We start from the raw sequence: 113557 nt of genomic DNA on the forward strand, positions 1-113557 counted from the left end.
GCGGTTCGTCTCCTACGGTGACCGCAAGAAAGTCGCCGCCGGAATGCGATCCATTTACACCGCGCCCACGCTCGAGGCCGCCGAGATCGCACTCAAGAACTTCGACAAAGATTTCGGCACCCAATACCCCGCCGCGGTCCAAGTCTGGCAGCGCGCATGGAACGAATTCACCCCGTTCCTGGACTATCCAGTCGAGCTGCGCTGAGTTGTCTGCACGACAAACCTGATCGAGAACATCAACTTCCAGCTCCGGAAACTCACCAAGAACCGCGGTCACTTCGACAGCGACGCCGCCGCCATGAAACTCCTCTACCTCGGACTCCGGAACATCACCAGCCACCGCGGAGGATCATCAGGAACCGGAACCTGGGGATGGAAACAAGCCCTCAACACACTCGTGGTCCTCTTCCCCGGCCGCCTACCAATCCACTAAAATAACCACACAATCATCCGTGGCTTACACGAAAATCATGACAGGGCCACGGTCCGTGGCCCACCACTGCGTCCGTGATCTCACCGGATCGCAGGTAGCGCTTGCTCTGGCTATGCACCACCCAGCCAAGCCGGTGCGGGCTGACTTTTATGATTACCATGTCTGGTCCGTGCACCTCCCACCCGGACACATGCCGCTCTACGATCTCGACAGCCCATTCCTTGGACACCACGACACCAGGCTAGATCGATTCCGGACGGTGGGAAGCCGTGGTGGAAGGCAACCTCAGCGAGGCAAACTTCGGACTTGGTCGCTACCAGCGCTCTCTCGAGCACGGTGAACGTGGCCTGCGCCTGCGCCGACAGGCCCAGGACCTCAGTGGCGAAGCCGGGGCGCTAACGCTGCTCGCGCGTACCTGGCACGCGCTGCACGACACCCGCAAGGCGATCGAGTTATGCCAGCAAGCGATAGCGATTGGCCGCCGCACGCTCATTATCCGGTACGAGACCCTAGCGGAACCACTGGATGTCCTCGCGATCTGCCAGCACCACCTCGGCCATACCATCGATGCCATCAAATGCTGGCAAGAAGCCGCCACTATCTACGACGACTCAGGTCACGCACGCAAAGCCGCCGAGGTCCGACAGCGCCTGCACCAGGCTCAGGCCGCACTCTGAGCCCGACTACTTGCGACCTTGCGTTTTCGTGACACAGGAATCTTCGCAGGATGCGCCCCGACGGCAGCGCCCACGTCGGCAACCCGCTGGTTAAGAGTCGGCACCTGGGCGTGTCGGATGGTGCCGAGTAATGCCGAACAAGACCTTTTCGTCTGGTCAAGCCGCAACCGCGGTGTCGGGGTGTGTCGCCTGGTGTTGGACTGTTTCAGACCTCTCGGGCTCGTCTCGGGCTCGCAAATGCCGGGTTCTGTCGCTGGGTCCAGACGCCTTGGACGGCCGCGTTGCCGGTTGGTGTTGATGATGACGGTGGGAGACCGTCGCGATCTGGTTGTGTCGGCTGTGAGCACGATGGTGGGGATCGTGGTCGGGCTGACGTTCCTGTTCGGGTTTGGCAATGTCTTCGCGCTCGCTCTTCGGCTCGGTGTTCCTGTGTGGGTCGCGCCGTTGGTCGCGCCCGCATTGGACCTGACGGTCGTGGCGTTGCTGGTGGCGATCCGCCGTCTCTCTGCGCATGGAGCGGTCCCTGAGGTTCAGCGCTCGGCGCGGCGGCTCCTCGTTCTTGCGAGCGCGGTGACGCTGGCGTTGAACGTGGCAGAGCCCCTGATTGCTGGAGAGATCGGTAAGGCGCTGTTCGATGCGGTGGGGCCGTTGTTACTGATCGGTTGGTCCGAGGTCGGGCCGGGTTTGCTGCAGGCTCTCGCCGATCTTCGTCAGGGTGTAGAACGTCCTGTCGGTTCGACGCGGCTGACCGCGATGGTCGATCATGAGCCGGAGGAAATGTACGTGGTCGTGTCCGGCTTGGACGGCGATTTGGTTGAGCGGGCGAAGCAAATCGACGCTCGCCATCGGGACCTACACCAGCGCCCGATCTCTGCAGAGGGGCTTCGAAAGGCTTTGGGTGTTGGTGCGCAGCGATCCCGTGCCCTCACGCGTCTGGTCCGGTCGGAGTGGCGCGACCCGTTAGATCGGAGGTCGGAGTCCGCGTCATAGCCCGGCGTGGCGCTGGCATCTCGGTGAGCAGGCGGTTCAACTCAGTCAGCTTTGTCCGCGGTGAACGGTTCCCGGAGCCCTTCATCTCCACGATCGCTTCCCCGCCGGGACGATCCGGACCCTGGACTCGGAGGTCTTCGCGCCGATCGCCTTCGGGATGGACCTGGTCCATGTCCACCACGACGAAGCCCAGAACTTCTAGCGCCATCTGCACGGCCAGGGCGAGGTCATCGCCGTCGGCAGTGAGCAGGCGGGCCGCACCGTCGGCCGCGTCCGTGTCCGCCAGTTCGACGTCGCCCCGGCCCGCGATCAACCGGCGGTCGAGGTCAGACAGCAGTCGCTCGTGCTCGTTCTCCAGCTCTACGACAGCGTCGCGCTTCCTGGTCCCCATCCATCTCTCCGGAAATGTCGTAAACCTCCATCCACCGTGACCCACCCCCTTCGGTTGATAGGTGATGCAGCCTGGATCACTTATCAACCGAGGCGTGCGGGGCGCGAGGCCGTCGGCCCGCGGCCTATACGGTCTCAATCAGCGTCATCGGCGTTGACTCGTCCCGGTCGAGTTGTTGGCGCATCCGGGCGATCGCCTGGTGCTGTATGACCCGTACGGCACCAGGCGCGAGGCCCAGCGCTTCGGCGGTTTCTCTGCCCGAAAGGCCGACCATCATCCGTAAGGTGACGACTTCTTGCTGGGTCTTGGTAAGCGCCCCGAGTGAACCGGAGAGACGGCTTTGAAGGTCACGAGCGTGGTGTGAGCACACCTCGACACCGGCTGGCTCCTGCGGCCGCGCAAGTCCGGATCGGCTATCTCGTTGAGCTGCGCGACGTACGTCGGTGACCTTGTTGTTCGCGATCGAGTAGACGAAGCGCAGGAACGAGTCACCGGTGCCGTGATACCGGGGCAGGGCAGTGAGAACCGTGATGCAAACCTCCTGGGCGACGTCGTCCGCGGTCAGGGAAGAGATCGTTTGTCCGCTTAGCCGGGCGCGGCAGTACGTGACGACCGCCGGCTGAATGACTTCGAGCAGGGCGCGGACCGCGAGCGGCTGACCGTCCTTGGCGTCCATCACCAACTTGGTGAGGTCCTTGGTGGACACTCGTCGAGTCGGGGAGGTGGATGTGTCCTCCGCGCGATCGAGTGCGTCGACGGCGTTGGCGGCGCGGACGTTCCTGTTGACGGGATCCGTGCAGTAGAGCCACTTGGTGTCGATGAAGAAGATGCTCAACTCGGAGGTGAAGGTGAAGTCGAAACCACTGTCGGTTGGAGTGATCAGACGATCCCACTTGAACCGGCGGCTCAGTTCCACAGCCAGATTTGTCGTTGCGAGCGCGTGGAAGCCGAGTTGAGGTGCGGCCGTCTGCCAGCTCTTTCCTGTCCGGTGGCCCCAGATCACGATGTCCCGACTCTCGTCTGGCACCAGCGCGGCGGAAGTGGGCTCGTCGGGGCTGTTGTTCAGCTGAGCGGCGAGGACCTGGTCGAAGATCGGTGTCTCCGCCTCGGCCCGGTCTTCGGCAGGGACAGCGTCCTCCGTGAGCTGGGCGGCCAGGCTCGTCTCTTGCTCGTCGGCGTGCGCCTCGCGTCGCTGCGGGATCGGATCGGTGCTCGCGACGCAGATAGCGTGCATCGGCTCGGCGTCGTCGATGCCGTAATCGACTGCGGTGGAGAGCCACGGGATCGCGTCGGCGAATCGCTCGGTGGCCATCATCTGCATGCCGATTTCGAAGGCCTGGTAGGCGATCTCGGCGACGTGGGCCATGGTGGGCATCACGCGGCCGTGTTCGGCGATGTCGGCGTCGTTGGCCGCCTGGGCGCGGTTCATGACGTGGTCGACGTCGAATCGGAGATCGTCGGGTACAGGGGGTGGGGTCATCGCTGAACCTCCGGTGCGGGATTGCGGTAGTGCGCAAGCAGGGGGGAAGCCTTGAGTTCGGCGAGGCCACGCTGGCGGAGCGCCTTGACGCTGGGCTTGGTCGCGGCGAGAAGCGCCGCGACCTCGTCGAGGCTGTCCCCGTAGCCGTAGAGCCGGATCAGCACCTGACGCTGCCGGGCGGGCAGCGTTCGGAGCGCCTTCACGAGAAGTTCGTCGGTGAACAGCCCGTTCGCGAAGCCGGGGTCGTCCTTGACGTTCGCTGCCGTGGCCCGCAGGATCGCGGCGTCTTCGACCGCGTCCTTGGTTCTCACTGCATCGCAGTGCAGGGCCGCCGAAAGCTCCTCGTCGGTGCTCGGGATCGGACGCCGCTTCTGTTTGCGCAGCTCGTCTTTGACCCTGAGCTCAACGATCTGGATCAAGAGAACTCGGGGCTCACGCAGCGATCCCTGCTCCTGCCACCTCCGGACGAACTCGTGAAATGCGGTGGCCACGACCTCCTCGGCGGCCGCGTGGTCGCCGTGAAGGCGTTTCGTCGCGTAGGCGATCGCTCCGGGCACGCCGCCGTCGCGGACGCGAAGGACTTCGTCCCGGTCGTAACGGATCCGCGGCTGATGTCCGTACTCGCCGGGGTCCGGGTCGTGGTCGGGGCTTTCATGATCGCCGCTCGGTGTGAGTTGGGCGCCCGTCATGCGGACTCCGAGGTCACCGGTACTGCCGGGCCGAGAATAACGGCCCATTCGCCGCCGGCCGGGTCGCGGCTGATCAGGTGAGCGGCGCGTCCGGAGTCGCTGAGCACCTGCGTGGCGTCGACGAGGGCGTCATGGCGGTCCCGGGCCATGGTGCGCCTGGTGCGCAGGGTGACGACGTCCAGGATCGCCCGGATTACCGAGCGGGGGCGGGGGATCATGATGCAGTCTGCATCAGGGGAGTTGGCGGGGCCTGTGTCCATTGTTGGCCTCCCTTCCTACTCCCATACCGAACCGAACGGTGAGGAAGAACTGGTACCGGCGAAAGATCTTGAAATTTCTCCGGCCAGCTCCAGAATTCGCTCTCAGTGGGGAAGCTCTACCACTGCGCGTCGAGCACTGCCACCCCGGACCCTTTCGTCACTGTGACGAAAGGGTCCGGGGTGGATCCATTCATCGTCATCGGCGCCCTTCGGCATGGCCCGATGTTCTGATAATGCCTATTATCGAAACATCTTCGCCACGACCGGGGCGGCTCCTCCGTAAGGCTCGCGCCAGAAGTTCAGGACATGCCTACATGTCCGACACAACGCCGAAGTCGCTACCGCCGGACATACTTCACCTGCATGCAGACCTCGCGAAGGCTCGACGATCCCGCCAGGCACACGATCCAAATTTGGCGGGTCTGCCGTCCGTCGTACGGGTTCGACGTCATTTGGTTCGCCGGGCATGTCTTGAAAGCTCCGCTCGACCCGTGGGAACAGGTCGCCGTGATCCGGCTCGGCGAACTGTTGCCGGACAACGCGACGCCGCGGTTCCGGACGGTGCTCATCATCGTGGGCGGCTAGAACGGCAAGACCCACCTGCGCGTCGTGCTCATGCTGTATTGGCAGTTCTTGGAGCGGCAGAAGCTCATTCTCGGCACGAGCACGAACCTCGGGTACGCGAAGGAGAGTTGGCAAAAGGCCGTCGACCTCGCGGAAGAGACGCCGTCCCTTGCCGTCTGCATCCGCCGAACGGTCTCCGCAAGGCGGCGGGTGAAGAGTGCTTCACGACAGTGACGCTTTGCTGCTACCTGATCGACGCGTCCAACCGGTGTGGCAAGCGGTCCCTCACCGTGAACCGCCTCATCCTCGACGAGCTGCGCGAGCACGCCGATTGGTCGGCGTGGGACACGGCCACCAGCGCCATGAACGCGGTCCCGGACGTGCAAGGGGTCGCCATCACGAACAGGTGCACGTCGAGGTCATCGAAGCGTGGAGCGGCCACGGCCGCACGAAGGCGCTTCGCGAAGAGTTGCCCGCGCTGGTCCGGCAGGTGAAGCCGCGGGTGCCCGGATGGTTCCCGGCCGGGCCCGCGGCGGCCGTCGCCGCGGCGCTCCCCAAGAAGAAGGCACGGCGAGACGTGACGTGGCCTCCGCGGGGCGTCGAGCTGATGCCGTTGACGGCAGAGACCACGGCCATGTGTCTCGGTCTCGCCGAACAGGTCAAGTCCGGCGAGAACAGCCAGTCGAAACCGACCCGCGGCTCTGCGCCGCGATCGTCGATCGCTTGACGTTCGACGCGTACATCATCGAGACCTGCACCGAGTAGTTCCGGCTGCGGACCACACCAAACGCCGAACACCAGCCGCGCCAGCTGACAACGTCCGCCTGATCTTCGACGATCTTGTATGCCGGGCCCACGGCCCGGGATACAAGATCGTCGGCGACGCTCGTGTCATCGTGGTCGCTCGATATCAGGCGCGACACGGGGAGCGTGATCACGGTGCACGAGCTGTCCGAGAAGGTCCAGCGCAGGGTGAGCCACGCGGTGGGAGGCGGCGCCCGAGTGGCCACAGCCACCGGCCTGCGGCACGGAGCCAATCCGTGGTTATTGACGTTCGAACCGGGTAGCCGCGTCGACGCGGCCGTGCTGCGACTCGGGGACCCCAATGAGCCGGACCATTGCCAGCGGTTCGCCATCGAGGTCGCGGCACTACAGGTCGCCAGGGAGCACCAGCTGCCCGCGGCCCGCCTGATCGCCACCGATCTCGACGGTTCCGCAGCAGGTGCGCTGGCGGTGCTGACCACCGTCCTGCCGGGCACAGTCGCATCCCATCGGCCGCCTCCACCGAGCGACTCCAGGGCCTGGGAGCCACAGCAGCCGCACTGCAAGCAGTCCGATTGGTGCCCCAGGCTGCTCTGCCACTGCGGACCCGCTCGATCGCGGATGTCGACTTCGCCGCCCAACGCCGGAAAAGGCGCCACACCACTACTGACGGCTGCGGAATAACGCCTCGAACAGCTCCCCGCGCCCACCGGCCCGACAGTCTTCGTGCATGGCGACCTGTGGTTCGGGAACACCCTCTGGTCCGGTGACCGCTGCACATGCCTGGTCGACTGGGACTGCGCCGGCGCCGGATCGCCGGGAATCGACCTCAGCGGTGCACGCTTCGACGCGGCTCTGATGTTCGGGTTACCCGCCGCCGAACAAGTTCTGGAGGGCTGGCAGCGCGCCGCCGGCCGATGGGCAGAACAGCTCGCGTACTGGGACGTGGTCGCGGCGTTAGGCGCCCTGGCCGACATGTGCTTGGACGGGCGTCGGTGCAGGGTTGAGCGGCTGCGGTCGCGACTTGGCTCCAACGAGTTGTGAGGCACTTGGTGAGCAACTAGAAGTCAAGCGGGGTCCTCGCGATCCACTCGTTTGAGTGAGCTGTCCGACTAGTGGTAACGAAGTTTTCCACGGTTAGCCGGTTTGAATCGACCGTTCATCGCATGGTCGGGGGTGTAAGTGGACGCGTCCGCCGATGCTCCGGCACGGTCATATGCACGTGCACGACCCGGATATTGATGACAGAGGAGCAATTGGAGTGCGAAGGCCTGATCATGATCAGCAACCGGGGGCCGGGATGAGCCCTGGCGTCGGTTCGCCACTCCGCAGCTGTGTGCCCAGCCAGTTCGAGCTTCTCCGTCTTCATGGATTCGCAAACCGTTACGGTAGTTCGTCAGACTTGACTGCATATGTAGCCCGCGACTTTGACGACGAACTTCGGGCTATGGTTGTCCGGGCGGCCGATGGCTCCAGTGTAATGGTGACACTGGTCAGCGACCTTGCGGCGGGGAAGAAACGAGCGGCGTGGGAGTCACTCTGGCAGTCGAAAGGCGAGAGTGGGGAGCTGCTGCTGGGTGACTGGACGGTATGGCCGGCAGCGAGTCCAAGTAGTCCGGATGCTCTAATGGATGCGGCCAGAAGGGCTTTGCCCCGCACTGCCTTCTTCTTGCCGGGGCTGGATCGATATCTTCGCGGTTCAGATCAAGAGGTTGGGGACAGGGTTGCTCGGGTCTTACGGGAGACCCTTAGTGATCCTCGTCGTGCACCGATTTTGATTGTTGCAACGATTCGTTCAGGCCCCTTGCAAGAACTGAGACTAGTCTCCGGAAAATTTCCGCATGCCAAGCTGCTAGTTGAGGGCAGTGAGATTAGGGTTCCTGACGAATTCAGCTTAGAGGAGATGGCACGTGCGTCGTCCTCTGAAGACCCGCGCGTGGCAGAAGCCTCGGTTCGCGCTGCAAAAGATCGCTATGTCGTCCAGTACATGTTGGATGTCCACGATCTCCAAACTCGCGTCGACAAGGCCAGCATTATAGAAGGCGCCATCCTGCAATGGGCAATCAAGGCACGACGTCTCGGCAACGGATGCTGGCTGACGCGCGAATTACTGGAAAAAGGGACGAGTGCTTCTCTGCATCAGAAGGTGCAGCATATTGTAGGCGAATCTGGCTTCGATAAGGCATTCGCGGAACTGGTGAGGCGAGGCCCTGGTGGAGCGAGCGTGATGATTGAACGCGACACACTCGTGCTCAATGATAGCCGCGGCCCTAGCTATCGGCTGGACGATTACCTTGAACGTAGGTACGTGGCTGGCGCGACTGATCCGGTGACGCTAGAACCGCAACTGTTGCAGGTTCTTGTTGAGGCCGCAGACGATTCAAGTCTGGCCCCTTTGGCTGGGCAGTGTCGCAAACGTGGCCTATTGTATTGGGCCATGCGCTTTTACCTTCGTGCGGCAGAGGGAGGCGATCGGTCAGCTCGACTGAAGTTGGCGGAGATGCTCGGTCAGGCGGGCCGTGTCGACGATGCGCTAGACCAGTATCGATACCTGGCGGACGAACGTGACACTGAAGCATTAATCCTTGCGGCGGAAACACTCATTGCTGCAGGCCGGAATCAGGATGCTGTAGAGTGGTTGAAAGGCATGACGGAAAAGCGTCATGATCGAGCCACGGTTCTGACTGCGAGAGCGTTGGAACGTATGAACCGTCACAATGAAGCGCTTTGCCTATATCGCGAGCTTGCTGAACGCGGAAATGCTGCAGCTGCCGCAGTTGCGGCAGATTTGATGATCGATTCCGTCGAAGGGCTTGCGCGATCAGCAATAATCGACGAAATCGTTGAATGGCTTACGTCGCTTGCTGATCGATGTGGACCCAGTGTCGTTGAACTTGCGACGGAATTGCTGGTGGATAACCAACAGGTTGACTCTGCAATGCTTCGTCTCAAAGATTACGCAACGTCCGGCCGTACCTATGCCTGGCTCCTCGGAGCGAAGGTGCTTTTCTCGCAAGGGCGCTCTCAATTGGCGTTGGCCTGGTGTCAAGCAGCAGTTAAGCATAAAGTGGCGCATGCTGCGGCGTTCGCGGCAAAGATAAATGCGCAGCTTGGCCTCGCTGAGATAGCCGGTGAGTATGCCCTTATGGCTGCGGAGGCGGGAACCCCGGAAGCTCTTGTGGAGGTCGGAAACGTTCATGCGGAGAAGGGGCTGGCCGAATATGCTCTGCAATGCTATGGATCTGCAGTTGATCGAGGGCATATGCAGGCGCTCGCCAGAATCGCTGAGGTGTATGCGACGGAAGGAAAGAGTGACGATTCGTTCAAATTCTATCGTCAGGCGCAGCGGGCGAAATGTGCGCCTCCAGCTTCCGTGATTGCCGCTTTCTTGTGTGATGCCGGGCGGGTCAGGGAGGCGTTCGAGTGGTATTTCAAGGTGTTGTCGGACATTTCGAATCCTGACGTCATTGTTTCAATATCGGACTACCTTTTAATTCGAAAAGATGAATCAGCACTTTCCTGGGATGCTGTAAGATTTGCCCTAGTGGGCTATATGAAGGCGGCTAAAGTGGCCCGGCCGCAGGCAGTGACATGGCTGGCGGAAGGGCTTATTCGAGCAGGGGAGGAAGAGGCTCGCGCTTCGGTCAAGCAGTACGACGGAAAACTTGATGTCCCGGAAGTGCCATCGCAAAAGCTCGTCGCTGCCGCCGACTTGCTGAACGATGCGGCAATAGATGGCGACGTTTCTGCGCGAATGAAGCTTGTGAAGCTCCTTGCACGTCTTAATCGACATGTTGAAGCGTGCAGACATCTCGAAACTATCAAGAAGCAAACAACCGTCGATGTTGACGTTGACATGACAATCTCCTTGGCGGGGCAAGGGAAAGCCGATGAGGCAATGGCCAGGCTTTGGAGCCAGCTCAAGAAATCGAACACAAAAGCTGTGGCACCTGCTGCCATGTTCTTGATGCGGCATAATTGCAGCGACGCGGCAATCGAGGTACTCGAACGCGGAATCGAACTGGGTGATATTGAGTCCCATCTGCGTCTGGGTGATCTTAAGCGGTTCAAACGTCGCTACGTTGATGCGCTCGATCTCTATCTGTTTGCACTTCTGCATGGCCATCCAGATGCTGCTGCCCGGATCCGTACCTTGTTCACGTTCAACGAAGATCATCACGCTCAACGCGACCTGCGACGGTACGGAATTACGCTGGACGGCCAGATTTCGGAGCCGTGGTCGGTCGCGGCGGACCCACTCGCAAATCAGTAAGGTCAAACTGAAAACATGGAGAAGGTTACAGTCATTGATTAGGTGGACCGCGCGCCGAGCCAGTCTAGGAAGTCAGCGGCCGCGCACCCCGGCTTGCAGGGCCGCCCGCGCTCGCCGGTGAATGCGGTGCCATCCGTGGGCGCAAAAGTCACCGGGTTGGGTCTCGACGTCGACTTGTGGCCGCTAGTGGCCGACCATCACCCCGAGACCCAACGCTCCCTCGTTGCCCGCGGAGTATCCGACCCCGACGCGTGGCACCGACTCCGGCCGCTCTGCAAGACCTGCCATGACCGGCATACTGGGCTTACGAGCCCTGGCGGTTGGCAGGCGAAGTCTTAATCCTTACCCCGCTCGGTCTGTGAAAGTGCTTCGTCGTATTGCTCCATGAACTTCTGCAGCGCTGCTTCAAGGTTCTGAACCGGATCCGGTTGAGATTCTTTTATATTGTCTAATGCTTGTAGAAAGGCTACTGTGCGCGGAGCCCTGGAAGGTGGAACCGAAATATCGGGGATGACATCAGCCTTATCGGCAGGTTCGGTAAACCAGGCGCTCGCATGGCCACCAACTTCGGGTTCTTCCTGATTCGGCTCGCCTGACTTGGCGGCCCGAAGCTCGCGAATTCGCTCCAGTGCCTCAGTGAACTTTTGAGCCTTGACAAGCTCTGTCACGCTCTCGGGCTTGGGCGGTTCTATGCCAGGTATTTTATCTCCGGGGATTGATTTCGCGATCGTTCGGACGACGTCGGGGGTCGTCCTGCCTTGTTTTTGATCTAGCAGGACGCGTAGCTGGGCTGCCGTGATCTGCTCTTCAGTCAGGCGATGCGATCGAGTCATTGGCTCTGCCCCGTCTTGTCGGTCGGGTCCAGTATCTCACCGAGCACGCGCTGGTGAAACACGTCAAGCAGGTCGTACTCGTCCTGCTGCGCAAGCTCCGACCTTGCAAGTTTCATCATCAGACTCAGGCCAAGTGTCCGCTTCGCTGCCGACTCGTCCATGGTGAGCTCGGCGGCCCATGTGAACCGGCGCCACCACTCCTCGCGGCGAGCGGCCAGCTCTCGCTGCTCAGTCGCTCGATCATTCGCTCGTGCCCCCAAGCGAGCGCCGATGAACGCGCCCGACGTGGCCAACACGCCAACGACGGCCGTTACCGCGATCTGCCACCCGCTCACTCGGCGTCCCGCCAGGGCACACCAGCCGGGCGAGCGCCGCCCGAGCCCACGTAGTCGTGGACTGCTCTTCGAACTGTCGACCAGGAGATCTCCGCGTCGCTCGGCACCTCGCGCTCATGGGACTGGTAGTCGTATGCCACTGGCTCCGGCGACGTCCCACCCGACGTGCTGATGACGCTCGTCTCGTCCTTGCCTGCGAAGCCGACAAACCCGCACGTCGTGGCCGCTGCGCGCACGCCGAACTGAAGGATCGACCAGCCGTCGTTGTCCCGGTGATCGATCTGGGCGACCAAACCGACCTTGACCTCAGGCGACTCGGCCTCGGCCACCATCCGGTCCAGCAGCTCGTCCACCTCCGCCGCCGTGCTCAGCGCGAGGGGTTCCCGCTGACCTGGATCGAAACAAGCATCGAACGTCACCACTGTTTCCCTCCCCGATACACCTTCGTGAACCCGCCCGTCCCGTGGACCGTCAGCGCGCCGCCCTCCGGCAGAACCACACCCAGCAGATCGTCACAGCTCGCCTGGCCCTGGCAGGGCATGTTGTTGATGACCACCGTGGCGTCCGTGATCCCGCTGTCGCGCATCTCGGCCGCGATCTTGAGTTCTACGTCCGCGGCCGCCGTCAGCGGCACGAACGGGCACCCGGCCTCCTTCACGATCTCGTTCACGCGGTCCGTTCGGTCATCCCGCCCGCTGGTCACAGCCGCAGTGTTTCTACCAGGTGCAAACCAGCGGCCATGCGTCTTCAACCCGCGACGGCGTGTCACCGGCGGGGCAACTCCCGCCGCACCTGCTCGACCAGGTCGTCATCCTCGTCGTCCACGTCCTGATTGCTGGACGAAGTGGCTGGACCAGGAGGAGCGGACTGTTCAGAAGCTCCAGCCGAAGTGGACTCCGAAGCTGAGGAGATACCCGTCGAGCAGGTCGGACGACTCGCCTATCTGGCCGGTGACCGTCTCCGACGAGGACTTCAACTCGGCGGGCAAGCCCGGCAGCCGGTTGAAGTCAGGATCAGAGACACCGGCCGCGAGCTCCGATCACTTCACACCAGCGTCTTCAAGCCTCTGGTCAGCGAGCTTGAGAGCGGCGAGAGTTGCATTCGCCTTGACGACCGCCGTTCGCACTCCCGCGGCGATCTCCTCAACCAATCCCACGGCCCCTCCCCAGAGCGTCGTCCGACGGGGACGCTACCTCGAAGATCGGCTCGGAAGGCCAATTGCCGCAGGTCGAGCGCGTGAACGTGAGTCGGCCCGACGGGCTGTCCGCTCAACCAGTCGGGCCTTAGCCGCACCTGCCTGGCAGGGGCCAGCAACGTGCAGTCGCAGGGCGAAGTCGGTCTGCTGTGCGCCGGCATCCCGGAGGAGTACGGCGGGGGTGGCGGCGATTTCCGGCATGACGCGGTGATCGCGCTCGACCGTCAGGTTGGTGGCCTCGGCGGCGTCGTTGATCTGGTACGGCCCGCCGTCGGGTGCGCGCAGTGTCGGCATAGCAGGCCTCCTCGGTTGTGGGGCGAATGAGTGACGCGGCGCCACGGCAACCCCGACCGTGAACGCCGCGCCACGTCTGAGGGCCGGTCAGCCGCCAGCGGGCTGGGCCGCGGTGAAGCCCATATCCGCCAGCAGTACCTTCCAGCCGGGGCAGCCGAAGAAGAACCGCATGGCGGTCTTGGACGTTGCTAGGTGACTCTGTTACCGGGCAACATCGCGCCCTTCGCTTGGCCAGTTGCGGTCTCATCAGACGAGACGAGGATGACCGGCACGGGAACCCACCGCGCCCAGCCCTGCTCCGCATCGACCGGCCCTTCGACGGTCCACCCCGGCGGCCATGAGCTTTCGAAATTTGGTCGGGTGAAATCGACTCGGATGCGTGCCTCGGAAGCATTCGGCACTACGTCGAACGTAGCCTCATAGAACGAGACGTCGTCGGTGAAGGTCGCTTTGCTGAACAAGACCGGGCTGATGAAGGTCGCCTTGCCGAATCTAGCTTGGCCCGTGAAGGTGGCCTTGTCGAACCTAGCTTGGCCCGTGAAGGTCGCCTCGCCAAACGTGGCCCCACCGTAGAAGGTAGTCTCGTCGAACCAGGTATCACGGCCGAAGTTCGCCTTGCTGAACCTGGCGTCGAGCTGGAAGGTCGACTGTGCAAAAAACGAGCGGTCGTGGAAGGTCGTCTCGTTGAACCAGGTGTCGAGGTTGAAGGTCGTCTTACCGAATAGGGCGATCTTGTGGAAGGTCCCCTCGCTGAACAAGGCGCCGTTGTGGAAGGTCGTTTGGCCGAACCGGGCAGTGCCGTGGAATGTTGCCCGTTCAAACCAGGCACCGTCGTGGAAGGTTGTCTTGTCGAATAGGGCGTCGTTGTGGAAGGTCGTTTGGCCGAACCGGGCAGTGCCGTGGAACGTTGTCTCGCCGAACAAGGCCGTGTTGACCTGGCAGCCCGCTAAGTCAAAGTTGATGAGTGTGGCACCGGTGAGGTCGAGGTTGATGTCTTTCCAGAAGGTCTTTGCGGCATGTTTCGCGTCGTTTCCGGACCTCAGGTGCGTGACCAGGATGCGCTGAGCTGTGAGACGGACTTCCCGTTCTTGTCGGGCATGGTGGTCGAGCTCGGCTACTCTTGGGAGCTCGGACTCGTCACTGCTCTCGGCGCGCTGCCGAGACGCACCCCGGTTGGGGGCCAGGGGGCGGTGGATACCGGGCCGGTTACGGGGTCGGGGTCTACCGGGTAGGTGGAAGGGGGCACGTAGGTAGGCGCAGATCACGTCGACCACGACCTGACGGTGGTCGGGGTTGTCCTGGGCAACGCGTTCGAGCGCGTACAGCCCGCCGTGGCGGATCGCGGGTTTGTCGGAGCCGAGCTGCTCGACGGCCTTGACATACAGCTCAGTGAGCCGTCGTTCTGCATTGTCGTGCTCGGTGGACCACTGCCGGCGCCCGGTGAGCACCAGCGCGACCACGCCGCCGGCCCCGGCCCCGACTGTGAGACCGACCTTGATGAGTTCGATCCTGTTCTTCGCATCGCTGCCTGGATCGATGAACATCAGCAGCGTCGTCACGGCCGCGGCCGCGATCAGTGCGACCGGGACGACGATGACGACGATCGCCCACCACCACGTGCCGCCACGGTCCCGCCACCGGCGTCGCGCCCACGCTGCCTTCGACCCACTCATCCGCTTCACGCTTGGTAGTCGTACGGAGCGCCGCCGATCGCTACGTTCCCTGGGGAACGGACTGTAGAAAAGGTGGCAGGTCAACCCGTCATCAACGACGCTCTCGGGTTCGGAGGCTGCCTCCAGGTTGCGCGACTGGCGTTGGGCGTGGCGTTGGTTCAGGATTGACGGTGTGCCTACATCGATTCCAGCCCTCGTTGAGCCCGCGGTCCTGCGGTGGGCTCGGACCACAATCGGGCTGACCGAGGTGGCCGCGGCGCGCAAGATCGGCGTGCCGGACGACCGGGTCGCTCAGTGGGAGTCGGGCGAGGCGCAACCTACGATCGCGCAGCTCAAGAAGGCCGCGACGGCTTATAACCGGGCTTTGGGAGTGTTCTTTCTGGCCGATCCTCCGGCTGCGTTCGAGACGTTGCGCGACTTCCGCCGGTTGCCCGAAGCCAGCGTGGGGGAATGGTCGCCAGACCTGCATGCGGAGTACCGGCGGGCGCACCAGCAGCGGGACAACCTGCTTGAGCTGTACGAGCTTGATGACGACGATCCACCGGCTGACTGGCGCCTGAGTGCGGCAGGGTCCGACGAGCGCCTGGCTGAGCGTGCTCGCGAGACGCTCTTGGGTCTATCACCGATCGCCCTGACCACCCGGTCTACCGTGTACGACCACCTCAATGCCTGGGGCGCCGGACTCGAACGGGCCGGGGTGCTGGTGCTTGCGACGTCACGTGGCCGTGTTTCGACGACCGAAATGCGTGCCTTCTCGTTGTACTTCGACAAGCTGCCGGTGATCATGGTCAACGGTGGTGACAGTCCTCGGGGTCGCCTGTTTTCCCTCCTGCATGAGTTCGCTCACCTGGCCCTGCATACTCAAGGTCTGTGCGATGTGACCGCCGACCTGCGCGCGACGACGCCGGAGCGGCAGCTGGAGGCGCGTTGCAACGCCCTCGCCGCGGCCATGCTCATGCCGGCCACCGCGGTGCTGCGACGGCCAGAGGTTCAGGCCCGCGCCGAACAGCAGGACACCTGGACCTACGTGGCGCTGCACGATGCAGCCGCTCCCTTCGGGGTGAGCGCCGAGGCGTTCCTGCGTCGGTTGCTCACTCTTGGTCGTGTCACTCAGGCCTTCTACGAAGCGCGGCGCGCGGAGTTCGTGAAGGCTTATGAGGCGGATTCAGTCGCCCGTACGGCGGGCGGCGGGGACTGGTACCGCAACACCGTCCGTGACCTGGGGAAAGGCTACGTCCGGCAGGTGGCCGACGCACACCGTCGCCGCATGATCGACACCTATACCGCCACGACGTACCTCAACGCCAAGGCCGGTCAGATCGACAAGCTCGCCGACGCCGCGGCTGTCCGGGAGGCGAACTAGCAGGTGCCCTTGTACTCCTTCGACACCAGCGCGATCCTCAACGGGCGCCGTGATCAACTGCCGCCGTCGGTCTTCAGCACCCTGTGGCAACGAATCGAGATGCTGATCGCCGAAGGAACCATCCGCGCGGTGGAAGTGGTTCGCGACGAGCTCGGAAAGCGTGACGACGACGCCAACACCTGGGCGCGTGCGCAGGGAGACCTCTTCATACCTCTCGACCAGGACATCCAAGTCTCAACCAGGAAGATTCTCCAAGCGCATCCGAAGATGATGGGAACGGGCGGCGGTCGCAACGGCGCCGACCCGTTCGTGATCGGTCTCGCGCTCGCACGCACCGGTGTCGTCGTCACCGACGAAACCTTCAGCGGCAACCTGAACAAGCCGCGCATTCCCGACGTGTGTAAAGCGGTCAGTGTCCCGTGCATGAACCTCGTCGGGTTCGTGCAGGCGCAGGGATGGAAGTTCTAGCCGGACTGAGCGCCAACGTCGTCAAGCGGCGCATGGAACAGGCCGCGTCCGCATCCGGCGGCGAAATCGAGTTCACCTTCATGGCCGTGATCCTCGCCGGAGCTCACGCTGCGCATCGAGCTCGACTCGACGGCCGCCCGCGAGATGTAGCAGTCTTCCGCTTGCCAAACGAGGCCGCACCGGGCTACGCCTCGACGTCTCAGCCCAGCCGCGTACGGCGACTTCGAAGACGGAACCTCGTCGACGCGGGTAACTGTGGGCAGCCTGGACGCCTACGCATGTTGAGCGATGAGCAACGGGCCCGCGCGGAAGGACGCGCAATGGGCCAGCCGGAAGCCGTCTGCTACCATGGGAACCGGAGCAGGAAGTTCTCGGTGCAAGTCCGAGCACGACGAAGTCGGTGTAGCTTAACGAGCAAAGCCCCTTTTTTCCTGCTAAGAGGCCAGGCCCAGGTAGGGCCTGGCTTCTTGCTATGCCATATCAACTCCGCACGCTGCGAACGCTGTCTTCAGGTCTGCCTCTGTCACTGCGACCGCCCGGTAGTGATGGCGGACGAACCCAAGGATCACCTTGCGGCGTTTGGTGGGGTTGAGCCGTCCCGGCGTGTGCTGCAGGTGATCCTCGACGATCACCTTTGCCCACGTCGCGGGTGGGACGGCGGGGATCAACATCCAATTGGCCTCGCGGGCGAGTGCCTTCGTGGTGGCGAGGGCTTCCACAAGCTCACCAAGCATGAACGTGACGCGGTCACCGAGTCGGAGTCCGCGCGGCGACCGACCGGTGTGCTTACACCATGCGACTTCCCCCGCAGGGGTCAGTTCTCCGATCTTGTCCACGAGGGGCTGACTAACGATGCCGCTGCGGTGGATGATCGCGTTGCGCATCTCCCGGAGCACGTGGAACCGGGTCATCCGGTCAACGTCAAAAGAGCTGCCTGCCCGCGTTGCGAGCTTGTCGTGCATCTGCCAGGCCTTGGCTGATCCCGCACCGATCAGTTCGAGGCAGTCCAGAATGAAGCCTTCGTGGATGGCTAAGGCTTGGGGCACTGCCATCGCTCCCAGGTGCTCTTCGGCTCCACGCAGGATGGCCTGGGCGGCGTCAGGACGCAGGTCGAACCGCTCAACGTGCGGGATCGTCGGGAAGATCTCCGACAACTGCCTGGATGAGTCGCGGGTGAGCTCGAGGAAATTCGCCGACACCTGCGCCCCCACCAGAAGCGCCATCATGGCGTTGTTGGCGCTCTCCCTGGAAGCTTCGTGGTGCCGAAAAGCGGGGAACTGGACCAGGGCGTCGCGTGGCATCGACAGAGCGTAGCCTCCGTGCTCTGCACTGCTGGGGACGAAGTCGTGTTCGCACGGGGTTACTGGTTCGGAACTTCGGTCCAGGTCGGCATGTTGCGAAGGGTGGACGCTGCGACGAGGGCAGGGCGGGGTGTGCCGTCGAAGGGTTGGTAGTAGGTGGTGTCATCGGGTAGGACGTACCAGCGGCCGCCGCCGAGAGTGGGCTTGTCGGCGGCTTCGTACACGGTCGCGCCGGTCAGGTCGGGTTCGTCCACCGTGTCTCCCAGGTCACTCTTACGGCCTAGCGTGTTACCAAGTCGAGTCAACCATGCCAGTCGCTGCGCGTGCCTCACTGGTCGAGGTGGTGTCGAGTTCACTACCTGGTGTTATATCGACCACTCGGCTTGACGAGAGCCTGTTAGGCCTTCGGGATCGTCGACAGAGTTCGTGCGTATGTTCGAGTGTTTGTCGCTGGCTTCCCCCCCCCCACAGCAGAGCGTGTGGTGTTGTGACTGACAGCCGTTTCTGTCGTATGTCAGGCCAAGTTGTCATCTGGTCGCTCTGTTGACCATGCGCGCCTGCGACTGAGCGACCGAGTTGGCCAGTTGAGCGTGGGAGTTGGCAAGTGTGACGCTTAGCTGCCGTCGGTTCTGTCTCGCTGAGTGAACGGCCGAACGCACTCACCGCGGCATGAGCGGGAGTTCCAAGCCTGACCACAGGTGATTCACAAGGATCTAGTTGATGATCTCCTGCCCGTCCTCGTCGTCCCGCTGTTCGCCGACCTTGACGAAGCCGTGCTGCGATGCCAACCGATAAGGTTACGGAGGGGGCCATGGTCAAGGAACACCACCATGGTGAGATGCACGCCGCCACGCTCGTGCTGCTGTCTTGGAGACTGTTCTGCATCCTCTTTGTAGCAGCCGGTTCCTGGGTTGCATTCCGGGTCCGGGGTCAACGAACTGGGCCGCAGGGTGGGCTGTAGGGAAGATCGTTGCCGACGTAACGTTGCCATTCCGAGGCTGTGAGTGTGTTTTGCGTGGCCGCGCAGATTCGTTTCGCGGCATCGTCCGCGTTCAGTGTCCAGAGCCGCGCTGTCTGATCAGTGCTACCGGTGACGAGGGTGCGTCCGTCCGGGCTGAACGCCACTGCTGTGACATCGGCGTTGTGGCCAGTTAGAGGCTGCCCTAAGGGAGTGGCCAACGCCGGAATGGTGACGTTCCATAGTCGTACCGACTTGTTGGAGCTCCCGGCTGCGAGGGTGCGTCCGTCCGGGCTGAATGCCACTGAGGAGATGAAGTCGGTCGCACGACCGACCAGTGGCTGGCCCAATGGTGCAGCTTTTGCCGGATCCGCAACGTTCCACAACCGCAGTGTCTTGTCGCCGCTGCCGCTGGCGAGGGTGTGGCCGTCCGGGCTGAATGCCACCGAATTGACAAGATTGGTGTGCCCTGTCAGTGGAGATCCCAGTTTTGAGGGTCGCGCGGCGTCAGTGACGTTCCAGAGCTGTAGCGTCTTGTCGCCGCTGCCGCTGGCGAGGGTGTGGCCGTCCGGGCTGAATGCCACCGACCCGACCGCGCCGGTATGGCCGGTCAGTGGCTGGCCCACTTGCGTCGGCTGGGTCGGGTCGGAGACGTCCCACAGTCGGATTGTCTTGTCCCGGCTCCCAGTGGCCAGCAAGCGGCTGTCGGGGTTAAATGCGACTGAGAAAACAGACCCGGTGTGGTTGGCCAGGGGCTCGCCCAGTGGCGTGGGGTTTGCGGGATTTGCCATGTTCCACAGTCGCACTGTGGAATCGAGGCTGCCGGTGGCCAGCGTGCGACCATCGCGACTGAACGCCATCGATAACACCGAGTCCGTGTGTCCGGTCAGAGGTTGGCCCAGGGGCGTAGATCTGGCGGGGTTCGATACGTCCCACAATCGCACGGTGGCGTCACGGCCGCCAGTGGCCAGCGTGCGCCCGTCTGGGCTGAAGCTCGCTGAGAAGATGTCGCCCTTGTCGCCCGTCAGCGACGAGTACGAGATGTTCCACAATCTCACAGTGGTGTCGCGGCTGCCAGTGGCGAAGGTGCGACCGTCCGGGCTGAACGCCACGGAGTCGACGACGTCGGTGTGACCGGTCAATACTTGCCCCAGAGCGACGGGGAATTTGATGTCCGCGATGTTCCATAAACGGACGGTCGAGTCGGAACCGCTAGTGGCCAGGGTATTTCCGTCCGGGCTGAACTTCACGGAGGTGACCACGTTCGTGAAACCAAATGGCCGGCCCAAAAGTGTCGGCTTCGCGAGGTCGGAGACGTCCCACAACTTCACCGTAGTGTCGTGACTGCCAGTGGCCAGTGTGTGGCCGTCCCGGCTGAATGATACCGATGAGACAGCATCGGAGTGCCCTTTCAACGGTGGTCCAACGGGTACGGGTCGGGTCGGGTCGGAGATATCTATTAGCCGTACCGTGGAATCAGAATTACCCGTCGCCACCGTTTGCCCGTCCGGACTGAATGTAGCTGACATCGTGAAGGTGTCGTTGGTGCCTGACTGCAGCTTCCCCAGGGCTTTAGGGTGCGCCGCTTCGGACACATTCCACAGTCGTACAGACTGTGCGCTTCCGGCGGCAGTCAGGAAGCGTCCGTCCGGGCTGAAGGCCACGGAGGTCACGATGCCGGTGTGGTCGGTCAGCAGCTCGCCCAGTTGTGTGGGCTGCCTCGGGTCGGACACGTTCCACAGGCGTATTGTCGAATCAAGGCTGCCAGTGACCAGGATGTGACCGTTCGGGCTGAATGCCAGCGAGGTGGTCGCATCAAGAAATACCGCTAGTGGAGTCCCCACTGGGGTTACCCGAGAAGGATCGGATATGTCCCATAAGCGAACTGTCTTATCATATCCGGCGGATGCCAAAGTGCGGCCATCCTGGCTGAACGCTACAGCTAGGACGGAGGCGGAGTGGCCGGACAGTGGTGTGGAAAGTGGGGCGTTCGCTGCGGTGATCATCCGGGAATAGGTCTCGTCCCCCGGTCGCATCTTGTGGGCGACGAGCGCGAGTTGGGCCGACAAGGACACGTCGGTTGTGCGAAGCTGGTCGGCCCCGGCTAGGACCTGGTTGTAAACGGCCAGGTCGCGTTGGTGTACTGCTTCACGTTGCTGCCGGAAGGCGACGACAGCGGCCACTGAAGCGACTAGCGTGAGCACGGTGAGTACGGCAATAACTATCTTCCTTCGCTGAACCGTGCGTTGTTGCGCTCGGGTTGAGGCGTTCAAGAACGCTTGCGCCGCAGAGCTAACTTCGTTCGGCGGTGCCGTCATGGCCCACGTTCTTGCAGCCTCCAAGCGACTCCCTCGGTAAAGAAGTGCTGGGTCGCGGCCGCTCCTGGCCCAGTGTGAGGCGGCTTCCTCGAGGTCTTGCTGGGTCAGCCGGCCGACACGGTCGGTGTCGATCCAGCGGCGAAGCTCTGGCCAACTGTGGAGGAGCGCTTCGTGGGTGATTTCCAGGGTGTTCTCCTGCTGGGTGAGCAGTCGTGCCTGGGTAAACGCGTCCACGATGGCCGTGGTTCTCGAGGGGTCGGATTTGGTGTTCAGGACCTCGGCGCGGTCCACCCGCCGGCGAGTGTCCTCGGTCCCGTCTCCGATCTTGACCAACCGCAAAAACAGCAACTGCGCGAGGCGCTGTCCAGCACTGTCGAAACGGGAATATACTTCATCCGCGCTCTTGGCGATGGCGTGCTGGATTCCGCCGGTGCTCTGGTAACCGTGAACAGTGAGTGTGGAACCATGTCGTTGTCTCCAGCAGGCCCGCAAAGCATGGGCCAGCAACGGCAGTCGTCCCGCCTCGTAGGTGGTGGTCGCGATGCTGTCGGTGCCGCCCATGGCGCCCATGTCACGAAGAAGTAACTCCGTCAGCCCCGGCTCGATATCCAAGCGCGCGTTGCGGGCAGGATATATAATAACTTCGCGTAGTTCGGTCGTCGACATCGGACCGACGACCAATTGGTTATCCTGTAGCGCGTCGCGAAGCTGAGAATAATCCGCGCAGGCGGCATAGAAATCTGCTCGCATCCCTAAGATGACCAAGCCCACAGGTTCGATATCGGTTTCGCTTGCGGTTCCCGCTATCCGAACCAGTAGATCTATAAAGGCGCGCCGCTGGTGGTCATTGTCGCAGAGGGTGAATAGTTCCTCGAACTGGTCGACGACGACGACAATCCGCGCGTTGGGGCTGATGCTGTCACGATGAGCACGCAGTGCGTTGACCAGACGGGGGACGTTCTGTTGTGGGCTGACGGGCTTCATGGAAGCTTCCACGCCGTCGAGTGAGGCTATGAGCGCGGCGAAGGTTCGCATCGGATCAGCCGTGGGTGTGAGTACTAGCTTCAGCCAGCGATCTGAGCCGGGGAGGGCGGCGTGGTCGAGTCTCGGTAGTAGCCCCGCGTGTAACAGCGAGGACTTCCCTGCTCCCGAAGGTGCTACGACCATCTGTACTCCGCCAGTACGCAGGCGCCGGTCCAAGCGGGCGGTCAGCTCGGCGATTAGCTTGTCGCGCCCGAAGAACCACTGCGTCTGAGCGGGTCCGAACGCGGCCAAGCCGGGGTAGGGACATTCTCGGACGAGCGCGCCAGGATCGGTTCGCCGCTGGTCTCGCACGCCGTCGGCATAGTGGAAGTGCTGGTCACGGGCAGCTTGGTGCACGCGGGCGTCCCCAGACGCGCGGGCGTGCAGCTGAATCCCTTCGGTCGGTAGCGGATTGGTTGGGCCAGGGACTTCGCTGGAACCCATCGCTCACGCCTCCGTGATGTACTGGTCGTGACCAGACTGATACACCCTGCCGTGATCCGAAGGAGTAGCGGTCATGGTGATTGACGAGGTTGGCTGGCCGAGGTCGGGCGCCATGCTCTGAGGGGCAGCCAATGGGGTGTGGTGAGTGAGGATTTCGAAGGCGAAGGCCGCGGCGTGACGCGCGGCCAGCGGCTGCCAGTGTCGGTCGGTCAATCCGGTTTTGTCGGTCAGCAGATCTGAGATCCCGCGAATGACAAGGGCGTCGACACCAGCGTTGACGTACGCGCCGTGTAGAAAGCCGTGCCCCTCCATGTCGACGCCCACCGCGTCTCCGCAGCTCTGATCGAGTCGGCGCGCAGTGTTTGACCGGCGGTCGGCGACCACAGTGCCACCTGCGGCGAGTGGCTTGACAATGGCCTGGGGCGACTGACCGTTGTCGGGCAGGATGCGACGCTGCCACTTCCCGTGTCGGGCCACCGCTTTGGCGCGTTGCACCATGCGATGGGACGGCGCATGAGTCTTGAATCTCGGCAGGTACGCGTCGGCGGTGTCCTTTCCGGCGTCGTAGTCGTAGATCGCGTCGGCCGCAACGACGTCGCCCAGTGCGACGTCCTTGCGGCCACCGGCAACGCCGACAAACAAGACGACCTGGGGCGAGAACGCTGAGATTGCCCGCTCCAGTTCGATGCCGGCGGTGGTATTGCCGATCCCGATTTCTGCAAGCGCAACCCGCCAAATCCCAGCCCGACCTGCGAAAGTGCCAACCTCGTAGAGCGTCCCTTTGCTCTCATGCTCGACGAGCGGGTCGGCTAGATGTTCCCGGACTGCGGTGTATTCACTTCCGATCGCGGTGCAGATCACCACGGTGCCCAAGCTTGCGTCCTCGGCCATGAGTCCTCCCCGTTGCTCAAGTTAGTGGGTTCAGTGCGTCGACAGCGTCTGGTGCTCACTTTTTCTGATGGGGATCGCGTAGCAGGGCGGGATGTAGCTGAGTTGCCGGTCCTGTCCGGTAGAGGGTGGCGCGGCGGCCACGGCCGCTGGCGGCTTTGTCTCCGGTTGGGATGAGGAATCCGGTTGCCCGAGTGGCTTTTCGGTGGAAGTTCGACGGTTCCAGTTCGATGCCCCAGACGGTCTCGTAGACCTCACGCAGTTGGGTGATGGTGAACTCAGACGGGCAGAACGTCGCAGCGAGGGTGGTGTGGGACAACAGATCGCGAGCGTTTTCGACCGCGTCGGCAAGGATTCGGTGGTGATCGAACGCCAGCACAGCGGGATCGGCAAGCAGGTCGTCGGTTTTCGCCCAGTGGCTGGCGCGGGCGTCGCCGCCGGCGGTCGGGATCGGTAGATCGGGCATCAACGCGAAGTAGGCCACGGACAGGATCGGGCCCCGTGGGTCACGATCCGGGTCACCGTAGGTGCGGAACTGCTGAATGTGCAGTGCCCCCGCGTTTAGGCCGGTCTCTTCCGCGAGTTCGCGGTGTGCGGCCTGGTCGAGATTCTCGCCGTCTTCCAGGAAGCCTCCGGGCAGCGCGAGCCTGCCGAGGAAGGGTTTCTTGGCGCGCTCGACCACCAGCACATGTAGCGCTTGCTTGCGCACCGTCAGCACGATCATGTCGACCGCGACCGCGTAACGGAACCTGTCTCGCCTGCTCATGTGCCCACCATACATTCTAGTCACCTTGACTAAAAGAGGTTCAGCGCGCTACTTTCTGATGACGCACAGTACTTGTCATGGTGACCTTAATGTGGCTAGTGTCCCGGCCGGCGTCAACGCCTCCGGGTGACTCGCGAGCTATCTGCCTGGAGGGCGGCTGGATGAAGATCCTGTGCTCGATACGAACCCTCGCGTACCTCGTGCTCTGGTCCGCTGGACTCGGCTTTGTAATTGGTTTACTCCTGACCCACCTGGTTGCCTGATTGTCACAACGTCGCGAATTTGACGAGTGCGCAGAGGCCCGGGGCGAAACATCACCGTTGGTGACGCGTTCGGTTACCACTTCGCACTTTGTGGGACGAACGGGTCAGATCCAACGTCGATGGAGTGGGCCAACACGCGACTGTAGTCGAGGAGGACGGGGAGTAGATGAGTCCACCGAGCGGACGCGCGGCGGAATTTTACGAGACTGTTGACGTTGGATGCGGCGCCGGCGAGTGAGCGGGCACGCTCGTGGCGGTCCGGGGTATGAAGCAGGGGTGTTGCGCGGTGATCGCCGTGGGTGGTCTGGGTCCAGATGACGATCGACGCGACTAGGCGGCCGTGTTCTCCCAAGTTGGCGAACGTGGGTCCGTGTTCGATGTTCTCGTCGAATTGCCACGATACGAGGGTGTTCCACTCTGTTTCAGGCAGGGGCCAGTGTTGCAGGGCGGTTCTTCGACGCTGGTAGTCGATCAGGTCGCCTGTGGCGGTGAGCCGATCGGCAATCTCGAGGAGCGCATGCTGTAGTTCGATGGCTCGGTGATGGCGTTCGGCCCAGTGGCGCAGTTGGGCGGTGGCGTGGGCGCCCGCGTGAACTGGCAGGCCCAGTAGTGTGCTCGCGGCGCGGGCCGAGCAGTTCTCGGCGGCCATGACCAGCCGGGTAGCGGCGAATCGGTGCACCTGGCGCGGTGCCAGCGCGGGTCCGACCAGGCCGGCTAGTGGTGCGATCACCGTGGCGTCGAAGATCTGCGGCACGTGCCTGGCCTCGAACCCGAAGGCGGTATTGACGAACGACGTGTGCCGGAGCGGTCTGCGCGTGATGCCGGATCGTCGGGATGTCCGGGATTCCGGGCGTGGCGGTGGAAAATGCTCGCGCAGCCGCGGTTCGAGCAGAGCCTGTAGCCGCGCTGAACATGCCGGGACCGCAGACCGAAGGTAGCGGAACCATGCCGGCCGTAGTTCTGCGTGCAGAAGAAGCCCGGTGATCAGGTCGGTGTCGTCGAGAGCGATCGTGAGATGTTCGGCGTGCGCGAGCAGTCGGGCACAGATGGCAGATTGAGTGGGAAGCCCGGCGTGGACGACGGCGTCGTTCCGCCCGCCGGTGTGCTGGCGTTCCAGTTCAGTGATATGCCTTGTCAGGCTGTATTTGCCGGGCGACGTGGTGGCGTGGCTGGCCAGTGGCCAGCTGGCTCGGACGAGGGCGGTCATCACTCGCAGGTCGTAAAGGAATTCGTGCGCGGGACGGTGGTCGGAGTCGCCGTCGAGATCATCGGGACGCAGGTGCAGGCCGCTCAGGAGCCGCTGCTGTAGGGCGAGCAGATCGGGTGGGGCGGCGACGCCGGGGGTGTCGGTCAGCATTGCCGCGCAGGGAGCCGTTGTTCGGCGGGCGTGAGCCCGGCAGCGGGCGGGGTGTTGGCGGCGGTCGGCGCTCGGGATCGCGCTGAGCGATCTGTTGGCCCGGTCGTGCAGCGCGGTGCCGCATCCGGGGCAGGCGTGAGCGAGCATGATCTTGTGGTCGGTACAGGCGAAGACTGGCGGTAGTCGCCAGAGCTTGCGCCACCGTCCGATCACTGGCGTGCCGGTGTCTGGTGTGTCGTCGGCGAGGCAGAGCGGGCAGTAACGGGTGGAGCGCGAGAACAGCCAGCCCGCCAGCCCAGGCGGCAGGCTCGGATTCGCGCGGTAGCGGTGGCCGATTGCGGGGTCGGTGTGGCGGTAGTCGAGGTCCAGCGGTGGATACCGGTCCTGCCAGCCGGACAGGCATAGCTGCCGGACTTCGGTGGCGGTTAGGCGTGCGGCGTGCGCGAACGTGGCCGCGATGTCGTCGGGCAGGTGCAGTTCGTGGATGGCGGGGAACCGTCCAAGGCCCGTGAGTTCGATGAGGCGGGCGGGCGTGAGGTCGAGACGGTACGCCAGGCGCAGCAGGAATCCGGTGAGGGGCTCGTCAGGCAGCGGATCGAGGCTGCGCGGCAGCGGGCGCACGACCGGTGGCCTTACGCGCCGGGCGAGGCGGCCTGCCCGAGAGGGACGCCGCGGTCGTCGAACACCGTGTTCCGTCGCCGGCGCCGCGGCGTGTGTGCCGGTGACGGCGGGATCTCCCCGGCGGCGGCGTCTCGGGTCGGGTCGTTGCCGAGCTCGACCAGGACCTCGTCGAGCAGGTCTTCGGTGAGGGTTTCGGTGCCGGTGGCGATCGCCTCGGCGCAGCCTTCCTCGATCAGCCGCTCCAGCAGGCCGACCACGCCTCCGGTGCGGCGGAACAGATATTCGGGCAGGGTGCCGCCGGTGAGCATCCCGGCGGATGCGGCGAACAAGCGCAGATGGTGCACGAGGTCGAAGCGACGTTCGGTCTGGGTCGCCGGATCCTCCCCGGCGGTGGGGTGGTGAGGGGGCGGGAAGGCCCAGTGGCCGGTGCGTGGGTCATGGCGGCCTTCGCGCAGCAGTCCGGATCCGGGGATGTTGACACCAATGAGCACGAGCAGTGGCTCAAGCGTGGGAGTGGGAGCGGATCGGGCCGGTACATCCGGTGATCGGCCCGGTCGACGTCTGGGTCGAGCCCGATGCGGAAGACGAACTCGCGGAACTGACCCGGCAGGCGCTGGCGCAGCCCAGCTTTTACGAGCTACGGCGCGACCGGATCGCCGGAGGCTTCCGCGACCTGATGCTCACAATCGCCTCGCTGCCCTACGAGTGCTATGGCTTCTCCGTCGATCGCAAGGGGCGGGATCGGTCGATGCCGGCCGTGCCGACCGGGAAACACGGAGTCCTCATCACCGTGCAGGACGATCGCCTGACCCTGGAACAGACCCGAGGCGCCAAGGTCATCCGGTCGGTCGTCGAGGCGCTCCCGAGTCATCCAGCAGCCGCGGTCGCCGAGCGCGCGGTGCCGCGCACGGAGTACCTGACACGTATGAACGACGACTCGTACACCCTGGACACGGAGAACGACTACACCGCTGCCGATCCGGCTGACGAGCTTCGGACCCTCATGGCTGAGAAGCGGCTCGCCAGCCACCAGCTCTACGTCGCGGCCCGCTCGAACGGGATCAGACGCGCCAGCGTCCCGCTGACAGCGATCGACACCGCGAACCGTGGCAGGATCCTGACCTATCTCCGACCGGGAACCGACGACCTCGAGATCGCCTGGGGACCCGGCAGCCCGGCGTACATCACCGAAACCCTGCACAATACCCTTGACGCGTTGCGGTCCTGAGACTCGCGTAGGGGCGCCTGGAGAAACCTGTGCAGAGAACGGGTTTCTAGCCGTCCTTGTCGTCGAGGCGGTGTTCTGGCGCCGGACTCGGTGCGTTCCACGCCTCCTGCTCGGAGGCATACGTCCGGAGAAGCCCAGCCGCCGTCGTCAGGCGGTCGGCGAGGTCGCGTTGCTCCTGGACGGACAGGCGGCCGGCGAGCAGCGCGGTCACAGCCGGTGGAATGGTCGTGGCACAAGCGTTCAGCTCCCGTGCCAGTTCCGCGGTCTTACGATTCATGTTCACCTCGCAGGATCTGCGTCTCAGGCTGGAACACCTGTTGACGGGCCAGATTCGGGTATGTCACGGAGAAGAGGCGGCGTCCCCGCCTGATGTGGGCGCAACAAGCGCGAAGAACCGTGGCGAGCGGGGTTGTCGTGGCGACTGAGTCCACTGTGGATACTCGCCACGGGTGGCTTGAAATTCGATCAGGACCTCGTTGCCTCTGGTGAACAGGGCGAAGACCTGGTCGACGCCGGCCGGGTTGTTGTATCCGGCGGACCGATGCCGCGAATGGCGTTTGTGCTTCCTTCCAACGGTGTTGTCTGGCTGGTGCGAGAGCGTGTCACCGGGCGTGAGTGGTGCGTGGAGACAAGTGACATGGCAAGGGAAGCCGGAGGCTACGAGCCACGGCGCTTCAAAGTCCACGTCATTGGCGAACAGGTGGTTGGTGCTCGGGATGTTTACCCGCCGCGACGTCTGCCGAGGGTTTCACTGAAGGGCAGGACTAGTCGACTGCTGGCGGCCGGAGGTCGTCGGCCAGCGTAGTCATCCATGCGATCGATTCATCTGCGTCCAGTGCATAGTTTTTGAGCTTCTTGAACTCCTCGCTGTAGTATCTGACCTCGCTCTCGTTCTGGGAGAAGATGGTTGCGAAGGGGGTTGTGATCCTCGCTAGAGCCGGGAGTTCGGAGTCCTCAAAGAGTCCTACTGGTCCAGGCGGGGCCGGAACGGGAATATCCGCCGGTACGATCCTGATTTGACATTGCACTGTCGATGCCATGAAGGTCAGCTGTAATAGCTGGTCTCGCATCACCGAAGCTTCTTTTTGCTGATGGCGCAAACCTCGTTCATGGAGATAGAACGTCGCTGGGACGTGATTGATGATAGAGAACCGTCGCTGGCGAAGTTTTCGTGCCGCGAGCAAGGACTCATGGTTGCGAACGGGGATGTTGAGCGCCGAGAGCTCTGCTCGGACGTATGGCTCAGTCTGTAGAAGGTCTGGTACTCCGGTGGGGTCGAAGATCGTCGCCTCCGCTGCTTGCTCCTCGATCGCGAGCAGTGGGCCGACTTGATCGGGGAACCTTGCGGGATGCCCTAGTGTGCAAGTCTTTGAGGCTGCAAGCCCTGCGAGAGTCATCGCGTCGGCGAATTCCCTCGGTGTTGCTTTGATGAGCCCGAGAATAAACGCCACCTCGAAGTCGTCCAGTCTTCTGGCGCCCTTCTCGAGTCTTGAAATGCTTGGTGACCCGATGCCGGTCATGCGACTTATGTCGATCGCTTGATATTTTGCGCGCTTCCGTATGCGGCGTAGTTCGCTGCCGAGAACCCGACTAGGGAGGGATGGGTCATCTTTGCTCATGAACGTCTTTCTTTGTCCGAACGCTGATCTGCGTTTGATCCAACTTTCGCTGATCGCTGATGCTGCGCAGCGATATCCCTAGCCTGGTTATGTCTCGGTATACTAGGCTGAGCTCGACAGAGTATTTCTCGGCAATGGCTCGAACTGATCTCTGTTCTCTTTCGTATTCGGCGTGGAGTTGCTCGTCGGTGTATGGTCTGGGCTTGCGCCTTGCTCCTTTGGGGCGAGGTTCGACGCCGGACTTTTCGATTGCCCGCTGGATCCAGGAGGGTGACGTCCCATAATTCTTTGCGAGTTTCGCCGCGGTGAGGTTGTAGTCGCGCTCGTACTCGCGAGCAACACGTTTCAGTAATTGGGGCCCGTAGATGTGGTGTGCGCGTACCTCGCGAGACGGAAGGTTCACCAAGGCCCAGTCAAGGTCGAACGCTGCGTTCGCGCCGGCCGATCCACGTCCTTCTATGCCGTGACCTGGATGCGTCCTGCCCGACGCCTGATTGTCTGGTCGCTGTGCCTCGTCGCGGTGCGTCGACGAGGAGTATCCGCTGGTGAACATCGATCCTCTCGAGCGTTGCTACAGACTTCGACCTGGTGTCCAGAGGAGCCGGCCCGCGTGGGCAATGGCGAGGGAGGGGGCGCGGGAGGATTCCGGAGCCGGCAGTTCGTTCAATCGGTCCACAACGTCCGCGAGGCCGCCGTCCTGCTGCCACACGATCTCGTCGTCAGGGTTCACCCGAAGCGCGGCGGCATCGTTGCTGTGGCGAACCAGTAGCGCGTCGGCCCATCCGTACACCCAGGCGCGTACTCCGCGGATCTCGGTGACTTCGCTCGCCGTGACGACAGGGAAGAATGACCACTGGGCGGTACTTCGGAGATCGATCAGCTTGCGCAGTACCGGGAACTCCTCAATCGCTCGGCGCTCCGCTTCGGACGCGTTCATGTGCCCGCTCCCTGCTCGAAGGTGGGCGGCAGCAGAATGCGGGTCGGCCGCACGCCCGTCGCTCTCGTCCTCGGAGTGGTCATATGTCCACCCTGGATTCGCGCCGTCACCTGGCGGAATGCCGGATCTCTGGGATGTCAAGGGGAGGATTGAGGGAGGTTTACAGGGAGAGTTCGGAGGAGTAATGGGCCCGTTACTATGCGATTATCGCGAGTGAAGAGCAGTGCGGGGAGGCGGTTGTGTCAGGACCGAATGATCAACTTCGGCAACTTCGAACGCGGACCGAATCGGCACACGTGCCAGGCGAAGCCCTGACCCGGGCCGAGCTTGCCGAGCAGGTCAACGCCTGGGTTCACGACCATCTGAACCGGACGATCGAGCTCGACGGCAACTACATCGGAAAGCTGGAACGCGGGGCGATCAGGTGGCCGCAGGCGGACTACCGAGCGGGGCTCCGCGCCGTGCTCGGCGTCGCAACGGACGCCGAACTGGGCCTTCGTCGGTCGCGGTCGAGGGTGGCTAGCCTGGACACCGTGAAGCGCTCCGACTTCTTGCGTGCCGCTCTGGGGGTCACGGCCGGAGCCGTGGTGGCCCCGCTGGGCGAGGCGCTGCTGACGCGCCAGCCGACACCGGTTCCGTCGGTCGTCGGTCAATGGGAGATCGAGCAGGTCCGGACAGCCGCGCAACTCTTCGGCACTTGGGACCATACGTACGGTGGTGGCCTGGTCCGTGAAGCCGTCGCGGCTCAGCTGCGGTACTCCGCCGGACTTCTGAACGCGCGATGCAGCGATCGGCTCCACGCCGACCTGCACTCGGCCGTCGGATTCCTGGGACACGCCGCGGCCTTCATGGCGTTCGATGCCTACGCCCACGACGATGCGCGCCGGATGTTCGAGTTCGCTCTGGGCTGTGCCGAGGAGGCCAACGACTGGCACCTTCGCGCGAAGGTGTTGTCCAGTATGGCCAGGCAGGAGATTTGGTGTGGGAACCCCGACGCCGGGTTGACGCTGGTCGAGCTGGCGATGGTCCGCGCCGACAGACTCACTGCGTCCGAACGGGCCATGCTGCTGACCGCACGCGCCCGAGCGCTCGCCAAGCTCCACCGGGTCTCCGACGCGGTGACGACAGTGGGCCTCGCGGATGAGCAGTTTGCGAAGGCCTCGCCTGACAACGACCCTGTCTGGATGCGGTACTACGACGAAGCGCAGCATGCCGGCGACACCGGGCACGCGCTGTTCGATCTCGCCGTCGACGGGCGCTTCGTCGGCGAAGCACGCGATCGCCTCGCCCTAGCTGTCGCTGGCCATTCTCAGCCGTACGCGCGGTCACGCACCATCTCCGGGATCAAGCTGGCCTCGCTGACAATGCGCGCGGGTGACCCCGTCGAAGCGGCCCAGATCGGAGCGCGGGCCTTGAAGGAGGCGGGCACGATCACTTCGAGACGAGCTGCCGACGATCTGCGGGAACTGCGCACCTTCGCGAACGATCACCGCCGAGTATCCGAAGTGGCTGAGCTTCAAAATGGAATCGGTGATCGGCTCGGGGTCGCGTGACCGAGCTGACTGACGAACAGGACGTCCTGAACATCCTGGGGCGCGTCTGTGCGGCCGCAGGGCTCGATTCGTCGAACGCCTCGGTCATCCGTCTTGGCGAGAACGCGATCATCAGCGTCGCGCAGGGCCTGATCGCCCGAATCGCCCGTACCGGCCAGGTCGCCTCAGCTCGTAAGGAGGTCGAGGTCGCTCGATGGCTGAGGGAGGCGCAGATCCCCGCTGTCGAGCTTGCCGGCCCGGTAGACCAGCCCGTTGTCGTGGATGGCCACGCGGTGACGTTCTGGCGAGAACTGCCGCCGCACAAGCACGGGACACCCGTAGAAGTCGCCAAGGCGCTCCGGCGGCTCCATGATGCCGACCCGCCCCGAACCTTCGAGCTCTCAGAGATTCAGCCCTTCGTGAGGCTCGCCGAGCGAATCGACCGGGCAACGACGCTCACCTCGTCGGACCAGGACTGGATGCGGGACTTGCTCGGAGAGCTGAAGGACCGCTGGGACCGGCGTCCAGACGGCTTGCCATGGTGTGTCGTTCACGGTGACGCCTGGGTGGGCAACGTCGTGTCGACCGCTGATGATCGCGTCGTCTTCCTCGACCTCGAGCGGGCCGCGATCGGTCCGCCTGAATGGGACCTCGTGCACACGGCGATTAAGTATCGTTCCTTCGCTTGGATAAGCCGGGAAGAGTACGACGATTTCTGTACCACCTATGGACATGATGTGAGTCAGTGGGGCGGCTTCGAGCTCTTCAGAGACATCCGCGAGTTCCGGATGACGTGTATGGCAGTGCAAGTCGCAGCGCAGGATCGCGCGGCACAGGAGCAGGCGGTATGGCGTCTCGAGTGTCTGCAGGGCAAGCACGGAGAGCGCCCCTGGTCCGGCTGGCGTGCTCTGCCGTAAGTCTCCGAACCGAGTGCTGATTTCGCTTCAACTGCGCAGTGTTCACAGGTGGTGATCGCCTCACTACCTTCGATGGGGCCGAGTATTTCCCGAGCCCATTGGAGGTCCTGCTGTGTCCGTACCCCTTGTTACCCAGCCGGAGAAGGTCGCCGCGTCGGACGAGCGGCTCGAGGTCGCCGAGTTGGCGGCCCTGGTTGCCGAGACGGTTCCCGTCCGGAACGGCCTGGATCGGATGACGCCGTCGCGCCTCGAGGAGTTCTTGACGCCGGTCGCGCTGACCGCGCACCTGTAAGGCGATGGGACCGCGAGCTGGAAGGACGTTCTTCTGATGACCAGTGATCAGCAACGTGTCAGCTTGGAGTTCACGGCCGGCCCGCGGTCCCTCAAGCCACCTGAGGCCTGGTCGCTGGCGGACATGCTGTTGGCGAACCAGTTGCCGCCGTCGTTGTTTCAAGCCTATGTCGTCGACGATCAAGAGGGATTGCGGCCGACGCCGATGACGACGGTGCTGAACGAGGTGCCGGCGGCTCACCGGGTAGTTCTGCGGTGCATCCGGAACACCGACATCACCACGCTTCGAGCTCCTCAGGTCGAACTCGTAGCCCGCGACGAGAGTCCGGTTGTGGCACTGCCTGATCTCGACGTGGGCAGCCACGAGCCGATGGCGCGGGCGCATCTTGTCGACGAAACCACGTTGCGGGAGATGGTGGCGAGCAGGATCGGGCACTTCCTTGCCCAGTACGAAGTCACCGGACCGATCCTGGCCGGGATCTCCGGCGGCGGGGACAGCAATACCTTGGTCAACGGACTCAAGCAGTTCGTTTCCGCGACCGGGCAGCCAGCCGGGAACGTCGTCTGCTTCACGCTGGCGATGGAGCCTTTGTGGCCGGAGTCCGCGGTCGATCGTGCTCGAGAGCTGTGCGAGGGCGCGGGGTTCGAGCACGTGGTCCTGTACGCCCAGGACATGGCGGATCTCCTCGGCATGACGAAGTCCCCGGCCGAGTTGTGGGAGTCGTTCAGGAGGGATTTCGGCCCGGACACCGTGCACTTCTTCGGGACGTTCTTCGTGAACCTGGTCGGACGGCGCCTGTGCACGGATAGAGGAGCCCGCTCTCTGGCGGTCGGCTACAACCGGGAGGACCTGACGGCCGAGCTCCTGTTCTGTCTGTTCAACGGCCGTAAGCCTCTCCCTTATCCGGTCCGGCGGATGGGCGCGGTGGACTGCTTGTTCCCGCTGTGGGAGATCCCGAAGTACCTGCTGGACGCCTGCTATCCGCGCTACAGCGCGAGCAACTACCGAGAGCGGGTGGACTCCACGACGCCGCAGCGGTCGGCGATTTACGTCCTGGCGCACGCGCTGGACGCGCTCAACCCGCAACTATCGTTGTCCCTGCTCAAGGGAGTCTCGAAGCTCATGAACGACGTCGGGGGCTGGGAACCGCTGAACCCGATCGAGGGCACGCCGCTGATGCGGACCGGTCTCAGCGACGAGGACGGCGAGCGGCAGGTGCTCGGTCTGCTGCAGGAGTTCTTCGGGGACTGGCACGAAGCATCCTGACTGGGGCCGGTCCCGTCACCAGGTCGGGTGTTCGGCCAGAATGACCATTCAACCCACTACGTGTGAAGGGCTGGTTCATGGCGAAGGTCGAGCCACCATCAGGTACCCGCGACTTCGTGGGCGACGAGGTTCGTCGCCGGAAGCTCGCGTTCGACCGGGTGAGCACGATCTTCGAGCATCATGGTTTCCAGCCCTTGACCACACCTGTGTTCGAGCGGCTCGAGGTCTTCGCCGGGAAACTCGGGGAGGAGGCGAGCAGCCTCATCTTCAAGATCCTCAAGCGCGGTGTCCACGAGGCCACCGGAGAAGCCGACCTGGCCTTGCGCTATGACCACACCGTCCCGGCCGTCCGCGCGGTGGTCACTCATGGGAGCCGATTGTCGTTGCCGTTCAAGCGGTACGTCATCGACAATGTGTGGAGGGCGGATCGCGCCGCCCGCGGGCGCTTCCGCGAGTTCGTCCAATGCGACATCGACATCTTCGGTTCGGCGTCTCCGTTGGCAGACGCCGAGATCGTGTGGGCGATCAACAGCGGACTCGAGGCGCTCGGCGTCAAGCAGTTCGTTTTCCAGCTCAACTCCCGGCTGGCCCTGGCCGGCCTGCTGGAGGCCTACGGCATCCCGGACGAGCTGGGCACGCGCGTGCTCGGCTCACTGGACAAGCTGGACAAGGCCGCTCCGGAGGTTGTGGTCGCCGAGTTGGCCGAGCGCGGTCTGACCACGACCATCGCTGAAAGTTTGGTCGCTGACGTGATCGCCCCGGACAGCGAGCGGGTGCGCGAGCAGCTTGGCACCACCGAGCGCGGTCGCGCCGGTCTGGCCGAGGTCGACCGCTTGCTCGCCTTGACCGAGGAGCTCCCGGCTGGCCGTGTCCGGTTCACCCCGCGCATGGTGCGTGGCTTGGACTACTACACCGGTCCCATCTGGGAAGTCTCCGCAGCGGGGTACCCTGGTTCGATCGCGTCAGGGGGCCGCTACGACGAGCTGGTCGCCAAACTCGGCGGGCCGGACATGCCGGCCTGCGGCGGTTCGATCGGCCTGGAACGCATCCTCGCGATCCAGGAGGCCGAAGCGCCGACGGAACAGGGCCTCGACGTCGCCCTGACCGTCCTCGGCGCGGAACGCGAGATCGTGAGCTTGGCCGGCCAGCTCCGCGCCCGCGGCCTGCGTACGGCCGTCTACCTCGGCTCCTCCGGCAAGCTGGCGAAGCAGATGAAGTGGGCCAACGAGCAGCGTGCCCGCTGGGTCCTGCTCTACGGCCCGGACGAGCAGGAACGGGGGACGGTGACCGTGCGGGACATGGAGTCCGGCGAGCAGAGCCAGGTCACGTTCGCCGACGTCGCCGCGAACCTCGCGGAAGGGATGGCGTCGAAGCCGTAGGTCGTCGGAGAACGGGCCGTACGAGGCCCGTTCTCCGCGGATCTGCGGTCGGCTGTCAGCTTGGCCTCGGCAGGCGGAAGCTTCCGTTGGCCACGCCCCCGACGAACGCCTCCCACTCTCCGTGATCGAAGACCAGCACGAAGCCGTCCGGGTTCCGACTGTCCCTGAGGCCCACGGCGTCCTTGGTGATCGAGATCTCGACGCACTGGTTGTCCGGCGGATTGCTCAGGGGGGACTTGTGCCACTCCTTGAAATCGGTATCGAGGTGGTCTTTGTGAGCGTCCTGGATGTTCATCTACCTGCTCGTGCCCTTCTGTTCTCGACGAGGCCGCAACCGGCTACAACGACGAGGCGATGTCGAGCAAGGTGCGGCGCGTCTGCTCTGGCCCACTGGCAGCTGCCTTCTGGTGATCCCAGAGCGTCAAGTACCGCGCCGTCCGTTTGCTGTTGTCGACGTACTCGCCGCCGTCGTGTTGCTCGAGATAGATGATGTCAACCGCGGGGTTCGTGTCGTAACCGAAGATGGTGTAGTCGTGCCCTTGGCCCATGTAGTAGCCGGCGGCGAACGGCACGATCTGCAGTTCGATGTTCGGGCGATCGATGGTCTCGATGAGCTTCGTGATCTGCGCCTTCATGACCGGACCGCCTTCGGTCCGATGGAGCGCGGCCTCGTCGAGGATGAACCAGAACTGCTGGTCGGTGTTGTCCAGCACTCGTTGCCGCGCCAGCCGATCGGTGGCGTACTTGTCGATCTCCTCGGGAGTCAGCGAAGGCCGCCAGGCACGCGCGTTCGTGCGCATGTAGTCCTCCGTCTGCAGGAGACCTGGGACGACGAGTGCTTGTTATGAGGAGTACCTGGTGCAACTCGGTTCCATGTCGACCAGCAGTCGCAGGTACTGGCGGAACCTGGTGCTGAAGGCGCCGCGCTTCGTTCGGCGGTTGCTCTCGGCTTGAAGGTCCCGCGCGTAGGCCCGGTCCGACTCGTTCGCGTCATAGCGGTCGAGCAGCGCGTTGAGCTCGATCAGCTTGATCCCGCTGCCACTCTCGATATGAGCGATCTTCTGCTGGGTGCACCCCAGGACCGTCGCCGCATCGTCTTGCGTCGCATCAGCGGCTTCCCGCAGCCTGGCCAGCTGGTTGCCGAGAACGACCTTCATGACGGCCGGCGGCAACTGCAGGTGTTGCGTCACGGAGTCCTTCACCTCCACAGGGTGTCCTGTCGCGGAGCGTATCCGCAATTCACTCATTCGGTGGCCTAGTTAATTTGAGTACACAAGTTACAGTCGAGACGTCAGCAGGTAACACCAGGTCTCGAAGGAGCGCGACGCGATGTGTACACAAGTTAGCATCGCCGCTGCGAAGGCCACGGTCGTCCCCAGTGCTCTGGAAACCCCCGTTGAAATGTCCAGGGGGTCTGGGGCGGCGATCGCAGTGGCGCTCCTTCTTCTAGTGGGCTGCGTGGTCGGAGTCGGTGTCGGCTGGTGGTACGTGGCTGAGCAGCGCCGGATTCAGCGCTGTCGTCATTTGCCATCGCGCCCAGCCCCCGAGGCGCCGCTGACGACGTCGGACTCGACCCTCGCCTCCCGGGGTTTCGAGCACCTCGTCGCCCGGCCGCGCAGCCCACGGCAATCCGTCAGCAGCGAGCGATTCACGACTCACGGATTCCAACCCGTAGCGCGACCCGCGCTCCCTGATCGCCCCTGCGCAGAAGGAGGTGGTTCGCGGTGACAACGTCGACCACTGGAGACCCAGCGACACGTTCGGACTCAACTCCGGAAGAGCGGTGCGCCTTCTGCCGCAACGAGTATTGCCTGCCTGCTGCCGTTGATCCCGTCGCACGGCGGATCGTCCTTCCGATGGGAGGGTTGGTCGGCGCGGTCAGCATGCCCCACGACCTTGGTCGCCGAGTGCTCGCAGGCCTGCGCGTTCGCATGCTCGCAGGACCTGTGATCGAGCGGCCCCATACCGGGCGGTGGACGTTCATCACCGGGCCCGGCCATAAGCCGAATGAGGCTGTCTTCGCCGATTTGCTCCGGTTCGGTGCCTCCGTCGCTCCCTTGGGGGACCACATCTTCCTGCCGTCTCCGGATGACGAACGGCTCGGTCTCTGGCGCTGGGAACGCAAGCCGATGGCGCGAGGCGACTTCCCGCCACAGTCCGCGGTAATCGCCACCACAAGAGCGATGGCGACGTCCGCCGCTCGGTGACGGACCTGCTCCCGCGGCACACGCGGGCGCCTGACAACTCCGGTGGCCCGATGTGGCCCCGACCCGGATCGGGCCACCGGTTCCACTTATGCCGCTCTCCCGCTCACGAAAAGCGGCGTCATGGAAGGAAAGATCAACGGTGATGCCTTCGCTGATTTCGTGGGCTCAGGCAGCTGGGCGTCACCACCATGTCCGTCGAACCGCGTGGGTTTGGTGAACCATGCAGCAGACGCAGGCGCAGCCATTGCTTTTTTGGGGCACCAACCAACAAGGCGGGACCGCGGACCGTTATGCCGGTCGCGTCCACGTCGTCTGGCCGAGCGACGAGTGCTTCGGTCTATGCGGACTTCCGATCGAAGAGATCTGGGAACAGCGACCACCGGTCCCGGACACCTTGTGCCCGCTGTGCTGCGTGCGCGCTATGGCCGCTCTCTTCCCGGCCTTCGCTGTTTCCTTAATGGGCTCATCTGGGCCACGGCGGCACGAGCTCGCTGAACCTGGCGATTCGCCTCCCTGGTAGCAGACAGGCAGGAACGCGGTTTTGTTGACGTAGAACGGAATTGGAGTACGCAGGCAGTGATTCAACTTATTGATTGTTACGGAGAGAAGGGCGGCTGGCGTAGGCGTGTTCGCTGTACGCGCCGGAGCAGCTTGGGAGATCGAGTATCGATCGGCGAAGTTTCGGAGGGAATCGACTCTCGGCTGATCGTCGCGGTCCAGAATGGAGACATTATGGCGTATGGCGAACTCTTCGAGCGGCATGTCACGTCGGCTCGGAAGCTGGCCCGACAGCTTGCCCGTTCGAGCGTCGAGGCTGACGATTTGGTGGCCGAGGCGTTCAGTAAGGTGCTCGAGATAATCCGTTCTGGCCGGGGCCCGAGCTCCGCTTTTCGTACGTACTTGCTCACCGCACTGCGTAACACCGCCTATACGAAGACGCGTAGAGATCGGAAAGTCGCGCTGTCGGAGGACATCACGGCGACAGTCGATCCTGTGCTGGTTAGCGTGCCCTTCAACGACACGGCGATGGCCAGACTGGAGCGAGGCTTTGCGGCCAGGGCGTTCGCGCGGTTGCCTGAGCGGTGGCAGGACGTACTTTGGCGCACCGAAATCGAAGGTAGGACGCCTGCGGATATCGCGCCCGAACTGGGGCTTACAGCCAACGGTGTGTCGGCTTTGGCTTGCCGAGCACGAGAAGGACTTCGTCAACGTTATCTTCAGGCGCATTTGACTGTCGACAACGCGAAACGATGCGCTCCCACGGTTAAACGCCTTGGGGCATGGACCCGGGACGGCTTGCTGAAGCGCGAGGCCAGCCAGGTTGAGGAACATCTCAGATCTTGCGAATCATGCCGTTCGCTATCGGTGGAACTGGCCGAAATCAATCGTGCCTTCCGCGTCGGCAGACGAGCTGGCGCCGGTTCTTTTGTAGCCGATCAACCCCGTTCACGATGAGTGACAGGATGCCTGCGATCGGGTGAAAGTTCGCTGATGGTATCCAGATGGCGACTCTCCGGGCATACCGTGGCTGGTCCAGACGTGTGACGCCGTTAAGGCGACTGGATAGGCACAACCGCGCGGTGGGGAGGGACCAAGTGCGGCGTGTGGGAGGGGCGGGCCTTGTCGACTCGTTGCGAGTCGGCGAGTTTCGTGCGCTGTGGTCGGCCGAAGGTGTTTCGATCCTCGGTGATCAACTCGCGAGGGTGGCTCTGGCGGTTCTGGTCTTCGATCGGACATCGTCGGCTGTACTCACAGCGCTGACTTATGCGCTGACCTTCGTTCCTGCTGTTCTCGGCGGGTTTCTGCTGTCTGGGCTAGCCGACAGGTTTCCACGTAAGCGTGTCCTCGTTTTGACCGATCTCGTGCGGGCGGGGTTGGCTGCGGCAATGGCCGTTCCCGGTATGCCGCTCTGGCTGCTTTGGGCGTTGGTCGGTCTACTGACCATGGCCTCGGCGCCATTCAAAGCAGCCCAGCTGGCGCTCTTACCGGACGTGCTGGGCGATGACCGCTATCAAGCTGGTCTAGCGCTTCGTCAGATGACGGTCCAGATCGCCCAAGTGGCCGGCTTCGGGCTCGGCGGCATTCTTGTCGGCGTGCTCAGCCCGTCAGGTGCGCTGGTTGTCGATGCCGTCACTTTCGGGCTGAGCGCGCTGATCATCGCGGCGGGTGTTCGGCCAAACAGGGCGGGGAAGGAGGGTGCGGCCGAAGAGGTCGACCCAGCCGCGCAGCGGCGCGGCATCGATTTCAGGTTGGCAGTGCCCTTCATCTTGGGGGCGTTGATCGGGCTCTTCGTGGTGCCTGAGGGCCTCGCCGCCCCCTATGCGGGAGCTCTCGGAGCGGGCACGGTCGCGATCGGTCTGCTGATGGCAGCCGATCCCGTCGGCAGCGTGATCGGAGCGTGGTGGGCGGCGAAGACCAGCTCGCCGGCGACGCCGACTCAGCGAGCTGTCGTCGTACCTGCGGCACTGGCGGGTATACCGCTTGTCGCCTGTGCATTCTTGCCGGGAATCGGCTGGTCAATCACGTTGTGGGCGCTCTCCGGCGTCTTCTCGACGATCTACCTGATCCGTTTGCAGCCCATGATCGTCGCGGTCGTCCCGGATTCCCGGCGCGGCGCTGTCATGGGCAGATTCAGCACCACCGTCTACGCCGGTCAAGGCGTTGCGATCCTGGGCGGCGGAGCCGTCGCTGAACTGATCGGGCCGAAATACACTGTGGCGGTCGCAGGTGTGTTGGCCACGGTCCTGGTCGTCGCCGTCGGCGCAGCCTGGAAGATGGCTCGTCCCCGACGCGTCAGGATCACCGAGGACGAGCCTGCACAAGCTGATCAGGCGACACGAAGACCATCAGACTTCCTTGTTACGCATCGTGGCCTCCTCCCGGGACGTCCGGCTGAAGGAGGAGGTCCCGCCGGCCAGGAAGCGGCGACTTCGGAGACCGGCCCCTCCTCCGAAGGGAACGGAAGTGCGGTCAGTATGCAGGGGAAGTCACAGAGCGCGCATGACGGTAGCCCGATCGGACGCGTAGGCTGGTCCGTTTGGTCTCACTCTCTGTATGCGCGCGCGTTCATCGTGTTCATCGAAATGGCCGCAATCGCGGCCGTCGGCGTCAGCGCGGCTCTTGATCCGCCCTCGTGGGCAGACGTCCGCGTCTGTCTGTTCGTCATGGCCTTCGGGGTGATCGCGGCCGAGCTGGCGCGCAGCGTCGAACGGCGTCGCCGGCGCTTCGCGGACACACCGCACGTCAATTTCTCGTCGGTATGGACACTCGCTGGTGCTCTTATCCTCTCCCCGTCTCTCGCCGCCGTCCTCGCCGTCGTTCTCTATGTCCACCTCTGGCTCCGTTGTTCGCGCGGCGTGGCCGGGACCTTCGTCTCGAGGTTCGCCTTCAACGCGGCCAACGTGATCCTGTCCTGCCAGGTGGCTGGATGGCTCGCCAAGCAGATGCACTTGGCGCCCATGACGCACGAGTTCGACGGCTCGGACGCGCTGGCGTGCGCCGCGGTCGTCATCGTGTACTTCACCGTCAACTCGCTGATCGCCGCGATCACCATCGCGATCGTGCGTCTCGACAGGACGGCTACGAGGCTCCTCGGACCGTTTAGCGAGAACGCGCTTGAACTCGCGACGCTGTGCATGGGCGTCGTGACCGCTCTCTTGCTCAGCATGCACCCCACGCTCGTGGTGCTGATCTTCGTGCCGCTGTACGCGCTGCACAGGTCGGTCCTGATCCGGCAGTTCGAGCACGCGGCCACCATCGACTCGAAGACCGGCCTGTTGAACTCGACCGCATGGCATGCCCTCGCTGAAGCTGAGTTCGCGCGAGCTGAACGCAACGGCACGAGGGTCGGTGTCCTGATGATCGACCTTGATCACTTCCGTCGGATCAACAACGCCTTCGGTCATCAAGCCGGAGATCGAGCACTTCGCGCCGTTGGCCAGGTTCTCCAGAGTATCGGCGGGGAAGATTGCAGCGGTCGGTTCGGTGGCGAAGAGTTTGTCGTAATTCTTCCCGACGTAACTCAGGACGAGCTCAGAGCCGTTGCCGACCGGACGTGCGAGGCGATCTTCGGTCTGCGCGTCGACGGGATCCACGATCACGCCGCGGGCGATCAGCACCCGCTCAGTGCGTCGATCGGAGCCGCCCTATACCCGGATACCGGGAAGAGTCTCGAGGATGTGCTCCTGGCTGCCGATCTGGCCTTGTTCGCCGCGAAGGACGGTGGGCGAAACCAGGTTCGCATGATGACGTCGACTGCTTGATCAAGTCTTGTCAGTGCTGGGGGAGGCGTCTTTCGCCAGGCTGTTGCGATTCTGCTGTGCCCATGTCGCCAACGGCCGCAGGGCACGCAGAAGCTCCTTGCCGCTGGGAGTGAGCCGATACCAGACGCTGCCCCCGATCTGGCTTCCCTCAGCACGGCGAACGACAAGCCCGTTGTCCCGAGCCCGTTGAAGAGTGTCGGTCAGAACCTTGTCCGTGACCGGCTTCGGATGCGACACCCATCCGACGCGCTCCTCGACGCCGTTCACGTCCGCCATCAGATCCTTGTAGCGCCTCTCGCCCAGCGCGAGCGTGGCTAATACCGCCACCGTCCATTGACCGGAGAGCACGGCCAGTGCCTCGTGCAGGCTTTGGCGGTACGGGACGTCCCAGTCATTGGTCACGGCCCCTACCTACCACGAGAGAACTTGCGCCGGTGCAAATAAGCGGTCCGATGTCCACTGTTCGAGTGAAGATCAACGTACTGAGCCAAGGCTCAGTACGTACTTACCTTGCAGATAGTCGGGGCTGACCAGCTAGAACGGACTGGCCCGGACGTTTTAGCTCCGGGGACGGAAGTAGGTGACCGGCTCGGTTCGGAGCCGGCGATTGCTCCGGACCAGGCCGGTCACCATCACCGACAAGGAGGGCGAGGCCATGACGATTCGCTCGTGCTTGCGCACCTCGCCGGGGAGTGCCAACAGTGCCGATCGTGGAGTACGTAATCGGAGTCGGGAGCTTCGCAGCAGGGCCGGCGTTGCTTGCCGCTGCGGAGCGCTCGACGAACACGGTTCTGGTGACCAGGCCCCGTACACGGTTCGCGGTCGCGGCCACGATGTCGGCGGCAACGGTGGCGGCGAGCTGGATCGCCTGGCTTCGGCTGGGCGCGACGCCGAGCTGGCTGGTGTGGTGTTGGGCCTATGCGCTGGGAGTTGGTCTCGCGCTCACGGATCTCCGATGCCGACGACTTCCGTTTCCGATGGTGACGGCGCTGGCAGGCGGTTGTGCCGTGGTTTTCTTCGGCATCGCGGTCATGGACGGAGCTTGGTCGAGATTCGGTTTCGCCTGCGCGTCCGCCGTGGTCGCGTTCGGTCTCGCGTCTCTGGTTCAAGTCTTCGCGCCCGACCACACCGGAGGAGGCGATACGGCGCTGTACGGCGCCCTCGCGTTGTTCCTCGGGTGGTTCGGATGGGATGGCTTACTGCGGGGCCTGCTGATCGCCAGCGGACTGACCGCAGCGGTCGCCCTCGTGGTCGCGGTGTCGTCCAAGAGCGTGAATTCCACGTTCGCCGCGGGGCCGTCGCTGCTCGGCGGAGCGTTGGTGAGCGTCCTCGTGGCATAGACAAGTCGGTGACCGTGTCCGGACGACCTGTTCGTGTATCGGTAGTGGTCAGCAATGGGGAGGAAATCGTGAACAAAGTCGGCACTCGGCGGGTGGCCCTGCCACTCGCCCTGGTCGGATCGGCAGTGGTTCTGCTGGTTGGCTGTAGCGGCGGCACTGGACAGGTAACGCCCTCGTCGCCGAATCTGTCCGCTCCGCCTCAAGCGGCGACTTCTTCGGGTCAGGACGAGCGGGCAGCGGTCGAGACGGCTTACTCCGCGTTCTGGTCCCGGACTCTTCAGACCGATGACGAGCCGGAAGAAACGTGGCGGGCCGCGATGGCAACGGTGGCGGTGGATCCCCAGCTCACCACGACGCTGAACGCGATGCGCACGCAGAAGCAAGCGGGGATCAAGGTCTACGGCGATGTCACAGCACGGATTCAATCAGTCCAGATCGATGGCGCCTCCGCCAAGTTGACTGATTGCCAGGACGCTTCGCGTACAGGCCAAGCGGATGCCACGACCGGCGACCCGAAAACTGTCGGGGTGCCGAGGAATCCAGTGGCCGCCGACCTCAAGCGGGACAGCACGGACGGCCGGTGGCGAGTCGCCCAGGTCGCGTTCCCCGGCGGGACATGTTGATGACCCGGCCACGCAGCACGCGGGCGACCTCATTGGGGCTCGCCTGCCTGATTGGAGGAGCGGTTGTCGCCTTGCCGCCCCGGGCGAACGCCGCGGTGCCACCGACCGTCGATGACGGTCAGGTCATCGTGGTGCCGGGCGACTCGTCGGGACTTGTCGCTCCGCCGCAGGTCGACATGGAGGCGCTGCGGCAGCGAGGGCAGGCGCCCGTCCGACCAGGTGGCCCGGGAAGGAAGCCGGTCGGTCAAGACCGGCGGGCGGGCGGTGCGATCAAAGCACCGGAATCGCCGGACGGGCTTCCTGCGGGCTGTTCGCTCGGTGGTTTCGGGGTGGGTGGTTCACCTGGCGTTGGTCGGCCGGGTGGCAGTGCGTTCGGCATCCGCTGCGTCCCCTCGCTGCCGGTCGACGAACTCGCGGCTTCAGGTGGACCGGCGGCTCCGCCCTTGCCGACTCCGGCGGAGCTTGCCGCGCGCGCATTCGAGCAGCTGCAGTTACCGTTGCCCGTTCCTCGGCATTCGCCGGATGTGCGGTTGCCCGATGGCAGGACCGCCACGATCGTGGGGGAGAACACCTGGATCTGGACCGATCGCGGCGTGTGGAAACCGGCGGTCGAGCGGGTACAGGCCGGTCCGGTGTGGGCCGAGGTGACCGCGACGCCAACGGGGATGACCTTCAACTCGGGGTACGGCGGGTCGATGTCCTGCTCGGGGTCGGGAACACCGTATGACCGGTCCCTCGGGCTGCACGCCGCCAGCCCTGATTGCGGTTTCGTGTACACCCGCAGCTCGGTCGGGCAGCCGAATGATCAGACCACCGCGGAGTGGGCGATCCAGTGGTCGGTGAGCTGGATCGGCTCGGATGGTTCCGGTTCGGTGGGCGGTGACTTCCCGCTGATGCAGTCCCGGGCGAGGGCGACGTTCGCTGTCGCCGAGGTTCAGGCCTTGCGCGCGAATTAGAACTGCACTTCTCGAAACCGTATTCAAGACGTTCTGAGCACGTCGAACGCAATTCTTGGGTTGTGAAGGAATACTGCTATGGGTACCGCTTTGTCTTTTTCGCGCCCGCCGGAATCGCGCGGCAGTGGCTCGGCGTTCGTCGGCCAGCCCGAGGACGACGAGCCGCCGCGGGTGCCACGGCGACGGCGCTGGTGGCTGTTGGGGGTCGCGGTGGTGCTGGCCGCGGTCGTCGCGTTCGGCAACTACGCCTTGATCGCGGGGCAGGACGACCGGGTCGATGTCCTCGTGCTCACCCGTGAGGTGGGTTGGGGGCAGACGATCGTAGAGGGCGATGTCGGTGTGGCCAAGGCCGTCCCGGACCAGCCGCTGGCGTTCATCCCAGTCGGTGACAAAGCCAGGGTCGTCGGGCAGGTCGCGCGGTCGATTCTGCCTGCCGGGACGGTGCTGGCACCGGGGCAGCTGTCCGGGCAGCCGATTCCGGGGCCGGGCGAGCGGCTGGTGGGGCTTCCCGTGCGGCCGGGTCACCTGCCCGCCCGTGGCTTATCGGCTGGGGATCTGGTGCAGGTCACCCCGATCGCGGCCAGTAGCGGGCCGGACGTTGGGCAGGCTCCGGCGAACACGTCCGGTCCGTTTCGTGCGCGGGTGCTCGGCGTCGGCCCGCCGGATTCCGCCGGAGCGGTCACGGTCGATGTCGTCGTCGGTACTGATGCCGCGCATGCCGCGACCAGCGCCTCCGCTGGGCAGGTCGTCGTGGTCCAGCTCGGGCCGGGCGAGTGAAAAAGATCGGCTTCCGAAGGAGTGGTGAGTGAGATGGCGATGATCACGATCGTGTCGGGCAAGGGGGCGCCGGGCGGGACGACGACGCTGGCCGCGTTGGCTGCGGCCTGGCCCGTGCCGGTGCTGTTGGCCGACTGCGACCCGGCGGGGGGTGACCTGGCGCCGGGCTGGCTGGGGCATTGGGTGGTGAACGGGTTTCTCCGTACTGACGTCGGTGTGTTGTCGCATTTCATCGCGACCCGGCACGCGACCGCCGGGGACCCGGCGTCGCTGATCGAGCACGTCCAGGAGGTTCCTCCGGCGCGGCATGTCGGCCTGCTGGCCGGGCTGAGTACACCGGGCCAGCACACCGCGGTCGGCGCGGCCGGATGGACCCGCCTGACCGTCGGTCTGGCCGCGTTCAGGACCGCGGCCGGGCATCCGGCCGACGCGCTGGTCGACCTCGGCCGCTACAGCTCGGCGACGCCGTGGCCGGTGCTGCTCGCGGCGGATCTCGTGCTGGTGGCGGTGCGCCCAACGCAGCGGCACGTGCTGGCCGCGCGCCCCGTCCTGGCCGAGCTCGCCGAGCGGATTCTGCCGCAACGGCTGGGGCTGGCCGTCTGCGCGACAACGCCCGCAGGCACCCGCGAAGTCCGCGTGGCGCTGGGACGGGAAGCCGCGGTGGAAATTCCGATGGCCGCGCGAACGGCGGCGGTGTTCTCCGACGGCATCGACGGAGGAACGTCTCCGCACCGGTCGCCGTTGCTGCGCGCCGCGCGTCGCGTCGCGCGCCGTCTCCACGGCACTTACCACAGCTACGCGCCGAGCGAGCCGCGCATTCCGGCCGCGGCCGCACCGTCCCGCCTACTTTCCGGAGGTACACGATGACGTTGCCGCGCAACGGGTTCCGCTTGCCACATGATCCGGCAGTGTCGCCGTATCCAGTGACGTTGCCGCCACCGCGCAGTAACTCGGCGGGATCCGCAACAGCGATACCGCGTACACCGCGGCGGGAGAGTGTGCAGACAGGGCGGCTCGACCCCGAGGCTGTCAGGGAGATCCGGGAAGCGGTCGCTGCCCGGCTGGAACGCATCGCCGCGGGCGAGTCCCATGTGGACACACCGCTGACGAACGAGGAGCAGCAGGCGCGGATGCGCGCCTACGTGGCCGACGAGGTCTCCGGCTGGGTGCAACGCCGCGCGACCGCCGGACACGCGCCGCTGCCGGTGGCCGAGGAACGCCGATTGAACCGAGCGGTCGTGGCGGCGCTATCCGGGCTCGGCGCGCTGGAGGAACTGTTGGAGCGCAACGACGTGGAGAACATTCACGTGCACGGCTGTGACCGGGTCCTGCTGGAGCTGGCGGACGGCACGGTCGAGCAGTGGCCGCACCCGGTTGCCGACACCGACGCCGATCTCGTGGAGATGCTCGCGGCGATGTTTGCCCGCCAAGGCCAGACATCCCGTGAGTTCAACGCCGGCCGCCCGCTGGGAAACCTTCGGATCGGCGCCGGTGGCCCGCTGGGGGCTCGGTTGGCCGCCGTGATGGAGGTTTCCGACCGGCCGCGAGTGGCGATACGCCGCCACCGCCTGGTCGACGTCGGCCTGGAAGATCTCGTGGCCAACGGCACGCTCGATCCGCTGCTCGCGGCCTTCCTGCGCTCGGCCGTTCGGGCGGGCTGCAACGTGATCGTGTCCGGCGGCCCAGCCGCGGGCAAGACGACCCTGCTGCGCGCGCTGTGCACGGAAATCCCGGACTACGAGCACGTCGTCACGGTCGAAGAGGAGTACGAACTCGGGCTGCACATCGGTGCCCGGCCCTTGGTAACCCCCTTGGAAGCCCGTCCCGCGAACTCGGAGGGCATCGGGGAGATCTCCTTGGACGACCTGCTGAAGCAGACGCTGCGGCACTCGCCGAGCCGGGTGATCGTCGGGGAAGTCCGGGCAGGGGAAGTCACCGCGATGCTGCGCGCTCTCGGGAACGGCGCCACGGGCGGTATGTGCACTCTGCACGCCACGAGCGCCTCCGCGGTGTTCGACCGGATCGGCGCGCTCGGACAGCTCGCTCATCCGCCGCTGGCGATCGAGTCGGCCCACCAGTGGACCGCCTCGGCGATCGACCTCGTCGTGCACGTCACCCGCGCCGACCACGACACACCCAGCGGGCAGCGCAGGCAGAGATTCGTCACCGAGATCATCGAGGTCGGCCCGGTCGGAGACTCCGGCCGCCCGGACACCACCAGAATCTTCGCCCCACGCCCGGAAGACGGCCGCGCCGTCCCGGCCTACCCGCCGACCTCTGACCTGCTGGAGCGCCTGGCCAGGCACGGGTTCGACCGCCACTTGTTCGACACCGCCGGTGCCGGCACCTGGCAGACCACCGAGCTGCCGGGCGGAGGCAGGCGATGACGGGCGTCTGGGCCGGCGTGCTCGGCGTCGCCGCGGTAGCGGCGATCGCCTGCGCCGTCGTCGCCTTCCTTCCACCCGCCGCGCGGTCGACGACAACGGCCACGGGACTCAGCGCGGGCTGGAAGACGTTCGCGGCACGGGTACCGAGGCGGCGGCTCGTGGTCGCGGTCGCCGCGGGCGGGGTCGTGTGGTGGGGCACCGGCTGGCCGGTCGCCATCATTCTGACCGTCGCCGCGGCGCTGACGGTGCCGATTCTCGCCCGCGGACACGACGCCCGCCGCGTGATCGCGAGGTTGGACGCCCTCGCCAGCTGGGTTCGGCGTCTCGCCGATGTCCTGGCCTCCGGCGCCGGCGGACTGGAGCAAGCGATCACCACCTCCGCCCGCACCGCCCCCGAAGCACTGGCCAGCGAGATCGAAACCCTCGCGGTGCGTCTGCGGACGCGTGGCCTGGAGGCCGCGCTCCGCGCCTTCGCCGAGGACGTGGGCGACGAAGCCGCCGACGAAGTCGTGCTCGCGCTGATTCTGCGAGCCCGCGCGGGCGGACGCGGACTGGTCGACATTCTCGACAGCAAGGCCACCGCCCTGGAACGCGAGGTCGTCGCCCGCCGCGATATCGAAGCCGACCGCGCGAAACCCCGTACCGATGTCCGCGCCATCCTCGGCATCACCGCGCTCCTGCTCACCGGCCTGGTGGTCTTCGCGCACGAGTTCCTCACCCCGTTCAACGACCTGCTCGGCCAGCTCGTGATGGCCGGGATCGGCGGTCTGCTGGGCGCGGCGGGGTGGTGGATGCACTTGCTGACCCGGACCCGCCGCCCCGCTCGCCTGCTCGGCGCCGCCTCGAGGATCCCGCCCGGGACACCGAAACCGAGGCGCACCGCGGCGGAGGTGCCGCGATGAACCCCGGGATCACCGCTGCGCTGCTGGGCGCACTGGGCGGGTTGGCGCTGGTCTGCGTGCTCCTGGCGCTGCTGCGCCCGGCACCGGTCAACGTGGCAGCCGCGGTCGCCGAACTGGACGACCGTGCCGCCCGCCGTGCTGACGGAGCGCCGCCACGCAGCCGCTGGTCGACCCGGATCGAACGTCTGGCCGGAGTCTCCGGACGATCGTCGAACCGCTGGTGGGGCATCCCTGCCACCGACCTCGACGTCCTCGATCAGACCGCAGACCGCTACCTTGCCCGCCGCCTGACCTGGGCTGCTGCCGCTGCCGGAACTGTGTTCGTGATGGCCGGGCTTAGCTGGTTCGGTGGCATCGACCTTTCTGCCCCGCTGGTGGTGCTGGTCGTGATCGCCGGCGCGGCGGCCGGATCGGTGGTGCCGGTGCTGGCCGTGCAGGAGGACGCCGCTCGGGCGCGGGAGGAATTCCGCCGCGCCATCGCCGCCTATCTCGACCTCGTCGCGCAGGAACGTGCCACCGGCCGAGCCCCCAGTCAGGCACTGGGGGAGGCAGCCGCCGTCGGGGACTCGTGGGTGTTCGCCCGGATCAGCCGCACCCTCGGCCGCGCGACACAGGCTGGCCATACTCCGTGGGAAGCCCTGTCCCGCCTCGGAAAACGTATGGGAGTCGTAGAACTAGCCGACCTGGCCGACATCCTCGCCACCGCAGCCGACGGCGCCGCCATCTACACCACCCTGATCGCCAAATCGAGCTCCCTGCGCGCCGCCGCGCTGGCCACCGACAAAGCCGACGCCAACGCCCGCTCCCAACGCCTCGCGCTCCCCGTCGCACTGCTGCTGGTCGCGTTCCTGCTCCTGGTCATGTACCCCGCCATGATCCGGTTGGCTGCAGGTGGGGGCTAGCCAAAACGGGCGACGACCTCCGTCGCCACCTCCGCTTTCCTTTCCAGAGAAAGAAATCGGCCCCGGTTGAAGGAGAAGTCTGATGCACAACCATGAATCGCCTGCAACGGTGCCGCCAGTGCTCGACTGCGTGCTCCCCGACGGCTACGCCACAGTGCTGCTCAATCCTGCGATGACCCCGCGGCAGTTGCGGCGCAGGCAAGCACTCAGTCTCGTTCGCCCCACGACCATCCTTAAAGGACTTTTCGCCGTGGGGCTGGCCATTCAGATGTCCTGCGGTGGTCACGGATTCGGTGAGAAGTTCGGCATCGGCCTTGTGACCTTGATCGTGGTGCTGGGTGTCTTTCGCCTCTTTGGCCGCTCAGTCAGAGAGACCTCCTTCGAGTACGAAGGCGTACCGCGGCTTCGGCTTCGGTGGGGCGAGTTCTACCGGCGTCGCGATTTCGATGACCTGGGTGCAGATTCCCGTGAACTGGTAGCCGAGTTGCTGACGGGGGTGCAGGTGCTGCACCGGAGTTCGGCGCTCGACTGGCTCGATCCCGCATTGCCGGGTGAGATCCACACAGTGGTGTGGCGGGCTTTGTGCTGCCTCGACCGCAGCCGTGAGGTCCGCGCTGTTGCTGATGAAGTCGCTGCCGAGCTCGACACGGCCGATGACCTGGTCGTCGCGACGCGGCGAGCGGTCGACGACGTCGATTCGAGCCTGCGGGAGGTAACGCGGCATGTGCGGGGGTGTGTCGTGCTCTGTCGTGCGTGGGAACAGAAACTCCGGCGACACGATCTCGCTGCCCGCGTCAGTCTCACCCTGGCCGCCATTCCGGGGCAGGAACACCTCGCCAGGTTGTCGCAGGACTCGGACGCGTTGCCGCGAAACGTGTTCGCTCACGTCACCGCGGCACGGGATATCACGCATTCGGGGGCATTCCCGTGGGAGCAACCTCCGTCCGAGTGGCCCGGAGCAGGTCACCTCCCGGCCGGGCGAACCATCAACACGCCTAACCATGAAGAGGCAGTCATGAACGCAAAGTCAACCAGCAAGCCTTATAGACCAACGACTTCATCGTGAACGGAGAACGAGACTCATGCTTAACCATCTCAAGCGCTGTGCGGCCACAGTCCGGCGACGCGGCGCCCGGCTCGGGCTGGTCCTCACCGCGTGGGTGCTCAGCTTCGCGGTCACTGCAGAAGACCACTGGTCGCGGGCCCGTGCATCGGGAGACCGCGGATCCGAGTCCGTGGAAAAGGCGGTCCTCGTCGCGATCGGCCTCGCCGTGGCGATCGGGCTTGGCTTCGCCATCCGTGCCGCTGTCCAGACCTACCAAGGTCAGATCAAGTGAACCTGTACGTACCTGGAAGCCCTTAACCGCAGAGGAGACCACACGATGCCGACCGCTGAGGAGATCGAACGACGTGTCGCAGTAGCAGACGCTGCTCGGAGTGAGAGGAGGTCCGCCGCGGCGCGGCGCGTCGGTGACTTGGCAGATCGCCACGCCGAGCTGGCCGAGCAACTCGGCGGCATCGAACGCGAACTGGGTGAGGTGCTGGCCGAGTCCGGCGACGTGATCGAGATCGACGAGCTCGCCGGCTTCACCGACGTCCCCGCAACCGAGCTCGCCCGCTGGCTCAACAATGCCAAACCCGGACGCGCCAAGCGGAAGAAGCCTGCCGGAACGAATCCTGCGAAGTCCACCCAGGCCCGGAAACCGGCCTCTTCACACCAGTCAGCGCACACCAACGTCGCCGCGCAGGACATTCCACCCGCGCGCGGCGGTACCGTTCCTCTCCCGGCGGTAGCGTCGTGAAGACATCAACTTTCTCGCTCCGCCAGGCCGACCGGCCACTATGGACACGGTGCCGAGTACTCGTCCGGGCGCGGCTTCACGACGACGGGGGAGCGGAGTCCGTCGGCTTGGCCGTGCTGTTTCCGTTGGTGTTGCTGCTGATTCTCGCTGTGGTGCAAGGCGGCCTGTGGTGGCACGCGCATTCCGTGGCCGCTCAGGCGGCGCAGGCCGGTGTGGACGCCGGACGTCCTGTCGGCGCCACGCAACCCGTCGCGGCCGCCGCCGCACGGTCGTTCGCCGACCGCGCAGGCCGCGGTGTCCTGACCTCACCCGAGGTTCGTGCCACCATGACCGCTGACACTGTCCAGGTCGCGGTGTCCGGCACGACGGTCCGGCTGCTGCCGATCCCGGGACTTGATATCGGGGTCGAAGTGACCGCGCGAGCGGTCAAGGAGCGCTTCACGGCGTCGTTGACCGGGGGCGGCTCGTGACTCGCCACGCACGTATCGGTCGGTTGTGGACAGATACGGGTTCCGTCAGCGTCGATGCCGCGGTGCTCGTGCCCGCCGTGATCCTCGTGGGGCTGCTGATCATCGCGGGTGCCCGTGTCAGTTCCGCGGAGCAAGCCGTCGACAACGCCGCCACCGCGGCTGCACGGGCCGCGTCGATCGCCCGCAGCCCTCACGCGGCGCAGCAGGCCGGAGCGGCTGTGGCTCGTGATCGTCTCGGGCGTGAGGGCATCACTTGCCAGGAAGCCAGTGTGTCGGTCGACGCCAGCCAGATCGCCGTCGGTCGCGCCGGCTTGGTGAGGGCCAGCGTGACGTGCCGTGTCGCGCTCAGCGACCTCGCCCTCCCCGTTCCCGGCGGTACTCGCCTGATCACCAGTTCGTTCACCAGCCCCACCGATCCGTACCGGGGGCGTCCATGATTACCGTGGCACGGCCACGGGATGCCGGGTCGCTCAGCGTGATGATCGCGGTCCTGGTGCCCGCGTTGCTGTTCGTGCTGGCTTTGGTCGTCGACGGCTCCGTCCGGCTGCGGACCATCGCCCGCGCCGACGCCCTGGCCGCCGAAGCCGCCCGCGCCGCGAACACGGCCGTGGACACCCGCAGCGCGCAGGTCGGCATCGACACCGCCACGGCCGCCCGGGCCGCGGGCGACTACCTCGCCCGGGCCGGGCACCCCGGCCAGGTCAGCATTACCGGTACCCGCACAGTCCTGGTGACGGTCACGGTCATCGAGCCCGCGCCCATCGGACTGCTCGGCCGTAGTGTCCAGGCCACCAGTACCGCGGTGGCCGAACTCGGCGTCGGGACCCGCGACGGCGGACTCCCATGACGTCCCCGGCGGCACAGCGCGCCCGCGGCACGCTCGCCGCGCTGGCTCTGCTCGCGTTCGTCGCCGGCATCCCCAGCGGGCTCCTGGCCCTTGGCGCCGATCCCGCCCGCCTGATTCCCGAGCGCTGGCCAGACCCGATACGCATCACTCAGTGGCCCGAGCAGATCTGGGCCATGCTGCGCTGGGCGTGGATCACCGGCGACCTGGTGGTCTGGCTGATCGTCGCCGTGGCATGGACGGGCTGGCTGGCCCTCACCGTGTCCGTGATCGTCGAAGTGATCCGCCAGACAGGCCGTGCCGCCCGCGGCCCGCTGCGGCGGATCCCGACCGGCCGGTGGATCGCCGGGCTCGTCGCCGCCGTCCTGATCGCCACATCCACAGGCACTGCGGCAGCGTCCGGACTCCCCGCCACACCGACTGCGGCCACCGCGCCACCACGGCCTCATCCGAACCCGGTCAGCGCGCCCCGCGATTCCGCCGCGGCCACGGCGACGACAACCGCGCACGGCGCGATCCCGTACACGGTTGTGCACGGCGACACCCTGTGGGACCTCGCCGAACGCCATCTCGGCGACGGCAGGCGCTTCCACGAGATCGTGCGGCTCAACCCCCGCCTGCTTGCCGGCAACCCGGACGACCTGAAACCCGCGTGGACCCTGCTGCTCCCGCTAGACGCCGCCGGTCTTCCCCAGCGCCAGGCCACCACCTCGGAGACCGGTCGGACCGTCACCGTGCAGCCCGCGGACACCCTCATCGGTATTGCCGAGCGCCACCTCGGCGACCCGGACGCCTGGCGGGCGCTCTTCGGCCTCAACGCCGGGCGGCCCCAGCCCGATGGCCGTGCCCTGCGCCACCCCGACCAGCTCCTACCCGGCTGGACGCTTGCGCTGCCCGCCACCGCGCCAACCGCACCACCGGCAGAACCCCAGGAACCACCGCGGAGCGTGTCCGCACCGGAACTCCCGGACGCTCCACCCCCAACCGACCAAACACCGCCGTCCACACCCGGGGACGAACTGCAGAAGCCCGCGGCGTCCGGAGACGGCGGTGTGTCGCTGCCGGGCGGGGCGTTCGTCGGGCTCGGGCTGGCCGCTCTGATCACCTTGGCGACGGTCACGGTCCGAATGCGACGTCGCCGCTGGTACCGGCCTGGTGTCCGAACCGACGGCGATCCCACGGGATTGCCGGTCGTGCGCGCGCTGCGCATCGCTCACGACGTCGCCACGCAACCTCCGGCCGACCAGGAGACTCCGGCGACCGAACCGGCGAACTCCCGGCGCACCCGGCAGGTCGAGCTGGACACCCGCGACCGAGCTCAGGCCGTCGTCCGCGCCGTACACCCGACGACACCCGGAACCGCGGTCGGTATCCGGGACGGACAGACCATCGCGCTCGACCTCGCTCGGACACAAGGCCTCGGGCTCGTCGGGCCCGGCGCCTGCTCTGCCGCGCGGGCCCTGATCGTCACCCTGCTCGCGCAAGCCGTCAGCGACGACCTCGACGCCACGATCGTCATCCCGCACCGTGTCGTCCGCTCGCTGCTCGGGGACGCCCTCCTGGACCGCGTACCGCGACGGCTGAGAATCGTCGACGCCCTGCCCGCAGCTCTTGATGTGCTGGAAGCCGAACTGCTCGCCCGCACGCACGGCCAGAGCCTCGCCGGGAATGATCCGGATACCCAGACACTTCGCCCGTCGAACGGCCCCGGACCCTATCTCATTGTGGCCGCGCCCAGCGCGGACGCCGACCGGCGCCTGCACACCATCCTCGAGACCGGAGCCCACCTCGGCCTCACCGGGTTGCTCCTTGGCCCATGGCGTCCCGGCGGTACCGTGCGCGTGACTGGTGACGGCATCGTCGACACGGCTTCCCCGGCACTCACCGGCAACCTCGCCGGCGCGCGGCTCTTCACGCTCCCAGACGCCGACGCCCTCGACCTACTCACGCTGCTCCACGCCGCCGAGCCCGACCGCACCGAACCGTTCCTGCGCGACACCTGCGTCGATAGCGTGGCCACGACCACATCCGACTACGAATTCAGTAAAGCCGGTCCCGAACACGGCCCTGAAGCGCCTCAGGCGACTACGCAACGGGACGTCGGGACGGCAGAGACCAGCACCGCGGACCGGTCCCCGGATCGGCCGCTGCGGCTGCAGGTAGTCGGCCGTCTTCGCCTGAATCGCACCGGCCCAGAACCGTATGACCTCGTTGCAGCGCTCGCGCCGCGACAACGGGAGATCCTCGTCTTCCTGGCATTGCACCGCGAAGGCGGCCGCCGCGAAACCCTCAGCGCCGCGCTCTGGCCCGATGCACCGGCCGATCGCCCCTACAACACCTTCCACGCAACCCTGTCCCAGCTCCGCCGAAGCCTCCGCCGCGCCACCGAGAACGACGCCCTCGACATCATCACAACCCAGGACGGCCACTACGCCCTCAACGAACAGCTCGTAGCCGTCGATCTTTGGCAGCTGCACGACGCGCTCACCGCCAGCCGAACCAGCGCACCGGCCGACGCCGCCGAGGCACTGAACTCCGCTATCGCGCTCTACCGCGGAGACCTCGCCGAAGGCATCACCGCCGACTGGATCGATGGCCCCCGCGAAGCGCTCCGCCGCGACGTCCTCGATGCGTTCAGCACCCTGATCCGCGCAACCCGTCGCGACGCACCAGAACAATCACTCGCCCTATTGGAACAAGCCCGACGGCTCGACCCCTACAACGAAGCGATCTACCGCGACCTCATGCGCACCCAAGCCCGCCTCGGCCAGTACGACAGCATCCCGCGCACCCTGAGGCTCCTCACCACGGTGCTGTCCGAACTCGGAGAGCACCCTGCTCGCGACACTGTCACCCTCGCCGCCGCACTTCAACAACCGAGGAACGACATCCCGGACAGGCGAGCTAGCTGACACGACTGAGCGAACTATCGCCGTCCCGCGCGCGCCCAACTTCGCAACTCAGGCTGCAACTGTTGAACTGTCCTCAACGAGCACAGGGACAACAAGTTGGAAGACGGCGATGGCGATACGGATTTCTCTAGGTCCCTACGAGACTCGGCAGAACGACCCCTTGGGGCGTTCCCACGTCGGCTACTTCCCCCGGATGTCCGAAGCCGAAGCATGGGAAGCCGGACGGGGCCTGTGGAAGATAAACCGCGACCGTCTCACCCGGCAGCAGTTCGTGCTGATCACGGGAGAGGGCATAGTTCGTGCGATCGCCGAGATCACCCGTACGACCATGATTGCCGGGCGCACTGCGCTCGAAGGGCAACTAGTCGCCGCCGGGCACCCCATGTGGGACGCCTACTTCGACAAGCCAGACCCCATAGTTACCGAGTCGCAGAATCCCGTCGCATACGGAGAACTACCGGAAGAACTTGAACTGCTGGCCCGGCCGTGCGGGTGCGGCTGCGGTGCTATCGGCCGTCGAGATTTTCTTCCCGGCCACGACGTCCGTGCCATCCAGGCGCGCGTTCGCGCCAATTTCCACTCGCCCCTTGAGTTCATCCGCTGGGTCGACGCACATGTGGGATCCACCTCCAGCATGCCGTCCGAGGAGATCTCGGAGCCGGCGATCGACAACCCGTCCGACGTAGTGCACGGGAGCAGCCGGGCGTCGTCCAACGACTCCGATACCACTGAACGCGCGATCGTTGAGGCCGTGCAGGAGATCGTTGCCCAGTGCTGGCTCGTGTTCGACTCCGTGGGATGGGCCCGTCTCGCCGAGGCCGCCGAAAGGCGCGGGCAGCCAATGACTTCTCGCGCAAAGCTCGCGCACGCTCTCGCCGGAGTCTTCGGCGAGAACGCCCCGAATCTCGTCCGAGACCGCCGAGGTGCCTGGGTGTACACGGTCACCGACCTCTGGGCCGCGGTGAATACCTGGCGCGCATCGCGAGGGCTGAACGACCCCTTGGAGTACTGTTACAACAGGCAGGAAACGAAGGCATTCATCGCCCTGCTGCATCAAGCCCTGAACGTTCGCCACGGACTCGACACGAGCAGCAAGGGTCGCCTTCTTGTTTCGCTCCGCGAAAGTGGCGTCACCGTCCCCACTGCACTACGTTCGAGCTTCGTGGACGTTGTGCGGCGCTACCAGGACGACGCGCTCACGTGGCTTCGCCTGGGGCCTGGGGCGATGCCGGACGACGCTCCGGGGGAGCGGACTGCTGTGTCACTAGGGAGTAGCGCTCCCTAGTGAGAAGTCGACGCTTCATCGAGGTGGCAGGAGCTTGTCTGCCTACTTCTCCAGCTTCCTTTCCGCCTTCCTCTCCGGGGGCCGGCTAGAGCGGAAGGGGTAGGGAAAGTGCTTGTCGCAGCACAGGTACGTCGGCGCCCCTTCCTCTGTTTCCCCCAACTTCGGTGACAGCAGGCATCTGAACAGTCTGTTGGGTGGGCGGTCGGCTTCCGTCTGTTTGGATTCGGTGGTCACCTTTGGGCGTGATGGTCGACTTCTCGTGGTCGAGACCTACGGCTGTCGACGGTCGTGCACGCAGCTCGCAACAAGACGCGGTGCTGACGGCCGTCACTCTCTTGCTATGAGCATCAGGCTCCACTATGGACAGTGGCGGAGATGAATGTCCGTAGTGGATGGCGTGGGGTCACTAAGCGGTCTCCTTGTGTGGCCAGGACTGCCGGCGTCGACGCGTTTGGTTGGCCGCGCTTCCCGATCGTGGAGGTGTTTGCCGCCGCGCGCCGGCTGTCGGCCAACTCGGGGCGGCTGGCTCACACCTTCCCGTGTCACAGTCCCGCCTGGTACAAGAATGCGCGCTTCGATCGACGATCTGCTTGTGCCAGCTGATGAAGTCGTCCATGCAGATGTAACAGGGAGATAACGAGCGGCCGTCAGTGCTTGAAAGTGTCTAGGTAAGGTGTCACCCTAGACATGCAGTCAAGACGACCCGGGTTGAGCGGGAAGGCTGCGAGGTGCGGCATCTTGTGAGTGGCCTGCTTCGTTTCTCTTCTTGAAGGCTGGGCGTCTCAAAGGGCAATGACCGTCTGGCGAATGGACTGTGCGGACGACGCGCGGTCAAAGTGCATTAAATGTGCAATAGCTGCGCTTGTGGCCCCGTCGTGGCTGCTATTCGAAAAGTTCGAGTGCTTCGATGTGAACTCCTGAAAGGAAAGTGTCATGTCGTACAAAGGTGAACACGTGTACTCGCCGGAACAATACGCCAAAACGGTCGAACTTTGGCAAGAATTGTTGGAATGTCACCGGGTGAGCCTCTCCGAGGAGCGGACGGGATACGCCTACCCGGTTCAGGCGGGAGACCTGACTGTCGACGTGATCCACGCGTTGGTGCTGTCGGACGGGGTTGAAACGGATGACGACTACGCAATCACGGTGACTCTGGTTGACTACTCGGACTATGGCGGTACCGAACGTGACGTGGCAAACGTCCGCTATCTGACGGACGCCCCTGGTGTTCAGACGTCCACAAACGGTCGGCACGGCTACGGCTCCGCGTGGGTGCAACTCGGGGAACTCCCCACGAACGGAGACGACGTCGACACGGGTATCGAGTGGTTGGCCAGCCTGGTGCAAAGTGTCCAAGCAATCGACGACGGTGAAGTCGACGAAAGCACGTTGGAAGAATATGAACGAGAGTTGCAAGAGGCGGCATGGGCCGCGTGGCTGGAGGCGGACACTCGATCTGAGCTGGCCGACTGGCTCGGCTGCGATGATCTTGACGACTTCGATTACACCCACGACGAGATTCGAAACCTCTACTACTCGTTCGAGGGAAACGAATGGACATGTGATTCGGCAACGTCCGCGACGAACCTTCAGCACGAGAACGCCATAGAACACGTAGCCGAAACGATCCTCAAGGCCTGGCGCAAGCCGTACGTAGACCCAGCTCAAGCCGAGCTTTCCATCATCGTCTGACGATCGTTCAGTCGAATTTCTCCCTTTCGTGGAATGCCAAGTAGCTACCTGATAGCTGCCGTGGCAAGCGGCAAATAGCCCTTGTGCCCTTTCGGTGCCGCGCGTGATGACGCGCGGTCGCCGTGACCGCACAACGGTCTCCCATAGTAACTCCGAGTACGAAGGCGGGTTCCGTCATGTCCAAAGAAACCAGCGAATGGCTCAACAACAACGTGCTGATCGGCTTCACCAGCAAGCGCGGACACGCCTGGCACTACCGGGCCTCGGCACAGGGACACGAGCCGAACCATTACCCCGACGTCATCCCGGTAGCCGACGTTCAGCGCCGCCTGTTCCACTGGACCGCCGAACCGGAACCCGTGCTCGTCGCCGGCAAGTTCGGCCTTCGTCGCGTGCCCAACAAGCAGGCCATTACCGCATCGGACACCGGCGACGTCCTCGGAATCTTCGCCGACGGCTACACGGTGCATCAGTACCAGGAATGGTTGTTGGACAAGGTCGGAACGCTCCTTGACGACGGTCTGTCGATCGGCTCCGCCGGCCTGCTGCGTGACCGTCGACAGGCCTGGGTGAGTGTGGAAGTCCCCGAGAACATCACCACCCCGGAGGGTGTGGAGTTCCGGCCGAACCTGGTCGCGTGCACGAGCCACGACGGCAGCCTGGCCACCACCTACAAGCGGACCGTGACGAACGTGGTGTGCGACAACACCATGGCGGCCGGTCTCCGCGAATACGGCCAGCAGTTCAAGGTCAAGCATTCCAAGAACGGCAAGTTCCGCATCGTGGAGGCCCGTGACGCGCTCGCGATGGTCCACACCGTGGCCGAGGAATTCGCCGCAGAGGTCAAAGCCTTGTGCGAAACGACTGTGACCGACCAGGCATGGCGCGCGTTCCTGGACGCACATGCCCCACTGCCCGACGACAAGGGCCGCGCCCGCACCACTGCGACAAACGAGCGGGCCGCGCTGAACCGCTTGTGGAACAGCGACAACCGGGTCAGCCCGTGGCGCGGGACCGCGTGGGGAGTGGTGCAGGCGATCAACACCTACACCCATCACGAAGCGATCGTGCGCAACGCTTCCCGCGCCGAACGGAACATGTCCCGCGCCGTGGACGGGAAAGCCGACGCACTCGACCAGGACACCGTCTCGACACTCGCCAGGGTGCTGGCCTCGGTCTGACAGGACCGCCGCCGCTTCGGTGCCCGCGCGGCAGTTGTCGCGCGGGTGCCGTGGCCGCGGGACGGGCCTTGTTTCGCGCTTGAACCGACCACGGGCGCGACCAACCCGACGTAGGAAGAAAGAAGGACGGTTATGGACATGCAGGCATTCGCGGCAGAGATGGCGGACTCGCTCGACGGGCGGTGGACGGTCGAGTCGGGCTACCACGGTCAGCGAGACCGCTACCTCATCGGCCCAGACGGCGAACAGGTACATCTGTGCTACTCCGATTCGGAGAAGACGCCACGGATAAGACTGTCGGCCGATCTTCCGGCGGCCCTGGCCGCTGTTCGGCATCTGCACGGGAACCCGGTGCCATCACACGACATCACGGTCTCACCGACCAAGACACCGGAGACCGTCGCTGCGGAGGCCGCTCGGCGGCTGCTTCCCGCCTACCGGATCACGCTCGCGGAATCCCGGGAGCTGAAACAGCGGCTCGAGGACCAAGCAGCCGCGCGGGACCGGCTCGCGCGCGCCATCGCCGACTCGCTCGGCGCGACCGTCCAGCATCCCCGGCCCGCCGTGACCGGCTGTGACCCACAGGACGCGATCGTGCGCTATGCGGGGCCGCTGGCCGGCACCGCGACGGTGCCGCGCCACGGCGGACGCGTCGCGTTCGCCTTCTCCGTCGCCCCGGACCGCGCCGCCCAAGTCGCTGCGTACCTGGCCGCCTTCCCGGAAGCGGACCGGCCGTAGCGCAAAGCCATAAGCAGAGGCACCGTCACTGAAGGAGGCAGTTCGCCATGTCCCTGGGAACCCTGACGATCCATCACGACTACGAGTCCGGCACCACCGTCGAGGGCACCACCCGAAACAGCCCCGCGCACCTGGCGCTCAAGGCCCACCCGTCGTGGACCTGGTCCCGCCACGCCACGGGCTGGCTCCTGCGGTCCTCCCGCCACCGCCCGCTCAAGCCCTACGCCCTCGACGAGATCACACGAGTTCTCACCGAATCGGGCTACACCGTTGAACGCGACATCGACGAGACCATGCCCAGCGTCGAGCAGCAGGAAACGGACCGCGAGGACCGGATGAACGACCGCGTCCACCGACTCATAGAACGTGCCGGACGGCAGAAGACCAAGGCCGACGCCACACGCGCCAAAGCCGACGCCGTGTTCGACAGCATCCCCATGGGCCAGCCCATGCTGGTCGATCACCACAGCTACAAGGCCGACCGCAACCGGCGCGAACGGGCCTGGAACAACCTCGGCAAGTCCATTGAACAAGGCGCTCACGCGGTCGAACTGGCGCGCCGAGCCGAGACCGCATCGCACCACATGGGCGCCCGGAACAACCCGGTCACCGTCGGGAACCGGATCGAGGAGCTGGAGGCCGGCCGTCGGCGGCGTCAACGCGAGGTCGACGGCGAGCCGGGATGGCTCACCGAAACCGACGAACACGGCCAGCCGCACCACGATGGGGCATCCGTCATCCCGCCGAAGAACGCGCGGACCACCTACGGCGCGAGATTGCCACCCTCACCGAGCAGATCGATTACTGGAAGAACGTCTACAACCAGCTCCAGGCCGAAGGCAAGGCCCCGCGCTGGCCCGGACGTCGTAGCCAAAGGCGACTGGGTGCTTTCCAGCGGCATGTGGATGCGGGTACGGCGTGTCAACAAGAAGTCGGTGACCGTGCCGAACCCCGTCTTCCCGCCGCCGCGTTCCGGAGAGAAGGAGAACACCTGGACCATCGCCTGGCACAAGCTCCGCGGCCACCGCACCACCGAGCAGATGCCGCCGAAGTTCGTCGAAGCGTATGAGGCACCGGGTACCGACCGGATCAGCCGTACTCCACGCGCCGATGACGCGCGGTGAAGGCCTACGGATAACAGACAGGCTCGTTCGGTTTGGAGCATTGTCAGCACGTGTGGGCGCGCTCGCGCCCCGCGGATGGGCTGTCTCGCTAAGGTGTCTAGGGCGACACGGTTGGATGCAGGAGTTCGACCGGCCCGACCATGTGAGAGAGGCCGCAGATGGACCAAGAGGAGCACATCGCGCAACTGCGCGCCCGACGGCATCGGGTGGAACTGATCGAGACTGCCTTGGAGAGCATCCGAGACGTCGAAAGCTCGCTGCAGGAGATGAAAGAGTTTTTGTCCAAGCAGCTGAAAGCCGAACGGTCTGAACGGCTCTCCGACATCCTGGAAGCGGACAAGGCCGGTGTGCCGAAGACCAGGATTTCCCGCGAGGTCGGCCTCAGCCGCGCGAACCTCTACAACCACCTCAAAGGTGCTTCGCCTGACGCCTAGGCAGCACTGACCCGGCCGAGGAACGGCGGTGCTCCGACGACCAGGGCCTGGACCTCGCGAACCGATTGCGCGTGAGCGCGCGGCCTTGCTGGTCAAGGCTTGCATGTACTCGTTGCGAAGCTCGTCGACGCCCTTGAACGTGCGCTGGGCAAGATCGCGGCCGTACGGGGATTGATTGCCGGCAACCTGGTGACGAGGGTGTTGGCGATGTTCGGCCATCTGAAGTACTTCTTACACAGACAGTAACAGACGGCGTACTGCGCTCGATCCCCCAGGTAGGGCGTGGCCGATGTCTCGTCAAGTGAGGTGCATGTGTCGAATTCATCACCGCAGGCAACGGTGATACTTGCCCGTCATTTTGAAGTGCAGAAGAACAGCCTCAACATTCACGGAACTACGACCATGCAAGATCTGACAGATCGAGGTCTGTTGCAAGTTGAGGCGCTAGCGCGGAGTATCGAGGATTCCGGATACCGCCCTGTCAGCGTACGGCCGGCGCCGGTAGCGTACTGCGCCAAGTCTGCTGCGCTGCTTGCCGACCGACTCGGCATTCCAATCGGTCGCCCGCTGGGACTTCAGCCGTACAGTATGGGTATTCTCGATGGACTGAGTGCGGATCAAGTCGAGGATCGCTTTCCTGGCATTGCGAGCAGAATCGAGCAGTTCCGTTTGCGGATTACGGACGCGACCCGGCTTCAAATTCCAGAAGCCGAATCAATGCAAAGTCTCGAATCTAGAATACGCAAATGGTGGGCAGTCGAGGGAAGTGCTCTGTCGGGAGCAGTCTTAATGTTAACTCGATCCACTCTGCTGATGGTGCATGCGGCGCTGCACCGTACGTACCCGTCAACTGGTCGTTATCTTGATTTAGCCTTGCCAAACGGTGGTGGACGTATTGTTAAACTCGAAAAGTCGTCCAATGGCACCGCATCGGCGATCAGGACTTGGCCAGCAAATGTCACCAAGCTAGCAGATTACGGCCAGGGGCATATTGCCTATACGACATGGGAAGCAGCGTACTTTCGGCGTACGGCAGACGTGATCATTGTTCCGGGACTCTTCGGCAATAACCGAACGGGTCCTTACAACCTATACTCAACTATTGCTGCACAACTCTCGGCTGCAGGGTATCGCTCAACTGTATACGACCCTGTTGGTTCCGGGGAGTCCGTACCCTTGCCGAGAAGCTATGAAGGCGATGTCGAGTCACTCGTTAGCGTCGCGCGTGCACTTAAGGTTAGACGCGCGATACTGATCGGCCACAGTGTGGGTGCGACTGTTGCGGCAGCTGTTGGAGATCGCATAGGCGTTCCATGTCACACAATCGCCTTGGCGCCGATAACAACGGCTGCCGAGGTGCTTCGAAGGATAAATGCCGACGACCGCAGGTGCCTCGAGCGCTCCATAGCGATCCGGAATGGTGTCCGGTTTAAGTCGGATTATGCAAGCCTATTGCAGAAAGCCAGCCGAGACGCAAGATTCGATGCGGTGGTGGTGGGAGATTCAGACACTTACCTCGACCCAAGTGCGCCTGTCCTGTGGAGTCACAAGTCAAAGACAATGACGGTCAAAGGTGACCACAACTTTACGGCTACGATTGACAAAGTCTCTTTGTTTGCCTCCCTGCTTGATCTCGCTGCTAAATGTCATCCTGGCTGGCACTTGGAGGTTTAGTGGAAGACTGGATCGTCGGTGCATACAGATACGTTAAGCGAAACTGGAATGTGATAGTCGCGAGTATATCTCTGACGTGCATGGCCGTATTCTGGATAATTATTCCTCTTAGGGAGTATGTGCCACTATTTGCATTCGCTGTCGCGAACGCGGTTGTATGGACCGTCATAGAACTTAAAGTGAACCTCGCGCCAGCGGTAGGTCGCGAGTTGGTTCATCCAAATATGCGCTCCGCGCGAGGAACTATTATCCGAGACATAGAGGACGGCCTTCGTGGAACCACGGCGAGCCGGCCGCTTCAGTTGACGATGGTTGGAGGACGACTTAGGTCTATGTCGGACATAGTCCGAGAGCTCATGGATGACCTTCGGCAGGGGCGAGTCGAGGGGCATGTAAGGGTGGCTATACAGTGCCTAGATCCAGAGTTCGTGGCGTCACGAATTCTTCCCGGCCAGCTGTCGGTACAAGATCAGAAGCGCAGGAACCAGTCATACGCTAGCCTTGTGAGGAGCCTTGCAGTCGAACTTGAAGGTCTGGCATTATCAAAAGATTCTAGGTCGACCCTCCGTGTCGCCACAGAGTACTATGCGACTGATCCGCAGTACTATGCATACATGATAGGTGATTCAGTCCTCCACTGGGGGCCGTACACTTGGTCGGAGGAGAAGGCTGACTTCATAGGCCCGGAGAACTTCTGTGTAAGGTTAAATCCTGAATCGCCCAACTTTCAAGGCGTTCGCGAATGGCTGTTGAACCGCTCCCAGTTGACCGCTGCAGAGCATCGGGTGCAGTACGCAAAGGGGGTCGGCAAAACATGAATCTCAATTCAGCGCGCCGGAGCGAACTGGCTTCACAGTTTGCGGTGAGGGCGTCAGCCTATGTCAATTACACCACGTGGGCTCACGACGAACGGTTGTTGACAGAAGTCTTTCGGGTTCTCCCACAGCTTCGAGAAGGGCCGCTTTGTCTGGATCTTGGTGGTGGCACAGGGATGGTCGCCAAGTACGGCGCGGATAGGTATCCGAGTGAGTGGGTGGTTGCAGATCTTTCGCGAGACATGCTTAGTCTGAACACGATTGGTCAAAGTGTTGTGGCCGACTCGGGCGCTCTGCCTTTTAAAGACGCTTCATTTGACTATGTGGCTGCGCGTTCAATTATGGGATATGTGGATTTTGATTTGACCCTGGCTGAGATGGGTCGCGTGATGCGCCCAGACGGATTCTCGGTCGTCGCGGAAAAGGTTCTCGGAGACTACGAAGGTGCTGCTGCAAGTTGGTACGAACGGGTTCAGCGTGTCAGGAACCCGCTAAAAATGAGGGTCGAGACGACCGCTGGACTGCAGGGTCAAATGCGTGCTCTGGGTTTCGACGTACTTTCCTGCATAGAGCTTCGTCGAACCTATCATCAGCCAGTAAAAGAGTGGCTGTCCCGCTCTGGTTCTATTCCGCCGGAAGCGCAGCAGAAGCTTGCGGATCTGATAGCTGATCCGCCTGAGGCGGCGCAGGCGGTAGGCTTCGACGTCCAGTCTGGACAGTTGGCGATGCCCATTTCTTGGGCTGTAATTTCGATGCGTCCATCCGGCTTTCGCCCGCAGCCGTCCTTGGTTGTCTCGGTGGTTCCCGTGAAATGGACTGTGGACGGCCTGTGTGTTTATGTTCAGGAGCGGCGTGCGTCTGGTGTAAAGGAGCCGGAGTTTTTTGGATCGGTTGAATTTCCTCAAGGTCATGTGGAAGGTGTCGAGTCGATAGAAGCGGCTGCTTCGCGAGAAGTTGCCGAGGAAGCCGGACTTCAAGTGCGCAGGTTCATCTATCCTTCAGAGCGTGTGCGTGATGCTATTAGGGAAGAGCGCGGAATAACAACAGAGAGCTTGTATCCATGGCAGGTCGTGATAACCCGAGGTCGTTTGCGATTCTTGTCGATTGTTGTTGTAGCGGAAGTTGATGAGCTGCCCAAGAGTGAAGGTTCGATCGACAACCGTGGCAGGTGGTACAGTACTGAGGAGTACGCGGAGGTTGCGAAGGCGACGTTCGTGTATCCGCTGAATCGCCCCATGTTGTCCCATGTTTCAAATATTTTGCATATTCTGGAGGCGCGCAAATCCTCTTGAGGCGAGGTTTGTTGTTGGACGCATTCCCGTCTTTGTGTAACCAGGCCGTAGGCGGCGGCTGGTGATCCATGATGCTGCCATGATCTTGACCGGGTTCGTCCGAGCCATCGCATTCGGCAGTGTCGAGCTCGCGGAATCCATGGGTAGCGTCTCGTCTGACCTTGGCCCGTTTGTGCGAGGAAGCTTTGCCGTAGTTTTGACGGTCGTCCGGTCGTCCGGTCGTCCGCCCGGGCCCGGCATTGCGGCGCGCGCCCGATGTCTTCTGGTGTCGCCGCCGACCGGCTAATGCATGAGAGAGGAATTACGTAATCGGCGTTCCCATCCTTCGTTTATCGGGAGGTGACGCGGCGGTCGGAAGCGGGTGTCGTGGTGGCAGCGTAGCAGTCCCAATCGCTGCCATCGAGCCGCGCATGTCACGAATGAATCCGGTCGACGACGCTGGTGGCGACTAGTACAGAATCAGCCATATTGATAGCGTATCTCACTGCGGTGCAGATCTCGCGTCCTTCTAATACATCGAGACGTGAATATGGTCGTAGTGGCAGCCTGTGAGGTTGTTGGGATCGGGACAGCCGTACGCGTTGGATCGGTAGGCGCCCCAAGCTGGGTTGTCCGCTGACCAGTACTTGCCCTGCCAGATGAGGTAGTGGATGCCCAGGTCCGTCTGGTGGGCGATGAGCCAGTTCGCGATTTGCGATCCTTCGGCTACTGATGACTGGCTCCGGGGGTTGAACATGATGTCGCAAGCGCGGCCTTGTGGATGGTCGGAGTTCGGGTTGGCTGGTCGGTGTGCGAAGCAGCCGAGCCCGTTTCCGGTCATGCCGTTGGTGCGCAGTGTTTGCACGAGTTGCAGGGTGCGTGGAGTGATGCGTCCGCCGCTGGTGGGATCGGGAATGGTGGCTTGCTCGGGCGGCCACTCGGTGCGTAGCCGGCCCGGCGTGCCGGTTGTGCATGTGGCGCCGTGAACGGCGGCTACGATATGCCGGGCTGTCTCTTCGAAGTGGGCGTATCGGTCCGGGAATCCTGAGCGCTGTACTAGCTGAGCGGCTTCGGCGACAGGAATGCTTTGCCAGTTCGGTATTGCCAGGAGATGGCGGTAGAACTGTTCGCTGCTGTAGCTGGGGTCCATGACCCGATCCGGGGTTCCCCAGCCCATGGACGGGCGTTGTTGGAACAGACCGAGACTGTCGCGGTCGCCGTAGTCGAGGTTCCTCAGCCGTGACTCGGTGAGCGCGGTCGTGATGGCGACGACCCAGCCGTGTTCGGGGACGTGCATACGGCCTCCGACGGCGACGATCGTTGCTGCATGGGTCATTTCCTGAGGTCCGTATCCCGCCGTCGCGAGAGTGGTGCCTGTCGGAGCGCAGTTCAAGTCACTGCCTGTGGAGCCGAACACGGTCTGCACGACGGCGATCGCGCCGCCGCCGATGAGGAGAATGAGCACCAGGACCAACGTCACGCTCGTGCCGACGATCTTGCCCATGCCCGCTCACCTTCGCCGACCGCTGCTGTCGGGTGGCGGTATGGGGGACGGGGGCGCGAGTTCCGACCGCGGAATCGCGGACGTTTGGCTCGCCTGGAGCGGGGCCGTCGGCGCCGGTGTGCGGAGACTGGGCCAGAGCGTTGGCAGGTCGGCAAGGGCTACCCGGCTGGTGGCGCCGAGCTCGTCGACACGTCGCCAGCGGGGCGCGGCCATGTCGAGTGGATTGGCGTTGGCTTCGCCGTTTGTCGTCGCCACCAGCACACGCGCGGCCTGGTGAAGCCCTCTGAGCGCCTCGGCCAGAGCCTTGCGCGCATTGGACTCGCGCGCGGCACTGGGCATCCACACCAGCACCGGAGTGGTGATCCCCGTGGCGTCGGCCAGGCGTTCATAGCGAGCCAGCTTGGCCGCCAGTCGGGAGAGTTGCTCGGTGCCGAAGTCGAACTCGACGAACCATTCGACCTCTCGGTTGCCCTCGCGCCAGCGGCCGTAGCCGTCCGGGGTGACGATGTCGCCCCAGTGCCGGCCGCAGCGGGCAGCGGACCACCACGTGGTGAGCATGCCGGTGGCCCCAGGCTCACGTCCTCGGCGGATCAGGGCGGTGAAAAGGCCGTTGCAGCCCACCGTGTGGGCCAACTGCAAGGAGAAGGCGCGCCCGATTTCGCGCTCACGGCTGTAGCCCAGTTCCTTCGGGTCGATGCCGGCTTCGCGGGCGAGGGCGACTGCCCCGGCAGTGTCGAGGACGTAGTACATCGGGTGCGAGCCGCGGTCGCGGTGTGGCTGGAACCGGTGCACCACACCCCATTGGTAGAGGTTGCGCAGACGCAGGTTCGCGGCACGCCGGCCGGTGAAGGCGATGTCGATGATCTGAGTGCTAGTGAGAACGTGGTGTTCGAACAGCATCCGACACAGCCACCGATCGCGGTCGGTGAGATGCCGGGCCAGCCAGGCGTGGTGCTCGACGGAGTTGAGCACGCGCGCCACGGGACGTTCTGGCCGTTGCGAGCGCAGCTGTCGCTGAGAAGTGGGATTGCTGACCATCGTGACGGGCACCTCCAAATACACAGCGCGCCGGAAACGCCCTGCGGCAAAAGGAAAAGCGAGCGGCGTGTCAGGCCGCGCGTCGGGGATCGAGCGCCGCGGGCCGGACGATTTCGACGGTTGACGGCATCCGGGGCTCGGTATTCACCCGTGCGAGCCTGCGGATCTCCTTGGAACGCCCCGGAATCGCGGGTGGAAGCTTCTCGGTGACCGCGGTGAACGGGGGTACTTCCTCGCTGTCGAGCACCAGCCGCGCGGCGATGTGGAATCGGCCGAGGTTGGCGAGGTCGTGTTCGGAGAGCCGGGGAGCGGTGTGCCGGGCCAGGTGGCGCGCGTCTTCGGGCGACGCTGAGAAAATGATCTTCGACCGGGCGTTGGTGCTGACTCCTTCTTCCAGCTCGGGTGGGAGCTGGCGCAGATATTGGTGCGCGAGCGTCATCGACATCCGATAGCCGCGTGCTTCGGCGAGCATGTCCTCCATCGGATAGGCCAAGTTCAAGAAGTTGTGGCATTCGTCGATGTAGAGCGAGGCATCGCGGCGGTCGCGTTGCGGAATCCGGGCACGCCGGGTCGCGGCCTGCCACGTCCGGGCCACGATGATCGACCCGATCAGCCGTGCGGTGTCCATCCCGAGCGCGTCCTTGCTCAGGCGTACCAGGCAGATGCCGCCGTCGAGCACTTCGTCCATATCCACGGTGGACCCGCCGCCGGCGAGAGAAGCGCGTACGAACGGGCGCAGCAACAGGCCGCGGAGCTTGTTCATCAAGGGCGCGACGACTTGCGCGCGGCTGGCGTCGGAGAGGTCGTCGTACCAGGTCCAGAACCCGGTCAGGACGTCGTCGGAGATCTGTTCGAGCGCACGATGCCGGAAGGCGGGCACGGTGAGCAGCTTCGGCAGGTCGGTCAGGGTGGGCGTGCCTGGCAGTTCGCGGAGGGTGAGCAGGCCCGAGCGAAGGATGTCCTCGGTGCGTGGACCCCAGCTGGAGGCGTACACGCGGGAGAAAATCGAGACCAGGTTGTCCACGGTGCGAGCGGTATCGTCCCCCTCGAGAGGGTTGAGCACCGGTGGGCGGGAGCGGCTGTCGGCATCGAAGAGCACGACCTTCGTCCCAAGCCGGGAAGGCAACCTCATCAGCGTGTCGGCTACCAGGTCGCCCTTGGGGTCGATGACGACCAGTCCTCGGCCGGCGTCGGCGTCGGCGAGGATCATCCGCGCCATCAGCTCACTTTTGCCCGAACCGGTGGCGCCCAGGATGTGTACATGGTGGCGGGCGTCGGCAACGCGCAGGCCCACCCGTCGGGAGTGGCTGGAGTCGGTGATCCCGATCGGCTTGACCCCGGGGCCTTCGGTGGCGATCCCTGGTGGTGGCGGGACCGCTTTCGCTCCGGCGCGCTGCAGACCGGGCACGGCCTCGTCCGTGGGGACGTGTGCCAGCGCGGTCAGCTCAGCGATCGAGAGTAGGTCGCCTGATGTCAAACGCCGTTCGGCCAGCGCCTGGATCGGGTGCGGGAGCCGGCCCCGGCGGTAATAGTTGTGCTCGCTGTAGGCCGCGAACGCCGAGGCGATCGCATGTCCGCGCCCGCGTAAGTGTTCCCGCACCGGAGCCCGCTCCGTGCGGGGCGTGTGCTCGTCGACCAATGTGGCCACGGCGTACCGGACCCGCGTTTCATACTGCGAACCGCGCTGCTTGGACACGATGACACGGTCTTGAGCGGAGTTCTCCAGGACTGTCTGGCGATCGGTTACCGGCTTCGTCGCGCTAGTGCGGGGTTTACTTCCCCCTGCATGCGGGGTGATCAGGTCCAGAAGACGCCCGGCCAGCTTCGTGGAGCTTCCGGTGCGGACGTGGCGGGCGGCTCGGCGGGCCTTGCGGACACGGGAGCCGGTGACCGGGCGTGCGAGGATCTGCACGACGGCACGTTCATGGGCAGCCAGCCCTACCGGCGCGCCGAGCAGTGCACGGACCGGGTCGGCGGGGAATTCGGAGCGGATCGGCAGCGCCTCGCTGCGAGCCAGGTGCATTTCCCCGCCGATGACCTCGACGGCTTTTCCCGCGGGCGTGGATTCCGGGATCGGTGGTCTGGCCGGGGTGGTCCGGGTGTGGGCGCCGGGCCAGGCCGCCTCGATCGCGCGTTCGGCCATGCCGGGCGGGACGATCCCCGGCAGCCACACGCGCACGGCGACACCGGCCTGGGAGAACACGTACTCCCACACGAGGTGCGGCTGGCCGTGGATCCGGCGTTTCCAGCCCGGCCGCAAGAGCCCGACCAGGTTGGAGAAGAGCGCCTCGGCCCCGCCCGGGTCCACGGTGGGCGGGGCGAGCACCGTGACCAGCCGGGCCCCGGCGGCCATCCGGTCATGGCGTCGTCGCATCCACCACCGGCGGCCGAGGACGGCGCCGGTCCAGGCCAGCGCGAGCGCGGGACCGGCGATCGGTCCCCACGACACGGCGGCGTCTCGCACCGCGGCGAGCACGGCGTGCATCGCACCTCCGGGATCGCGGAGATAGTCCTGCAACGGAGAGCTAAACGCCTCCGCATAAGTAGTCACGGATCGGGCAGAAGACATCAGAACTCCGTCCTGCACTGGGAAAGCTCGGGTAATCTCAGGCAGCGCGACGATCGATGTCTGCTGCGCACGGACGGCTGAGCGGTGTCGTGGTGGCTGATCCTGTGCCGGGTACGAGCCGGAGGTGGCGACGTCGTTTGCGGGCACGGTCGGCGTCGATTTCGGCCTGCCATTCCGACAGTCGCCGCCCGTCCATCCGTTTGAGGAAATGCGGGATGTTGTTCGCGGGTACCCCGACTAGCCGCGGGCCGAGTACGGCCAGCAGGTCGGACGCTTCTTGCGAGGACCATCCGGCTGCGGTGATGGCATCGGTGTCGGGGAAGACGTCGGCGACCCGGTCGCGGCTGGGGTCGATGTGGGCGTCTTCCTTGCCGCCGTAGCTGTAGACCCACAGGAAGTTGTTGGGCGGGTCCGGCTCGATCAACCGCTTGAATCGAAGGACTTCCTTGGTATAGGCATAGAAAGTCACGTCCGGGCAGGCGAGCATGACACGGCACCATGCGAGCGTGTAGGGGTCGTCGAAGAAATCTCCGGCGTCGTGGACGCGGATGAACTTCCCGGTGAACCGCGGCGCTGAGAGTTCACGGATCATGGCCGTTTCCCAGCCGGGCAGGTCGTCGAGGACGAAGGCGAGATTGGCTTGGTGGCGGGCTTTCACGGCAGGGAAGCGGTAGGTTCCGTTGCGGGCGTAGCAGATCTGCGCGCAGGCTGAGGCCGCGGGGCAGGTCACCTGTGTTCGTCCGTCCGGTAGCCGGGCCGCGAGCGCGGGCAGTGTCCAGTTCCAGACGCCGATGGCGCGCATCGCCCGGTTCTGCGTCAGCAGCCGTGCGGGCCGGCCGGCCTTAGCTAATTTCTTGCCAGGTAAAGACATTTAGCACCTCACACAAGGCAAGCAGGAGCAAGGAAAAGGAGCGGCTAAGCGCGCTTAGCGTCAGGCGGCGGGGCCGAGGTCGATGTGACGGTCGGTGTCGTCGTCGAACGTCGCCGCGGTATCGATGCCGTCAAGGTCGACGAAGGCGCTGTCGCCGGGGTCGGCGTACGCGGCGAGCTCGGCCGGGTCGGTGGTGATGAGGGCGTTTTCTTGGGGCGAGGCCAGGGCTTGGAAGGCGACTCGTTGTGTCCCGGTGCTGAGCAGGCCTTGTCCTTTGTCCGCGGAGACGAGGAACTGTTTTTCCCCGTCGGACAGGTTGAACGTCGTCACGATGTCGTCGATCGCTTGGGTGGCTTGGCGGAGCAGAATCTGTGTGGCGGCGTTGGCGATGATCGCCTTGCCCAGCTCGGTGCCGAGGACGTCGCCGACATCCTGTGTCGCGATGGTCAGGCCTGCCCAGTGTTTCCGGGCGGCTTTGGCCATGCGGTGCAGGAACCGCGCCCCGGCAGGGTCCTGCATGAGCAGCCACGCCTCCTCGACTGTGATCAGCCGCGGCCGCCGGATAGCGGGGCTGGAGACCCGCCGCCAGATCGTGTCCAAGGTGAGCAGGGTCCCGATCGCGCGCAGCTCGTCCGGCAGGTCGCGGAGGCTGAACACGGTCAGGTGGCCCTCGGGCCTGGTAGTGGTGGGCCCGGAAAACATCGCCGCGGATGCGCCGTCGACGAACGGATGCAGCCGAGACGCGAGGTCGGCCGCGACCGGATCACCGGAGCCGGTCAGGGTCGCGGACAGGTCGGCCAGCAGCGGGGCTTGACGGCTCCAGGTCCGGGGATCGCTGGTGATCCCGGCATTCTTGTAGGTGGTGAGGAGCGCGCGGTCGAGCACGGCCCGCTGGTGTGCGGACAGTTCCATGCCGAGCAGGACGCCGATCACGGTGTGCAGGAACAGAACGCGTCGGGTCAGCGCGTCCTTCGGCGCGGTGCGGCGCCCGTCCGGGCGCGTCGCGATCGGCAGGTCGAAGGGGTTGATGCGGACCGCGGGATCGCCGAGGTGGATGTAGGTGCCGCCGATCGCCTCGCACAGCCGGCGGTACTCGTCTTCCGGGTCGATGATCGCGACTTCGACACCCCGGTAGAGCGAGCGGAGTGCTTCGAGTTTGACCAGGTAGCTTTTCCCGGCGCCGGATCGGCCGAGGACGACGCTGTTGTAGTTGTCCGCGGCGAACCTGTTCCAGTGCACCAGGCCCTGGCTGCCGATGTTGAACCCATACAGCACCCCGTCCGGTGCGGCGACGCTGGTCGGGTCGGCGGGCGGAAGATCGGGCGAGGTGAACGGGAACGCGGCGGCCAGCGCGCTGGTGTCGAAGGTGCGGCGCATGCCGATGAGGTCCAGTGCGAGCGGCAGGGTCGAGACCCAGCCTTGGAGCGACCGGTAGGTGGTGGGCTGAGCGTTCATCAGCAGCGACGCCGCGAGCGACCGGACGGCGGCGACGTGCTCGGCGAGATCGGGTTCGCTGGTGGCGTGCACGGTCAGATACAGGCCGAACCGGTAGAGCTTTCCCTCGCCGCGGGCAACGCGGGCGGACAGGTCGTAGGCGTCCTCGGTGGCGGCCTCGACCATCGGGTCCAGCAGCCGCCCCTTCTCGTTGCTGTGCCGTCGTCCGGATTCCAGTTTGGACAGCTGGCGCTTGAGCCGGTTGGCGGCGGTGACCGGGTCGATCGGCTCGATGTGCAGTGAGACATCGACACGTCCGGGATAGGACAGCAGCGGTTGAAGCCATCCCGCATGCACTTCGCGCGGGTAGCCGGTGATCGCGAACGATGCGACCCATTCGCCGCCGATCTCCAGATGGCGCGGTGAGACCGAGAGCGAGTCCGGGGTGAACGCGCTCGCCCCGCCCGCCGGTGTTGCCGCGGTTCGTCGGGAGCGTCCTCGAGTGTGGCTGGTTTTCCTGCTCATAGGTCGTCGCCCTCCCAGTCGTCGAGTGCTGTCGCCTCCGGTGCCGCGCGGCGCGTGGGCTCCCCGCAGGGCCTCGGGGTTCGGAGGGGTGGTTCGTCCTCGGGTTCGGCGGCGGTGGTGATCACCTCGTCTGCGCCGGCGAGCCCGGCCGACGGCGGGATGAGGGTGTCGGGATTGCAGGCGGTGGCGAGGACGGCGGTGGCCTGCCCGGCGTCCAGCGGGGTGATCGTGATCCCGGTGGGGGAGAGCAGTTCGATGGCTTCGCCGAGGCGTCGGACGAGCCGGGTTTCCGCAGATCGCAGCGCGCTTTCGGTGACGGTGTCGTTCCGGTTGGCGTGGCGGCGTGCGCGCAGGGCAGCCAGCGGTGATGCGCCGCCGAGCCCGTCGGTCGGACCGGCCGCGCGTACCGGTTCGCGCAGGACGATCAGCACCTGGCGGCGCAGCAGATCGGTCGAGCGGCGCAGCTGGTCGAGGTAGGTCGCGTGCTCGCGGGCGGCCGTTTCGAGCATCGGATGCGGCAGGCCGGGAGCGGCCTCGCGCAAGTCGTTGATCTGGTGGCTCAGGTCGAGCCGCTCGGCGCGGACGAGGATCTGCACGGGCGCGGAGATCGAGTGCAGGTATCGGCCGAACGACGCGACCAGCGCTTCCTGTTCGCCGGGGGTGCGGAGCGCGAAGTTCACGGTGCTGGCGACCGCGACCATGGCTACGCCGTCGGGCCCGAGGTCGATGACACCGGCTTCGGTGACCCCTTCCGCGGGCAGCCGCAGCGCGGCCGGTGACACCTGCGAACCGTCCGCCGCGCCAGTGTCGTCGTTCGCCGCGACCTGACTGGTCAGCCATTCGGGCGCGGGACGGACACCTTCTGGCGCGGCTACCCGATGCCGCGGCTGCATGCGCTGCCGGATGGCCGCGAGCACGAGCCGGTCGAGGCTCATACCGTCGCGCTGCCCCAGGGCCAGCACCGCGGCCGCGACCCCGATCGGGACGGCGATGATCAGGTACACCGGCAGCGGCACCGCGCCGCGCGCCAGCGTCCATCCGCCGTAGAGGACGATCCCGGTCACCGCGAGGATCGCGAGCTGCCGCGCGGTGAGGTTGGCGAGGACGCGGTCCTCTCGATCCACATCGGACGGTATGCGCACGGGCTGTGTCATGGCTTGTTACCTCCACGGGACGAGGGCTTCGGCGCGGGTGCTGGGGGCGCCGGCGGTGGAGTTGGTGCGCGGAACGCGACCGGGGGAGCAGCTGCAGTGCGCGGTCTGGCGTCCGCGGAACGGGGCTCGGGACGCGGGGTCCGGAACACCGGCGCCGACGGAGTCGCGGTCGCGGGCGTGACTGGCCGGGACACATGGCTCGGTTCCTGTGCGGCGGGTTGGAACCGCAAGTGCGGCGGAACCGCCGCGACACTGACAGGCCGCGCGGGCGCCTGCCCGTTCCCCTGGCGGTGTGATGGATTCGCTGTCTGGAACCGCGGGTTCGTCACGTGCCGCCGACCATCTCCAGGCGGTGGGAGTGGAACGGCGGGCCGGGGCGTCGAACTGAACTTCGGCTTGGGCGGCGGACCTGACGGAGTGGGGCTGACGGCGGGGTCGTGCGTCGTGGTTTGCGGACCCGGTTGCAGGAACTTCGGTTCTTGCGAGGGGACGCGGGGGTGCTGGGCGGCGAGCAGCCGCTCGGCGTCGTATTGCTGTTGCACGCGCTTGTTCACCGCTTCCGGAGTCGGAGCCAGCCGCGGTTGCGGCGGCCAGGGCGGGTCGGCGGCACGGGCACGCCCTTCCCCGCCGCGGCCGCGGGATGTGGTGGCGATGCCGGCTGCGCGGGACGCGCCGAACCCGCCGGAGCGACCGGCGATGGCGCCGAAGGTTTTCGCGGCGATCACGGCTTTGACCAGGCCGCCGAGAAACGAGCGGCCGCCCCCGCCGAGCTTCGTGGCGGAGAGAAACCAGGACGGGATCTTGATGAGGATGTAGAGCAGTCCGAGGACGGCGAAGAGCATCATCAGACCGCCGCCGAGAGAGCTGAACAGTTTCGTGCTGCCGTTGAGGAAGGTGTTGACCGCGACGATCAGCGTGAGCGATTGGACTACCTGGATACCGAGCGTCGCTCCGGTCGCCCGCCAGCCCCAGCGGGCGATGCCGTCGGTATGGGGAAGGGCGTGGCAGGCGACCCACAGCGGGGCGGACACGGTCAGGAGCAGCGTGATGATCACCCGCACCACGTAGACCAGCAGCAGCGCGATCACCGCGATGACCAGGACGACTTGCAGCAGGATGACGAACAGCCCGCCGGAGGCCATCGCGGAGTAGGTGCCGTTGATCGACTGGGTGAGGTTGTCGCCGAGCTTGGGCGGATCCGCCCCGCCGGACAACACCGCGGTCGACAGCGCGTTCGCGAGCCGGATCGCCTTGTCGATGACGAACAGCGACAGCATCGAGGCGATGAAGGAGATGACGAGACGGGGCGCGATCTCCTTGATCGAATAGCGGCTCTGGACCGACTCGTGCGACATCACGATGATCCCGCCGATCATGATCAGACCGCTGTAGCAGGCCAGCACGATCAGCCAGGAGTTGTTCCACAGGTTCGTCACGCCGGGCAGCGAATCCAGCGTCGGCGTGCTGAACGCGGTGTCGCCCAGCAGTTTCAGCAGCGGGTCGAGCGCGGACTTAACCAGCTCGCGGAACACCGCGTTGATGGCCTTGCTGATACAGCCTTCGATGTTGGTGATCCCGCAGTCCGGATCGTCACCGTCGGCGCCCGGCCCGGTCGGCCCCGGAGGCGTGGACGGCGCGGGGGAGCTGGGTTGCGGGATGCACCCTTCACCGACGCAGGGACTGCCGGAGCTGGTGGTCGGAGCCGTGCCCGGTTCGCCGGGTGCGCAGCCGATCTGGCCGGGAAAGCAGCTCTCCGGCGGCGGCAGTTCGGTGATCGGCGGCAGCGGAGTCACAGGAACCGACGGCCGCGGCGACCCAGTCGGGAAATGACAGGTCGGGTCCGGTGAACCCGGTGCGCATGTCTCACCCGGTGCGACGGTCGGGAGAGGCAGAGGGAGCTCGGGTTGCTGTTGCGCCGCCGTGACCTGCGAAACGCCGGAGGGTGGTGAAGTCTCCGGCGCCGCCCACGCTCCGACCGCCAGAAGGCAGCCGAGCACCACGACCAGGCCGAGCGGAAGCAGGCGCAGCAGGCGACGCCGTGGGCGGCCGGTCCCGTCCGGGCTGCCTGGACTGAGCAGGATGCGTCCGCGGACCGCCACGCGCGTGTCGGCCTCGTTGCGACTGGAGGTGAGGGTGGGGCTGCGACGGGACGTGGCCATGGCCTCAGGCCCCGACAATCCCGCGCAGGATCTCCACGGCGAGAGGTGCCAGCGCCGCCAATCCGTAGCCCCACGCAGCGTTGCGGAAGGCTGACTTCGCCTTCTCCGTTTCACCCGGGTCGCCACCGGCCAGCAGGTATCGAACACCGCCGACGGTCAGGAACACCGTCGCCAGACCCGCCAAGATCCCGACCAGCCAGTTGCGGATGTTGGTGAAGACCTGATCGACGGTGGTCGCGAGCGCGACGACGTGTGTGGCCGCCTGCGCTGGATCCATGGTTGCGCCACACAGCAGGACCGCGCTCACGGTCACGAGCGCGCCGCGGATCATCGGCCGCGCCACTGGGCGCGTGCTCGGACGTGGTGTGTGGTGAAGGGGTGGCGGGGGTGTCATGCGCATCGGCGCACCTCCGAAGTCGGCTCGTGTTCGGCGGTACGCGGAGAGCCGGGTGTGGTCTCCCCGCGCCCCAAGAGGCCGGATTTCGGGTCGTTTTTCGACACCGAGCGTGAAGATTTCTTCTGGCCCGGCTGCCTGCCGTTGCGCAGACGTCCGCTCACAGCGCGTGATGACTGCGAAGGATCCTCGACCGGAACTTCACCGGCATCGCAGGCCAATGCGGTCAGCGCCGCGTCCGCGACCGGGTCCTCGGAGCAGGGGTCCGTCGCCTGATCGCGCAGCCACGAGACGAGTCGGTCTTCGGCCCGGTCGCGGGCTTTGAACGCGGTCTTGAGCGCTGTCCCGCGGCGCTGTGCCCACTCGGTCATCGAGTCTTCGCCGAGCCGCGTCGCCGAGATCAACTCCGCTTCGGCGGGGGTGAGAATCCCTTCACCGACTGCCCGCGCGAGCACCAAGTCCGGGTGCCCGTAGGGCGGCCTCGGCGCGGTGGAGCGATAACCCGAGCCAGCGGGCAGCGGAGCGTCGAGAGACTCTTCCAATGCCGCCTGCCCGGCGCGGCGGGCCGCGAAATGCAGCCGGACCGCGATGCCCGGATCGGTCAGATCCACCGTCGTAAGCGCCTGGATGAACCCGGCGAGAACTGCAGCGTGCACGTCCGCGCGATCACCGCGATACCGCGCCGCCAGCCAACGTGCGCTCGAGGCCAGTGACGGTAGTGCCATCCCGACGCACGCCACCGTCCACGCGCCGCCTCGGGCACGGGACTGCAGCACCAGATGCGCCCAGACGTCATCGCGGGTGCGGGGCGGGCACTGCTTGCTCATCACCCGGTCCCGCAACTCGTCCAACGGCACCGGCCGCCGCGGCAACCCGGCGAACTTCGAGCCGTGCAGCGCCATCGGTTCCGGCCCGGTCACCAGCCAACCGAAGGCATCGCGTGCCGTGTCCAAGGGCAACCATTCTCTTGTCATCACCTGCTCCTGTCCGGTAGCGGAATTGCCCCGTCAGGAAGCCGGAGTGGCGACAAGAAAAGAACAAGAAAAGCTATTAAAAGATCGCTGCTGAAAGGATTCAGGCCGGCGAGTGAGCGTTGGCGGAGCACTGCCTTCGCCATGCCTATGTGGCCGCCGAACTGGGGTTTTAAGTGATCCTTAGTCTGATCGTAGTCACGCTTCTGGCCAGATAAGCAAAAAACGTCTGGTCGACATATCTGAGAAACCCAGGACCTGGACTGGTCGATTGGGTCCAGCTGGAATGCCGTCGACCAGTTTTGAAGAAGTGTCGATTTCGGTGTCGAAAAACGGGCTCGAAACCCGCCTCTTGGAGTGACCTAGCAGACCACGCCACGAGGAGGGGTAACCCATGGCATCGACACCTCACGATGAGCCGAGGCGAGGTTGGCACCGACCGCCCCAACGGCGAACGCCGACACCGGTGCACGGCAGTAACCACCGGCGCAGGGTGCGCCTCCGTCCGCCCGCTGTCGGACGCGGTCGCGCGACGCGTCTGACCACTGTCTGGCCCTTCGCCGGCGCCGAGCAGTTGCCCGGAACCGCGCTGCTCGCCGGCTGGCTTGGACGCACGATCCTCACTCTCGTCAGGACCTACACCCGTCCCGGCGACCGCGTGCTCCTTCTGACCCCGCCGACCGCGATGCGCGCATCGCGGTTCGTCTCCGACCGGACCCGCGACACCACCGTCTACGCCGGACTCGACGAAGCGGTCTGGACTGTCACCCGGCTCGGTCGCGGTGTCGACACCGCGACCGCCGCGCCGGAACACGGGCACCTCGGCGATGACAATCGTCCGGCCCCGTTTGACCGAACTGAGTCCGAGTCGCGACCCGGACTCAGGCGGCCGGAGCTCGGCCCGGTCACCGAACCGGACACCGACTCGCCGCGCCTGCGCCGGCGGACCGTGCACCGACCGCGGGGTCGATTCGACCTCATCATCACCGCTGTCGATCCGCTCTCCACCGACTGGCTCGGTCACACCGATTTGGGCGTGCTCCTCGCTCCGCGAGGACTGGCCGCCGTCATCACACACAGTGAAACTCGTGGCGGGCGCCTGCTTGATCCTCAGGCGCAGATCGTGGACACGCTGGGTAAGCGCGGGTTGAGTTGTCTCGACGCTATCGCCGTGCTCACCGCACCGGTCACCCCGGAAGCCGCCAAGCCGGTCCGCGGCGTGCTGCCGTCGCACAGGGCTCACCAGGACCTCGTGCTCTTTGGACGACTGGCGGACGCGGCCGACCGGCCGGAGGTCGCGAATGTTTGACCAGCCAGGCGGCCCGGTTCTGACGTCGGTCTGGCCGACCGGGACGGCCAGTGTCGCAACCCAGTTGAACGAGGGCGGCTACCACGACGCCACCGGCACTGACTCCGCGTTGATGGCTCCGGACATTGCCCGGTACGCCATCGAAGTCTTCACCCCGCCCGGTGGGGTGGTGCTCGATCCGGACTGCGGAGCCGGGACGACCGTCGTCGAAGCATTGCGTTGCGAGCGGCATGCGATCGGGCTCACCGGACAACGTCGATGGTGGCGCCTGGCCCGCGCGAACGTGACCGCCATGAAGGCGCGCGGTGTATTCGTCGACGGGATGGTTCTCGTCCTCGACAGACGTCCCGGCACGGCTGCCGCCGCGGCAACGGCGGGACTGACTGGCCGCATCGACCTCCTGCTGACCACCCTGCGCCGTGGCCCGGCCGGCGACCTCACGGCGGCGCTTGAGCGGCTGAACACCCTGCTGACGCAGTACCGGCACCTGGTGCGCCCAGGCGGGTATGTCGTCGTCACCTGTGCACCCGAGCGGCATCCGGCCGGGCACGAACTGCTCGACGTTCCCAGCCAGATCACGGCCATCGGCGCCGCCGTCGGGCTTGCACCGGTGGCGCGCAGTGTCGCGCTGATCGCTGACGTTCGTCAGCGCCGGGTCCGCACGCACGCCACGGCTGCCGAACGCCGCGCCGTGGCTCACGCGGAACGCGCTCTCGGCCACCCCATCGCACTGCCCGCGCACCACACCGCACTCGTGTTTCGCGCCGATCCTGAAGCCGGGAGCCGAGTGACTGCGCTTCCAGTTCCGCCACTGCTCGCTCGCCGTGGGCTGGCGCGGCTGGGTGATACGGCACGTGTCCTATCGAATGCGGCGTAGGGGTGCTCCTGATGCTCGGTGACTCTTCTAAGTATCGGAGCGAGAGACCGTCCACTGGGGACACCAGCGACATGTCCAGCCGCGGTGAGGTCGGACTCGGCCCCGGCCGAGACGGCGCCTGCTCCTTCCACTGTGATCCGTCGAGTTCTGTCGGCCGGGACGGATCGGAGGTGCCGCAGTGGGTTTGAGTATCGTTCCGGTCACCTTTCGCCAGGCGTGCGATTTCATCGCTGCGCATCACCGGCATCATCGGCCGCCGCGTGGGATGAAGTTCGCCGTGGGTGTCGCTCACGAGACCGAGCTCGTCGGTGTGGCGATCGTCGGGCGCCCGGTTGCCCGTCACCTCGATGACGGGGTGAGTGTCGAGGTGACTCGCACCTGCACGACCGGGGCCCGGAACGCCAACTCCAAGCTGTACGGAGTCTCGTGGCGCGTCGCTCGGACACTCGGGTTTCGGCGACTGATCACCTACACGCAGGACGGTGAGAGCGGCGCGAGTCTGCGCGCGGCCGGTTTCCATCCGGTCGCCGATCTTCGGCCGCGGCCGGGTTGGTCCACTGTGTCGCGACCGCGCGAGTCGCGCGGTGTCGACGGGATCCGGCGGACGCGGTGGGAGATCCGAGCGGACCGGTAGCTCACGTGATCGGGTAGGTCGTCCGATTCGCTCAGGATTGCCTTGTGCGCCAGCTGTTTCAGCTGGTACAGCTGGCGATCGGCTGACGCTACCGCGTCTCATCAGCTGATCCGTTGCTGAACCGTGCTGTGCGCATAACTGGAGGAGGTGAATGTTGTGACGGACGACAGTCCGCGTGTGAGCACTTCCGCGCTGGATTCCGTCGATGGCGGTGCGGCGTTGGCGGCTTCGATCCGGGAGCTCGCCAGCGCGGTCCGCGCCTTGGCGGAGCGCACGCCGCGCGATCCCGCTGCGCTGCTGACGGCAGAGGACGTCGGTGCGTTGCTCGGCTTGTCTCCGAGGACGTTGAAGGATCGCGCTGCGGCCGGGGTGTTTCCGCATCGCCGGTTCGGCAAGCACTACCGGTTCAGTCGGGAGGACGTCGCCGAGATCGTGCAGTTGACGAAGAGCGAGGTGCGTCCGTATCGCGGTGGCATGCGTGCGGCGTGAGCCGTCGGCCGTTCTGTTCAGTCCCGGCTGATCCGGGAGTCACCTAGGAAGAGAGTGTGTTCGACATGGCCTATGCGCAACCGACTGGCGGTAGTACGCCAGGGTGGCGTGCTCGGTTCAAACGTCCTGACGGGACGTGGGGGAGCCGAGCCGGGTTCAACTCAGAGAAGGCCGCTGAGGCGTGGGGTGTGGAGCAGGAGGCGCTGATCCGGCGCAACCTGTGGCTGGACCCGCGGGAAGCAGAGATGTTGTTCGGCGCATTCGCCGAAGAGTTCATGGACGCGGTCGGCCCGCGGCTGGAGCCGACGACATCGGCGAAGTACCGGTCCTTTCTGGACAACCATCTGCTCCCACAGTGGTCGTCCTGGCCGCTGGCCGGAATCTTCAACAGCTACGTCGAGATCGAGAAGTGGCTCTCGGAGTTGCACGAGGACTACGCCGACTCATCGGTGGCGTCGATCTTCTCGCTGTTCTCCACGATCCTCGGTGCCGCGGTCAAGGCGAGGAAGATCCCGGCGAACCCGTGCGCCGGGATCCGGGTGACCTCGGGCGAGTTCGAGGTCGAGAAGCTCGTCGCAACTCCGGTGCAGGCGCTGCGTGCGTCGATGCGTCTCTACGAGAGCGGCCTCGGCCTCGCCGGGTTCGTTCTCGGGTTGCTCGACTTCTACACCGGTTCCCGTTGGGGAGAGCTGGTCGGTCAGCAGCGGCACGAGTACGACAACGAAGCGCGGGCGATCCAGATCCGTGAGCCGTTGAAAGAGATCGGCGGCCGGCTGTTCAAAGGTGGCCGCAGGATCGACACCTCACGGCTGGCCGATCTCGGGCCGCGGCCGACTCGCCCGGTGACACCGCGACGACAGGGCGGCCGAGCGAAGAAGGGCCGGACCAAGACCCCGGCAGGTACGCGGAGCGTCGAGTTGCCGCCGAGCATCGCGGTCTTCTACGAAGAGCTGATGGACAGCCACTGCTTTCCGTTCGTGCTCTGCAGCGCAGAGGGCGCACCGTTGCGGCGGTCGAACTTCCGCAACCGCTACTGGCGCCCGGTCTGGGACGGCAGTGATGCAGAGCACACGCGGTCTGCGGAAGTGGTGCAGCCGATCCTGCCGACCTTCACCTTCCACGAGGGGCGGCATAGCCACAACACCTGGCTCGCCGAGGACGGAATCCCAGAAGTCGCTCGGCGGGCACGCCTGGGACAGAAGATGAAGGGCATCGCGAGGGTCTACGACCACGTGACTCCGTTGATGCGTCAACAGATTCTGCAAGCGCTGGAGACCCGGTGGATCGGGTCGCTTGTCGCGCTCACCCCGAGTGAGCGGACGAAGCTGGGGGAGTGGTTCCCGCACCTGCACGCCACGTTCCGTGATGGGCAGCTGGAGACGGCTCCGAAGGCCATCGCCTTTTCATCGCCTTTTTACGACTGAAGCCCCGCCCCTCCGAGGAGGAGCAGGGCTTCTGACCTGCGAAAACAGATTGTGCGCGATACTGGGATTGAACCAGTGACCTCTTCCGTGTCAGGGAAGCGCTCTCCCGCTGAGCTAATCGCGCGAGGTGGAGACGGGATTCGAACCCGTGTACACGGCTTTGCAGGCCGTTGCCTCGCCTCTCGGCCACTCCACCGTGTCAGGCCCGAGAGGGCCTTCCGAGCGGATGACGGGATTCGAACCCGCGACCCTCACCTTGGCAAGGTGATGCGCTACCAGCTGCGCTACATCCGCACATCCTCGGTCTGGATGGGAGTTCAGAGCCTCGCGGTTCTGTCTCTCACCCCGTCGCCGTGGTGTGTGTGAACACTATCCGATCCCGAAAACGGCTCCGCAACCGGGGTGCCACTTGCTGTTCGCAAGGCCGTCATCAGGCCAGATCGTTGGGAATCAGGTGCGTCAGGGCGTCGTCGACGTCGACCCACAGGTGCTCGTTGCCCGGGAGCACGACGTCGTAGGTCCGGTCGAGGAAGTCGGCCAGCTCCTGAGCGGACGCCTCGAACATGGCGTGCCCGGACGGCGAGTTCAGTTCGATGAGGACGGACTCGGGGTCTTCGACGGAGGGGCGAATGCGTACGTCGCCGTCGCCCGCGTCGGCCAGGAGGCCGTCGGCGAGGAGATCGCGCGCGTAGACCCACTCGACCCAGCCGGCGCGGCCGGTGCGGAAGGCGGCCACGACCGCGTACGGGTCGCGAGTGTCGTATCGCAGTTCCACCTTGACCGGAACCGCGGGGGTCCGCGGCGCCAGGAGGTCGAACACCGCCGTCGAGCGGAGCGTCACGTGATCGTTGCGCATCGTCCTACCCTTCGTCTCCTTCCCGGCCCGGTCGAACCGAGTGGCGATGATGTGACGTATCGGCCGGCTGATCGGAACGCGGTTTTGCCGCAGATCACCCGGACGGGGTCATCGGACCCCGGGTCCATGCTCCGTCACCCCATCATCACCCGCGCGACGCGCAGCCCTCCATGCGCCCTGCAGGCAGTCCACATGTACATACTGCGCGGTTTAGTCGTCACGCGATAGCACCGTCGCACGAATGTCGAAACGCGTCGCGGGCGGCCCCCGGCCGTGACAACCCCGACTAGCTCGTGGTTGTTCGCTCCGTATTTGCTGGTGAGCGGAGTGTGGTCGGAGGGAACCACCCGTTTGCAGGCCCCCTAAAGTCGTGGGGTAGAGTCTGCCGGACACCGCGAGCGGGCGATTAGCTCAGCGGGAGAGCGCTTCGTTCACACCGAAGAGGTCACTGGTTCGATCCCAGTATCGCCCACCGGATGAAGGCCCTGGACCATCGGTCCGGGGCCTTGATTCATTCTCGGCCACTGTCGGCGGTGAGCCGTCCGGAGGCATTCGATCCCCAGGTCGGACGCGGGTTGTGTGGGGGCGGTACTTCTGCCGTCGCGGGCGGACCGGCCAGTGCGGGCGAATCCACTCGGGGCGATCGCGAGCGCGGGGTGCCGCCGGTTCGAAGATCCCCGAAGCCCATCCCTCCGGCCGGTGTGGACATTCGCCGGAGATCTCGTGTCGCGACGCGAAAATGTCACATGATCCGATCATTGAGACTTCTTTGTGATCCTCGGCACGAAACGTCCGTGCAAAGGTCCAGACCATGAAGAAAGTGATGTGGGGCATGGTCGGACGGGCTCACTCGTCCGGCTCCGGCCGGGGGGGTCGCCGTGACGCTGACGTGATGTGACGAAACGCCACGCCGGTGACCGATTGACAAGGTAGGTCGGCGCGCGGTGGGCGCACCCGGCGGGCCGTGGTCCTCGCGGGGTGTGAAATCCACAGTGGACCGGCCGGAGATCGACTTGCGCGAACCGTCCACTGTGGAGTTTTCCGGGCTGTTCGGCCGATCGGGGAACCGGTGCTCCAAGTGGCCGCGAGTCGTGGGAATTCGTGACTACTTTGAGTAGTTGTTCGGAGGATACGGTCTATTACGCATCGTCATCATCTTGTTATCAACACGGCATTCATTTGCCGGATGCTCGCCCAGGGTGTGGCTGGAAATCCTTGTAACGATGGCCGGAGAGTGGCCGATACCTTGGCGTGTGTCGCCCCATCGGCCGCTGAGAGAGCTTGAGAATTGATCACTCTTCGAGATCAGTCTCATTTACTCAGCGTGTTGATCCGGCGTTCGGGAATTCCCACTCCGGGAGGTCTGATGGAAGAGTCGGTGCGGCCGTCGTCCACCGTCAACGGGACGCCGCAGCACATCGACCTCCAGTCGATTCCGCTTCCCCCGCAAAGGGGCGCGGGCGATGCCGCCGCGGTCGACACCACGTCGGCGCGGCCCCCTTACGCGGCTTGGGAATCGCGCTACCGCGCCTGGGTCATCGGTAGTGACGTTTTCACCGCGTTCGTGCTCATCGTGATGAGCGCCTTCTTGATCGATCGATCCGATCCGCACGACATGCACGCGCTCGGTACCGCCGCGGCCTTCCTGTTCGGGTTGTCGGTCTGCCGTGCCTGGAGTCCGCGTGTGCTGGGCGAGGGTGCGGAGGAGTACCGGACGCTGGGGCGCGGCCTCGTGGCCACCGCCGTCCTCGTCGCGTTGGGCGGCCTGCTCTTCGGCGCGCTCGCCGTGCAGCCGTGGGTCTTCATCGTCGTCCCGATGATCTCGGTCTTCATGTTCCTGCAGCGGTACGCGCTGAGACAGGTGCTGCACCGGCGCAGGCGGCTCGGTGAATGCCTGCTGCCCGTGCTCGCGGCCGGAAGTCCCGACACGGTCGCCGACCTGATCGCCCGCACCAAGGCCGATCCCCATGTCGGCTGGCGGGTGGAAGCCGTCTGCACGTATTCCGGCGCCGGCGCGGAGCGGGGGAGCGGCGAAGTGGAAGGCGTCCCGGTCGTCGGGAAGCTCGACGACCTCGCGGGCCACGTCCGCCGCGGCGGCTACCGGGTGGTCGCCGTGACTGCCGATCAGCACTGGAACCCGAAACGCCTCCAGCGGCTCGCCTGGGACCTCGAAGGAACCTCGGCCGAGATGGTGGTCGCGCCGATGCTGATGGAGGTCGCCGGGCCCCGGCTGAACGTCTCCGGTGTGCTCGGCATGCCGTTGCTGCGGGTGACCGCGCCGATGTTCACCGGCGGCCGCCGTCTGGTCAAGGAAGCGCTCGACCGGCTCGGCTCCGCCCTGCTCCTTACCCTGTTTTCCCCGTTGCTGCTGGCGATCGCGGTCGCGATCAAACTCGACGACCACGGCCCGGTGATCTACCGGCAGCGTCGCGTCGGCCGCGACGGGCACACCTTCACGATGCTGAAGTTCCGCACGATGGTCACGAACGCCGACAAGCTCAAGCAGGATCTCCAGTCGGACAACGAAGGCGCGGGCCCGTTGTTCAAGATGCGCAAGGACCCGCGGGTGACGCGGGTCGGCGGCCTTCTCCGCCGGTACTCTCTCGACGAGCTGCCGCAGTTGCTCAACGTCGTGAGCGGGCGGATGTCGCTCGTCGGCCCGCGTCCGCCGCTGCCCGAGGAGACCGCGAAGTACGCTCCCGACGCGCGTCGCCGTCTCCTGGTGAAGCCGGGGCTGACCGGCCTCTGGCAGGTCAGTGGCCGCAGCGACCTCAGCTGGGCCGAGAGCATCCGCCTCGACCTGCGTTACGTCGAGGACTGGTCGCTGGCCCTCGACCTGGTGATCCTCTGGAAGACCTTCCGCGCGGTGGTGCAGGGACGAGGTGCCTACTGACGCTTTCCTGTGACCGGACCCACACGCAGAGATAGTTGAGCGAGAAATAGTTCAGCGCTCAACTAGGTTGGGACGGGTACAGGACGCGTACGGAAGGAAGATCCACCCATGACCACCAGCGTTGAGCCGACCGAAGCCTTGAGCCTCCCGCAGGACGTTCAGGACCTGCTGTTCCGCGAGGCCCGCACCGCGAACAACTTCAGCGACGAGCCGGTGACCGACGAGCAGATCCGCGCGATCTACGAGCTGGTCAAATGGGCCCCGACGTCGATGAACAACCAGCCGCTGCGCGCGCTGGTGATCCGCACCGAAGAGGGCAAGAAGCGGCTGTCCCCGCTGATGTCCGAGGGCAACCGCGCCAAGACCGAGGCCGCGCCGGTGACCGTCGTGCTGGCCGCCGACACCGAGTTCCACGAGAACCTGCCGCGCACCTTCCCGCACTTCCCGGGCGCGAAGGACCTGTTCGCCGACGAGGCGGGCCGCGTCGAGACCGCCAAGCTCAACGCGCTGCTGCAGGTCGGTTACTTCATCATCGGCGTCCGCGCCGCCGGGCTGGCCGCCGGCCCGATGACCGGCTTCGACGCCGAGGGCATCGACAAGGAGTTCTTCGCGGACAAGCCGTGGAAGTCCCTCGTCGTGATCAACGTCGGCAAGCCGGGCGAGAACCCCTGGTTCGACCGCCTGCCGCGGCTGGACTTCGACGAGGTCGTCGAGACCGTCTGACCTCGTTCCTCGATACGCGAAGGCCTTCTTCCGATGGGAAGGAGGCCTTCGTGGTGTTAGGGGTAATGCGCGTGAGCCGCGCCGCACCTGACGACTAACATCACGGGAACCATCCGCTTTAACCGCGAGGAGTCCACCGTGTCCCAGCCGTCGTCAGTAGCAGCCGCAACCGCCCCGCGCGTGGTGGTACCGGCGGGCACTACGGCGGGCACCGCGGTCCGCGAAGCCGGGCTGCCGACCAAGGGACCGGACACGATCGTCGTCGTGCGCGACGCCGAGGGGAACCTCCGCGACCTCTCCTGGGCCCCGGAAGCCGAAGCCGAGGTCGAAGCCGTCGCGGCGAACACCGAGGACGGCCGCAGCGTCATCCGCCACTCGGCCGCCCACGTGCTCGCCCAGGCCGTGCAGCAGCAGTTCCCGCAGGCCAAACTGGGCATCGGCCCGCCGGTCAAGGACGGCTTCTACTACGACTTCGCCGTCGACACCCCGTTCACCCCGGAAGACCTGCAGGCGCTCGAGAAGCGCATGAAGCAGATCGTGAAGGGCGCGCAGCAGTTCTCCCGCCGCGTCTTCGACTCGGTCGACGAGGCCAAGAAGGAACTGGCCGACGAGCCGTTCAAGCTGGAACTCGTCGACATCAAGTCCGATGTGGACACCTCCGAGGTGATGGAGGTCGGCGGCGGCGAGCTGACCATCTACGACAACCTCGACCCGCGCACCAAGGAGCGCGTGTGGAGCGACCTCTGCCGCGGCCCGCACGTGCCGACCACCAAGTTCATCCCGGCGTTCAAGCTCACCCGGGTCGCCGCCGCCTACTGGCGCGGTGACGACAAGAACCCGCAGCTGCAGCGGATCTACGGCACCGCGTGGGAATCCGCCGAGGCCCAGGACGTCTACCTGGAGCGCCTGGCCGAGGCCGAGCGGCGCGATCACCGCAAGCTCGGTGTCGAGCTGGACCTGTTCTCCTTCCCCGACGAGATCGGCTCGGGGCTGCCGGTGTTCCACCCCAAGGGCGGGATCATCCGGCAGGAGATGGAGAACTACTCGCGCCAGCGGCACGTCGAGGCCGGGTACGACTTCGTCTACTCGCCGCACATCACCAAGGGCGCGCTGTTCGAGACCTCCGGTCACCTCGACTGGTACCGCGACGGCATGTACCCGGCGATGCATCTCGACGCCGAGCACAACGAGGACGGTTCGGTCCGCAAACCCGGCCAGGACTACTACCTCAAGCCGATGAACTGCCCGTTCCACGACCTGATCTTCCGTTCGCGCGGGCGTTCCTACCGGGAACTGCCGCTGCGGATGTTCGAGTTCGGTTCCGTGTACCGCTACGAGAAGTCCGGCGTGATCCACGGCCTGACCCGCGTGCGCGGCATGACGCAGGACGACGCGCACATCTTCTGCACCCTGGAGCAGGTCCCCGGTGAGCTGAAGTCCCTTTTGGACTTCGTGCTGAACCTGTTGCGCGACTACGGTCTCGACGATTTCTACCTCGAACTGTCCACTCGGAACGACGAGAAGTACATCGGTTCGGACGAGGTGTGGGACGAGGCGACCGAGGTGCTCCGCGCCGCCGCCGTGGACTCCGGGCTGGAACTGGTGCCGGATCCGGGTGGCGCCGCGTTCTACGGGCCCAAGATCTCCGTGCAGGCGAAGGACGCGCTGGGCCGCACCTGGCAGATGTCGACCATCCAGCTGGACTTCATGCTGCCCGAGAAGTTCGAACTGGAGTACACCGCGGGCGACGGCAGCCGTCAGCGTCCGGTGATGATCCACCGCGCGCTGTTCGGCTCGATCGAGCGGTTCTTCGGCGTGCTGACCGAGCACTACGCGGGCGCGTTCCCGGCGTGGCTGTCGCCGGTCCAGGTGGTCGGCATCCCGATCACCGAGGACCAGGTCGAGCACCTGCGCGGGGTCGAGAAGGCGCTGCGGGCCAAGGGGATCCGGGTCGACGTAGACGCGAGCGGCGACCGGATGCAGAAGAAGATCCGCACCCACACCACGCAGAAGGTGCCCTTCATGCTCCTGGCGGGCGCGAAGGACGTCGAGGCGGGCGCGGTGTCGTTCCGGTTCCGCGACGGCGGCCAGATCAACGGCGTCTCGGTGGACGACGCGGTCGAGGCGATCGCCGGCTGGGTCCAGCGCCGTGAGAACGCTTCGCCGACCGTGGCGGGCTTGGAGGCGGTACTCCGGTGACGGGCCTCGATGGCCCTGACGTCGTCGGACAGGACGGCGTGGGGGTCCCGGACGCGTTGCAGCGTCTGTGGACCCCGCATCGGCTCGCCTACGTGCAGGGGGCGAAGCGGCCCGACGAGGGGTGCCCGTTCTGCCATCTCCCCGAGAAGAGTGACGAGGACGCGCTGATCCTCGCGCGCGGGAAGACGGTGTACGCGGTGCTGAACCTGTACCCGTACAACCCCGGTCACCTGATGGCCGTGCCGTACCGCCATGTCGCGGACTACACGGACCTGACGCCGGAGGAGACCGTCGAGGTGGCGGAGTTCACCCAGCACGCGATGCGGGTGATCCGGGAGGTGTCGTCGGCGCACGGGTTCAACATCGGGATGAACCAGGGCGTGATCGCCGGTGCGGGCATCGCCGCGCATCTGCATCAGCACGTGGTGCCGAGGTGGGGCGGCGACGCGAACTTCATGCCCGTGATCGGGCACACGAAGGTGTTGCCGCAGTTGCTGGGGGAGACGCGGCAGCTGCTGGCGGACGCCTGGTAGTCACCCGGCCGGTGGCTGATGTCATGAAAGGGTCGTTCAGGACGAAAAACGTCTTGAACGACCCTTTCATGACACTCGGGGGCCTCAGGCGTTGAGCGCGGCCTGCAGCTCGATGTCGATCTTGACCTTCTCGGACAGGAAGGCGTTGCCCTCCGGGCCGATGCCGAAGTCGCGGCGGTTCACCGTGGCGGAGGCCGAGACGCCGAGGGTGGTGGCGTTGTCGTTGGCCGGGTTGGTGCCGATGCCGTTGAACTCCGCCTCGAGCGAGACCGGGACGGTCTTGCCGCGCCAGGTGAGCTCGCCGTCGATGACGTAGTCGCCGCCGTCCTCGCGGATGCCGGTCGAGCGGAAGGTGATGACCGGGTGCTCGTCGACGTGGAAGAAGTCCTCGGACTTGAGGTGCGTGTCACGACCGTCGACGCCGCTGGCGACCGACGAGGCGTCGATCTCGACGGTGACCGACGAGTCGAGGATGTTGTCGGCGGTGACGACCTCACCGGTGAAGGCGGTGAAGTTGCCCCGGGACTTCGCCAGGCCGAGGTGCTTCACGGTGTAGGCGATGTCGGAGTGGGCGGTGTCGATCGTCCACTTGCCTGCGACGTAGCCCGGGATCTCGGTGGTGGTCATGTGAGTCGATCTCCAAAAAGTCTGTGTGCGTTCGTGGTGAACCCTCGTCTGGTTGAGCGCTCAACAACGACTGTAGCGCAATTTGGTTGAGCGCTCAACCAGGGGTAGAATGGGTGTCATGTCCGAACCCCGATGGCTCTCCGACGAGGAGCAAAAAGTCTGGCGCGACTTCTCCGCGGCCACGCGGATGCTGCAAGCGCACCTGGAGGGCCAGCTTCAGCACGAGGCGGGCATGCCTCACACCTACTACGAAGTGCTCGTCGCCCTTTCCGAGGCGCCGGAGCGGCGGCTGCGGATGAGCGAGCTCGCCGACGCGCGCAAGGCGTCGCGCAGCAGGCTCTCGCACGCGGTCGCGCGCCTCGAGGCGAACGGCTGGGTGCGCCGTGAGTCCTGTCCCACCGACAAACGCGGTTCCTGGGCGGTGCTCACCGCCGACGGTTTCGCCGCGCTGGAGGAAGCCGCGCCGGGGCACGTCGAGGCTGTCCGCGAGAGCCTCTTCGACCCGCTGACCCCCGAACAGGTGAAGGCGCTCGGCGAGATCAGCGCCGCCGTACTGGCGCGGCTGTCGCCGAAATGCGCCGCCGCCGAGGCGGAATTGGCGCTGCGGGAAGAGAGTCTCGCGGACCTCGCCGGCTCGGCCGAACTGGCCAAAGCGGACTGACCTGGAGCCGGTCCAGGGGCGGGCGCGACGACGAGTGTCGGTGCGGGTGGATAGGCTTCGGGCGGCCACCCGACCCTGCTGCTTTAGGTGCACCTGAAGAACCGATGCTCAACATTTTCGCGCGCGCCTCCGTTTCCCGCGTCACCGACCCGATGGGGAAGGTGCTCGTGCGCGCCGGTCTGACCCCCAACGCGATGACCGTCATCGGCACGGCCGGGGCGGTGCTGTGCGCGCTCGGGTTCTTTCCCAACGACATGCTGCTGTGGGGCACCTTCACCGTTTGGGGCTTCGCGATGCTGGACCTGCTGGACGGCGCGATGGCCCGCGCCCGCGGGTACGGCACGGCGTTCGGGGCCGTCCTCGACGCGACCTGCGACAGGCTGGTCGACGGCGCGTTGTTCGCCGCGATCGCCTGGTGGTGCTTCGTCCACGACGACAACCGCCCGGCCGCGGCCGCCGCGCTGATCTGCCTGGTGCTCGCGCAGGTCATCTCGTACGTCAAGGCCCGCGCCGAGGCCTCCGGGCTGGAGGCGGACGGCGGCCTCGTCGAACGCGCGGAACGCCTGATCATCGCCCTCGTGGGAACCGGACTGCACGGTCTGGGCGTTCCGTACACCGTGGACATCACGCTCTGGCTCCTCGCGGTGCTTTCGGCGATCACCCTGCTGCAGCGGACGGCCGCGGTGGCCAAGGCGGCGAGGGCCGCCAAGGCGGCGGGGCCACCCGCCGCGGAGGGCGGGGCATGAGCGGGTTCTCCCAGCGGCTCGGTGACCTCGGCTACGCGACGGGCTGGCGGCTCGCGCGGTGGCTGCCGGAGTCGATGGGCTCGGTGACCTTCGGGCTGGGCGCCGATCTGGCCGTCCGGCGGGACGGCGGCGGGGTGCGCCAGCTTCGGCGCAACCTCGCCAGGGTCGTGCCGCAAGCGGACGGTGTCGAACTCGACGAACTGACCCGCCGCGCGATGCGGTCGTACGCCCGCTACTGGCACGAGATGTTCCGGCTGCCCTCGATGGACCACAAGGAGGTCAGCCGCAAGGTCGCCCAGTCGATCACCGGCGTGGAGAACCTCGACGCCGCCCTCGCCGAGGGCAACGGCGCGGTGATGGCGCTGCCGCACAGCGGCAACTGGGACGCCGCCGGCGTCTGGCTCGCCGACTATCTCGGCGGCTTCACCACGGTCGCGGAGCGGCTGAAACCCGAGTCGCTGTACCAGCGGTTCGTGTCCTACCGGGAATCGCTCGGTTTCGAGATCGTCCCGCTGACCGGCGACAGCTCCGCGATGCGCGTGCTGCTCAAGCGGCTGCGGGAGAACAAGGCGATCTGCCTGGTGGGGGACCGGGACCTGACGAACTCCGGCGTGCCGGTCAAGTTCTTCGGCGAGCAGACCAAGATGCCGGGCGGGCCCGCGCGGCTGGCCGCCACCACCGGCGCCGCGCTGATCCCGGCCGGCTGCTGGTTCACCGAGGACGGCTGGCAGATCCGCCTGCACCCGCGGATCCGGGTCACGAACCGGTCCGAGGTCCCGGCGGCCACCCAGGCGCTGGCGGACATCTTCGCCGGGGACATCGCCGCGCATCCGGCCGACTGGCACATGATGCAGAAGTTCTGGCTCTCCGATTTCGAAGCCGGGGAACAAGCCGAACCCGGCGAAGCGAGCTGAGCGGATGGCTCAGTCGCGGGTCATGAAGATCGGGATCGTCTGCCCGTATTCGTTCGACGTGCCGGGCGGCGTGCAGGGACACGTCATCGATCTCGCGAAGGCGCTGCTGGCGCGCGGGCACCAGGTCTCGGTGCTCGCACCGGCGGACGAGGACTCCGACGTCCCGGATTTCGTGGTCCCCGCCGGGAAAGCGCTCGGCATCCCGTACAACGGCTCGGTCGCACGCCTGCAGTTCGGCCCGGTGTCCTACGCCCGCGTGCGGCGATGGATCCGCGACGGCGACTTCGACGTCCTGCACCTGCACGAGCCCGCCGCGCCGAGTCTTTCCTTGCTGGCGCTGAAGGTCGCGGACGGTCCGATCGTGGCGACCTTCCACACCGCGACGACGCGTTCGCGCACACTGGCGGCGTTCCAGCCGGTGCTGCGGCCGCTGCTGGAGAAGATCACCGCGCGGATCGCGGTTTCGGCGCTGGCCCGCCGGGTCCAGGTCGAGCACGCCGGGGGTGACGCGGTCGAGGTGCCCAACGGTGTCGACGTCGACTTCTTCTCCCGCGCGCTCCCGCTGGACGGCTACCCGCGAGCGGGTGGCACGGTCGGTTTCGTCGGGCGGTACACCGAGCCCCGCAAGGGGATGGGGGTGCTGCTGGAGGCGTTGCGGATGCTGCTGCCGGAGTTCGAGGAGCTGCGGCTGCTGGTCGTCGGCCGCGGCGACGCCGATCAGCTCCGGCGTGAGGCCGGGCCGGAGCTGGCGCCGCACATCGATCTGCTCGGCCAGGTCGACGACGAGACGAAGGCGCGCGCCCTGCGCAGTGTCGACGTCTACTGCGCGCCGAACACGGGCGGCGAGAGTTTCGGGATGATCCTCACCGAGGCGATGGCGGCGGGAACGCCCGTCCTGGCCAGTGGCCTGGACTCGTTCCGCCGGGTCCTCGACGACGGCAAGGCCGGGATGCTGACCGAGACCGGCGACGCGGCGGCGCTGGCCGACGGGTTGCGCGAGCTGCTCGGAGACCCGGCCCGCCGGGCGTCGCTGGCGGCGGCCGCTGGGGAGCGCGTCGCGATGTTCGACTGGTCCGTGGTCACAACGCAGGTCCTGCGGGTGTACGAGACGGCGATCGCCGCCGACCCCCGGCGGGTCGGCGCGGGCGAACGCGAGTTCAGCCGGTGACGACCTGGGTGTGGATCGGTGGTCTGGTGGCCGCGATAGTGGTGCTGGGCGGGTTGTTCCTGCTCGCGACGGCGAACCGGCTCGACCGGCTGCACATCCGCACGGACGCGGGCTGGGCGGCCCTCGACGCGGCCCTCGCGCGGCGCGCCGTCGTCGCGAGGGCGGCCGCCGCGATCTTGGGTGACGACGAGCTACGCACGCTGGGCGAACGCGCCGAGCGTGCGCCGAGGCCTGATCGCGAAGCCGAGGAAAGCGAACTGACGCTGCGGCTGGCGCGCGTCGATCGCGCGGCTCTGCCGTCGACGCTGGCCGAAGAGCTGACCGACGCCGAGCACCGCGTCGTCATCGCGCGGCGCGTGCACAACGACGCCGTCCGGGACACCCTGCATCTGAGGCGGCGCCGGAAGGTCCGGTACTTCGGCCTCGCCGGGACCGCCCGGCTTCCGGAATACTTCGAGATCGCCGAGCCCGAACTTTAGGAGGACGAACCATGAGCGATCGGCTGCTGGTGGCGGTGTTCGCGACGCCGGTCGCGTCGTTCCTCCTGCGCTATGGCAAGGATCTCGGCTACAGGGCCGTGTTGTTCGAGCCGGACGGCGCACGCGTGACGGACGTCGACCCCGGCCTGGAGGCCGTCACGACGCTGCCGGAACTCGGCGCGGACGCCGACGTCGTCGTCACCGATCACGACCGGCCCGAACTCGGCGACGTGCTCAAGGCCGTGCTGGACCGCCCGGCGCGGTGGGTCGGGGTGCTCGGCAACCCGCGCCACGCGGGCCCGCACGTCGCCGCGCTCAAGGCACTGGACGTCCCGGACCACGAGATCGCGCGCGTCCACCGCCCGGTCGGGCTGAACATCGGCTCACGCACGCCGCCCGAGATCGCCGTCGCCACCCTGGCCGGTCTGGTGGCGGACCGGAACGGGCGGCCGGGCGGCTTCGAATTCCAGTAGGCCCGCGTTTAGTCCTCTGAATGCGGTCCTTGCGCGCGCAAGGACCGCATTCAGAGGACTAAACGCGGGCGTCAGTAGGCCACCGCTCCTTCCGGCATCGGCTCGAACCGGGCATGCCTGCGGGTGAACGTCGCGGTGCCCGAGGTCAGGGAACGCAGGTCGATCGCATAGCGCAGCAACTCCACGGCCGGCACCTCGGCGCGGATGACCGTGCGGCCGCCTTCACCCGATTCGGTGCCGAGTACGCGGCCGCGCCGGGACGAGAGATCACCCAGCACGGTGCCGAGGTGCTCGTCCGGAAGCCGTACGGCCACCTCTTCGAGTGGTTCGAGCAACGCGATCTTGCCCGCCGCGGCGGCCTCCTTCAGAGCCAGCGCGCCCGCCGTCTGGAAAGCGGCGTCCGACGAGTCGACGCTGTGCGCCTTGCCGTCGACCAGGGTCACCCGGATGTCGATCAGCGGATGACCGTCGACGAGTCCTCGCTGCGCCTGCGCCCGGACTCCCTTCTCGACACTCGGGATGAACTGGTGCGGCACCGAACCGCCGACGACCTTGTCCACGAACTCGAAGCCCGACCCCCTCGGCAGCGGCTGGACCTCGATGTCGCAGACGGCGAACTGGCCGTGCCCGCCGGATTGCTTGACGTGCCGTCCGTGCCCGCGAGCCGGCCCGGCGAACGTCGAACGCAGGCTGATGCGGACGGGCTCGGTGCCCACGTCGGCGCCTCCCGCGCGCAGCCGCGACAGCACGACGTCGGCGTGCGCCTCGCCCATGCACCACAGCACGAGCTGGTTGGTCTCGGCGTTGCGGTCCAGCCGGAGCGTGGGGTCGCCCGCGACCAGCCGGGAGAGGTTGCGCGCCAACGTGTCCTCGTCGCTGCGGGTCTTCGCGATGACGGCGACCGGCAGCAACGGCTCCGGCATCGCCCACGGCTTCATGATCAGCGGGTCTTCCGGCGAGGAAACGGTGTCGCCGGTTTCCGCCGAGCCGACCTTCGTGAGCGCGCAGAGGTCGCCCGCGACGCAGTACGGGACTTCGCGCAGGTTCGCTCCGAGCGGGGAGTAGAGATGCGCGACCCGCTCGTCGGCGTCGTGATCCTCGTGGCCGCGTTCGGCGAGGCCGTGGCCCGAGACGTGCACCGGCCGTTCCGGGCGAAGTGTCCCGGAGAACACCCGCACCAGCGAGACCCTGCCGACGTAGGAGTCGACGGCGGTCCGGACCACCTCGGCCGCCAGCGGGCCGTCGGGGTCGGCGCGGAGCCCGGCGTGCGGCTCCCCGGTGGGCGAGGTGACCTCCGGCGGGACGTGCTCCAGCGGCGACGGGAAGGCACGCACGATCCCGTCGAGGACTTCGGCCAGCCCGACCCCGGTCGTCGCGCACACCGGGATCACCGGATGGAAGGAACCACGCGCGACGGCGGTTTCGAGGTCGGCGATCAGCGTGTCCTCGGGGATCTCCTCGCCGGAAAGGTACCGGTCCATCAGGGACTCGTCTTCGCTCTCGGCGATGACCCCTTCGATCAGCTCGTTGCGGGCCTCGGTCATCCGGCTGAGTTCGGCCTCGTTCGGCTCGCCGATTTCGGGCGGGAAGCCCTGTGAGTAGTCGAAATAGCGGCGCGTGATGAGCCCGACGAGCCCGTCGCGCGCGGGCAGGTACAGCGGGAGGACGCCGGCGCCGAAGGCCTCCTGACAGGCCGCGATCTCGCCTTCGGGGTCGGCGCGGTGATGGTCCAGCCGGGAGACGACCACCGCCCTCGGCATCCCGACCGCGGCGCACTCCTCCCAGACCGCGACCGTGGCCGCGTCGACGCCTTCCGCCGCGCAGACCACGAACAACGCCGCGTCGGCGGCGCGGAGCCCGGCCCGCAGTTCGCCGACGAAATCGGCGTACCCGGGGGTGTCGATGAGGTTGATCTTGTGGTCTTGGTGCAACACCGGCGCGACCGAAAGGCCGACCGACCGTTGCTGCCGGACCGCGGCGGGATCGTGATCGCACACCGTGGTCCCTTCCACCACCGAGCCTGCCCGCGTCACCGTGCCGGACGCGGCGAGCAAGGCCTCGGCGAGTGTCGTCTTGCCTGATCCCGAGGGGCCGACCAGGACGACGTTGCGGACCTTCGCCGGGTCGTCCACAGCGACGGCGGCCCCGGAGTCTCCGTTCTTGCTCTGTTTGTCGGCCATGCCGATCTCCTCACCACACGATGCCGCGTACAGGTGTGTCCTCGATCACACACCCGCGACGGGCGTCGCGGCAAGGCGACCGGCGAGGGACCCCCCGAATGTCGACGCGCCGTTATGCTCGATGGCGGACACCCGGAGGCGGATCCGACGGTGGGGGATGAGCGATGGAGCTCGACAGACGCACGGTGTTACGGCTGGCGGGGGCGGTCCCGATGATGGCGGCGGTGCCCGCCGCGATACCCGAGGGCGGTGGTCCGTGGGAGCGGCTCCGTGCCCGGTTGGCGGGGGAGCTGTTCCGGCCCGGCGACCCCGGCTACGACGAAAAGAGGCTCGGGTTCTTCAGCCTCTACGACCATCGGCTGCCCGCCGGTGTCGCGGTCTGCGCGAACGAGGACGACGTCCGCCGGTGCGTCGATTTCGCCGCCAGGCGGCGGATTCCGATCGCGGCCCGGTCGGGCGGGCACAGTTACGCCGGTCATTCCATAGTGGACGAAGGGCTTGTCGTCGACCTCTCCCGGCTGAACGCGGTCCGGATCCTGCCCGGTGGCCGGGCGGAGATCGGGGCGGGCGCGCAGCTCAGCCGGGTGTACGAGGCACTTGCGGCGGCGGGCCGCGCGCTGCCCGCCGGCAGCTGCCCTCAGGTCGGCATCGCCGGGCTGACCCTCGGCGGCGGGATCGGCGTCCTGGGCAGAAAGTATGGCCTGACCTGCGACAACGTCGAGTCCGTGCGCTTCGTCGGCGCGGACGGGAAGGCGTGCCTGGTGTCGGAGGAGACGGCGCCGGACCTGCTGTGGGCGTTGCGCGGCGGTGGCGGCGGCAACTTCGGCATCGTCACGTCGTTCACCTTCCGCACGGCGGCGGCCAGGACGCTGACGAACTTCAACCTGGTCTTCCCGCCCGCCGCGCTGGCGGCTCTCGTGGCGGCCTGGCAGGAGTGGCAGCCCGCGATGCCGGACGAGTTGTGGTCGGGGATGGGGCTCGGCGCCGCGGCCGCGAACTGCGGTGGGTGTTTCGTGGGCTCCGCCGCGCAGGTGAACCCGTTGCTGGACGATCTGGTCCGCCGCGTCGGCGTCCAGCCCCTCCAACGGGACGTGACCGAACAAGGCCACTTGGCCACGATGCGGACCTTCGCCCAGGAGTCCGCCTTCCCCGCCGCGGTCGCGCAGCGCGGGGAGTACGTGGCCACTTCGCGGATGCTGACCCATCCGGTGCCCGATCCGGCCGCGCTGGCGGGGTTGCTGGCGAGCGATCCGCATCTGTACTCGATCGTGGACGCCTACGGCGGCGCGATCGCGCGGGTGCCGTCGAGCGAGTCGTGCTTCCCGCACCGGTCCGCGCTGGGCAGCGTCCAGATCACCCGCGGCCTGGACGGCGGCGAGGCGTACGCGCGCCAGGTGATCGGCGGGGTCCGGGACGAACTCGGCCGCGAGTACGGGCAGGCCGGGTACATCAACTACATCGACCCGGAGATGCCTGAGTGGGCGAAGGCGTACTACGGCGAAAGCCTGCCGCGGCTGCGCCGAGTCGCGCGGAAGTACGACCCCGACGGCCTGTTCGCCTTCGAACAGGGCCTGGCCCGTTGACGCGTTTCGTCCTCTGGATGCGGTAGTTCGCTGTCGAACCACCGCATCCAGAGGACGAAACGCGGGGGAGAGGTGCGGGCCAGATCACCCAGTGGACTGCTGAAATCGCCGCGAACTGGCCTGCTTCAGAGGTCCAAAAGCGGCCTACTCTCGGAGGCGTCACCCTCACTCGTGTGCTTTCCGAAAGGTCCAGCAGTGTCTGACGACTCCACGAACACGGCCACCACCTCGCTCACCGGCACCGCCCGGGTCAAGCGCGGGATGGCGGAGATGCTCAAGGGCGGTGTGATCATGGACGTGGTCACCGCCGAGCAGGCGAAGATCGCCGAGGACGCCGGCGCCGTCGCGGTGATGGCGCTGGAGCGGGTCCCCGCGGACATCCGCGCGCAGGGCGGTGTCGCCCGGATGAGCGACCCGGACCTGATCGACGGCATCATCGAGGCCGTTTCGATCCCCGTCATGGCGAAGGCCCGTATCGGCCACTTCGTCGAGGCTCAGCTGCTCCAGTCGCTCGGCGTCGACTACATCGACGAGTCCGAGGTGCTGACCCCGGCCGACTACGAGAACCACATCGACAAGTGGGCCTTCACGGTGCCCTTCGTCTGTGGTGCCACCAACCTCGGCGAGGCGCTGCGCCGGATCAACGAGGGCGCGGCGATGATCCGGTCCAAGGGCGAGGCCGGCACCGGCGACGTCTCGAACGCGACCACGCACATGCGCAAGATCCGCGCGGAACTGCGCCGCCTCTCCTCGCTGCCCGAGGACGAGCTTTACGTTGCGGCGAAGGAACTCCAGGCGCCGTACGAGCTCGTCAAGGAGGTCGCCGCGAAGGGCAAGCTCCCCGTCGTGCTGTTCACCGCGGGCGGTATCGCGACCCCGGCCGACGCCGCGATGATGATGCAGCTCGGTGCCGAAGGCGTGTTCGTCGGCTCCGGCATCTTCAAATCCGGCAACCCGGCGCAGCGTGCCGAGGCGATCGTCAAGGCCACTACGTTCTACGACGACCCGGACGTCATCGCGAAGGTTTCGCGTGGCCTCGGGGAAGCGATGGTCGGAATCAACGTCGACGACGTGCCCGAGCCGCACCGGCTGTCCGAGCGCGGCTGGTAAGTCACACGATCTCGGGACGGCCCGGCGCTCCTCGAAGAGTGCCGGGCCGTCCCGCGTCCATCAGCGGGTGGGGCCGTTCCTCGTCAGCACGCTTCCCTGCGCCGCAGCGCTGAGCGTCGTGGTCCCGTCTTCGCCGATCACGTACAGGTCGCAGCGGCAAGTCGCCTGGCGCCGGCCGCTGTGCAGGACCCGCGCCTCCGCCACGAGCCGGATTCCCTGTGCCGGCCGCAGGTAGTCGATGCTGAAGCCGCCGGTGAGGACGTCCGGACCCAGTGTGGTCCCGGCCGCGAAGGTGATCGCGTTGTCCGCTGCATAGGCGAGCACGCCGCCGTGGAGATACCCGTTCTGTTGCAACAGATCTTCGCGGATGTCGAGTTCCAGGGTCGCGGCACCGTTCCCGAACGAGGCCACCCTGGCCCCGAGCAGAACGCTGAACGGTTGCGAGGCGAGGCCCCTCTGGGCGTCTTCGAGGGTCAGTTCGGTCATCAGGCCACCATCCTGCCATCGGACCACTTCTCCGGATCCGGGACCATCCGGACATGTCGCGCTATAAGGTCCGGGCATGAGCCAGACGATCCCGTTCACCGACTTCAACTTCAAGCTCGCGGTGGTCCAAGAGCTGATGTACAACCAGGAACTCCTCCCGAAGTTCGACCTGCGGGAGTACGCCGCCGAGAAGGGCTTCACCTACGACGCCGGGAGCGTCGAAGCGGTCCCCGAGGCGTCGGCCTACTTCGAGGCGCTCGAGGTCCCCGCCGAGCTCGCGGAGAAGATCACCGAGATCGAGATGGACGGCGGCAACGAGATCTACCTCGAGATCGCGCCGAACTGGGATGGCGAGGACTCGCTGTTCGACGTCGACGAGTTCGCCGACGTCGAACATTTTCCCAACCTGAAGTCGATGACCTTGCTCTTCACGGGTAACGAAGAGGCGCTGGAGTCGTTGCGCGCCCGCGGTATCGAGGCGGACTGGCTCTGATCGGCGACCTGCGGGGCTAAGCGGAGGAACCGCCGTCCCTTTTCGACTGCTTAGGCATCGGGAAGCGGTGCGCGGGACCTTGATCCCGGCGTGCGGAGGGCACGCCGGGATCAAGGAGGAGAAATGCGCACTCTTCGGTTCGTTTCCGCCGCTCTGGGGGTCGCCGCGATCGCGACGGCACTCGCCGCGGCGCCGGCTTCGGCCGCGACGGACGGGGCGGCCACGCTGCGCGCCGCCGGCATCGACACGGCGAAGCTCGCTCCCGGGTGGAAGGTCACCGGGGACCAGATCGTCTGGAACGGTGGGGAGACCACGCTGTCGTTGTCGCCCAGCGCGGCCAGCAACTGCCAAGCGAACTACGTGTGCCTGTACGAGCATCGCGACTTCGGCGGACGGCGGCTGCAGTTCCGGGACCCGGGGCTGAAGAATCTGGTCGACTACGGATTCAACGACCAGATGTCGTCCTGGCACAACCGACGCTCCGTCGACGCCCGCTGGTACTACAACATCGGCAGCGGGACCAGTCGCTGCATGCAGGCCAACTCGCAGTCGTCGTACGTCGGGAACGCCGACAACGACCAGGCGAGTTCGTTGAGAATTTACACGTCGGCCAGCGCCTGCTGAACGAAGTGTTCCTTCGAATGCCGGACGCCGACCCCGGATATTTCTGAGACTCTCGACTGGGGTGTCTCGTTTTACCGGGGGAGAAATCGGTGAAGGAAAAGAGTTTCTATTTCTATCGCCTGTTCGGTGAACCCGCGGCCGAGTGGCAGGGCACGGACCTGCCACTCGGTCCGCCGCAGGCGCGCCGGGTGTTCGCGCTCCTGCTGATCGAGGCGGGCCGCCCGGTGCCGTCGGACCGGATCATCGACGAGCTGTGGGGCGAAACGCCGCCGGTCTCGGCGAAAGTCCAGATCCAGGGGCTCATTTCGGGCCTGCGCCGCGCCTTGCGCTCGCCACGGGGCGACCAGCCGATCCTGACCAGGGGAGCGGCGTATCAGCTCGACGCGCGGCCGGAGGACACCGACGCCGGCCGGTTCAGCTGCCTCGCCGCGCGGGGCCGCGAACTGCTGGCCCGCGACCGCCATCGTGAGGCGGCCCGCCACTTCCGGGACGCGCTCGAACTCCTGCGGGGACCGGTACTGGCCGGGATCCCGGCCGCGGCGGAGGTCGTCGCGCGCTGGGAGGAGGAACGGCTTTCGCTGTTGGAGGACAAGGCCGAGGCCGAACTCGGGCTCGGCGAGCACGACCGGCTGGTGCCCGAACTCCGCGACCTGCTCACGGCCGCCCCGTTCCGGGAGCGGGTCTGCGGGCTGTTGATGACCGCGCTCGCCAGGGCAGGCCGCGTGGCGGAGGCACTCGACGTCTACGCCGGATGGCGACGCAGGCTGGTCGACGAACTCGGCGTCGAGCCGTCGCCGTCGATCCGCTCCCTGCAATGCGAGATCCTGAGCGACGGCCAAGGCATGACGGCGCGCGAGTATCCCGCGTACCAGGAACCCGCCGTGCCGAGCCAGCTGCCGCCGGGTATCCCGGACTTCGTCGGCAGGGACGCGCTGATCGCGGATCTGCTCGCGGAACTGCGCCGGGACGACGGCCGCGACACCCCGCCCGTGGTCCTGTTGACCGGCGCCGGCGGGATCGGGAAGTCCTCACTCGCGATCAGGCTCGCGCATCAGGTCGCCGACGACTATCCCGACGGCAGGCTGTTCGCGGCCCTGCGCGGGACCACGGACGAGCCCAGGACCCCGGAGGCCGTGCTCACCGGATTCCTGCGCGCGTTCGGCGTTCCTGCCGACGGGATCCCGGCGGACGTCGACGACCGCGCCTGCCTCTTCCGCAGCCTGGTCCACGATCGCCGCGTGCTGCTCGTCCTCGACGACGCCGCCGGTGAGGCCCAGCTGCGGCCGTTGCTGCCCGCCGGTGGTGGCTGCGCGGTGGTCGTCACGAGCCGGTTCGTGCTGGCCGGGCTCGAACTCGGCAGGCAGGTCCCCGTCGACGTCCTTTCATCGGCAGACGCGGAAGCCCTTCTCGCCAAGCTCACCGAGACCGACGAAGATCCCGTTGCCGCCCAACAGGTTCTCGAACACTGCGGCGGGCTCCCGCTGGCGTTGCGGATCGTCGGCAGCCGGATCGGCGACCGCACGGGCTGGCGGCTCGCCGACGTCGCGGGGGAGCTGTCGGTCGAACGGCGGCGGCTGGATTGGCTGTGCGCGGGGGATCTCGCCGTCCGAGGCAGCCTGTCCCGCGGGTACCGGCAGCTGGAGCCGGACCGGCAGCGGCTGTTCCGCAGGCTGGGTTTGCTGCCCCCGGCCGATTTCCCCGCCTGGGCGGCGGCGCTCGCCGACGACGGAGAGCCCGAAACGACGTCTCGCGCGCTGGAAGACCTGCGGCATCGGAACATGGTCCAGCCCGCCCCGCGTGCCACCGGCGCTCCTCGTTACCGGGTCCATGATCTCTTGCGCGCGTTCGCGGTCGAGGAGGTCGCCGTCGAACCGGAACAGGTCCGCGCGGACGCGACCGAGCGAGTGCTCGGAGGCTGGCTGTGGCTCGCGGAGAAGGCCGCGGACCGGTTGTCCCGCAGCGTGTTGCGGCCGGAGCCCGGCAGCGCGGCCCGGACCTCGCTCGACGAAGGACTGGTGGCCGAACCGCTGTCCTGGTTCCGGGACGAGGTCCCCGCGCTGGAGGCCGCGGTCTCGCACGCGGCGGACGCCGGGCTCGGTGAGCTCGCCTGGGAACTCGCCGTCGTGGCCGCGTCGTACTTCGACCACAGTGGACTGTACGCGGAATGGTCGCGGTGCCACCGATGCGCGCTGACCGCGGCGCGGGCGTCGGGATGCGCGCGAGGGGAAGCCGCCTTGCTGCGGGGAATCGGCCAGATCCACCTGTACCGGGACGATTTCCGGTCGGCGCGCGAGGCGCTCACCGAGTCTTGCCGGATCAGCGACCGGATCGGCGACCGGGCGGGGCGGGCCAGAGCGCTGACCGGGCTGTGCGTGCTCGCGCGGGTGGCCGGGCGGCCCGAGACTTCGCGCGCGACGGGGAGGCGGGCGCTGGCCCTCTTCCGCGAGATCGGCGACGTCCTCGGGATGGCGCACACGCACACCTCGTACGCCGTCGCGAGCACCGATCTCGGCCTGCTCGACGAGGCCGAAGCGGAACTGGACGAGGCCGGGCGGCTTTGCGCCGAGCTGAACGACCCGCATCGCACGGCGCTCGTCCTGCGCAGGCGGGGAGAACTGCACGTGCGGCGCGGCGACCGGCGGGGCGCGATGTCGTGCCTGTGCCGCGCGCTCGAACTGCTCGACTCGCTTTCCGACGAGATCTGCGCCTCGCGGGTCCGGCTGGATCTCGCGCGAATCCGTGCGAGATCCAGCGACCGGCCGCCGTCGGGGAAGATCTTGATCAGGACCTAGACCAGCGTCCGGTCGGCAGCGCGGGAACCCGGTGCCCGCGGTGACCGGTCATCTCCTCGTTCGCGAACAGCGCGTTGAGCACCGCCTCCTCGGTCGCCTGCACGACGGCCTCGAAGAAGGGATCGAGCCTGCCCCACGGGACGAACCGCATGCTTTCGTGCTCGGCCTCGTCCGTACGCGGGAACCGGCTGGTGAGCGCTCCCGGATTCGCCGTGCTGAACGCCAGGAAGAGGTCGCCGGAAAAGTGCGAACCCGCGGTTCCCGTGCGGGCGAGGCCGAGCGGGACCCGGCGGGCGAGCGATGTGCACTGGCCGGGCAATAGGGGAGCGTCGGTGCCGATGATCACGATCACCGACCCGGCACCGGACGGCGCCGTCCAGGCCTCCTCCATCGGGTTGTCGGCGCCGAGTTCGGCTCCGACGTGCTCACCCGCGACGGTGAGCTCGCGACGTGAGCCGAAGTTGGCCTGTACCAACGCTCCCACGGTGTACTCGTCGTCCCCATAGGACACGATGCGGGAGGCCGTACCGGTGCCGCCCTTGAAGCCGTAACAGGTCATCCCGGTGCCGCCGCCGACGGAGCCCTCACCGACCGGGCCCGGCCGCGCGGCGTCGATCGCGGCGATGGCGTGTCCACTGTGGATGGTCGGCGCGGTGCTGTCGTTCAGGTAGCCGTCCCAGGTCTCGGCGACCACCGGCAGCAGCCATTCCGCGGCCACGTCGGGCCGCTCGCGGACGACCCAGTCGATCGTGCCGCGGTGGCACGCGCCGACGGCGTGCGTCGAGGTGATCAGCACCGGCAGGGTCAGCGACCCGGTCTCGGCCAGCCACGCGGTGCCGGTCATCTCGCCGTTGCCGTTGAGGGCGTACGTCCCGGCCGCGCACGGCACGGCGAAGTCCTCGCGTCCGCGGGGCAGGACGGCGGTGACGCCGGTGCGCACCGACTCGCCCTCGACGAGGGTCGTGAAACCGATCTCGACACCGGGGACGTCGGTGAGCGCGTTGTGCTCGCCGGTCCGGCCGGGCAGCGGGACACCCAGGTCGCGGGCGCGGGTCATGGACGGTCCTCCAAGGGGTTCGACGTGGCAGTGCGGGCATAGGAGAGCAACATCGCTTCGGCGGTGGCGGTTTCCATCGTCGGCACGGCCTGGGTGAGGTGCAGGCCGTAGCCGTCTTCCAGTGCGACGAGGTTCCGCGCGATCGACACCGGCTCCGCGGTCAGGGTGAACTCGCCGGTGGCCGCGCCGGCTTCGAGGATGCCGGTGTAGATCCCGACCTGCTGCTCGTAGAGCGTGATGTGCCGGGCGGCGTACGCGGGATCGCGGCGGGCGATCGTGCCGAGTTCGTAGAGCAGCACGCAGAGTTCGTCGTCGGGACCGGTCGGCAGACCGCTGCGGATCATCGCCAGCAGCCGGTCGGACGGCTTCGTCTTCGCCCCCGCGGCCTGCTCCCTCGCCGAGCAGAACCGCGCCACCGCCTCGCGCTGCACCTCCTGGAGCAGATCGGCGAGGGTGGGGAAGTAGTACAGGACCGAACCCGGCGACAGGCCCGCGCCCTCGGCGACGTCCCTCAGCCGCAGGTTCAGTACGCCGCGGTCGAGGACGGCCTGTCTGGCCACCTCGATCAGTTCGGCCCGTCGCTCCGGTGCCTTGCTCGGTCTCGCCATCCCTTCATTCTTCGAATCTTGTTCGAAAAACGCAAGAGCTGCGCGCGATCAGCTCTTGACGTCACACCGTGGAGGGCCTTTGATGCGTGCTCAACAGTTCTTCGAAGGAGATTCAAGGAACCCACCTTGTAGGAGGTCGGCCGTGTCCACTCCCGCCCTGCGCCGCGGTCTGCGCACCCTCGGCACGCTGCTCATCACGCTCTCCGCGATCAGTCCCGCCTCGTCGGTCTTCATCATCGCGCCGGGGGTGATCTCCGGCGCCGGGACGGGCGCCTTCTACAGCTTCTTGGCCGCCGCGGTGGTCGGTGTGTTCATGGCCTTCGTCTACGCCGAACTCGCGTCGGCCTTCCCGCTGGCGGGCGGCGAGTACGCGATCGTCACCCGCACGCTCGGGCGCCTGCCCGGCTTCGCCGTACTCGGCCTCATGATCATCACGCAGGTGCTCATCGTCGCGGTGATCGCGCTCGGCGTCGGCACCTACCTCGGCGTGCTCCTGCCCGGTGTCCCAGGCTCGGTGATCGCCGCCGTGACCTGCGTGGTCGCGGCCGTCGTCGGGGTGTTCGACATCAAACTCAACGCCTGGGTCACCGGGATCTTCCTGGCGATCGAGATCCTCGCGCTGATCGTGGTCAGCGCGCTCGGCCTGCTGAACCCGGCGCGCTCGTTCACCGAACTGCTGGCCCATCCGGTCGCCTCGGACGGCGGCCCGGCCACGGTCGGCGCCATCGCGATCGCCACCTCGGTCGCGATCTTCGCCTACAACGGCTACGGCTCGGCGGTGTACTTCGGCGAGGAGACGCAGGACGCCTCGCGCGGCATAGCCCGCGCGATCCTGATGGCCCTCGGCATCACGGTGCTCGCCGAACTGATCCCGGTGACCGCGGTCCTGCTCGGCGCGCCCGATCTGAACGCGCTGTTCACCTCGGAGAACATGCTGTCCCACTTCATCGGTTCGCGCGGCGGCGGCACCCTCGACACCGTGATCGGCCTGGCGGTGGCGCTCGCGATCGTCAACGCCGTGCTGGCGATCGTGCTGATCAGTTCACGGATGCTGTTCAGCAGCGGCCGCGACCGCGCGTGGCCGTCGCCGGTCAACCGGGCGCTCGCCGCGGTGCACCCGAAGTTCGGGACGCCGTGGGTCGCCACCGTCGGCACCGGGCTGGTGGCCGCGCTGCTCTGCTTCGTCGACCCGAAACTGCTGCTGGTGGTGACCAGTACGTCGATCGTGGCCGTCTACGCGGCGCTCTGTCTCGGCGCGATCGTCGGAAGGCGCACCGGCGCCACCGCGCACGCGAAGTACCGGATGCCGTGGTTCCCGGTCGCGCCGGTGCTGGCGCTGGGCGTCCTGGTGTTCGTGGTCTACCAGAACGTGCTCGACCCGGCGGTCGGACGGCCGAGCCTGATCGTCACCGCCTGCGTCGCCCTGCTGTCGATCGCGTACTACGTCCTGGTGCTGCGGCGGAAGGGCGGCTGGAAGCTCGCCGACGTCACCGAGGAGAAGGCGGAGGAGCCGGCCTGATCAGGTGTACTCGGCGATCTCCACGCCGTACGTGCCCGGTTCGAGCGCCTCGAAGATATGCGGCACGTCGCCGGGGTAGCAGATGTAGTCGCCGGGCAGCAGTTCGATCGGCTCGTCCAGCGGCCCGACCTTGGCGCGGCCCGCGCTGAGGACGATGTGCTCGACGATGCCGCTCATATGTGGATCCGAGAGCCGCGGTTTCCCGGGCTCGGCGCGAATCAGGTACACGTCGCGCCGGGCGCCGGGAGGGCAGGAGCTGAGCAGCGTGCACGCGTAATCGGCGTGTTCGGCGAACACCGTCGGGCCGCTGCCCGAGCGGATGACCTGCACGCGTGGGCGCTCCGGCTCGACCACCCGCGAGAACGGGACGTCGAGCGCGACGCACAACGCCCAGATCGTCTCGACGCTCGGATTCCCGGTGCCGGACTCCAGCTGCGAGAGCGTGGATTTCGCGATGCCCGCGCGTTTGGCGACCTCGGTGAGGGACAGCCCGGTGCGGGCACGTTCCCGGCGCAGGGACATGGCGATGACGTCCAGTGGGGCACCGTCGGACGCGGTCGGGGACATGCGTTCGCTCCATCGGTCGTTGCGTTCGCCTTGACGAACACGGCTGCGTTCGTTCATTGTATGACGCTATGCGTTCGATATGGCGAACAACCACTCGTGTCCTGGGGCGCGATCTTCTCCGTGACATCGGGCTGGTCTGCCTCGCCGACACCATTGTCGGCATCTCCTACGGCGCCATCGCGGTGGGCTCCGGCTTCCCGATCTGGGCGCCGATGCTGCTCTCGGTGCTGGTCTTCGCCGGTGCCTCGCAGTTCATGTTCGTCGGCATTATCGCCGCGGGCGGCAGCCCGGTCGCGGCCGTCGCGGCGGGTCTGCTGGCCAACGCGCGGCATCTGCCCTTCGGCTTCGCGATCGGCGACGTCCTCGGGAAACGGTGGTCGTCGAGGGTGGTCGGCAGCCACCTGATGATCGACGAATCCGTCGCGTTCGCGCTGGCCCAGCGCGACGAAGAGCGGCGCAAGGCGGCGTACTGGGTGTGCGGGATCGGGCTGTTCGTCTGCTGGAACGTCGGCGTCCTCGCCGGGGCCTACGCCGGGACGGCGATCAGCGACACCGACGCGTTCGGGCTCGACGCGGCCTTCCCGGCGGTCCTGCTCGCGCTGGTCCTGCCGTCGCTGCGCGACCGCGCCGCCCGGCTGCCGGTGCTCGTCGGCGTCGCCGTCGCGCTGGCCACGACGCCGTTCCTGCCCGCCGGGCTGCCGGTGCTGCTCGCGCTGGTCGGCGTGCTGGCCGGGGTGGCCGCCAAGGAACCCGCCGAACGCGAACCCGAGGGAGTGCACTGATGGATCCGCTGGAACTGATCATCGCCGGCGGTGTGCTCGCCGCCGGGACCTTCGCCTTCCGGTTCGCCGGGCCGGTGCTGAAGGCACGGTTCACCGTCTCGCCCAAGGCCGAGAAGCTGATGGCGCGCTCGGCCGTCGTCCTGCTGGCCGCCCTCGTCGCGGTCGCCGCGCTCACCGAGGGACACGAGTTCGCCGGCTACGCCCGGCCCGCCGGAGTGCTGGTCGGCGGCGTGCTCGCCTGGTGCAAGGCGCCGTTCGCGCTGGTCGTCGTCGCGGCGGCCGCGACCGCGGCCCTGCTGCGGCTGGCCGGGGTCCCCTGACCTGGCCCTTCCCCGAGGCGCCTAAGCTAAGGGGAAGGTCTTTCGGGAGGTCGGGTGGCGATCGCGACGGGGGCACGGCCGGTGGTCGGCGTGCTCGCACTGCAGGGCGACGTGCGGGAGCACGCCGCGATGGTGGAACGAGCGGGTGCGCGCGCACTGCCGGTCCGTCGCGCGAGCGAACTGTCCGAAGTGGACGGTCTGGTGCTGCCGGGTGGCGAGTCGACCACCATGTCGAGGCTCCTGGAGACCTTCGAACTGCTGGAACCGCTGCGCGAGCGCATCGCGGACGGGATGCCCGCGTTCGGCTCCTGTGCCGGGATGATCCTGCTCGCCCGCCAGGCCCTCGACGGACGGCCTGACCAGCGGCAACTCGGCGGACTCGACGTCGTCGTCCGGCGCAACGCGTTCGGACGGCAGGTGGACTCCTTCGAAGCCGACCTCGACTTCACCGGTATCGAAGGCGGCCCGGTGCACGCTGTGTTCATCCGCGCCCCGTGGGTCGAAAAAGCGGGCGACGGGGTCGAGGTACTCGCCAGTGTCCCCGAAATGCCGGGCTCCGAGGACGCGGCCGCTAGGATCGTCGCGGTCCGGCAGGGGGCGGTACTCGCCACGTCGTTCCACCCCGAACTCACCGGGGACGAACGCGTGCACAGGCTGTTCGTCGACCTCGTGCGGCAGGCTTAAGCAAAACCGACACTGTGCTCAGCGGCGGGCACAGGAGTAGATGGAGGAGAGATGAGCGGCCACTCCAAGTGGGCCACCACGAAGCACAAGAAGGCCAACCTGGACGCGAAGCGCGGCAAGCTCTTCGCCCGGTTGATCAAGAACATCGAGGTGGCGGCCCGGACCGGCGGTGGCGACCCGGACGGCAACCCGACGCTCTACGACGCCATCCAGAAGGCCAAGAAGAACTCGGTCCCGCAGGACAACATCGAGCGCGCCCGCAAACGCGGCGCCGGTGAAGAGGCCGGTGGCGCCGACTGGCAGACCATCACCTACGAAGGCTACGGCCCGAACGGTGTGGCCGTGCTGATCGAATGCCTCACCGACAACAAGAACCGCGCCGCCATGGAGGTGCGCACCGCGCTCACCCGGAACAACGGCTCGCTCGCCGACCCGGGCTCGGTCGCCTACATGTTCAACCGCAAGGGCGTCGTGATCATGCCCAAGGGTGACGCCGGCGAGGACGACGTCCTCATGGCCGTCCTCGACGCGGGCGCCGAAGAGGTCAACGACCTCGACGAGAACTTCGAGATCGTTTCGGAGGCCACCGACCTCGTCCCGGTCCGGAAAGCCTTGCAGGAAGCCGGTTTCGAGTACGAGTCCGCGGATCTCACGTTCCTGCCGTCGGTCAGCGTCCCGCTGGACGTCGAAGGCGCGAAGAAGGTCTTCAAGCTCATCGACGCGCTCGAGGATTGCGACGACGTGCAGAACGTTTACGCGAACTTCGACGTCTCCGACGAGGTCATGGCCGAGGTCGGCTGATCGATTTTCCCGCCATGCCGCGGAAAATCGGTCCCGGGACTAGGTACGGGCGCTCGCGTGGGGCACAATGTCGCGCGTGACGACCTCCGAAGCCGATGCCCTCACCGCCGAAGAAACCGAACTGATCCAGTGGATCGAGTCGCAGGCGCAGGCGAGAGGGAACGCGGTCATCGCGGTCGACGGCGACGAGAACGACGCGCCCTTCTGCTTCACCGCGTGCGCCTGGGCGCTGCACAACGTGGCGGAAGCGGTCGTGATCGGACTGCCCGGGCACATGGGGCCGGTCCTTCTCGACGCCTACGTCGACCGTGCGGCCGCGGGCGAGATCTTCGAGGTCGGCAAGCGCTACGACGATTTCTTCGAGGGCGCGCCGGTGGTCTTCGAACGGGTCGCGAAGGGGCACTATCCCGAGTACTTCGGGAGCGCGTTCCTGATCTACCCGGACGGGGACTTCCCGGCGCTGCAACTGATCGTCGCCACGCCGGACGGGCACTTCCCGTGGCATCCGGACGCGCCCGAGGGCTTCGCGCGGTACCAGCCGGTGCTGACCGAATCCGGTGACCCGGAAAGCTGGACCCCGGGCGTCGACGGTCCCTGAGGTTTGAGGTCCAGGTGGTCGTGAGTGGTAAGTGTCGTTCTAACGACACTTACCACTCACGACCAACCCGACCGAGGGCTCACTCCAGCCAGGGCGCCAGGTCTTCCGTCGCGTCGGGCCACTCGGCGGCCAAAGCGGTCGCCGACCGGAACTCCACGCTGTCGTCCGTATAAGGCGGCACGACCACGGTTCCGACCAGGCTCCACTCACCGGTACTCACCGACGCCTGCCAGACCCCGGCGGGCACCACCACCTGCGGACGTTGGCCGGCCGCGACGTCGGGTCCCAGCACCGGCCGCGAAACACGTCCGCCGGGGAACAGCAGCAGCATCCGCACCGGCGCGCCGGCGTGGTGGGCGTAGATCTCCAGGCGGTCCAGCCGGTGCGGCGCCGAGGTTTCCGGCGGCGCGAGCAGGTAGTAGATCGCGGACGCGGTTTCGTCGCGCCAGCTCTGCGCCCAGCGGCCGCCCTCCACGGGCAGCGGCTGAAGACCCAGATGGGCGGTGAACTCGTCGGGACTCGGCATGTCCTCATCTTGCCCGGACCCTGCTCCGGGTAGCCTCGGATCTCGAACTGATGTTCGCCGGAGCGGAGGAAAACGCGTGCGGGTACTCGGGGTCGACCCCGGTCTGACCAGGTGCGGGCTCGGGGTGGTCGACGGCGGCACGGGCCGCACCGTCCGCCCGGTGGCCGTCGACGTCGTGCGGACCTCGCCGGACGCCGATCTCGCCGTGCGCCTGCTGGGGATCTCCGACGCGGTCGAGCGCTGGATGGATCGCTACAAACCCGAGGCCGTCGCCGTGGAGCGGGTTTTCGCGCAGCACAACGTGCGCACCGCGATGGGCACCGCGCAGGCGGGCGGCGTCGTCGCGCTCGCCGCGGCCCGGCGCGGGCTGCCGGTCGTGTTCCACACCCCGAGCGAGGTCAAGGCCGCCGTCACCGGCTCCGGCCGTGCGGACAAGGCACAGGTCACCGGTATGGTCATGCGGCTGCTCGGCCTCGAGGTCAAACCGCATCCGGCGGACGCCGCGGACGCGCTCGCACTCGCCATCTGCCACCTGTGGCGCGAGCCGATGCGCGTCCGGCTCGCCGAAGCCGAGGCCAGGGCGGCCGAGATCGCCAAGAACCACAAGGCCAGGCTCGCCGCCGCGGCCAAAGAAGCGAAAGCGCAAGGAGCGGCTCGATGATCTCCTCGGTACGCGGTGAAATCCTCTCCATCGGTCTCGACCACGTCGTGATCGAGGTCGGGGGAGTGGGCTTCGCCGTGCAGGCCACCCCCGCCACCCTCGCGACGCTTCGCCGCGGAGAGCAGGCGATGCTGCACACCGCGCTCGTGGTCCGT

General features: G+C 66.1%; 108 protein-coding genes, 4 tRNA genes and 3 pseudogenes (1 of these 115 cut by a window edge). 72 read left to right on the top strand and 43 right to left on the bottom strand.

Annotated features, from left to right (window positions below; translation table 11 throughout):
• The 3 genes and pseudogenes from ACSMFO_RS16175 to ACSMFO_RS16185 form a co-directional block, all read left to right on the top strand.
• A pseudogene (locus ACSMFO_RS16175) lies at positions 1-433 on the top strand (transposase); the annotation flags it as partial.
• A 269-nt stretch (positions 434-702) separates the two neighbouring features.
• Positions 703-1110, top strand: a complete 408-nt coding sequence (locus tag ACSMFO_RS16180; RefSeq protein ID WP_436459285.1) for a tetratricopeptide repeat protein — start codon at positions 703-705, stop codon at positions 1108-1110.
• Between the two features lie 300 nt (positions 1111-1410).
• Positions 1411-2100, top strand: a complete 690-nt coding sequence (locus ACSMFO_RS16185; RefSeq protein WP_436459286.1) for a hypothetical protein — start codon at positions 1411-1413, stop codon at positions 2098-2100.
• Here the strand turns inward: ACSMFO_RS16185 and ACSMFO_RS16190 are convergent.
• The 4 genes from ACSMFO_RS16190 to ACSMFO_RS16205 form a co-directional block, all read right to left on the bottom strand.
• Positions 2036-2491: a hypothetical protein gene (locus tag ACSMFO_RS16190; protein WP_436459287.1), complete on the bottom strand. Its 456-nt coding sequence runs from the start codon at positions 2489-2491 to the stop codon at positions 2036-2038. The two genes, ACSMFO_RS16185 and ACSMFO_RS16190, sit on opposite strands and share 65 nt — an antisense overlap.
• A 124-nt stretch (positions 2492-2615) precedes the next feature.
• A complete protein-coding gene (locus ACSMFO_RS16195; RefSeq protein WP_436459289.1) occupies positions 2616-3971 on the bottom strand; it encodes a sigma-70 family RNA polymerase sigma factor in 1356 nt (451 codons plus the stop codon).
• A complete protein-coding gene (locus tag ACSMFO_RS16200; RefSeq protein ID WP_436459291.1) occupies positions 3968-4660 on the bottom strand; it encodes an RNA polymerase sigma factor in 693 nt (230 codons plus the stop codon). Before ACSMFO_RS16200 ends, ACSMFO_RS16195 begins: the two co-directional genes overlap by 4 nt.
• Positions 4657-4920, bottom strand: a complete 264-nt coding sequence (locus ACSMFO_RS16205) for a hypothetical protein (protein WP_436459292.1) — start codon at positions 4918-4920, stop codon at positions 4657-4659. Before ACSMFO_RS16205 ends, ACSMFO_RS16200 begins: the two co-directional genes overlap by 4 nt.
• A gap of 363 nt (positions 4921-5283) precedes the next feature.
• Here ACSMFO_RS16205 and ACSMFO_RS16210 point away from each other — a divergent pair, with 363 nt between their 5' ends.
• The 5 genes and pseudogenes from ACSMFO_RS16210 to ACSMFO_RS16230 all read left to right on the top strand — a co-directional run bounded on the left by ACSMFO_RS16210 (position 5284) and on the right by ACSMFO_RS16230 (position 10519).
• Positions 5284-5505 (top strand): hypothetical protein, encoded by a 222-nt coding sequence (locus ACSMFO_RS16210; protein WP_436459294.1) that lies wholly within the window; start codon positions 5284-5286, stop codon positions 5503-5505.
• A gap of 385 nt (positions 5506-5890) precedes the next feature.
• A complete protein-coding gene (locus tag ACSMFO_RS16215; protein WP_436459295.1) occupies positions 5891-6211 on the top strand; it encodes a hypothetical protein in 321 nt (106 codons plus the stop codon).
• 320 nt (positions 6212-6531) lie between these two features.
• Positions 6532-6930, top strand: a complete 399-nt coding sequence (locus ACSMFO_RS16220) for a phosphotransferase (protein ID WP_436459296.1) — start codon at positions 6532-6534, stop codon at positions 6928-6930.
• Positions 6931-6945: 15 nt separating this feature from the next.
• Positions 6946-7290 (top strand): annotated as a pseudogene (locus ACSMFO_RS16225) (phosphotransferase family protein); the annotation flags it as partial.
• 439 nt (positions 7291-7729) lie between these two features.
• Positions 7730-10519 (top strand): hypothetical protein, encoded by a 2790-nt coding sequence (locus tag ACSMFO_RS16230; protein WP_436459298.1) that lies wholly within the window; start codon positions 7730-7732, stop codon positions 10517-10519.
• Between the two features lie 335 nt (positions 10520-10854).
• Here ACSMFO_RS16230 and ACSMFO_RS16235 read toward each other — a convergent pair whose 3' ends face one another.
• From ACSMFO_RS16235 to ACSMFO_RS16250, 4 genes are read right to left on the bottom strand one after another with little or no spacing between them, the layout of a single operon-like run.
• Entirely contained in the window at positions 10855-11352 is a 498-nt protein-coding gene (locus ACSMFO_RS16235) for a hypothetical protein (RefSeq protein WP_436459300.1), read from the bottom strand.
• The gene (locus ACSMFO_RS16240) at positions 11349-11687 is read right to left on the bottom strand and encodes a hypothetical protein (RefSeq protein WP_436459302.1); all 339 of its coding nucleotides are present in this window, start codon (positions 11685-11687) and stop codon (positions 11349-11351) included. The genes ACSMFO_RS16235 and ACSMFO_RS16240 overlap by 4 nt, the downstream gene beginning before the upstream one ends.
• A complete protein-coding gene (locus ACSMFO_RS16245) occupies positions 11684-12109 on the bottom strand; it encodes an Imm1 family immunity protein (protein WP_436459303.1) in 426 nt (141 codons plus the stop codon). The genes ACSMFO_RS16240 and ACSMFO_RS16245 overlap by 4 nt, the downstream gene beginning before the upstream one ends.
• Positions 12103-12456: a DddA-like double-stranded DNA deaminase toxin gene (locus tag ACSMFO_RS16250; RefSeq protein ID WP_436459305.1), complete on the bottom strand. Its 354-nt coding sequence runs from the start codon at positions 12454-12456 to the stop codon at positions 12103-12105. Before ACSMFO_RS16250 ends, ACSMFO_RS16245 begins: the two co-directional genes overlap by 7 nt.
• Positions 12457-13002: 546 nt before the next feature.
• On the opposite strand from ACSMFO_RS16250, the gene ACSMFO_RS16255 reads away from it, so the two are divergent.
• Complete coding sequence (locus ACSMFO_RS16255; RefSeq protein WP_436459307.1) at positions 13003-13206, top strand: acyl-CoA dehydrogenase family protein; 204 nt, start codon at positions 13003-13005, stop codon at positions 13204-13206.
• A 158-nt stretch (positions 13207-13364) separates the two neighbouring features.
• Here ACSMFO_RS16255 and ACSMFO_RS16260 read toward each other — a convergent pair whose 3' ends face one another.
• Positions 13365-14849 carry a pentapeptide repeat-containing protein gene (locus ACSMFO_RS16260; RefSeq protein WP_436459309.1) on the bottom strand — a complete coding sequence of 495 codons (1485 nt, stop codon included), beginning with the start codon at positions 14847-14849 and terminating at the stop codon, positions 13365-13367.
• 172 nt (positions 14850-15021) lie between these two features.
• Between ACSMFO_RS16260 and ACSMFO_RS16265 the strand changes: the two genes are divergently transcribed.
• Both ACSMFO_RS16265 and ACSMFO_RS16270 read left to right on the top strand, forming a co-directional pair.
• Complete coding sequence (locus ACSMFO_RS16265; RefSeq protein WP_436459311.1) at positions 15022-16212, top strand: XRE family transcriptional regulator; 1191 nt, start codon at positions 15022-15024, stop codon at positions 16210-16212.
• Positions 16213-16221: 9 nt separating this feature from the next.
• Entirely contained in the window at positions 16222-16680 is a 459-nt protein-coding gene (locus ACSMFO_RS16270) for a DUF4411 family protein (RefSeq protein WP_436459312.1), read from the top strand.
• A 470-nt stretch (positions 16681-17150) separates the two neighbouring features.
• Here ACSMFO_RS16270 and ACSMFO_RS16275 read toward each other — a convergent pair whose 3' ends face one another.
• From ACSMFO_RS16275 to ACSMFO_RS16305, 7 genes are all read right to left on the bottom strand, one after another.
• Positions 17151-17981, bottom strand: coding sequence for a hypothetical protein (locus ACSMFO_RS16275; RefSeq protein WP_436459314.1), 831 nt, complete (start codon positions 17979-17981; stop codon positions 17151-17153).
• A gap of 59 nt (positions 17982-18040) precedes the next feature.
• Positions 18041-18235 (bottom strand): hypothetical protein, encoded by a 195-nt coding sequence (locus ACSMFO_RS16280; RefSeq protein WP_436459316.1) that lies wholly within the window; start codon positions 18233-18235, stop codon positions 18041-18043.
• Between the two features lie 676 nt (positions 18236-18911).
• Positions 18912-22724, bottom strand: coding sequence for an nSTAND1 domain-containing NTPase (locus tag ACSMFO_RS16285; protein ID WP_436459318.1), 3813 nt, complete (start codon positions 22722-22724; stop codon positions 18912-18914).
• 3 nt (positions 22725-22727) lie between these two features.
• Complete coding sequence (locus tag ACSMFO_RS16290) at positions 22728-23615, bottom strand: phosphorylase family protein (protein WP_436459320.1); 888 nt, start codon at positions 23613-23615, stop codon at positions 22728-22730.
• A 55-nt stretch (positions 23616-23670) separates the two neighbouring features.
• Positions 23671-24378 (bottom strand): NUDIX domain-containing protein, encoded by a 708-nt coding sequence (locus ACSMFO_RS16295; protein WP_436459322.1) that lies wholly within the window; start codon positions 24376-24378, stop codon positions 23671-23673.
• A gap of 336 nt (positions 24379-24714) precedes the next feature.
• Positions 24715-26619, bottom strand: coding sequence for a TniQ family protein (locus ACSMFO_RS16300; RefSeq protein ID WP_436459324.1), 1905 nt, complete (start codon positions 26617-26619; stop codon positions 24715-24717).
• 11 nt (positions 26620-26630) lie between these two features.
• On the bottom strand, positions 26631-27110 hold the full coding sequence (locus ACSMFO_RS16305; protein ID WP_436459325.1) for a hypothetical protein: 480 nt from the start codon (positions 27108-27110) through the stop codon (positions 26631-26633).
• A 5-nt stretch (positions 27111-27115) separates the two neighbouring features.
• Here ACSMFO_RS16305 and ACSMFO_RS16310 point away from each other — a divergent pair, with 5 nt between their 5' ends.
• On the top strand, positions 27116-27847 hold the full coding sequence (locus ACSMFO_RS16310) for an ESX secretion-associated protein EspG (RefSeq protein ID WP_436459327.1): 732 nt from the start codon (positions 27116-27118) through the stop codon (positions 27845-27847).
• Positions 27848-27893: 46 nt separating this feature from the next.
• Here the strand turns inward: ACSMFO_RS16310 and ACSMFO_RS16315 are convergent, their stop codons facing one another.
• From ACSMFO_RS16315 to ACSMFO_RS16325, 3 genes are all read right to left on the bottom strand, one after another.
• Positions 27894-28124: a hypothetical protein gene (locus tag ACSMFO_RS16315; protein ID WP_436459329.1), complete on the bottom strand. Its 231-nt coding sequence runs from the start codon at positions 28122-28124 to the stop codon at positions 27894-27896.
• Between the two features lie 487 nt (positions 28125-28611).
• Complete coding sequence (locus ACSMFO_RS16320) at positions 28612-29367, bottom strand: DUF5753 domain-containing protein (protein ID WP_125734572.1); 756 nt, start codon at positions 29365-29367, stop codon at positions 28612-28614.
• A gap of 670 nt (positions 29368-30037) precedes the next feature.
• Positions 30038-30403, bottom strand: coding sequence for a hypothetical protein (locus tag ACSMFO_RS16325; protein ID WP_199755014.1), 366 nt, complete (start codon positions 30401-30403; stop codon positions 30038-30040).
• A gap of 296 nt (positions 30404-30699) precedes the next feature.
• Between ACSMFO_RS16325 and ACSMFO_RS16330 the strand changes: the two genes are divergently transcribed.
• From ACSMFO_RS16330 to hisS, 5 genes are all read left to right on the top strand, one after another.
• On the top strand, positions 30700-31956 hold the full coding sequence (locus ACSMFO_RS16330) for an XRE family transcriptional regulator (protein WP_125734573.1): 1257 nt from the start codon (positions 30700-30702) through the stop codon (positions 31954-31956).
• Complete coding sequence (locus ACSMFO_RS16335) at positions 31953-32852, top strand: aminoglycoside phosphotransferase family protein (RefSeq protein ID WP_233629702.1); 900 nt, start codon at positions 31953-31955, stop codon at positions 32850-32852. Before ACSMFO_RS16330 ends, ACSMFO_RS16335 begins: the two co-directional genes overlap by 4 nt.
• A gap of 112 nt (positions 32853-32964) precedes the next feature.
• Positions 32965-33144 (top strand): hypothetical protein, encoded by a 180-nt coding sequence (locus ACSMFO_RS16340; RefSeq protein ID WP_125734574.1) that lies wholly within the window; start codon positions 32965-32967, stop codon positions 33142-33144.
• Positions 33145-33180: 36 nt separating this feature from the next.
• Positions 33181-34410: a hypothetical protein gene (locus ACSMFO_RS16345; protein WP_436459331.1), complete on the top strand. Its 1230-nt coding sequence runs from the start codon at positions 33181-33183 to the stop codon at positions 34408-34410.
• 77 nt (positions 34411-34487) lie between these two features.
• Positions 34488-35789, top strand: a complete 1302-nt coding sequence (hisS, locus tag ACSMFO_RS16350) for a histidine--tRNA ligase (RefSeq protein WP_436459333.1) — start codon at positions 34488-34490, stop codon at positions 35787-35789.
• A gap of 55 nt (positions 35790-35844) precedes the next feature.
• On the opposite strand, the gene ACSMFO_RS16355 is transcribed toward hisS, so the two are convergent.
• The 3 genes and pseudogenes from ACSMFO_RS16355 to ACSMFO_RS16365 form a co-directional block, all read right to left on the bottom strand.
• Complete coding sequence (locus tag ACSMFO_RS16355) at positions 35845-36084, bottom strand: DUF397 domain-containing protein (RefSeq protein ID WP_072026808.1); 240 nt, start codon at positions 36082-36084, stop codon at positions 35845-35847.
• Between the two features lie 43 nt (positions 36085-36127).
• Positions 36128-36619, bottom strand: a pseudogene (locus ACSMFO_RS16360) (DUF5753 domain-containing protein); the annotation flags it as partial.
• A gap of 12 nt (positions 36620-36631) precedes the next feature.
• Complete coding sequence (locus tag ACSMFO_RS16365; RefSeq protein WP_436459334.1) at positions 36632-36991, bottom strand: helix-turn-helix domain-containing protein; 360 nt, start codon at positions 36989-36991, stop codon at positions 36632-36634.
• A gap of 1737 nt (positions 36992-38728) precedes the next feature.
• Here ACSMFO_RS16365 and ACSMFO_RS16370 point away from each other — a divergent pair.
• On the top strand, positions 38729-39451 hold the full coding sequence (locus ACSMFO_RS16370) for a sigma-70 family RNA polymerase sigma factor (RefSeq protein WP_436459336.1): 723 nt from the start codon (positions 38729-38731) through the stop codon (positions 39449-39451).
• Between the two features lie 140 nt (positions 39452-39591).
• Positions 39592-42258, top strand: a complete 2667-nt coding sequence (locus ACSMFO_RS16375) for an MFS transporter (RefSeq protein WP_436459338.1) — start codon at positions 39592-39594, stop codon at positions 42256-42258.
• On the opposite strand, the gene ACSMFO_RS16380 is transcribed toward ACSMFO_RS16375, so the two are convergent.
• Positions 42259-42660, bottom strand: a complete 402-nt coding sequence (locus ACSMFO_RS16380) for a winged helix-turn-helix transcriptional regulator (protein ID WP_436459340.1) — start codon at positions 42658-42660, stop codon at positions 42259-42261. It lies immediately after the preceding gene.
• Between the two features lie 299 nt (positions 42661-42959).
• Between ACSMFO_RS16380 and ACSMFO_RS16385 the strand changes: the two genes are divergently transcribed.
• The 24 genes from ACSMFO_RS16385 (at position 42960) to ACSMFO_RS16500 (ending at position 66408) form a co-directional block, all read left to right on the top strand.
• Complete coding sequence (locus ACSMFO_RS16385) at positions 42960-43598, top strand: methyltransferase (RefSeq protein WP_436459342.1); 639 nt, start codon at positions 42960-42962, stop codon at positions 43596-43598.
• 8 nt (positions 43599-43606) lie between these two features.
• Positions 43607-44221 (top strand): hypothetical protein, encoded by a 615-nt coding sequence (locus ACSMFO_RS16390; protein ID WP_436459344.1) that lies wholly within the window; start codon positions 43607-43609, stop codon positions 44219-44221.
• Positions 44222-44292: 71 nt separating this feature from the next.
• Positions 44293-45177, top strand: coding sequence for a hypothetical protein (locus ACSMFO_RS16395; protein WP_436459345.1), 885 nt, complete (start codon positions 44293-44295; stop codon positions 45175-45177).
• A 78-nt stretch (positions 45178-45255) separates the two neighbouring features.
• Positions 45256-45954 carry an SAF domain-containing protein gene (locus tag ACSMFO_RS16400; protein WP_436459346.1) on the top strand — a complete coding sequence of 233 codons (699 nt, stop codon included), beginning with the start codon at positions 45256-45258 and terminating at the stop codon, positions 45952-45954.
• Between the two features lie 33 nt (positions 45955-45987).
• Positions 45988-46821, top strand: coding sequence for a hypothetical protein (locus ACSMFO_RS16405; protein WP_436459348.1), 834 nt, complete (start codon positions 45988-45990; stop codon positions 46819-46821).
• Positions 46822-46952: 131 nt separating this feature from the next.
• Positions 46953-48341: a CpaF family protein gene (locus ACSMFO_RS16410; RefSeq protein ID WP_436459349.1), complete on the top strand. Its 1389-nt coding sequence runs from the start codon at positions 46953-46955 to the stop codon at positions 48339-48341.
• Positions 48338-49243, top strand: a complete 906-nt coding sequence (locus tag ACSMFO_RS16415; RefSeq protein ID WP_436459351.1) for a type II secretion system F family protein — start codon at positions 48338-48340, stop codon at positions 49241-49243. The genes ACSMFO_RS16410 and ACSMFO_RS16415 overlap by 4 nt, the downstream gene beginning before the upstream one ends.
• A complete protein-coding gene (locus ACSMFO_RS16420; RefSeq protein ID WP_436459352.1) occupies positions 49240-50145 on the top strand; it encodes a type II secretion system F family protein in 906 nt (301 codons plus the stop codon). The genes ACSMFO_RS16415 and ACSMFO_RS16420 overlap by 4 nt, the downstream gene beginning before the upstream one ends.
• A gap of 82 nt (positions 50146-50227) precedes the next feature.
• Entirely contained in the window at positions 50228-51211 is a 984-nt protein-coding gene (locus ACSMFO_RS16425) for a hypothetical protein (RefSeq protein ID WP_436459354.1), read from the top strand.
• A gap of 16 nt (positions 51212-51227) precedes the next feature.
• Positions 51228-51482: a hypothetical protein gene (locus ACSMFO_RS16430; protein ID WP_436459356.1), complete on the top strand. Its 255-nt coding sequence runs from the start codon at positions 51228-51230 to the stop codon at positions 51480-51482.
• Between the two features lie 45 nt (positions 51483-51527).
• Positions 51528-51947, top strand: coding sequence for a hypothetical protein (locus ACSMFO_RS16435; RefSeq protein ID WP_436459357.1), 420 nt, complete (start codon positions 51528-51530; stop codon positions 51945-51947).
• Positions 51948-52054: 107 nt separating this feature from the next.
• Positions 52055-52417: a TadE/TadG family type IV pilus assembly protein gene (locus tag ACSMFO_RS16440; RefSeq protein ID WP_436459358.1), complete on the top strand. Its 363-nt coding sequence runs from the start codon at positions 52055-52057 to the stop codon at positions 52415-52417.
• On the top strand, positions 52414-52854 hold the full coding sequence (locus ACSMFO_RS16445) for a TadE/TadG family type IV pilus assembly protein (RefSeq protein ID WP_436459359.1): 441 nt from the start codon (positions 52414-52416) through the stop codon (positions 52852-52854). The genes ACSMFO_RS16440 and ACSMFO_RS16445 overlap by 4 nt, the downstream gene beginning before the upstream one ends.
• Positions 52851-53264, top strand: coding sequence for a hypothetical protein (locus ACSMFO_RS16450; RefSeq protein ID WP_436459360.1), 414 nt, complete (start codon positions 52851-52853; stop codon positions 53262-53264). Before ACSMFO_RS16445 ends, ACSMFO_RS16450 begins: the two co-directional genes overlap by 4 nt.
• On the top strand, positions 53261-56173 hold the full coding sequence (locus ACSMFO_RS16455) for a BTAD domain-containing putative transcriptional regulator (RefSeq protein ID WP_436459362.1): 2913 nt from the start codon (positions 53261-53263) through the stop codon (positions 56171-56173). The genes ACSMFO_RS16450 and ACSMFO_RS16455 overlap by 4 nt, the downstream gene beginning before the upstream one ends.
• A 193-nt stretch (positions 56174-56366) precedes the next feature.
• A complete protein-coding gene (locus ACSMFO_RS16460; RefSeq protein WP_436459363.1) occupies positions 56367-57458 on the top strand; it encodes a hypothetical protein in 1092 nt (363 codons plus the stop codon).
• Positions 57459-58391: 933 nt separating this feature from the next.
• Entirely contained in the window at positions 58392-59150 is a 759-nt protein-coding gene (locus ACSMFO_RS16465) for a hypothetical protein (protein WP_436459364.1), read from the top strand.
• Positions 59151-59272: 122 nt separating this feature from the next.
• Complete coding sequence (locus ACSMFO_RS16470; RefSeq protein WP_436459366.1) at positions 59273-60331, top strand: DUF932 domain-containing protein; 1059 nt, start codon at positions 59273-59275, stop codon at positions 60329-60331.
• 132 nt (positions 60332-60463) lie between these two features.
• Positions 60464-61069, top strand: coding sequence for a hypothetical protein (locus ACSMFO_RS16475; RefSeq protein ID WP_436459367.1), 606 nt, complete (start codon positions 60464-60466; stop codon positions 61067-61069).
• A gap of 47 nt (positions 61070-61116) precedes the next feature.
• A complete protein-coding gene (locus ACSMFO_RS16480) occupies positions 61117-62193 on the top strand; it encodes a DUF3560 domain-containing protein (protein WP_436459368.1) in 1077 nt (358 codons plus the stop codon).
• Between the two features lie 158 nt (positions 62194-62351).
• Positions 62352-62627: a hypothetical protein gene (locus ACSMFO_RS16485; RefSeq protein ID WP_436459370.1), complete on the top strand. Its 276-nt coding sequence runs from the start codon at positions 62352-62354 to the stop codon at positions 62625-62627.
• Between the two features lie 282 nt (positions 62628-62909).
• Positions 62910-64301, top strand: a complete 1392-nt coding sequence (locus ACSMFO_RS16490) for an alpha/beta fold hydrolase (protein ID WP_436459372.1) — start codon at positions 62910-62912, stop codon at positions 64299-64301.
• Positions 64301-65119, top strand: coding sequence for a hypothetical protein (locus tag ACSMFO_RS16495; RefSeq protein WP_436459373.1), 819 nt, complete (start codon positions 64301-64303; stop codon positions 65117-65119). Before ACSMFO_RS16490 ends, ACSMFO_RS16495 begins: the two co-directional genes overlap by 1 nt.
• The gene (locus tag ACSMFO_RS16500) at positions 65116-66408 is read left to right on the top strand and encodes a methyltransferase domain-containing protein (protein WP_436459375.1); all 1293 of its coding nucleotides are present in this window, start codon (positions 65116-65118) and stop codon (positions 66406-66408) included. The genes ACSMFO_RS16495 and ACSMFO_RS16500 overlap by 4 nt, the downstream gene beginning before the upstream one ends.
• Positions 66409-66916: 508 nt before the next feature.
• Here the strand turns inward: ACSMFO_RS16500 and ACSMFO_RS16505 are convergent.
• The 9 genes from ACSMFO_RS16505 to ACSMFO_RS16545 all read right to left on the bottom strand — a co-directional run bounded on the left by ACSMFO_RS16505 (position 66917) and on the right by ACSMFO_RS16545 (position 79009).
• The gene (locus tag ACSMFO_RS16505) at positions 66917-67891 is read right to left on the bottom strand and encodes a hypothetical protein (RefSeq protein WP_436459377.1); all 975 of its coding nucleotides are present in this window, start codon (positions 67889-67891) and stop codon (positions 66917-66919) included.
• Between the two features lie 6 nt (positions 67892-67897).
• On the bottom strand, positions 67898-68863 hold the full coding sequence (locus tag ACSMFO_RS16510) for a replication-relaxation family protein (RefSeq protein WP_436459378.1): 966 nt from the start codon (positions 68861-68863) through the stop codon (positions 67898-67900).
• Positions 68864-68999: 136 nt separating this feature from the next.
• Positions 69000-71498, bottom strand: coding sequence for a type IV secretory system conjugative DNA transfer family protein (locus ACSMFO_RS16515; protein WP_436459596.1), 2499 nt, complete (start codon positions 71496-71498; stop codon positions 69000-69002).
• 37 nt (positions 71499-71535) lie between these two features.
• A complete protein-coding gene (locus ACSMFO_RS16520) occupies positions 71536-72369 on the bottom strand; it encodes a GP88 family protein (RefSeq protein WP_436459380.1) in 834 nt (277 codons plus the stop codon).
• Positions 72370-72429: 60 nt separating this feature from the next.
• The gene (locus tag ACSMFO_RS16525) at positions 72430-74328 is read right to left on the bottom strand and encodes a VirB4 family type IV secretion system protein (RefSeq protein WP_436459381.1); all 1899 of its coding nucleotides are present in this window, start codon (positions 74326-74328) and stop codon (positions 72430-72432) included.
• Complete coding sequence (locus tag ACSMFO_RS16530; protein WP_436459383.1) at positions 74325-75482, bottom strand: PrgI family protein; 1158 nt, start codon at positions 75480-75482, stop codon at positions 74325-74327. The genes ACSMFO_RS16525 and ACSMFO_RS16530 overlap by 4 nt, the downstream gene beginning before the upstream one ends.
• Positions 75479-77275, bottom strand: a complete 1797-nt coding sequence (locus tag ACSMFO_RS16535; RefSeq protein ID WP_436459384.1) for a hypothetical protein — start codon at positions 77273-77275, stop codon at positions 75479-75481. The genes ACSMFO_RS16530 and ACSMFO_RS16535 overlap by 4 nt, the downstream gene beginning before the upstream one ends.
• Before the next feature lie 370 nt (positions 77276-77645).
• Positions 77646-77972, bottom strand: a complete 327-nt coding sequence (locus tag ACSMFO_RS16540) for a pilin (RefSeq protein WP_436459386.1) — start codon at positions 77970-77972, stop codon at positions 77646-77648.
• Positions 77973-78031: 59 nt separating this feature from the next.
• Entirely contained in the window at positions 78032-79009 is a 978-nt protein-coding gene (locus ACSMFO_RS16545; RefSeq protein ID WP_436459387.1) for a hypothetical protein, read from the bottom strand.
• Between the two features lie 490 nt (positions 79010-79499).
• On the opposite strand from ACSMFO_RS16545, the gene ACSMFO_RS16550 reads away from it, so the two are divergent.
• The 5 genes from ACSMFO_RS16550 (at position 79500) to ACSMFO_RS16570 (ending at position 83739) form a co-directional block, all read left to right on the top strand.
• Positions 79500-80315, top strand: a complete 816-nt coding sequence (locus ACSMFO_RS16550) for a hypothetical protein (protein ID WP_436459389.1) — start codon at positions 79500-79502, stop codon at positions 80313-80315.
• Positions 80308-81192: a DNA methyltransferase gene (locus tag ACSMFO_RS16555; RefSeq protein ID WP_436459390.1), complete on the top strand. Its 885-nt coding sequence runs from the start codon at positions 80308-80310 to the stop codon at positions 81190-81192. The genes ACSMFO_RS16550 and ACSMFO_RS16555 overlap by 8 nt, the downstream gene beginning before the upstream one ends.
• Positions 81193-81370: 178 nt before the next feature.
• Entirely contained in the window at positions 81371-81826 is a 456-nt protein-coding gene (locus ACSMFO_RS16560) for an XF1762 family protein (protein WP_436459391.1), read from the top strand.
• A 177-nt stretch (positions 81827-82003) separates the two neighbouring features.
• Entirely contained in the window at positions 82004-82315 is a 312-nt protein-coding gene (locus tag ACSMFO_RS16565; RefSeq protein WP_436459393.1) for a helix-turn-helix domain-containing protein, read from the top strand.
• Between the two features lie 188 nt (positions 82316-82503).
• Positions 82504-83739 (top strand): tyrosine-type recombinase/integrase, encoded by a 1236-nt coding sequence (locus ACSMFO_RS16570; RefSeq protein ID WP_436459394.1) that lies wholly within the window; start codon positions 82504-82506, stop codon positions 83737-83739.
• Between the two features lie 52 nt (positions 83740-83791).
• Here the strand turns inward: ACSMFO_RS16570 and ACSMFO_RS16575 are convergent.
• The 4 genes from ACSMFO_RS16575 to ACSMFO_RS16590 form a co-directional block, all read right to left on the bottom strand.
• Positions 83792-83863, bottom strand: a tRNA-Val gene (locus ACSMFO_RS16575).
• Between the two features lies 1 nt (position 83864).
• Positions 83865-83935, bottom strand: a tRNA-Cys gene (locus tag ACSMFO_RS16580).
• A 25-nt stretch (positions 83936-83960) separates the two neighbouring features.
• Positions 83961-84033, bottom strand: a tRNA-Gly gene (locus ACSMFO_RS16585).
• A gap of 136 nt (positions 84034-84169) precedes the next feature.
• Positions 84170-84595 carry an SsgA family sporulation/cell division regulator gene (locus ACSMFO_RS16590; protein ID WP_005159130.1) on the bottom strand — a complete coding sequence of 142 codons (426 nt, stop codon included), beginning with the start codon at positions 84593-84595 and terminating at the stop codon, positions 84170-84172.
• A gap of 400 nt (positions 84596-84995) precedes the next feature.
• On the opposite strand from ACSMFO_RS16590, the gene ACSMFO_RS16595 reads away from it, so the two are divergent.
• From ACSMFO_RS16595 to ACSMFO_RS16615, 5 genes are all read left to right on the top strand, one after another.
• Positions 84996-85067: transfer RNA gene (locus tag ACSMFO_RS16595), tRNA-Val, on the top strand.
• Positions 85068-85961: 894 nt separating this feature from the next.
• Positions 85962-87488: a sugar transferase gene (locus ACSMFO_RS16600; RefSeq protein WP_436459397.1), complete on the top strand. Its 1527-nt coding sequence runs from the start codon at positions 85962-85964 to the stop codon at positions 87486-87488.
• Positions 87489-87596: 108 nt separating this feature from the next.
• A complete protein-coding gene (locus ACSMFO_RS16605; protein WP_436459399.1) occupies positions 87597-88211 on the top strand; it encodes a malonic semialdehyde reductase in 615 nt (204 codons plus the stop codon).
• 138 nt (positions 88212-88349) lie between these two features.
• Complete coding sequence (thrS, locus tag ACSMFO_RS16610) at positions 88350-90410, top strand: threonine--tRNA ligase (RefSeq protein WP_073843743.1); 2061 nt, start codon at positions 88350-88352, stop codon at positions 90408-90410.
• Positions 90407-90943: an HIT family protein gene (locus ACSMFO_RS16615; protein ID WP_350584927.1), complete on the top strand. Its 537-nt coding sequence runs from the start codon at positions 90407-90409 to the stop codon at positions 90941-90943. Before thrS ends, ACSMFO_RS16615 begins: the two co-directional genes overlap by 4 nt.
• Positions 90944-91027: 84 nt before the next feature.
• Here ACSMFO_RS16615 and ACSMFO_RS16620 read toward each other — a convergent pair whose 3' ends face one another.
• Complete coding sequence (locus tag ACSMFO_RS16620) at positions 91028-91570, bottom strand: YceI family protein (RefSeq protein ID WP_038512463.1); 543 nt, start codon at positions 91568-91570, stop codon at positions 91028-91030.
• Positions 91571-91688: 118 nt separating this feature from the next.
• On the opposite strand from ACSMFO_RS16620, the gene ACSMFO_RS16625 reads away from it, so the two are divergent.
• From ACSMFO_RS16625 to ACSMFO_RS16650, 6 genes are all read left to right on the top strand, one after another.
• Positions 91689-92231, top strand: coding sequence for a MarR family winged helix-turn-helix transcriptional regulator (locus ACSMFO_RS16625; RefSeq protein ID WP_038523217.1), 543 nt, complete (start codon positions 91689-91691; stop codon positions 92229-92231).
• A gap of 104 nt (positions 92232-92335) precedes the next feature.
• On the top strand, positions 92336-92977 hold the full coding sequence (gene pgsA, locus ACSMFO_RS16630) for a phosphatidylinositol phosphate synthase (protein WP_436459402.1): 642 nt from the start codon (positions 92336-92338) through the stop codon (positions 92975-92977).
• Entirely contained in the window at positions 92974-93891 is a 918-nt protein-coding gene (locus tag ACSMFO_RS16635; RefSeq protein ID WP_038512466.1) for a phosphatidylinositol mannoside acyltransferase, read from the top strand. The genes pgsA and ACSMFO_RS16635 overlap by 4 nt, the downstream gene beginning before the upstream one ends.
• Before the next feature lie 22 nt (positions 93892-93913).
• The gene (locus ACSMFO_RS16640) at positions 93914-95059 is read left to right on the top strand and encodes a glycosyltransferase family 4 protein (protein WP_072030876.1); all 1146 of its coding nucleotides are present in this window, start codon (positions 93914-93916) and stop codon (positions 95057-95059) included.
• Positions 95056-95538 carry an NUDIX hydrolase gene (locus tag ACSMFO_RS16645; RefSeq protein ID WP_436459404.1) on the top strand — a complete coding sequence of 161 codons (483 nt, stop codon included), beginning with the start codon at positions 95056-95058 and terminating at the stop codon, positions 95536-95538. Before ACSMFO_RS16640 ends, ACSMFO_RS16645 begins: the two co-directional genes overlap by 4 nt.
• A gap of 11 nt (positions 95539-95549) precedes the next feature.
• Positions 95550-96011 (top strand): XdhC family protein, encoded by a 462-nt coding sequence (locus ACSMFO_RS16650; RefSeq protein WP_436459405.1) that lies wholly within the window; start codon positions 95550-95552, stop codon positions 96009-96011.
• A 71-nt stretch (positions 96012-96082) separates the two neighbouring features.
• Here ACSMFO_RS16650 and ACSMFO_RS16655 read toward each other — a convergent pair whose 3' ends face one another.
• Positions 96083-98191 (bottom strand): elongation factor G-like protein EF-G2, encoded by a 2109-nt coding sequence (locus ACSMFO_RS16655; RefSeq protein WP_038512475.1) that lies wholly within the window; start codon positions 98189-98191, stop codon positions 96083-96085.
• A 164-nt stretch (positions 98192-98355) separates the two neighbouring features.
• On the opposite strand from ACSMFO_RS16655, the gene ACSMFO_RS16660 reads away from it, so the two are divergent.
• On the top strand, positions 98356-99774 hold the full coding sequence (locus tag ACSMFO_RS16660; RefSeq protein WP_436459407.1) for an FAD-binding oxidoreductase: 1419 nt from the start codon (positions 98356-98358) through the stop codon (positions 99772-99774).
• Between the two features lie 195 nt (positions 99775-99969).
• Entirely contained in the window at positions 99970-100884 is a 915-nt protein-coding gene (gene pdxS / locus ACSMFO_RS16665) for a pyridoxal 5'-phosphate synthase lyase subunit PdxS (protein WP_016334773.1), read from the top strand.
• A 60-nt stretch (positions 100885-100944) separates the two neighbouring features.
• Here the strand turns inward: pdxS and ACSMFO_RS16670 are convergent, their stop codons facing one another.
• The gene (locus ACSMFO_RS16670) at positions 100945-101370 is read right to left on the bottom strand and encodes a PaaI family thioesterase (RefSeq protein ID WP_436459409.1); all 426 of its coding nucleotides are present in this window, start codon (positions 101368-101370) and stop codon (positions 100945-100947) included.
• A gap of 76 nt (positions 101371-101446) precedes the next feature.
• Between ACSMFO_RS16670 and ACSMFO_RS16675 the strand changes: the two genes are divergently transcribed.
• The 3 genes from ACSMFO_RS16675 (at position 101447) to ACSMFO_RS16685 (ending at position 105279) form a co-directional block, all read left to right on the top strand.
• Positions 101447-101863, top strand: coding sequence for a DUF6892 domain-containing protein (locus ACSMFO_RS16675; RefSeq protein ID WP_436459411.1), 417 nt, complete (start codon positions 101447-101449; stop codon positions 101861-101863).
• Between the two features lie 123 nt (positions 101864-101986).
• Positions 101987-102487, top strand: coding sequence for a peptidase inhibitor family I36 protein (locus ACSMFO_RS16680; RefSeq protein WP_436459413.1), 501 nt, complete (start codon positions 101987-101989; stop codon positions 102485-102487).
• Positions 102488-102576: 89 nt separating this feature from the next.
• Entirely contained in the window at positions 102577-105279 is a 2703-nt protein-coding gene (locus tag ACSMFO_RS16685; protein WP_436459414.1) for a BTAD domain-containing putative transcriptional regulator, read from the top strand.
• Here the strand turns inward: ACSMFO_RS16685 and ACSMFO_RS16690 are convergent.
• Positions 105269-106336: a P1 family peptidase gene (locus ACSMFO_RS16690; protein WP_436459415.1), complete on the bottom strand. Its 1068-nt coding sequence runs from the start codon at positions 106334-106336 to the stop codon at positions 105269-105271. The genes ACSMFO_RS16685 and ACSMFO_RS16690 overlap by 11 nt on opposite strands.
• Positions 106333-106944: a TetR/AcrR family transcriptional regulator gene (locus tag ACSMFO_RS16695; RefSeq protein WP_436459416.1), complete on the bottom strand. Its 612-nt coding sequence runs from the start codon at positions 106942-106944 to the stop codon at positions 106333-106335. The genes ACSMFO_RS16690 and ACSMFO_RS16695 overlap by 4 nt, the downstream gene beginning before the upstream one ends.
• 142 nt (positions 106945-107086) lie before the next feature.
• Here ACSMFO_RS16695 and ACSMFO_RS16700 point away from each other — a divergent pair, with 142 nt between their 5' ends.
• The gene (locus ACSMFO_RS16700; RefSeq protein ID WP_436459418.1) at positions 107087-108463 is read left to right on the top strand and encodes an APC family permease; all 1377 of its coding nucleotides are present in this window, start codon (positions 107087-107089) and stop codon (positions 108461-108463) included.
• On the opposite strand, the gene ACSMFO_RS16705 is transcribed toward ACSMFO_RS16700, so the two are convergent.
• Positions 108464-109030 (bottom strand): helix-turn-helix domain-containing protein, encoded by a 567-nt coding sequence (locus ACSMFO_RS16705; RefSeq protein WP_037338954.1) that lies wholly within the window; start codon positions 109028-109030, stop codon positions 108464-108466.
• A 68-nt stretch (positions 109031-109098) separates the two neighbouring features.
• On the opposite strand from ACSMFO_RS16705, the gene ACSMFO_RS16710 reads away from it, so the two are divergent.
• The 5 genes from ACSMFO_RS16710 to ACSMFO_RS16730 all read left to right on the top strand — a co-directional run bounded on the left by ACSMFO_RS16710 (position 109099) and on the right by ACSMFO_RS16730 (position 112215).
• Positions 109099-109812 (top strand): AzlC family ABC transporter permease, encoded by a 714-nt coding sequence (locus ACSMFO_RS16710; RefSeq protein WP_037338952.1) that lies wholly within the window; start codon positions 109099-109101, stop codon positions 109810-109812.
• Positions 109812-110132 carry an AzlD domain-containing protein gene (locus ACSMFO_RS16715; RefSeq protein ID WP_436459420.1) on the top strand — a complete coding sequence of 107 codons (321 nt, stop codon included), beginning with the start codon at positions 109812-109814 and terminating at the stop codon, positions 110130-110132. The genes ACSMFO_RS16710 and ACSMFO_RS16715 overlap by 1 nt, the downstream gene beginning before the upstream one ends.
• Before the next feature lie 54 nt (positions 110133-110186).
• Positions 110187-110816, top strand: a complete 630-nt coding sequence (gene pdxT, locus ACSMFO_RS16720; protein ID WP_038512501.1) for a pyridoxal 5'-phosphate synthase glutaminase subunit PdxT — start codon at positions 110187-110189, stop codon at positions 110814-110816.
• Positions 110817-110867: 51 nt separating this feature from the next.
• Positions 110868-111617: a YebC/PmpR family DNA-binding transcriptional regulator gene (locus ACSMFO_RS16725; RefSeq protein ID WP_016334762.1), complete on the top strand. Its 750-nt coding sequence runs from the start codon at positions 110868-110870 to the stop codon at positions 111615-111617.
• A 67-nt stretch (positions 111618-111684) separates the two neighbouring features.
• On the top strand, positions 111685-112215 hold the full coding sequence (locus tag ACSMFO_RS16730; protein WP_038512502.1) for a DUF4262 domain-containing protein: 531 nt from the start codon (positions 111685-111687) through the stop codon (positions 112213-112215).
• A 79-nt stretch (positions 112216-112294) separates the two neighbouring features.
• On the opposite strand, the gene ACSMFO_RS16735 is transcribed toward ACSMFO_RS16730, so the two are convergent.
• Entirely contained in the window at positions 112295-112741 is a 447-nt protein-coding gene (locus tag ACSMFO_RS16735; protein WP_436459421.1) for a cupin domain-containing protein, read from the bottom strand.
• 76 nt (positions 112742-112817) lie between these two features.
• Here ACSMFO_RS16735 and ruvC point away from each other — a divergent pair, with 76 nt between their 5' ends.
• Positions 112818-113402 (top strand): crossover junction endodeoxyribonuclease RuvC, encoded by a 585-nt coding sequence (gene ruvC / locus ACSMFO_RS16740; RefSeq protein WP_038512506.1) that lies wholly within the window; start codon positions 112818-112820, stop codon positions 113400-113402.
• A protein-coding gene (gene ruvA, locus ACSMFO_RS16745; RefSeq protein ID WP_038512509.1) for a Holliday junction branch migration protein RuvA crosses the window boundary here: on the top strand, positions 113399-113557 show its beginning. The gene runs 441 nt beyond the window's last position; only the first 159 of its 600 coding nucleotides appear in the window; the start codon lies at positions 113399-113401; the stop codon falls past the right edge of the window. The genes ruvC and ruvA overlap by 4 nt, the downstream gene beginning before the upstream one ends.

This window comes from Amycolatopsis sp. w19 (assembly GCF_051373225.1).
In the GTDB taxonomy this organism is placed as follows: Bacteria; Actinomycetota; Actinomycetes; order Mycobacteriales; family Pseudonocardiaceae; genus Amycolatopsis; species Amycolatopsis japonica.

Excerpts from the sequence above, each read along its gene's own strand:
- ACSMFO_RS16185 (WP_436459286.1), top strand. The coding sequence starts at position 1,411 with ATGACGGTGGGAGACCGTCGCGATCTGGTTGTGTCGGCTGTGAGCACG.
- ACSMFO_RS16190 (WP_436459287.1), bottom strand. The coding sequence starts at position 2,491 with ATGGGGACCAGGAAGCGCGACGCTGTCGTAGAGCTGGAGAACGAGCAC.
- ACSMFO_RS16195 (WP_436459289.1), bottom strand. The coding sequence starts at position 3,971 with ATGACCCCACCCCCTGTACCCGACGATCTCCGATTCGACGTCGACCAC.
- ACSMFO_RS16200 (WP_436459291.1), bottom strand. The coding sequence starts at position 4,660 with ATGACGGGCGCCCAACTCACACCGAGCGGCGATCATGAAAGCCCCGAC.
- ACSMFO_RS16205 (WP_436459292.1), bottom strand. The coding sequence starts at position 4,920 with ATGGACACAGGCCCCGCCAACTCCCCTGATGCAGACTGCATCATGATC.
- ACSMFO_RS16210 (WP_436459294.1), top strand. The coding sequence starts at position 5,284 with ATGCAGACCTCGCGAAGGCTCGACGATCCCGCCAGGCACACGATCCAA.
- ACSMFO_RS16235 (WP_436459300.1), bottom strand. The coding sequence starts at position 11,352 with ATGACTCGATCGCATCGCCTGACTGAAGAGCAGATCACGGCAGCCCAG.
- ACSMFO_RS16260 (WP_436459309.1), bottom strand. The coding sequence starts at position 14,849 with ATGAGTGGGTCGAAGGCAGCGTGGGCGCGACGCCGGTGGCGGGACCGT.
- ACSMFO_RS16275 (WP_436459314.1), bottom strand. The coding sequence starts at position 17,981 with ATGCCACGCGACGCCCTGGTCCAGTTCCCCGCTTTTCGGCACCACGAA.
- ACSMFO_RS16285 (WP_436459318.1), bottom strand. The coding sequence starts at position 22,724 with ATGGGTTCCAGCGAAGTCCCTGGCCCAACCAATCCGCTACCGACCGAA.
- ACSMFO_RS16290 (WP_436459320.1), bottom strand. The coding sequence starts at position 23,615 with ATGGCCGAGGACGCAAGCTTGGGCACCGTGGTGATCTGCACCGCGATC.
- ACSMFO_RS16295 (WP_436459322.1), bottom strand. The coding sequence starts at position 24,378 with ATGAGCAGGCGAGACAGGTTCCGTTACGCGGTCGCGGTCGACATGATC.
- ACSMFO_RS16315 (WP_436459329.1), bottom strand. The coding sequence starts at position 28,124 with ATGAATCGTAAGACCGCGGAACTGGCACGGGAGCTGAACGCTTGTGCC.
- ACSMFO_RS16320 (WP_125734572.1), bottom strand. The coding sequence starts at position 29,367 with ATGACCGGCATCGGGTCACCAAGCATTTCAAGACTCGAGAAGGGCGCC.
- ACSMFO_RS16325 (WP_199755014.1), bottom strand. The coding sequence starts at position 30,403 with ATGAACGCGTCCGAAGCGGAGCGCCGAGCGATTGAGGAGTTCCCGGTA.
- ACSMFO_RS16345 (WP_436459331.1), top strand. The coding sequence starts at position 33,181 with ATGACCAGTGATCAGCAACGTGTCAGCTTGGAGTTCACGGCCGGCCCG.
- hisS (WP_436459333.1), top strand. The coding sequence starts at position 34,488 with ATGGCGAAGGTCGAGCCACCATCAGGTACCCGCGACTTCGTGGGCGAC.
- ACSMFO_RS16355 (WP_072026808.1), bottom strand. The coding sequence starts at position 36,084 with ATGAACATCCAGGACGCTCACAAAGACCACCTCGATACCGATTTCAAG.
- ACSMFO_RS16370 (WP_436459336.1), top strand. The coding sequence starts at position 38,729 with ATGGCGTATGGCGAACTCTTCGAGCGGCATGTCACGTCGGCTCGGAAG.
- ACSMFO_RS16400 (WP_436459346.1), top strand. The coding sequence starts at position 45,256 with ATGGGTACCGCTTTGTCTTTTTCGCGCCCGCCGGAATCGCGCGGCAGT.
- ACSMFO_RS16405 (WP_436459348.1), top strand. The coding sequence starts at position 45,988 with ATGGCGATGATCACGATCGTGTCGGGCAAGGGGGCGCCGGGCGGGACG.
- ACSMFO_RS16415 (WP_436459351.1), top strand. The coding sequence starts at position 48,338 with ATGACGGGCGTCTGGGCCGGCGTGCTCGGCGTCGCCGCGGTAGCGGCG.
- ACSMFO_RS16420 (WP_436459352.1), top strand. The coding sequence starts at position 49,240 with ATGAACCCCGGGATCACCGCTGCGCTGCTGGGCGCACTGGGCGGGTTG.
- ACSMFO_RS16425 (WP_436459354.1), top strand. The coding sequence starts at position 50,228 with ATGCACAACCATGAATCGCCTGCAACGGTGCCGCCAGTGCTCGACTGC.
- ACSMFO_RS16430 (WP_436459356.1), top strand. The coding sequence starts at position 51,228 with ATGCTTAACCATCTCAAGCGCTGTGCGGCCACAGTCCGGCGACGCGGC.
- ACSMFO_RS16435 (WP_436459357.1), top strand. The coding sequence starts at position 51,528 with ATGCCGACCGCTGAGGAGATCGAACGACGTGTCGCAGTAGCAGACGCT.
- ACSMFO_RS16450 (WP_436459360.1), top strand. The coding sequence starts at position 52,851 with ATGATTACCGTGGCACGGCCACGGGATGCCGGGTCGCTCAGCGTGATG.
- ACSMFO_RS16455 (WP_436459362.1), top strand. The coding sequence starts at position 53,261 with ATGACGTCCCCGGCGGCACAGCGCGCCCGCGGCACGCTCGCCGCGCTG.
- ACSMFO_RS16460 (WP_436459363.1), top strand. The coding sequence starts at position 56,367 with ATGTCCGAAGCCGAAGCATGGGAAGCCGGACGGGGCCTGTGGAAGATA.
- ACSMFO_RS16465 (WP_436459364.1), top strand. The coding sequence starts at position 58,392 with ATGTCGTACAAAGGTGAACACGTGTACTCGCCGGAACAATACGCCAAA.
- ACSMFO_RS16475 (WP_436459367.1), top strand. The coding sequence starts at position 60,464 with ATGGACATGCAGGCATTCGCGGCAGAGATGGCGGACTCGCTCGACGGG.
- ACSMFO_RS16480 (WP_436459368.1), top strand. The coding sequence starts at position 61,117 with ATGTCCCTGGGAACCCTGACGATCCATCACGACTACGAGTCCGGCACC.
- ACSMFO_RS16485 (WP_436459370.1), top strand. The coding sequence starts at position 62,352 with ATGGACCAAGAGGAGCACATCGCGCAACTGCGCGCCCGACGGCATCGG.
- ACSMFO_RS16500 (WP_436459375.1), top strand. The coding sequence starts at position 65,116 with ATGAATCTCAATTCAGCGCGCCGGAGCGAACTGGCTTCACAGTTTGCG.
- ACSMFO_RS16505 (WP_436459377.1), bottom strand. The coding sequence starts at position 67,891 with ATGGGCAAGATCGTCGGCACGAGCGTGACGTTGGTCCTGGTGCTCATT.
- ACSMFO_RS16515 (WP_436459596.1), bottom strand. The coding sequence starts at position 71,498 with ATGTCTTCTGCCCGATCCGTGACTACTTATGCGGAGGCGTTTAGCTCT.
- ACSMFO_RS16520 (WP_436459380.1), bottom strand. The coding sequence starts at position 72,369 with ATGTCTTTACCTGGCAAGAAATTAGCTAAGGCCGGCCGGCCCGCACGG.
- ACSMFO_RS16525 (WP_436459381.1), bottom strand. The coding sequence starts at position 74,328 with ATGAGCAGGAAAACCAGCCACACTCGAGGACGCTCCCGACGAACCGCG.
- ACSMFO_RS16530 (WP_436459383.1), bottom strand. The coding sequence starts at position 75,482 with ATGACACAGCCCGTGCGCATACCGTCCGATGTGGATCGAGAGGACCGC.
- ACSMFO_RS16540 (WP_436459386.1), bottom strand. The coding sequence starts at position 77,972 with ATGATCCGCGGCGCGCTCGTGACCGTGAGCGCGGTCCTGCTGTGTGGC.
- ACSMFO_RS16545 (WP_436459387.1), bottom strand. The coding sequence starts at position 79,009 with ATGACAAGAGAATGGTTGCCCTTGGACACGGCACGCGATGCCTTCGGT.
- ACSMFO_RS16555 (WP_436459390.1), top strand. The coding sequence starts at position 80,308 with ATGTTTGACCAGCCAGGCGGCCCGGTTCTGACGTCGGTCTGGCCGACC.
- ACSMFO_RS16590 (WP_005159130.1), bottom strand. The coding sequence starts at position 84,595 with ATGCGCAACGATCACGTGACGCTCCGCTCGACGGCGGTGTTCGACCTC.
- ACSMFO_RS16600 (WP_436459397.1), top strand. The coding sequence starts at position 85,962 with ATGGAAGAGTCGGTGCGGCCGTCGTCCACCGTCAACGGGACGCCGCAG.
- ACSMFO_RS16605 (WP_436459399.1), top strand. The coding sequence starts at position 87,597 with ATGACCACCAGCGTTGAGCCGACCGAAGCCTTGAGCCTCCCGCAGGAC.
- ACSMFO_RS16620 (WP_038512463.1), bottom strand. The coding sequence starts at position 91,570 with ATGACCACCACCGAGATCCCGGGCTACGTCGCAGGCAAGTGGACGATC.
- ACSMFO_RS16625 (WP_038523217.1), top strand. The coding sequence starts at position 91,689 with ATGTCCGAACCCCGATGGCTCTCCGACGAGGAGCAAAAAGTCTGGCGC.
- pgsA (WP_436459402.1), top strand. The coding sequence starts at position 92,336 with ATGCTCAACATTTTCGCGCGCGCCTCCGTTTCCCGCGTCACCGACCCG.
- ACSMFO_RS16635 (WP_038512466.1), top strand. The coding sequence starts at position 92,974 with ATGAGCGGGTTCTCCCAGCGGCTCGGTGACCTCGGCTACGCGACGGGC.
- ACSMFO_RS16640 (WP_072030876.1), top strand. The coding sequence starts at position 93,914 with ATGAAGATCGGGATCGTCTGCCCGTATTCGTTCGACGTGCCGGGCGGC.
- ACSMFO_RS16650 (WP_436459405.1), top strand. The coding sequence starts at position 95,550 with ATGAGCGATCGGCTGCTGGTGGCGGTGTTCGCGACGCCGGTCGCGTCG.
- ACSMFO_RS16655 (WP_038512475.1), bottom strand. The coding sequence starts at position 98,191 with ATGGCCGACAAACAGAGCAAGAACGGAGACTCCGGGGCCGCCGTCGCT.
- ACSMFO_RS16660 (WP_436459407.1), top strand. The coding sequence starts at position 98,356 with ATGGAGCTCGACAGACGCACGGTGTTACGGCTGGCGGGGGCGGTCCCG.
- ACSMFO_RS16670 (WP_436459409.1), bottom strand. The coding sequence starts at position 101,370 with ATGACCGAACTGACCCTCGAAGACGCCCAGAGGGGCCTCGCCTCGCAA.
- ACSMFO_RS16675 (WP_436459411.1), top strand. The coding sequence starts at position 101,447 with ATGAGCCAGACGATCCCGTTCACCGACTTCAACTTCAAGCTCGCGGTG.
- ACSMFO_RS16680 (WP_436459413.1), top strand. The coding sequence starts at position 101,987 with ATGCGCACTCTTCGGTTCGTTTCCGCCGCTCTGGGGGTCGCCGCGATC.
- ACSMFO_RS16690 (WP_436459415.1), bottom strand. The coding sequence starts at position 106,336 with ATGACCCGCGCCCGCGACCTGGGTGTCCCGCTGCCCGGCCGGACCGGC.
- ACSMFO_RS16695 (WP_436459416.1), bottom strand. The coding sequence starts at position 106,944 with ATGGCGAGACCGAGCAAGGCACCGGAGCGACGGGCCGAACTGATCGAG.
- ACSMFO_RS16705 (WP_037338954.1), bottom strand. The coding sequence starts at position 109,030 with ATGTCCCCGACCGCGTCCGACGGTGCCCCACTGGACGTCATCGCCATG.
- ACSMFO_RS16710 (WP_037338952.1), top strand. The coding sequence starts at position 109,099 with ATGCGTTCGATATGGCGAACAACCACTCGTGTCCTGGGGCGCGATCTT.
- ACSMFO_RS16715 (WP_436459420.1), top strand. The coding sequence starts at position 109,812 with ATGGATCCGCTGGAACTGATCATCGCCGGCGGTGTGCTCGCCGCCGGG.
- ACSMFO_RS16725 (WP_016334762.1), top strand. The coding sequence starts at position 110,868 with ATGAGCGGCCACTCCAAGTGGGCCACCACGAAGCACAAGAAGGCCAAC.
- ACSMFO_RS16730 (WP_038512502.1), top strand. The coding sequence starts at position 111,685 with ATGTCGCGCGTGACGACCTCCGAAGCCGATGCCCTCACCGCCGAAGAA.
- ACSMFO_RS16735 (WP_436459421.1), bottom strand. The coding sequence starts at position 112,741 with ATGCCGAGTCCCGACGAGTTCACCGCCCATCTGGGTCTTCAGCCGCTG.